The organism is Halorubrum orientale, from assembly GCF_059623105.1.
The window spans coordinates 112,742-223,547 of sequence record NZ_JBSPSR010000008.1; the positions used below are offsets into that span (position 1 = coordinate 112,742).

Genomic DNA, 110,806 nt, shown 5'->3' on the forward strand with positions numbered 1-110,806 from the left:
TCGACGGTCTGTTCAACCTGCTCGCCAACAGTCTCTTCGACGGTTTGTTCGACCTGCTCACCAACAGTCTCTTCGACAGTTTGGCCAACCGTCTGTTCTACCGTCTCGCCGACGGTTTCTTCGACAGTCTCTCCAACTGTCTTCTCTACAGTCTCTTCGACCTGCGCCTCGACAGTCTCACCGACGGTCTCCTCGACGGTTTCACCGACCGTCTTCTCTACTGTCTCGCCGACGCTCTCGTCGACGGCTTGGGTCACTTCGTCGGTGCGTGGCCGGCGGTCGACACGCTCGTTCACCGCTTCGACCTGTTCCATAACGCCTTCGACCTCAGTCCGGAGGGTCTCTTCGACGTTTTCGGTGACCGCCTGCGTCATCCAGTCAGGGTCAAATCGAGCCATCTTCCAGACCACGTGGATGACGTACGAGACGAACACCCCGAGACCAAAGGCCGTTCCCACCCGACCGCCGACGATGGCGAAGAGGACGATAGCGACGAGTATCAACAGCCCGTACGCGAGGTCGACGACGAAGTCCACCCGGTCGGGATTCACGGACATCCCTCACCGGTCAGCGTGGCGTTTCGAGTTATCATAGATACGTACGCTTTGCCGGCTGAACGGGTAACTTCGATGATCTCCCCTCGGTCGTGTCGTCGGCCGCACTGGCGATCGGTGTGTGAGCACGTTGACGGTCGCCCTCAGCAGATCACTCGGCACGGGTCGGGCGCGTGTCGTCTTGCTCGGCCGGCCGGTCAGCCACGATGGCGCGCTCGGTAGATTCGTCGACTTCGACGAGGTGACAGAGCGGGTTTCCCGGATAGACAACCGGGTTCTCGAGGACGCCGAGCAGTAGCCCAGTAAACGGCGCGGACACCGCCACCACGTCCTCTTTGAACGGATTGGTTATCGTCGCGATCCGGTCGCCGGCGTCGACTAGCGACCCACTCTCGTGGTGGACGTCGACGATGCCGCCGGAGTCGGCCCGGAGCCACGTCTTCTCTGCGCTGCCCGCAACGATCGTGCGCCAGTTCGGCCGACGGACGACGGATGAATCGAGCATGTCGTACTCTGCGAACACCGACGCTACACCCTCGAGTGCGTCGTCGATGAGTGACCGCTGGAACCGATGTGCCTCGCCCATCTCGACAGTGAGGGTCGCGATTCCAGCGTCTGTCGCCTCCCCACGGAGCGTCCCGCTCGGCCCCTCGCTGTCGATGATCACGTGTGATCCGAACGCTCGTGCGAGCCGAGTGACACCGTCGTCGGCGAGGTCACCACGGGCGTGGAGCATGTTCGTCCGGCCGCGCGTAGAGGTGTGAAAATCGATACCGAAATCGCACGGCTCGATGAAGTTCGTGTAGATTCGGTGTGCCATTCGCTTCGCGCTCGTCGACCCTGGACGGCCGGGAAACGACCGGTTGAGGTCACGGTCGTACACCGGGAGGTACCGCTGTTGTGCGAGGAATCCGGGAACGTTGAGCACGGGGAGACAGACGAGCGTGCCGGCCAGCTCGTAGAGATCCCACTCGTGGGCGACCTCCCGGACGACCTCGACGCCGTTGAGTTCGTCACCGTGGGAGGCCGCAGAAAGGAACGCAGTCGGCCCGTCGCGTGCGCCGTTGACGATCGTAACTGGAATCCGAACCGGGTCGCCGAGGTACGTTTCGCTGATGCTGTACCGTACGTTCTGCGTCTCGCCGGGCCCCACCGCGCCGCCATTGTAGGTAAACCCCCCATCGTCACTCATCGTTCCGCGAGACGTGGGGACAAGGGTAATACGTGACGACCGCAGTCAGGCCCTAACTGCGCGACCGGTGCGTTTTACAGGCGGCACGAAGAGGTGGATGTATATGTCTACGGACCCGGTGCGTGTTGGTGTCCTGTCGCTTCACAACAGCAAAGAGACGAAAGCTATCTGTAACGCCGTCGAGGCGCTCGGCCACGAGCCGGTGTGGCTTCGCGAAGAGAACGCCGCGATACGCGTCGATGGCGGCACCGTCGATATCGAGCCCGCCGTCGACGTCATCGCCAATCGGCTGCTTGTCTCGAACACCGACCAGCCCGCAGAGTTGCTCGGGCTCGCGACGACGTTCGAGCGAATCAGACCGATGCTCAACGACCCCGACGCGGTGTTGGCGTCGATCCACAAGTTCGCGAGCGCGGCGACGCTCGCCGACTGGAACGTGCGCGTCCCAGACGCCTTACTCGCACTCTCGAACGATCGGCTCAACGAGGACCGTGAACGGTTCGGAAACGTTGGCGTGTACAAGACCGCCATCGGCACCCACGGCGGCGGTACCTGGAAGGTCGACCTCACGGAGCGGGTCAACCCGAAGGTCGGCAACCGACAGGCGTTCCTCCAGCGACTGATCGACCGGGACGACGAACAACACCGGGATCTGCGGGTGTACGTCGTCGGCGACGAGATCGTCGGCTCGATGTACCGATACGCCCCGGAGGGTGACTGGCGGACCAACGTCGCTCTCGGTGGCGCTGTCGAGGACGCGACCGACGACATGCCGACCGAAGCGGCCGACACCGCCCTCTACGCTGCGGACGTGATGGGACTCGACTACGCGGGCGTCGACCTCGTCGAGGGGTACGACGGCTGGTACGTCCTCGAGGTCAATCCGACGGCTGGATTCAAAGGGCTGTTCGAAGCCACTGGCACGAGCCCGGCACCACACATCGCCAAGCTAGCCGTCGAAACGGTGGGTGGCACGGTCGACGACGAGGCGGTCGAACGGCTCGCTGGCACTCTCGACGATTCCCGTCCGTCGTGTGCGCCGCGACCGAAACCCACGCCGACGACCCAGCCGGTGATCGGGTACATCGAAGAAGTCGTCGTCACTGGCACCTCCGGGTCAACGCAGTCGTTCGCGAAATCCGACACGGGCGCGACACGCACCAGTATCGACACCTCTCTGGCTGCCGAGATCGGTGCGGGACCGATAAAGAGCATGACGCGGGTCAAATCAGGTAGCGTGAAGGGCGGGAAGGCGAGACCGGTCGTCGACCTCGTCATCGGCATCGGCGGCAACCAGCACACCGTGACCGCGAGTGTTGAGGACCGCGGCCACATGGAGTACCCGCTGCTTTTAGGGCGCGATATCCTCGAACACTACCGCGTCGACGTCCGCAAGCGGTCTGACGGCGATGAGCCCGAGCCGACGAGCGAAATTCTCGAGGAGTGACCGCGTTGGTGGTCACACGAACGCTGCGTCCGTGCCGCGATGAAAACGTTGAATCCGTCCCCTCGTGAGGGCCCACGTATGCAACTCGAAGACGTAACCCAGATAGCGGTCCTCGGCGCCGGAAACATGGGCCACGGTATCGCCGAGGTCGCTGCGCTCGCGGGATATACGGTGACGATGCGAGATGTCGAACGAGAGTACGTCGAGGCCGGCTACGAGTCGATCGAGTGGTCACTCGAGCGGCTCGAAGAGCGCGGTGACCTCGACGAGGATGCAGTCGAGAAAGCTCTCGACCGGATCGATCCGGTCGTCGACCTAGAAGCCGCCGTCGGCGACGCGGACGTGATCGTTGAGGCGGTCCCGGAACAACGCTCGATCAAAGCCGATGTGTACGCGTCCGCACTTGAACACGCCTCCGACGACACGATCCTCGTTTCGAACACGTCGAGCCTCTCGATCACCGACCTCGCGTCCGTCACCGACCGTCCTGACCGCTTCTGCGGTATGCACTTTTTTAACCCGCCGGTCAGGATGCCGCTCGTCGAGGTGATCGTCGGTGCCGACACTGCGCCGGAGACGCTTGATCTCATCGTGGCTCTCGCCGAAGACCTTGGCAAGGAGCCCGTTCGCGTCCGGAAGGACAGCCCCGGATTCATCGTCAACCGGATCCTCATTCCGTTCGTGAACGAGGCGGCGTGGCTGCTCGACTCGGCCGCCGCGTCCATCGAGACGGTCGACGCCACCGTTACGGCCGAGCTTGATCTGCCGATGGGGGCCTTCGAACTCGCCGACCAGATCGGTATCGACGTCGTCTTACACGTCCTCGAACACCTACATGAGACGCTCGGTGAGGCGTATCGACCGGCGCCCGCGCTCCTCGAGAAAGCCGACGCCGAGACGCTCGGTAAAAAGACCGGGACCGGCTTCTACGACTACGACGCCGACGGCGCGGCGTACGCGTCCGCGACGCGCGACGATGCGGTCCGGCAGCGCCTCCTCGCGGTCGCTGCCAACGAGACGGCCGGCCTGATCGGCGACGACGTCGCCGACGCCGCCGCGATAGACCGCGCGATGCGGCTCGGCGCAGGGTTCACCACTGGCCCGGCAGCCCTCGCGGACGCCGAAGGGATCGACACGCTCGTCGCCGTCCTTGACGCTCTCTCAGCCGAAACCGGCACAGCCCGGTACGAGGCGACTGACGCCCTCCGCGAGGCGGCCGCAGCCGGTGGGTTCACTACGGGCGGACCCACCGCGATGTCGCCGAGCAACGACGACGCAGCCACGGACGCATCAGACAGCGAGTCTGAGGGCGCTCTGACACCGCTCGACACCGACTACGACGCGCTCACTGTCGAGTTACACGATCACGTCGCACACATCGAGCTTGACCGCCCAGCACGGCTCAACACAATCTCGGTCACGCTACTTGAAGAGCTTGAAGCTGCTGTCGATGGACTCGATCGGATGGACGCGGTCCGGGCGATACTGCTCACCGGTGCGGGTGACCGGGCGTTCTCTGCGGGTGCGAACGTCACCGAGGCGTTCGCCGGCGCCTCGGCGGCTGAGGGTGTTGACCTCGCCCGGCACGGCCAGCGGGTGATGGAGACACTCGAACGCGCAGACGTCCCGGTAGTGGCCGGAATCGACGGGTACTGTCTCGGTGGTGGAATGGAACTCGCCGCGGCCGCGGACCTTCGGATCGCGTCTGCAGGGTCGACGTTCGGCCAACCGGAACACGACCTCGGGCTCCTCCCAGGGTGGGGTGGAACACAACGGCTCGCGCGCCTCGTCGGTGAGGGACGCGCAAAAGAGATCATCTTCACGACCGGCCGGTACGACGCCGAGACGATGGCCGAATACGGCTTCCTCACGGATGTCGTCCCCAACGATGGGCTGTTCGAGCGCGCGCTCGACCTCGCGTCCGACCTCGCGGACGGTCCGCCAATCGCACAGGCGTACACGAAACGCGCGATCCACGCCGGACGCGGCGACGGCGTGGCGGGGTTCGCGCTCGAAGCGCAGGCGTTCGGCGGGTTGTTCGGGACCGACGACTTCGAGCAGGGATTGACAGCGTTCAAAGAGGACCGAGAGCCAACGTTCGAGGGACGCTGAGAGGGTACGATAGCGAGGAGAACGAGAGGTGCGAGGAGGTCGCGAGGGCGACAGAAAGTAGTCGTTTGGCCGGGTGACTACTCAGACGTAGCCTGCATCGACGAGCAGCTCGCCGTTGAGGATTGAGGCGCCTGCAGCACCCCGGATCGTATTGTGTGCGAGACAGTTGTACTGGATGCCCTTCGTGGTGGCGTCTACCCCGCCGGCGACGATGCCCATACCGTCGGCGTACGTTCGATCGAGTCGCGGCTGTGGTCGGTTTGGCTCGTCGGGGCCGAACACCTTGATGAGTTGACTCGGTGAGCTCGGGAGGTCCGCCCCCTCGAACGCCCGCATCGCCTCGCGGACCTCGGGAACGTCAGGCGTCTCGGTCAACTCGACGAACACGTTCTCGAGGTGACCATCGAGTGTTGGGATCCGGTTACACGAGGCGGCGACGTCGGCGTTGTGGAGGGTGAGCTCCGCGCCGTCGAACGATCCGAGGAGCTTTCGCGACTCCGTCTCCATCTTATCTTCTTCCCCACCAATGTGCGGGATGGCGTTGTCGAGAATCTCCATCGACGTGACGCCGGAGTAGCCGGCACCGGAGACAGCCTGAAGCGTGGAGACGTGAACGGTCTCCAGACCGAACTCGTCGAGGGCGGCCAGCGTCGGGACCATCGTGATCGTCGAGCAGTTGGGGTTTTTCACCAGTGCGCCGTCCCACCCGCGCTCCTCGCGCTGGACCTCGATCAGCCCGAGGTGGTCCGGGTTGATCTCAGGGATGGTGAGCGGGACGTCCGGTGCCATGCGGTCGTTCGAGGAGTTCGACGAGACGACGTAACCGGCCTCGAGGAAGTCCGGCTCGACTTCGGCGGCCGCCCCGGAGGGCAGCGACGAGAAGAGCAGGTCGACGTCGGCGTCTTCGATCGCCGCCGGATCGGTCGCTTTGACCTCCATCTCGGCGACGTCTTGCGGGATGGGCGTGTCGACGCGCCACTTGGCCGCCTCGCGATACGTCTTGCCGGCGCTCGATTGGCTCGCCGTGACCGCTGCGAGTTCGAACGTCGGATGGTCGCCGAGCAGCTGGATGAATCGTTGGCCGACCGCACCGGTCGCACCGAGGATGCCGACTCGTACAGACATTGCCGATAGTGAGCGATTATCACATAAGTGCGTTCGGATACGCGCGCCGGGCGGCGTCGTCGGGTGTCTCGACGGGTGTTCGTCCGACCGTGGCTGTTAAGCCACCACAGCGACTCACTTCGGGTGCGTGCCCCAAGTCCCCGCCCGAGTACTCCCAACTGGGAGCGATGACCGCGCGGAGAACCCAGGCACGGTACATCCGGTCGCACGCTGCGACCCGCCCGCCACCGCGTCGGTGGCCGCCCGCCACGAGGGTTTCCCGGTCGACACGGCACGCCGCCAGGGATGAGACCGGTCGTTAGTGTCGCGGGCGACACACTATGAGCGAGCGGCTGTACTGACACTGTGTGTGACCCCTTTCATGCCGATTCGATGCGTGTGTCTCTGTGGCTGGGTGAACGACACTGCACAGTGACACCCGGGCACCTCTTTCAGCCACACCCTCCCCAATACGTGTCTGGTGGTGGTTGTGTGAGCAACAGGATTCTGGGACACCCGGACACCAATTACCGCCACACCCTCCCCAGCCGATTCTGTACGTGTGTGGCAGTAACTCTGTGACGAATACGACCGCGTGACACCCGGACACCTTTTTCAGCCACACCCTCCCCAGCCGATTCACTCGTCGCCCACGGGCGACTCGCTCATCCCTCGCACGCGCTCGCGAGCCCGCCTTCGGCGTGCTCGCAAGGCGCGCGCCAACAGCCCAATCACTGGGCCACTTGGGATCGGGGGGCGACCGGTGCTGAACTGCTGGTTCACTTGCCGACGCACAGGCCAGAACGCTCTGAGCGATATGCTTTGGTGAGCACCATGTTGTTTGGCCGCTCGCCCATTCGTGAGGGAGTGATACTGCGAGTCGTCTCGGTGTTCAAGCGGGCGTAGCGCCTCATCGCTCGTCGCTTCGAAGCCACTGCCGTAGTTCGGACTGTGCGTCGAGGTATACCTCGTCCGGGTGCGGCGCTGTATCCTGTCGAATGAACGCCCTGACACCTTCGAACACCTCCTCACAGATCGATGTTAACCGGGCCGAATCCTCGCGAGAGTCGTCGGTCATGGTCGGGAACTCGCTCCGCTCGGATGCGGCCAGCTCGTCGTAGAGCCGGCGAGCGAGCGACTCGTAGCGCGTCGCAACACGGGCCCAGTCGGTGTGGCCTTCGAGTGACTGCCGCCGGTAATCTGGGTCGCTGCAGACCTTCTCGGCGAAGTTCCACATGTACGGCTCGGCCTGCTCATCGAAGTAGAACCACCGGTTTATTACCCACTCTGCATCCGCGTTGACGGGAGTGACGATCATCAAATGGTCACTCCCGACCGGGCCACCAGTGTCGAACAGCAGTGTCGCGGTACATCCGTTCGAGGTTCGCTCCGCTATCACGTAGCGCACAGGCCTGTTCGCCGCGGCATCGCACAAGAATTGTCACACGCGGGGACACGGCTCGGAACGGGACACATAGACGACGACCGAACCATCGAATGAGAGACCGCGATAGGAGCCAGGGCCGCGATTTGAACGCGGGAAGTCTCGATTACAAGTCGAGTGCATGAACCGCCCATGCTCCCCTGGCACGGGAGACAGTTCTCGGTCCGAGTATGAGTGCGTGTCGCTTTCGGCGAGCCGGTTCGATCAGGAACCGCCGCGATTCTCTGTTGTCTCGCCGGGTGTCTCATTCGTGGTTTCCACCGACTTGCGCAGTTCGACGCGGTGGGGATCGTATCCATGGTCGGCGTAGAAGGCGCGAGCCTGGTCGTTGTTCGCGAGCGCCTCGAGCACCACCGCGTCTGCCCCCGCCGACGACAGCGCCTGCTCGGCCGCATGAAGCAGCGCCGATCCGATGCCCTCGCCGCGTCGCTCGGGGACGACGTAGAGGTTACTGACGACACCGCGGGAACAGTCCCGATCATAGCCCCCGTGCTCGAGTGTGAAGCCGACGAAGCCGAGAAGCGCCGCTGTGGCGTCGGTCTCGCCGCTATCTCGGGCCACAAACAGCTCACCAGTGACCGCTCGGCTGGCCGCCCACTCGCGGACGGCGTTGTGGTTCGCGGCCGCGAGCAACGTCGACCCGTGCCGGCGTTGATCGGCTGCAAGCGCGACCCACAGGTCTGCGACGGTATCGGCGTCGTCGGTCGTCGCCGGAGTGACCTGTACTCCCGGCGGTCCGGTCATGGACGGTTCATCGCTCACACGTTCTTGTTTGCAGCCGTCGGTGTTTGAGCCTGCCGGCCAGTCGTCGCGCTGTACCCGCTGGTGTCCAACCGCCACGACGAACCACGTGCGTTGAAGCCCCTCGGGCTCACAAGATCGGTATGACCATCCCCTCGTTCGTCATCGGCATCGCGGGCGGGACCGGCGCGGGGAAGACCACGGTGACCAGACAGGTCACGCAAAACCTCGACGATGATGTCACCCGTATGCCCCTAGACAACTACTACGAGGACCGAAGCGAGCTCTCTTTCGACGACCGCGCCGACCTCAACTACGACCACCCGTCGGCGTTTGAGTGGGACTTGCTCACAACACACCTCGAGTCGTTACTTGAGGGACAGCCGATCGCGATGCCACAGTACGACTTCGAGACACACACGCAACGAAACGAGCGGGTGACCGTCGAGCCGACCGACGTCGTCGTCGTCGAGGGGATCCTCGCGCTGCACGATCCAGATCTCACCGAGATGATGGACCTTCGGCTCTACGTCGAGACGGACGCAGACGTGCGCATCCTCCGGCGTATCCGGCGGGACGTACTGGAGCGCGGCCGAGATCTCGCGAGCGTCATCGACCAGTACCTCTCGACGGTGAAACCCATGCACGAGCGGTTCATCGAGCCAACGAAAGGCGACGCCGACCTGATCATTCCTGAGGGTGCAAACAACGTCGCCGTCGACCTCATCCAGGAGAAGCTTCGCGCCGAGATCGACGGGGACACCCCACGCACGTGGGAGCGGGGGACGCTAGAACAGGAGTTCGCAACCAAACGGTCGCCCGACATCGATCCGGAGGGGTGAGGTGGACGATACAAGACATCACTCGTGTGCATGAGAGCCTGACGTCTTTCATACAGCCACGCCGACTAGCCGAGTCGTTCGTCGAGGATGAGGCGTGTCTTCGTGGACTTCACTTCATCGAGCTCGCGCGCTTGAGAGATGAGATCGTTGACCGCAGTGGTGTCGACTGCGTCCACGACGAGGACGACGTCATCTTCGCCGGAGACCTGCCAGACGAAGTCGACCTCGTCCCACTCGACAAGCCGTTCGCTGACGCCCGCGGTGTTTACATTCATCTCGACGGAGATCTCGATCATCGCCTTCACGTTTCCTGTCCGGGTGGTCACCGTGAAGCGCTCGATGACACCGTCTTCGGTCAATCGGTCGACACGGTTCCGAACCGTCCCCTCGGAGGTGCCCACGCGCTCTGCGATCTCCGTGTACGGAGTTCGCGCGTCCCGACGAAGGATCGAGAGGATACGTCGATCGAGGTCGTCCATGCCTCGTCCACGGCGAGCGGCGACTTACGACTTGTGAATATCGTAGTCTCGCTTCGAACTCCACAATGATACGCCTTGTTGAGTTCGATCTTCGGAAGTATACGACGAGGACACGGGCACTCAGCCGGGATGCGTACCGTCACGTGCGCAGTTCCGGCACTGTTAACCGAACGAGACGGCACCGCGTCTGCCACATCTTCGATATTCGTAATTAGACTTCGAACGACGCATTTAATAGTGGACATCTATACGTTTCTCGTAATGTCGGATGCCTATCTCGCACTGGCCGACGGACGCGTGCTGGAGGCACGTGCCCGCGCACCGGGGACGACACGCGGGGAGCTCGTGTTCACCACCGCGTACACCGGCTACGAGGAGTCGCTGACCGACCCGTCGTACGCCGAGCAAGTGCTGACGTTCTCGTACCCGCTGATCGGGAACTACGGCGTCCGAGACGAGCGGTTCGAGTCGGGGACGATCCAGCCTCGTGCTGCTATCGCCCGTGAGATGACCGACGAGATTGCCGCCTGGCTCGAAAGCGAGGACGTACCCGCCATCGACCATCTTGATACCCGCGAGGTCGTCACGACGGTCCGCGAGGAGGGGGCGATGGCCTGTGGTATCGCGGCTGGAGACGACGTCACGCCTGAAGACGCGATTGCAGAGATGGAGGCGTGTGAGCCGATGAGCGCACACGTTGACATCGGTGCAGACGTCTCTGTCGCGACGCCGACGGTTCACGAGGGCGGCGGAGAGGTCACCGTTGCGCTGATCGACTGTGGTGCCAAAGGGTCGATCATCGACTCGCTCACCGCCCGCGGGGCAGACGTACACGTACTTCCGTACGACGCTACGGAAGCCGACGTCACGGCCGTTGACCCCGATGTACTCTTCGTCTCGAACGGTCCCGGCGACCCGGAGAACTACGTTGACGCCCAGACGGTCGTCGACGCTCTCGCCGGGGAGCTCCCCATGGCAGGGATCTGTCTCGGTCAGCAGATAATCGCGAGCGCGCTCGGTGGCTCCACGGAGAAGATGATGTTTGGCCACCGCGGCGTTAACCAACCGGTCAAGGATCTCCGTACGGGCAAAGTCGTGATGACCACCCAGAACCACGGCTACACAGTAGACGACACCGGGCCGCTTGAGGTCACGCAGGTGAACGTCAACGACGACACCGTGGAGGGGCTCGACAGTGAGTCACTCGACGTGATCACACGTCAGTACCACCCGGAGGCGAACCCCGGCCCACACGACTCGCTCGGTTTCTTCGACGAGGTCGTCGCGATGGCGACCAGCGAGAATCCTGTAACTGCGGACTGATCTGCACCGAGACGACGGCTGCCCACATCAACTTCCGGTCCCCACACCCGTTTCCCTGACCACCGGAGTACCAGCCCTCCCCGACGCTCGTTCACCTCGTACTCGCCGTCTCGGTCGGTCATCACCGACCGCCGGCCGGGTGCGTTTTTATCCCGGGACGCCCAACCGTAAGTCATGACACTCGAGGTCCTCCTCACCAACGACGACGGGATCGACGCGGTCGGGCTCCGAGCGCTCCACGAGGCGCTCTCACGCGAGCACGAGGTCACCGTCGTCGCACCGGCGACGAACCAGTCGGGCGTCGGAGGGAACCGCTCGTGGTGGGAGACGGCGGTCGAGTACAGCGATCGAGACCTCGGCTACGCGGTCAAGGGGACTCCGGCGGATTGCGTCGCCGTGGCGGCCGTCGCACTCAACGTCGAGCCGGACCTCGTCGTCTCCGGCTGCAATCACGGTCCGAACATCGGTGCCCACGTGCTCGGGCAGTCGGGGACGGTCGGGGCGGCGATGGAGGCCTCGTTCCTCGGGACGCCCGCTGTCGCACTGTCCATGTACGACCGGGGGAATCTGCCGATTCCGCCGACGGTGAGCCACGACGACTTCGCGCTCGCGGGGCGGGTCGCTCGGGCGTTCGCCGACCGGGTCGACGCGGACGGCCGGCTCCCATTCGGTGCCGACGTGCTGAACGTGAACGTGCCCGCTGCCGACGACGAGACGGCCGCAAACCCGACGTATCGGGTGACGGAACCCGCTCGTGGCTTCGACGTGATCGAGTTCCATCCGGGGACCGATGCGGCCGACGCGGAGACGGCTGGGATCGACGACGACGCCGGGTGGGGCGACGGATTCGGGACACGCCGCGGCGAGATGGGCATGGAGCTCCGAGATCGCTTCTGGCGGGAGTTTCTCCGAGGTGACGTCGCCGACGACCGTGGGTCAGACCGGCTCGCGACGGTCGAAGGAGAAGTAAGCGTGTCGCCGCTGTCGACCTCGCGCTCCGTCGCAGGAGATCGGGCGGGTGACGCGTTCGACGTCACCGGGGAGACAACCCAATCGGCTGAGGAGGGAGGTGACGAGGGAGCCCCCAGTCTTGGTGACGAGGCAGAGATCGTATCCGGTGTTGGGTCCACAACCGAAGAACCCTCGGCGCAGGGGCCCGACCGCTGAGTCAACGCGGCCGCCGCGACGAGTCGGTGAATTCGGCGGCGAGGGTGCCGAGATACCACACGAGCAGGAGCCCGAGAACGAATCCACCCGCACCGGCCGCTCCAAGCTGCAGGAGGGTTGGGTCACCTTGTAGCGTGATGAGCGGCGGCGAGACGGTGACGAGCAGCAGAAAGCCACCTTTCACCTTTCGATTACCAGCGTCGCGCTCTTCACGCGACATCGGCGCTACCATCGTCCGCCTCCATCTTGAGGCGCCGGCTCGCTCCGTGGTGTCGTCATACGCCGACCACGAGCCGGGGGGGTATCAACCTCGTGGACTCCGCCACGCAAATGAATGCTCCCCAGTGAAACGCAGATCTGTCGACAGGTGATCGGCTGTCGCCCACGACGGCCGTGAACGGTCTCGACAATTTATTACCGCCTAGCGCTGGGTCTCATGCGCCCCTACCCGCGTTGCCACCGCGTGTCGCGTTGTTTCGGCACTGGCCCCGTAGCGTCGTCGTGGTGTCTTCGGTGGACAGGCGCCGGTCCGTGGTCGCGGCGTGAGCCGGCCGTTCCGCGGCGTTTTTGACCGAACCCCCACAATCGACCCGTATGGACGATGAACTCCGCGATCGGGTGCGGACGGCCGGCGAACGAGCCGCCCTGTTCAACGCGCTCAAACACGGCAACGACCCCGACGTCGGGGCGATCATGGGCCCGTTGATGGGTGATAACCCGGATTTCCGTCCCCACGGTAACGAAATTCCGGGGATAATCGCGCCCGTCATCTCCAAGATCGCTGCGATGGACGAATCCGAACGGCGCGACCGACTCGCGGAGCTTGCCCCCGATATGCTCGTGGAGCTTGAGGCGGAAGACGCAGCAGACGAGCACGTGCTCCCGGAGTTGCCGAACGCAGAGTCGGGGTCGGTCGTGATGCGTGCCGCGCCCAATCCCAACGGTCCGTGGCACATCGGCCACGCCCGGATGCCGGCGGTGATCGGGACGTACAAACAGCGGTACGACGGGGAGTTCATCTGCCGGTTCGACGACACCGACCCCGAGACGAAACGACCCGACCTCGACGCGTATGACGACATCCTCGAAGACATCGCGTACCTCGGCTTCGAGCCGGACCGCGTGTTGAAAGCCTCTGATCGGCTCGAGACGTACTACGAGCACGCCCGCGAGCTCATCAAGCGGGGCGGTGCGTACACCTGCTCCTGTCCGGCGGAGACGTTCTCCGAGCTAAAAAACAACGGCAAGGCGTGTCCGCACCGCGACAAGGATGCAGCGACCGTTCGCGAGGAGTTCGAGGCGATGGTCGCCGGCGAGTACGCTGCCGGTGAGATGGTGCTCCGCGTGCGCACCGACATCACACACAAGAACCCCGCGATCCGCGACTGGGTTGCCTTCCGGTTGATCGACACGCCGCATCCCCGCGAGGAGGCGGCTGAATACCGCTGTTGGCCGATGCTCGACTTTCAGTCGGGCGTCGACGACCACCTCACGGGGGTCACACACATCATCCGTGGAATCGACCTCCAGGACTCCGCGAAGCGGCAGCAGTTCGTCTACGACGCGTTCGACTGGACGTATCCAGCGGTGCTCCACTGGGGCCACGTCCAGCTCGACGCGTACGACGTGACGCTCTCGACGTCGACAATCAAATCGCTCGTCGAGCGAGGTGAGCTGTCCGGGTGGGACGACCCGCGCGCGCCGACGATCCAGTCGGTGCGTCGGCGCGGTATTCGTGGCGAAGCGCTCGTCGAGTCGATGACGGAGCTGGGCATGTCGACCTCCGACGTCGACCTCGCGATGTCGTCGGTGTACGCCAACAACCGCGACCTCGTCGACGACGAGGCCGAGCGCCGGTTCCTCGTTCGCGACCGTGCGGACGAGCCGGCGGTCAAGTGTTCGATCGTCGACGGCGACGCGCCGGCGCCTGCAGCCGGTCAGCCTCCCGTCCACCCAGACCACCCGGACCGCGGCACTCGAACCGTTCCGGCCGGCCGGGTCTACCTCGAATCGAGTGACCTCCCACCGGTCGGAGGGCGGGTGTGGCTGAAGGGGTACGGCTGTGTCCGTCGGGACGAAGACGAGCTGGTCTTTGTCGACGCAGACATCGAGGTGGTCCGAGAGGGTGACGTGGACGTTGTTCACTGGGTCCCCGTCACAGAGTCACTTGAAACGTGCTTACGCACGCTTGAGGGCGACATCACCGGATACGCCGAGCCAGGTATTGCCGACACGCCAGTCGACACGATCGTGCAGTTCGAGCGAGTCGGGTTTGCCCGACTTGACGCGTTCGGTGGTGGTTCGACCGACGGGAGCGATACAACCGATGGGGCCGATTCGCCCAACGAGACAAACGGAGTGGCGGCCGACGCGGAGCTCGTTGCGTATTTCGCGCACCCTTGATATCCTCCCTGCGGTGACACGAGGCGGTCTCCTCGGTTTACCGTAAGCGGTTGCCCTGTGGTCGGCACGGCGATCTGAGTCGACGTCGAAGCGCCTGTGGTGCGGGCTCACGTGCTCGCTGCCGGCCGCATCTCGTCGGGGTGTTTAACTGCCAACGGACGGAAGCGTCCCTCAATGGGAATCGATCCGAACTTCGAACGGAATCTAGAGCGGACTGATGAGGAACACGGGGTCGACGTGTGGGGGCCCGTTGAGCAGCCCGACGAGCTCGGCATCCGCGGCACCCACGTCGCGGTCGACTTCGACATCTGTCTCGCAGACGGTGCGTGTCTAGAAGACTGTCCGGTCGACGTCTTCGAGTGGGCTGAGACACCCGGCCACCCCGAATCTGACCGGAAGGCCAATCCCGCGGACGAAGACCAGTGCATCGACTGTATGCTGTGTGTCGACGTCTGTCCGGTCGATGCGATAGACGTCGATCCGGGGCGCGAAAATCGCCTCTGAGCGCCGTCTGAGCCGGATACTCGGTCGCTCTCCTGTTTCCTCGGTGGGTTCTCTCCCCGCCGGTGCGTACAAGGGTCCCCGCCGGGACGTATCTGTATGTTCGGAACGAGCGGTATTCGCGGGCGAGTGGGTGAGACCGTCACCGCGGCGACCGCACTCGACGTCGGGCGCGCGGTTGGAACCGAGACGTCACGAGTCGTGGTCGGCCGCGACGCACGAACAACGGGTGAGACGCTTCGAGACGCCCTCATTGCGGGACTGCGTGAAACCGGTGCAGACGTCGTCGACGTGGGGCAAGTCGCAACACCGACCGTCGCCCGCGCGATTGCGGCGCGGTCCGCCGACGCCGGCGTCGTCGTGACGGCATCCCACAACCCGGCACCGGACAACGGCTTCAAACTCTGGACACCCTCCGGACAGGCCTACCCGCCCGCTCATCAGGAGGCGGTCGCCGATCGGATCCGCGATGAGCGCTACGACTTCGCCCCGTGGGATGGCCAGGGCAGCCTCGAACGGTGGTCGGGGGCGGCCGAGCACCACCGGAGCATGGTAGTAGACGCCGGGAAGCGGGCCGCGACGGACGATCTCTCCGAGTCAGATCCGCTTGACGCGTGCTCGATCGTCGTCGACGTTGGCAACGGCACCGGGGGCATCACCGTAGACGCGCTTCGGGATCTCGGCGCACACGTCGAGACGCTCGGCGCGCGGCCAGACGGTCGCTTTCCGGCCCGGCCGAGCGAACCGACCCCCGAGAACTGTGAGACGCTCGCGGCCACCGTCGAGGCGGTCGACGCCGACCTTGGCATCGCCCACGATGGTGACGCCGACCGGATGGTCGCTGTCACCGACGAGGGGGCGTTCGTCCCCGGCGATCAGCTGCTCGCGCTTTTCGGGCGGGCGGTTGCATCGGCGGGTGACCGCGTGGCCGCGCCGGTAAACACGAGTCTCGCCGTTGCTGACGCGCTTGAGACGCACGGTGTCGATCTCGTATACACGCCAGTTGGGGACGTCCACGTGGCCGACCGCACCACAGCGCCGGATGTCGCTGTCGGCGGCGAACCGTCGGGTGCGTGGATATTTCCGACGGAGACGCTGTGCCCGGACGGTCCGCTCGCAGCCGTCAGGCTCGCGCTGTTGGCGTCAACGACACCGCTTTCGGTACGGCTTGCTGATCTCGACCGGTACCCGATACGCCGGTCGACAGTCGAGACGAACCGAAAAGCCGAGACGATGGCCGCTGTTCGGTCACGTATCGCCGACGAGCGCGCTGATATTTCGACGCTTGATGGTGTCCGTGCTGAGACCGATGACGGGTGGTTCCTGCTGCGGGCGTCGGGAACACAGCCGCTGATCCGGATCACGGCTGAAGCACGAGACGAGACGGCAGCAGACCGCCTCCTCGAGCGGGCGGCCGGCCTCGTTGAGCAGGCGCTTTTGACGGCCGACGACGGCTGACTGTGTTTGTGTGATCGGTCCGGGCCCGCAATACCTTTCAACGCACCGAGAGTAATTCGCGCATGCAAACCGTCGTACTCGCGGCCGGTGAGGGGACACGGATGCGGCCGCTGACTGCACACACACCGAAGCCGATGCTCCCGGTAGCCGGGAGGCCCCTCGTCGTTCACTGTCTCGAGGACGCCATCGCCGCGGGCGCAAGCCGGGTGACAGTCGTCGTGGGATACGAAGCCGACACGGTCCGTACCGTGCTTGCAGACCGCGAGTGGCCGGTCCCGGTCGAGACGGTCACACAGCCCACCCAGCGCGGGACCGCCGATGCGGTTCGAGCGGCCCGAGACGTCCTGCGTGACGAGCCGTTCGCGGTGCTAAACGGCGACGTGCTCTACGATCGCGCGTCGCTGGCGTCGCTGTACGACGCCGGTCCTGCAGTAGGGTCGTTCCGGGTGGAGAACCCGTCGGCGTATGGCGTGTTACGCGTCGACGACGACCAGGTTCGCGGCGTTGTAGAAAAGCCGGCAGACCCGCCATCAGACCTGGTGAACGCCGGAGCGTACGTCTTTCCTGCGGAGGCGCGAGACTGGCTCAACGTCGACGAGAGCACTCGTGGAGAAGCCGAGTTGACTGATGTCCTGCAGCGAACATGTGAGACGACGGCGGTGTCTGCGGTGCCCTTCGAGCGCTGGCTCGACGTTGGTCGCCCATGGGAGTTGCTCGCGGCCACCGAGTGGAAGCTTGACTCGCTCGACCGGGAGGTCGCCGGCGACGTCGACGCCGACGCTACGCTCCGCGGTGACGTCCGTGTGGAAGCGGGTGCCGTTGTCGAACCCGGCGTTGTAGTGGAGGGGCCGGCACACATCGGTGCAGACTGCCACATCGGGCCGAATGCGTACATTAGAGGGGCAACATCGCTCGGGCCGGGCGTGCGGGTGGGCCACGGTGTCGAGGTGAAAAACAGCGTGGTGATGGCCGGATCGGCGATCCCGCATCTCACCTACCTCGGTGATAGCGTGCTCGGACGAAACGTTAATTTAGGCGCCGGTACGACCGTCGCGAATCTACGACACGACGGCGAGAGCGTGCAACTGACGGTAAAGGGAGAGTGCGTCGACACCGGCCGGCGGAAATTCGGCGTGGTGTGTGGAGACGATGTGAAAACAGGTGTCAACTGCAGCCTCAACCCCGGCGTGACGCTCGGGACTGGTGTAACTGTCGAACCCGGTGAGACGGTTTATCGGGACCGGTGAAGCGAGTCGCTCACGGCGGTATAAAACGTATGGCCGGGGTGGGCTCCGAACCCACGATCTCCGCATGTCCCAGGTCCGAGGCTCGGCGGAGCCACGGAAGGACGCGGACGCTTCCAAGGCAGCGTACCGCACCGAATCTCTGAACCCTATGAGTGCGGCGCTATGTCCAGCTAAGCCACCCGGCCTCACTTTTCTGTACCGTGATGATACTCTTTAACCTTCCCATCCGATAGGGGCGTGTCACTCAAGCACATGGAGACACGAGAGCGGACCAACGCGGTGCCGACCCGCGGATTTATACGCGGTGCCCGGAACTGTCTCGCATGAGCCTTCCCGACATGCTCTCGGGAGCCCTCGGCGACGAGCAGGTTGCTACGCGGGTCCCGCTCGGGGGAGACGACGTTCTCGTGGTCACTCCCACCCGGACGCTCGTGTATCGCGCTGAGGGGCTACTTTCGGGTGAAACCGTAGAAGAGTATCCTCACGACGCCGAACGGTTGGCGGTCTCGTCGGGCCGCCGCAAAGCGAAGATCACCCTCAGCTACGGGGTTGACGGCGACGAGACGCTTGCAGTTCCGTCAAATCAACTCGACGACGTTATTCACCCGGTGCTCCTCGGCGTGCTCTCGGCACGAGGCGTCACAGCACCCGACGAGTCGATCGTGCGGGCGTTTCGGTTCTCAGAGCTCACGCTGGTCGTCACCGACCAACGGCTGGTGAAACACGTCGGTGCTGCGGTGTGGGACGAGGAGTTCGAGGCGTTTCCGTACGCTGACCTGACTGATCTCTACTTCGAGGAGGGAACGGTCGCAACAACAGTGGTACTGCAACACTCGGGACGCTCCGAGCGGTTCAAGGCCCCGAACGAATCTGCACGATCGGTTCGGGAGACGCTTATCGAGGCTGTGTGCGCGTTCCACGACGTTGAGGGTCTTGAAGCGTTCCGCCGTACGGTTGCCGTCGACACGGAAGACGAAGACACGTCCTCCGACGATGAGACGAGTCCGACCGACTTCGGTGCCGGGCCGGACCCGCTCTCTGCGTCGCCATCAGCCGACGCGGCCGATGCGGCGGCCGCTTCGAAGATACCAGCAGCGGGCCACGATGACTCCTCCAATGACGAATCGGCGAGACAGGTCACGACAAACGACCGTGCGGGGGACGAGAGCGAGGGGAACGCGGCGAATCGATCGGATACCGACGGGTTCGAAGACACGTTTGAGCGCGCAGCCGTAGAGGGGGACTCACTCGCTGAAGCGGTAGCTGACCTCCGTCGGGCCGTCAAAGCGCAGAACGCGGCGATCGAGCGCCAGGCCGATCTGATAGAACAACTGATAGAGGAGCTGCGACAGGGACGGTAGTCGACCCCGATGGGGATCGAACTCAACGGGGGCCGACCGCAGGGGCCTGCACGGTCGAACCGCCGGGCCCAGCGCCGGTCCCGGCTACTCCGTTACGCGGCCGGTTACCTTTCGGACGCATGAGGAGCCGAACGGGCCCAGCTCCCCGCGGTCAAACCGCACGAAGTACCCGGTCGTGATTTCCGTCCCACAGCGCGCACAGGTGAACTTGCCGGTACGACTGCTCACCTGTGACTCGAAGTCAACGACGGTCTCACCACGGGTTACTCGGAGCTGGGCATCTTCGCGAACGATCACGCCGCGTTTTTCGGCTGTGTCGAGCACCTCGCGAACGACGGTCGGGCTCGTGGTCACCGTCTCGATTCGGTCAACCGCCGCCGCGAGCGACAGCTCTTCGACATCGAGATGTGCGAGCAGCTGGACCCCAAGTTCGACGCGCTCTGTTCGACTCGTTGGCCCGTTCACACGCGCCACGAGGACCGCAGTGAGTATAACTTGGCGGGACTGACCAAGGGCAAGACAGTTACGCGCCGGTCGGCTCCCCCACGTATGGACGTATTGGAGGTCGCCGCCCGCGCGACCGAGACGGGACCGGTGTGTGACGCCTGTCTCGGGCGACTTGTCGCCGACCGGAGCTTCGGGCTGTCAAACGCCGACCGTGGATCGGCACTCCGGGTTGGCCTCGCGCTGCGTGAGGATGTCGACTTCGAGCCGGTCGAGACGGCCGACTGCTGGGTGTGTGAGGGACAGTGTGCGGCACACGACGAGTGGGCGACGCGCGCCGCAGCCGCCGTCGACTTGGTTGAGTTCGCCACCTACAACGTCGGGACGCGAACGCCCCCGCTGATCGAAGAGAACGAGACGTTGCTCCGCGAGGAGGCCGGACTCGACGCAGCTGCGGGCGAGCCGTTCAAATCGGCGTTCAATCGAGAGGTCGGCAAGCGGGTCGGCACACACACCGATACGACGGTCTCGTTCGAGCGACCCGACGTTCAGTTCACGATCGATCTCGCAGCCGACGAGCTGGAGACGACGGTCAACTCAACGTTTATTTACGGTCGCTATCGGAAACTCGAGCGCGATATTCCACAGACCGAGTGGCCCTGCCGGGAGTGTGCTGGGTCGGGTCGGCAGGGAGCGGACCCGTGTGATCACTGCGGCGGGTCGGGATATCTCTACGACGACAGCGTCGAGGAGTACGTCGCGCCGATCGTTGAGGACGTCCTCGACGGGACGGCCGCGACCTTTCACGGTGCGGGTCGCGAAGACGTCGATGCGCTGATGCTCGGCACCGGTCGACCGTTCGTGGTCGAGGTGGATGAGCCACGGCGCCGTCGAACCGACCTCGATCGGCTTGAGAGCGATATCAACGCCTTCGTCGACGGCGCGGTCGAAGTTGAGGGACTCAGACACGCGACATACGAGATGGTCGAACGGGTGAAGTCGCTCGACGCAGCCAAGCGATACCGCGCTGCGGTCGACTTCGACGCCCCCGTCGACGAGGGCGATCTGGCGGTCGCCGCCGATCGACTCACGGGGGCGACCGTCGAACAGTACACCCCAAAGCGGGTCGATCACCGCCGAGCGAACCTGACCCGCGAACGCGAGGTGTACGCGGTTGAGACGACCCGTGAGTCTCCAACACAGGCGACTATCGAAGTCCACGGGGCTGGCGGGCTCTACATCAAGGAATTGATCTCCGGCGACGACGGGCGAACCGAGCCGAGTCTCGCGGGTCTCCTTGACGTCGCTGCCACCGTCACAGCGCTTGATGTGCTCGCGGTCGACGGCGAGGATGAGCCGTTCGAACGCGAGGCGTTCTTTCGCGACTGACGGGCCGACAGCGGCTCCAGAGCCGCAGTTGAGTTCGGCTCCACAACAGCTCAGTTGTCCCGACGCCTCGGTCGAACGCCTTATAATTGTGAGTCGTGTACAAGATTCGATGAGTGTGATCCGCTCGTGACGGCCGAGGCCACAGAGAGACACGACCGAGAGGGACCGCCGGTCGCGGCCGTCGTCACGGTAGCGTTCGCGACGATTGTGACGCTCACGCTGTCAGCGTATTTTCTGGCGGTGAATCTGATTGACTGGGCGACGGTGACACACCTGGCATATCCCGCAGACGAGGTTGCCCCGTTCGTGGTGATCACGGGTGCGATACTCACGATCCCGATCATGATTCCTACCGCGCTCGTCACGATGCGGTCGCTCCGCTGACGTCGCCGGCACCAAATATCGCGTTCCTGTCGGCCGTCGCCGACAAGGTTAAATCGGTGTACATACTTGTACATCACAACACGGACTCATACATTCGTATCTTCCATGGACACTCAACAGACCATCGAACGCGTGACAGACGGCGGCGACTTGACGCTCGAGGAGGCTCGCGAGGCGGCCGGGTTAGTCTTCGAGGAAATGACCGAGGCGCAAATCGGGGCGTTGTTGACCGCGCTGCGGGCGAAAGGCGAGACGGTGGCTGAGATAGCCGGCTTCGCCACCGGGATGCGCGATTCGGCACGGACGATCGACCCGGATCGGTCACCGCTCGTCGACACCTGCGGGACCGGCGGAGACGCCTACGATACGATCAACGTCTCGACGACCGCAGCCATCGTCGCTGCGGGGGCTGGCGTCCCGGTCGCTAAACACGGCAACTACTCGGTTTCGTCCTCCTCAGGCAGCGCTGACGTCCTCTCGGTCGCTGGCGTCGACGTCGAGGCCGAACCGGCAGCCGTCGAGTCGGCCATCGAGACTGACGGCATCGGATTCATGCTCGCGCCGGTGTTCCACCCGGCGATGAAGGCCGTCATCGGTCCACGCAAGGAACTCGGCATGCGGACGTTGTTCAACGTACTCGGCCCACTGACGAACCCCGCCGGTGCCGACGCACAGGTCCTTGGGGTGTACGACGCCTCCCTCGTCGCGCCCATCGCACGGGCCGTAGCTCGCATGCCCGTTGAGCACGCGTTGGTCGTCCACGGCGCCGGAATGGACGAGATTGCGATTCACGACGAGACGACGGTTGCCGAGGTCGACGGCGAGACGGTCACCGAGTTCACCCTGTCCCCGGCCGACCTCGGTGTCGACCAAGCGCCGATAGCGGCCGTCGCCGGCGGCACGCCCACGGAGAACGCCACAGACCTTCGTGGGATCGTCGACGGCTCCGTGACCGGCCCAAAACGCGATCTGATCCTCGCGAATGCGGGCGCTGCAATCTACGTCGCCGGGGGGGTAGACTCCCTGTCGGCCGGCGTCGACCGCGCTGCGTCGGCAATCGACGACGGGTCGGCCGCAGCGAAGCTCGAGGCGCTGTGTGCCGAGTCGGCCGAGACGCCGGCGTCGGCTGGGTCAGACGAGGAGGCCCGCTGATGGCTCGCGTGAAGATATGTGGGCTCACTGACGCCGCAGACCTCAGAGCTGCCGTCGAAGCCGGTGCCGACGCGGTTGGCGTGATAACTGAGGTCCCCGTCGATACCCCGCGAGCGGTGGACCCAGCGAAGGCAGCCGAGCTGCTCGCCGACGTGCCGCCGTTCGTCACGGCGACGCTGGTCACGATGCCAGAAACCGCTCCACGCGCGGTCGAACTCGCCCGCACGGTCGGACCAGATGCAGTACAGCTCCACGGCGAGTGGACGCCGGACGAGATCGGGTTCGTGCGCGCCGAGACCGAAGCAAAGGTGTTGCTGACCGTCGACGCCGACGAGCCGGCCCGCGCGGAGTCGTTTGACGGAGTCGCCGACGCCCTCGTCGTCGACTCGACGGACGAATCGGGAGCCGGCGGCACGGGCGAGACACACGACTGGACCGCCACGGGTACGCTGGCGACGAGGCTCACGACGCCGGTCGTACTCGCCGGTGGCCTCACCCCGGAGAACGTCGCGGAGGCAGTACAGACTGCTGAGCCGTTCGCGGTCGATGTCTCCTCAGGTGTCGAATTAACGCCGGGGCACAAAGATCACAACGCCGTTGCTCGCTTCGTCGCAAATGCGGGCCGGGAGGTCGCGATCGTATGACGACGCTCGACTGCTCGCGTGAGGCGTTCTGCACGCACGCCACCGACGCCGATGGCCCCGTGGTTGTTCGTGTTGCGGCCTCACTGGACGCCGATACGACGCCCATTGCGGCGTACGCGACACTCGTCGGAGAGAGCCCGTACGGCTTCCTCTTGGAGTCCGGCGAGAAGGTGGCGTCAAGCGACCCAGGCGGAGCGTTCACCGCGGGCGGAAGTGCCGACAAACACGCCCGGTACTCGTTCGTCGGATACGATCCGGACGCCGTTATCTCCGTCCACCCGACGACGACCCGCCTCACTCGCCTCGGTCCGGCGGCCGACTTTATCGGGAGAGGCGACGACGGCACCGTCGACGCGCTCGGTCCCGAAGCCGGTGACGTCGTCGACAGACTTCGTACCGCCTTTCCGGACGTCGCGCGACGGAACTTCCCCGACACCGACCGTCAGATCCTCTCCGGCGGATTCGTCGGATTCCTGGCGTACGAGGCCGTGTACGACCTCTGGCTCGACGAAGTCGGCATCGAGCGCCCGGAGACGATGTTTCCCGACGCGGAGTTTCTGTTGACGACGCGGACGGTCGTCTTCGACGAGGTAGACGGCACCGTCGAGCTCGTGTTCACTCCCATCGTCGACGACGATCCCGGATCGACCTACGACGCTCTCAAAGCAGAGGCCGACCGCGTCGCCGCCGCATTGGCCGGTGCTGACCCGCCGGACCCGGACGGGATCCGCGTTCGATCCGAGGAAGCGGGTTCGCCGTCGGCGTACGAAGACGCGGTACGAACCGCGAAACAACACGTCCTCGACGGCGACATCTACCAGGGTGTCGTCTCTCGAAGCCGTCGACTTCGGGGTGACGTCGACCCACTCGGACTGTACGCGGCCCTGCGAGACGTCAACCCGTCGCCGTACATGTATGTACTGAGACACGACGACCGGACCGTCGTCGGCGCGAGCCCGGAGACGCTCGTCTCGGTGAAAGACAACCGCGTGGTGTCGAACCCGATCGCGGGCACCTGCCCACGAGGGACGAGTCCGGTCGAGGACCGCCGGCTGGCGGGTGAGATGCTCGCCGACGGCAAGGAACGGGCCGAACACACGATGCTCGTCGACCTCGCGCGAAACGACGTCCGCCGGGTGTCGACGCCTGGGTCGGTACGCGTCGAGGAGTTCATGAACGTATTGAAGTACAGCCACGTCCAGCACATCGAGTCGACGGTGACTGGACGGCTCGCCGCCGAGGCCGACCCATTCGATGCGACCCGCGCCGCGTTCCCTGCTGGCACCCTCACTGGCGCGCCTAAGGTTCGCGCCATGGAGATCATCGACGCGTTAGAACCCACGCCGCGTGAGGCGTATGGCGGCGGCGTGGGATACTTTTCGTGGACCGGCGACGCCGACTTCGCGATCGTGATCCGTACCGCGACGCTGCGATCGGACGTCGGCGAGCGCGGTGAAGACGAGGTGACGATCCGCGCCGGTGCCGGCCTCGTCGCAGACTCTGACCCGACTGCCGAGTACGAGGAGACCGAAGACAAAATGGAGGGCGTGCTCGCGGCCGTCGACCGGATCCGTGAGGAAGCACCGACGGATGCGCCCGCACCGACCGAGGGGGTGGAGCGATGAACGTTGTCGTCGTCGATAACTTTGACTCGTTCACCTACAACCTCGTCGAGTACGTCTCCGAGCAGGCACTCAGTCGGCCGGCGGTTGCGGCCGAAGGCGAATTCACCGCCGAGACCGAACCAGTCGCTGGTGAGGGCGACGAGCCCGCCGCCGACATCACGGTATTCAAAAACACCGCGTCGCTAGCGGCGGTCAAGGACGCCGAGCCGGACGCCATCCTCATCAGTCCCGGACCGGGACACCCGAAGAACGAACGAGACGTCGGCGTCACCGGACCGGTTCTCCGAGATCTCTCGCCGTCAGTTCCGACCCTCGGAGTGTGTTTAGGCCTTGAGGCGGCAGTCCACGAGTATGGCGGCACGGTTGGCCACGCCCCCGAGCCGATCCACGGCAAAGCGTTCCCAGTCGAACACGACGGGGCTGGCGTCTTCGCCGGACTCGACCAGGGGTTCCGAGCGGGTCGGTACCACTCGCTTATCGCCACGGAGGTGCCTGACACGCTCTCCGTCACCGCGACGACGACCCACGGCGACGAGTCGCTCGTGATGGGCGTCCGCCACGAACGTCACCCAATCGAGGCCGTACAATTTCACCCCGAGAGCGTCCTCACAGCTGCGGGCCACGATATTATCGAGAACTTCCTCGCGTCGGTGCAGTCGACTCGTTCGGATTGAACCAGAGCCGTTCGTCGTGTCTCCGGACAGCCACCGCACTCACTCGTGACGGCTCGCCAGCCCGGTGAGGTGACCGATTGCCGGGAGAAGTACCGACTCGACGCCGAGCGTCACCGCACTTGTCGAGCCGGGCAGACAGCAGACGAGCGTGCCGTCGACGATTCCGGCTGTCGCGCGTGACCCCACTGTGCGAGCGTCCACCTCCTCGTAGGAGAGTCGCCTGAACAGCTCGCCGAAACCGGGGAGTCGCTTCTCGAAGCGCGGTTCGATCGCGTCTGGCGTGATGTCGTCCGGCGTGACCCCCGTGCCACCGGTCGTCACGACCGCGTCGACGGTCTCGTGCGCGACGAGTCGATCGACCGCCTCGCGTACCTGTTCGCGGTCGTCGTCGACGAGCTCGCGCGCCACCGTCTCGTGACCCGCCGCGTCGAACGCGTCGACGATCCGGTCGCCAGAGGGGTCGGCCTCGAGTGTGCGTGACGACGAAACGGTGAGCACCGCGACACCGACAGTGTCGTGATCGTGGTTGTGGTGGTCTGCGTGGTGGTCGCGATGGCCATGGTTGTTCTTGTCGTGATTGTGGTTGTCGCCATGCTCTTGCTCGCCGTGATTATGGTTATCGTCCATAGGCCGCGGTTCGACCCGGCGCGTCAAAACAGCATCCGTCCCGGCTCACCAACAGTCGGGTGTCAGGGCCAGTCGTCTCGCGTCTGGGCGTCGGCCGGCGTGGACTCCTCGGCGGACCCAACCGTCCATCCAGCCGCGGTAGCCGCGTCTTCGACATCGAGGAACTCCCAGCCGGTCGCGTCGGCGACTGCCTCGTCGTCTGCGTCGACGCCGACGAAGACGTGTCGGTCCGTGTCGAACTGGCTCTTGATGTTCTCGAGGCTTTCTTCGACGCCGCGGGGACCCGAAAAGAAGTCCTGGCGAACGCGGTGTTTCCGCGTGAAATTCGTCACGACGTACGTGGGCTTCTCGCTGACGACACCGACGTACTCGGTCCACTGCCGGGCGTTGTTGAAGACGGCGTTCGGGTCCGCAAGCGTCTTTAATGCCGACAGCTCGAACGCCAGCGTCATGTCGGTTGATCCGCCACTGTCCATACGTCCGCTATCGCGTCACGGGCGAAAACAACTTCGCTTCCGTGTCAGCCGCCTGTGTGCCCGCCAGCAGGCACGTGCTACTGCTCTGTCGGCGCCGCGAGGTCTTCGACAGCAAAGTCCGGTTCGAGGAGTCGCTCCGCCTGACCGGAGACATCCCGTCTCTCACGCATCAGCTGTTTGAACGCAGACTGCGGTGAGAGGTCGCCGATGAGGACACCGCCGACGACGCGGCCGTCTTTCAGCGCGACCCGCCGCCACTCGTTCTCGCCGGTCGTCGCCTCGACTGCGTCGTCACCGATTGTCGGGTGCCCGAACGAGAGGAATGGGAAGTCGAAGTGGGTGATCGAGTACGACGACACCCACTCGAAGGGCTCACTCTCGTACGCGAGCATGTTCTTTGCAGCGATCGTGCCCTGCTCTTTGGCCGACCCCCACGCGCCGTTTTGTGCCTGCTCGCCGAGGACGACGTCGTGAAACCGGGTGATATCGCCGGCCGCGAACACGTTGTCGACGGAGGTCTGCATGTACTCGTCGACGACGATGCCGTCGTCGACCTCGATGGGTGTGTCCTCGATGAGTTCGGTGTTGAGGTCGAGTCCAATTGCGACGCCCGCGAAGTCGCACGCGTATCGTTCGCCGTCTGGATCGACAGCGGCCTCGACGTGTCCATCGTCGTCAACCTCGAAGTGGTCGACCCCCGAGCCGAAGACGGGCTCGACACCCCGCTCGCGCATCGCTTCGTGCATGATTTCGGCGCCCTCATTCGAGAGCGCGTACCGCCACCAACAGTCGCCACGCATCAGGTACTTCGCCTCGATGTCTTGGGCACCACAGATGGCCGCGAAATCGATACCGAGTAGTCCGGCGCCGACGACGATGCCCTGCGCTGCGTCCTCCACGCTGGCTTTGATCTTGCGTGCGTCCTGGAACGTCCAGAAGTGGTGGATGCCGTCTGCGTCGGCGTTCTCAACGGGCAGCTGTTGTGGGGTGCCGCCGATCGCCAACAGGAGTTTGTCGTAGGTGAACGTCTCACCCTCGTGGGTGTGGACCGCATCGGCGTCGACGTCGATGTCGACAACAACCGTGTCGAGCCGGAGGTCGACGTCGTGGTCGTCGTACCACGACTCCTCGTGGATGGAGATGGGAGCTTCGGGGAGCTTGCCCTTCGCGTACTCCTTGATTAGGATCCGGTTGTAGAGGGACTCTCCCTCGTCGGTTATGACCGTGATGTCGGCGGCGGGCGCCTCCTCGCGAAGGGTTTCTGCGGCGGACGCGCCAGCGATCCCATCACCGACGATCACGTACGAATCGCTCATACACGAACGTTTGAATTCCGGGTTAATGTGGGTTGCCATCCGGGCGATTCAATCCGGATCGATCGTTCACAACCTTGCCGAAGCCGGCTGGACGCAGCCGCGATGGCGACCTGCTTGACGCCACAGATTGAATAGGGTTCACGCCCTACTGTAGATATGAAGATCCGCCAGAACATCCGTCACTGGGCCGCAAAGAAGGCGCTCACGACACCGGTCATCGGTGACGTCGCAAACGACAAGCTCGTCGATCTCCACACCAGCATCTTCCTCAACAAGGCCGATGAGGACCGCCGAGAGGAGCGTCGCGATCACCTCGACGACTTCTTCGATGCCACGATGGACACCTACGTCGCCGCACTGGAGGCGGGGTTCGCGGAGGCAGAGGCGCGTGAGATCACCCACGTTCAGGCCAACTTCGACTTCTTCACCTACGGTTGGACAGAGATGATGGAGATCCCAGCAGACGAGCTTGAAGCGCACTATCGCCGGTACGAGGCGTTCTTTACCGACCACGACATAACGATCGACGACCCGCTCGGGACGTTCCGCCCCGCAGCCGGCGTGACCGACGCGCCGGCAACACCAGAACGACTCAAGACGCCGGAGTACGAGAACGCTCTGGCCGGCTTCGCCGATGACGTGTACGTCGAGACCGAATCCGGCGAGACGGTCGTTGGCGGCACCGAAGAGCCCGCCGACGTCGACCCGACCGCGGCCCCGGGAATCGACGAGGACGAGGCGAGCGCCTGAGAGACGAGCACAGTCGCTCGGGACCTACGCTCCTTCCGCAGCCACACGGTGAAGCGCCGGCGGTGCCGCCGGGTCCGCATCGTCGAGCCGTGATCGGAGAAAGTCTCGCTCGGCGTCTAGTCGCTCGGTGTCGTCGTCGCGGAACCACCGGAGCCCTGACCGATAGCGGTCGGCGTCCGCGCGGGTCGCTGCCACTGTCAGCGCGGGGCGCGCCAGCTCAAGTTCGGCGAGCCCCGTCTGCTCACCAGTGTACGCGAACCCACACTTGTACAGCGCTTCGTACGCGAACGGATTGTTGACTGCGATCCGAATCTGATCGTATCCCGCGTCGGCCAGCCAGCGAACCGTCCTGCGGATCAGCGCCGGGCCGATTCCGTCCCCGCGGCGTGTGGTGTGGACGGTGACGTATCGGAGTCGACAACACGCTGGGTCGGTCCGGTCGGGCGAGAACGACACCGCGGCGATGACGGTCTCGTCGAAGTCCGCAGGATCGACGGTCTCCGGCACCGACCGGTCCGGTGTCCACTCCGGGGCCGCCGCCGAGCCGTCCCCAGTCTCGAGGACCGCCTTCCCGGTGTCGCCGGTGACGAACTTGCCGGCGTACGCAAACGCCCGGTAGTCGAGCCGACAGGACGCGCTCGTGCCCGCCGCACCGAGGACGGTAAACTCCATATGGTGTATCAATCACGCGCGGCCGAAAAGCCCACGCACCCGAACCCGGCGTCGCCGGCAACTGCTGGTGGCTCCCCAGTGCAGGCTGCCGACGATCGACCGATACAAGCCACTCGCGGCCCCGGAACCGGTATGTACGGGACCGGCGACGTCGGCTTCTTCGACCGGATCGCCCCGCTGTACGACCTCGCGATGCCACCCGCAAACGGGGACGCGCTGGCTGCTGGTTTCGACCGAGCGACCCGCCCGATCGACCGACTCCTCGACGTCGGCGGGGGATCGGGACGGGCGGCGGCCGCAGTGACGGGCCCAGACCGGCTAGTTGTCGACGTCTCACGCCCGATGCTCCGTCGAGCTCGCGCGGTCCGGGGATTGTCGGCTGTTGCCGGCGACGCTGGCCGGCTTCCAGTCGCCGACGACGCGGTCGACGCCGTGCTCGTCGTCGACGCCTTCCACCATCTCCCAGCACAGGCCGCCGCGATCGACGAGGCAACGCGCGTCCTCGCTCCTGGCGGCGTGTTCGTGATCCGTGAGTTCGACCCCACACACCCGCTCGGTCGCCTCCTTGTCGCGGCCGAGCACGCGATCGGGATGACCTCTCACTTCCGATCGCCGGACGAGCTCGCGGCTGCCCTCGACGCGAGCGGGTTCGATGCGGTCGTCATCGATCGAGGATTCGGCTACACGGTCGCCGGCGTTCGCGGTGAGGACGGTGACACTCTAGATTCGCCTGGAAACTAATTCCCGTTCGACGCGCGGACCAGATCAGGTATTCCGGCCGCCACCAACCGAGACAGTATGGAGGACGCTCACAGACACCTCGACCGACGGACGGTCGTCGGGACGCTCGGGACGACAGCCGCAGTCGCACTCGCTGGGTGCAGCGCCGTCGACGATACGAGCAACGGTGGGGCTGAAACCGGTCATGAATCGACCGCCCACCTCGAGCGTGCCGTGGCGGTTCCGGATGACGAGGGGTGTGCGGTGTGTAACATGGTCGCCGCCGAGCATCCGACGTGGAACGCACAGCTGGTCCACGAGAATGGCACGCGGTCGTTCTTTTGTTCCTCGGGTTGTTTCGCGGCGTACTACGTCGACCCAGCGCGCTTCGACGGTCCGGCGTCTCCCGTCGCGAACGGATGGGTGACCGGCTACGAAACCGGCGAGTTGTGTCCGGCAGAGACGGCGTATTTCGTCCGTGTAACCGAGACAGACCACGTCGACGACATCATGCGGATGAATCCGACGCCGTTTGCCGACCGCGCGGACGCCGAGGCGTTCATCGACTCATTCGGGGCGTACGACGACGAGGACATCATCCAGCTCGATGCCTTCGACCGGGATCTCGCAGTGTTGTACCGACCACAGTTCTTCGAATCTGCGTGACACTCACTGACCGGTCATCCGCGTGACACCGACTCCAACACACCACTTGCGGTGGCGCGCGCCTCGCAGGCCGCCGAAGGCGGACTCGCGAGCGCGTGCGAGGGATGAGCGAGTCGCCCAGGGCGACTCGCGAATCGGCTGGGGAGGGTGTGGTCAATTGGTGTCCGGCGGTCGTGCGGTCGTGTTGGGTGCACTACCACCGCCACATGCGTATTGGGGAATGTGTGGCCCAACTGGTGTCCGGGTGTCACGGAGCCATCCCGATCACAGCCTCACAAGCACCGTATACGTACGAAACAGACTTGGGAGAACGCGGCAAAAACTGAGACCTAGGCGTCACACAGCCGTACTGTTCACACAGATTCTGACGGACTCAATCCTGCGGGTGGCCGTGTGCCCGAGTATCCTCAGCAGACGTCTCATCACCGTGGTCATGAGCGTGATCGTGCTCGTGACCATCGCCGTGCTCGTGACCATCGCCGTGCTCGTGATCGTGGCCCGCTCCCTCTCCGAGCACTTCGGCTCCCTCGCCGTCGATCATATCCATATTTTTCAGGTTATCCCGCTCTTCGAAGTCCGCGACCGCCTCCATTACGTCCGTCTGGGTGATCGTCATCCGGTCTTCGGTAAGCGCTCCCAACACCGCCTCACGGAGCACCATCCGGAGGTCCGATCCGGTGAGCCCGGTCGTTCGGTCGGCGACTGCCTCGGGGTCGAAGTCGGCAATCTCCATCTCGCGGGTGACGACTCGGAGGATGTCGGCGCGCATATCACGGTCAGGCTTGGGGAAGTTGACGATCTCATCGAAGCGTCGCCAAGCGGCCGCATCGAGCTGGTCTGGGTGGTTCGTCGCCCCGATAAGCAACACTTCGTCGCGGATCAGCGACACCTCGTCGATCGATTTGAGGAGGGTGTTGACCGCCCGCTTGAGCGCGGCGTGCTCGTCGGAACGGCGCGTCTTCGCCACGGAGTCGAACTCGTCGATGAAGAGGATACACGGCGAGAGCCGCTTTGCAACCTCGAACGTCTTCTCGACGTTCTTTGCGGTCTCACCGAGATACTGACTCGTGATCATCGACAGCTTCACCTCGACGAGCGGGATGCCAAGCTGGTGTGCTAACGCCCGAGAAATTGTTGTCTTGCCGGTGCCCGGCGGCCCAACGAACAACAGCTTGCCGATCTCTCGAAGTCCGATGCTCGCGAGATACTCGCGGTGTTCGATCGCCTTTACGATCTTTTGGATCTCGTCTTCTTGATTGCCGGTCAACACGAGGTCTGTGATCGTCGTCTCGATCTCTTCGGGGGCGCGGACGTTGACGAGGTCCAACATCTCACCGTCCTCGTCCTCATCGAAGTACTCCGAGAGCAACGCGTCGATCCAGACTCGGTCGGCTTGGATCGGGCGAACGTCCTCGCGCGCCTCCGCGTGAGAGACAGGAGGCTCAACGCCGTCAGTCGTCTCGAGCGTTGCGACCATCGTTGGGTTCGACGCGATGCGGTCGTCGTCGGCCCGGTCGCGGTACCACTCCAGCGCCATCGACGGCTGGGTGAGCGATATCTCGCCCGCGAAGTCTGTGTGCTGGGTAAACAGCAGGTCAGAGACTGCGTCCCACGGCCGCTCGACTCCCGTTGCCGTGCGGGTCGTCGTATCCGTCGCGGAAAGCGGTCGCTCGACACCCCCCGGTGCGTCGTCGGCGGCGTCGTCGGACCAGAACACCTGCCGGAACCGAGGCGGAAGATCGTTCTCGTCGAGGTCGCGGTTCTCGGTGTAAAAATGCGTGGTTAAAACGAACTCGACAACGTCAAGCGCCGGGTCACTCATCCCCGCCACATAGCCGTGCGGGCCGTTTAAGCGCGTCGAAGCGACGACCGGAGCCGCGGGGACTCGTCACCGTCCGGTCGCGTGTATCGAACGCTTATTATCCTCGGTTGATGAGAGAGACAGTATGAGCTCAGAGGATGCCGAGCGCCCGGATCCGGCGGGCGGTCTCGGAGGGGAGGATCTCGACCACGAGAACGCCGCCCAGGACGTCGTCGCGGTCGACACAGACGACACCCCGAGTGGAACGGTCAACCGGCTCGAAGCGCACACCGGCGACGGAGTCCGCCACCGCGCGTTCACCTGTCTGGTGTTCGACACCGACGGTCGCATCCTGCTGGCCCAGCGCGCCCCGACGAAGCGGTTGTGGGACGGTCACTGGGACGGCACGGTCGCATCACATCCCGTTGAGGGGCAGTCACAGGAGGAGGCAACAGCGATCCGGCTCGAAGAGGAGCTCGGGATCACCCCCGCACAGTACGACGACCTTCGCGTTACTGACCGGTTCGAGTACAAACGGTACTACCCGAACGAGGGCGTCGAGTGGGAAGTGTGTGCGGTGCTCAAAGTGACACTCGAGGAGGCGGCACTCGACCCCGACCCCAATGAGATAGGTGGGCGGCTGTGGGTCGATTACGATCACCTCCACGACAACCCGGCGTTGTACCGCCAGCTCCGGCTCTGCCCGTGGTTCGAGATCGCGATGCGGCGCGACTTCGCGTGAGCCGACCACGGACGCGCCGAGTCGGCGGGTTGAAGACACCGACGCGACAGGATCTGCTATGACCGTCGTCGCTGTAATGGCCGATCCGCCACGCGAAGATCTCGTCGCGACCGACCTCGCGGACTCGACGCCGTTGTCGACCGCGGAGGCCGCAGAGCTGTACGAGGCCGCGTTCAGAGATGCCGTGCTCGCGGTCGATCGCTCAGGCGGTGAACTCCTCGTCAACTACCCGACGGCCGACCAGCTACCCGCGTCCCACCAGTCTGCGTCGTCGCCGGAGGCGACCCTTCGGGCGCTCGTCGCAGACACCCTCGGCGGAACCGAGAGCGCTCGATTCGAGCCGCAAGTCGGCTCTTCGTTCAGCGCTCGCGCCGGCAACACCGTCACGCACCTCCTCCGCGAAGAAGACGCCGATTCGGTCGCCGTCGTGACGCCGACCGCTCCGCTGCTCTCGCGGAGCATCGTCGACGCCGCGGCGATGAAGCTGCGAACCACGCAGGTGGTGCTCGGTCCGTCGACTCGCGGCCGCACGTACTACGCGGGGTTCACCGAGCCGATCAACTTCACGGGCGCGTTCGAGGGACCCGCACTCACCACGCTCGCCGCGCGCGGCGCTGACGCCGGCCTCGACGTCGACTTCCTCCAGTCGTTGCCCGCACTCGAGACCCGCGGTGACCTCCTCGATACGATCCCACAGCTCAGAGCTCGTTTCGCGGCCGAGCGAATCGTCCCCGACCACACCGCGGCATTCGTCCACGAGCACGGCCTCGACGTCGTCGACGACGAGAATGGTCGACGGATCGTCCGTGCGTAGCCGCGGCACGCCGCCACACACCTACCCGCGTCGGCTCGACGCCACCAGATCCTACCGACGCTCGTAGCCCGGGAGTGACGCGAGCGTCTCCGCGAACGGCTCCCCAGAGAGCGCCGCATCGACCGCCCGAACGGCTTTCCGGTCGGCGCGGTCCGGTGCCGCTCGGACGACGACCGACTGCTCGCCGAGCGGGACGAAGTCACAGCCGAGCCGCTCGGCCGTCTCTCGGAGCGCGAGGCCCACGTCCGCGCGCCCCTCACACACCGCGCGAACCGGACTCTCGAACCCGCGGCGGGTCATCGCGTAGCCGTCGACCGCGTCGGTGAGGTCGCGTCGGTCGACGCCCCGCCCGGCGGCGAGATCCGCCATCGCGTCGTCGAGCGCGCGTCTGAGCCCCGTCTCTGCCGGCCGGTTCACGAGTCGCTGGTCGTCGTCGACGACGTCGCCGAGGTCGGTGATACCGTCGGGGTTGCCGGCGGGAACGGCGAGTCCCCACGTACGCTGCCACCCGCCGAGGTCGACGCTCTCGACCTGCCGGTCGGTCGGGCCGGCGGTCACCGCGACGTCTGGGACGCCCGCCCTGAGTCGGCGGAGCCCCTCTCGGGAACCGACCGGGAGGTAGCGCGGCGCGGCGAGTTCGTCGAGCAGTCGGTTCAACGCGGGGTCGTCCTCACCGGCACCGAGGAGCGTCGGCGGCGCGACCCCCGGCGAGAAGAGCTGCACCGTGACGGTCTCGCCGGCGTCGAGGTACTCGGTGTCCGGATCGACGGCGACGACGCCATCGGCCTCGACCAGACTCGTGGTTGCTCCCGACCCCTTGTCGACCGGGTAGACGAGCGGCCGACCGCCCTCCGCACCCGCCGTCGACTCATTGTGGACGTCCAACACGCCGACCGGGAGGAGCCGCTTTCGCCCCTCCGCGTAGCGCTCGCGGACAGCCATCTCACCGACGACGGTCGCGGTCGCCGGCTCGGAGCGGCCGGCAGCCGCGCGAATCGCGGGTGCGACGAACGTTCGGAAGATCGTCAGCGCAGAGACGGGATATCCGGGCAATCCCACGTACGCCGACTCGCCGCCGTCGGCACGGTCGATTCGGCCGACGAGCATCGGCTTGCCGGGCTTGACCGCGACGCCGTGGAGCAACAGCTCGCCGCGCTCTTCTATCACGCGGTAGATCACGTCGACGGCGCTCGCAGAGGTCGAGCCGGACGAGAGCACCAAGTCACACTCGTCGGCCGCCGTTCTGAGCAGCCGTTCCATCTCGTCGTAGTCGTCACCAGCGTGTGGGTACAACACCGGCTCACCGCCCGCTGCTTCGACCCCGGTGGCGATCGTCGTCGAGTTGACGTCGTAGATCTCACCGCGGTCTGCGTCGAGCTCGTCGCCCGGGCGCACCAGCTCGTCTCCCGTCGAGACGATACCGACGGTCGGGCGACCGCGAACCGGGACCTCGTCGACGCCGAGCGCGGAGAGGAGCCCGATTTCGCGCGGGGTGAGGCGGGTACCAGGTCCGAGCGCTCGGGCACCCGCGGCGATGTCGGCGCCGGCGGCCATGACGCGGTCGCCGGGTGCGACCGCCGTCCTGACGGTTACCTCGGTCGGTTCGCCGTCCTCGTCGAGGTGCTCTGTCGTTCGCTCGACCATCACAACGGCGTCGGCGCCGGGAGGCAACACGGCCCCGGTCGACACCTCGACGCACGTGCCGGTCTCGACGGATACCTCGGGAGCGGCACCAGCGTGAACCGCACCGACGAGGGACAACTCGACCGGGTCGGCCTCGTCGGCACCGAAGGTGTCGGCAGCGCGAACCGCGTACCCGTCCACCGACGCGCGGTCGAACCCCGGAACGTCGATACCGGCGTCGATACGCTCGGCGAGGACCCGACCGCGAGCCGCTGTCAGTGGAACCAACTCGGGCGCTGGCGTGAGCTCCAACGAGTCGATCGCGTCGTGTGCTGCTGCGGGCGTCGCGAGGTCGCGAAACTCCTTTCGGTCGGTCATTCGGTCACCTCCCATCGCTCGACGTCGACGACCGCGTCGGCATCGAATCCCTCCTGTGACTCCGGGACGACGACCCAGCCGTCCGCGAGCGCGACGCTCGAGAGGATGCCGGAGCCGCTCGCACGCGTCGGCGTCGCGACGTGGGCGGGGTCGTCGGGGTCGACTGCGTCTTCGGACGCCGTCTCGCGTGACAGTGTCACCCGGGCGAACGTCCGTGTGCCCGGCTCACTCGCGATCTTCCGCGCCAGTCGGGCACGAGTAGTCGGGATCGGTCCGCCGTCCGTGCCGCCGACCCGCTTTTGCACTGGCCGGAGGAACTGCACCGCGTTGACGATGCAGGCGACCGGGTACCCCGGCAGCGACACCACCGGCGTGTCGTCTACGCGACCGAGACACACGGGGTGACCCGGTTTGAGCGCGACGCCGTGGACGAGCACGGACCCGAGGTCGTCGACGACCTCGGGGAGAAGGTCGCGTTCGCCAACGGAGGAGCCGCCGGTGGTTACGATCACGTCGGCGTCGAGGTCGGTCTCGATGGCGGCCGCAAGCGCCGTTTCGTCGTCGGTCACAATGTCTCTGTAGCGGGCATCACCGCCCCACCGCGTCACCAGCCGCGAGACGGTGAGTCCGTTCGTCTCGATCACCTCACCAGCGCCGGGATTTGACTCGACCAGCTCCTCGCCTGTCGGAATCACCGCGACCGTCGGCGGCTCGTACACGGTGACAGTGCTCAACCCGACCGATCGACAGAGTCCCAGATCCGACGGTCGGAGCGTCTCGCCGACGTCGTAGAGCCGCTGTCCCTCAGCCACGTCTTCGCCTACCGGGCCGACGTTCTCGCCGCGCGCCACCGCGTCGAACGTCTCGACATCGTCGCCGACGGTCTCCACCTGCTCGATCATGACGACCGCGTCTGCGCCGTCTGGAAGCGCGCTCCCGGTATGGACCCGTGCCGCCTCGTCGGGACCGACCGACCCGTCTTCGAGGGGGACCTCGCGCAGCACGGTCGGCGCTCGATCGGACGCACCGAAGGTGTCGGCCGCGCGAACCGCGTAGCCGTCCATGGCAGCCCGGTCGTACCCTGGCACCGGCGCGGGGGCGTCGATGGGCTCTGCAAGCACCCGTCCGTCGGCGGCCGAAAGCGGGACGGTCTCAGTCCGTCCGTGGGCCTCGGCGGCCGCGAGGAGCGTCGACCGCGCTTCCTCGACTCGGGTTCGACGCTTGAACCCAGCCTCCCGTCTGTCGTGGCTCATGCCCGCTCGTTTCGCCCCCGGAGTCAAAAACCCCGCCGCCCGCGACGGCGTCCGTCACAGACCAGATACACACGAGCGCCCGTCGCTCACCGAAACCATGAGAACGCACGGCGTGTCCGATGAAGGCCCTGTGCGAACCCCACTCGCCCGAGCGTTGCAGCCGCTCTCGTTCCTGCCACGGTTGCCGTCACGCCGCGTACAGCCCCGCGTACGGCGTAGTACCGCGACTTTTGTTCGGCCGCGGTCAGATAGTGCCGCGCAGCCATCCTGACAGGTGCGCGGCGGCCGTCGACCCGAGTCGTTCCGCTTTGAATCGCCGTGATCACGTCTTCGGTCGTCACGCGATCGACGCTCGCTCGGCCGTCGATGCGGACCTCGGTGAACGCGCGGCCGACGTACTGGAGGTGATGGGCGTCGCTCGCGGCGACGCCGGGGAAGCCGTAGCTCGTCGCGAAACGGCGCGCGCGACGATTACGGTAGCCGGTGAAAAGCCACGCGTTGAACACCTCGATGGCATCGGGCATTGGACCACCCCGGTCGCTCTCATCGCTGGGAGGGCTCCTCACGTCGTCGGCGAGCGGGACGTCGCGACGGCGGACGCCGTGTCGGGAGCGCTGGAACGGGTGGGGTACGATGGCCACGCCACCATGGTCGTGGATCCACTGGATGGTATCGGCGTAGGCTGCGCGGCGCGGCGGCATCCGGTCGACACCGAGCGCGAGCAGATGCCCGTGTGCCGTCGACACCTCGACGCCCGGTATCCCGATCAGTCCGTACTCCCCAGCGATGGCTGCGGCACGCCGGGAGGCCCCCATTGTGTCGTGGTCGGTGATCACGACGGCGTCCAACCCAATTTCTGCGGCATGTTCGAGTATCAGCTCGACGGGTTCGTGTCCATCGTAGCTGGCCACAGAGTGAACGTGGGGGTCGATACTGACGGTAACGCTGGACACGAGTGAGAGTAGTCACCCAATCGTACAAAAGGGCCGGGACCGAATCCGTGGGCGACGGGTCCTAGGGCTACAGGTCGCCGTAGTACGGAGGCGACCGCGAGCCGGCCGAGAGCCGGTGGCGCGATCGAGCGGTCGGTCGCTCAGTCGAACAGTCCGCGGAGCCGGTCAACGACGGAGTCGTCTTCGGCCTCAGCAACGTCTTCTGCGCGCTGTTGTTCGCGGAGGGCGCGGAGCGCGTCCGCCTGATCATCGGTACTCTCGCCGCTCGCGGTGTTTTGTGTTCCACCCTGTAATCCAGCAAGTTGTGAGACGGCGTCATTGACCGTGCCTGAGGTGGTCCGCGTTTCGGTTGCTGAGCCCGAGAGCGTGCCCGGGTCGATGTCTGCGTCGTCGACGGCAGACGTGTCGAGTTGGAGTTGTCGCCCCTTCGAACGCTCGACGCCGCCCCAGGTGAGCTCCGTCTTGTCGAGTTCCCGCTCGATATCCGCCCGAACCGCCTCATCGGTCACTGTCTCGGTGCTGTCGTCGTCCGACCCGGATGAGTGATCCATGGCGGCTGAATCTGGGTCGACTGTGACACTGTCGGTCGCCTGCTCCACCCGGTGGGCGACGAGCGCGGCGCCGGTTGCGGCGATCACAGCGACGAGACCGGCACTATACAGCGCGACGACCTGGGCGCTGTAGTCTGGGGGCTCCGGCACGTTCCAGTCGTATGGGTACACCGTGACGAACCACCCGATGGCGACCACAGTGACTGCCGACCCGGCACCGCCGAGATAGAGCATTCGACGGTCGACCGGGAGAAGCACGACCACGCCGAGGAGGAGTCCAGGGAGGCCGAGTGCGGCCGCCACCGCGGCTACCTCACGGACCGAATACATCGGAATGGTGTTCGGTGGAAGCGTCGCACTGTACAGGAAGACGGCGACGCCCACGACCCCCAGTCCAAGCCCTACGAAGAAGAGCCCGAATCCGGCGTACACGTCGACGGTTCGATCGGGGTCGCCGATGTACCGTCGGTAGTACCCTAGAAGTGGGTTCGTTTCTTCACTCGAGTCGCTCATACGTCGACGTCTGTGCGGAGTCTAATGACTGTTGCCCCGGCGATCGCCGCCGATCGACCCCGGTGTTTTTCACCACCGGCGTCGTGTCCTCGCCCGAGAACGCGTGTCGAGAGAGTGTCCGCGATGTGGATCGAGGCTGACGACGCTCAGCCTCGGCGGCGCCGAGGCGGTCTCGTGTGAGGAGTGTGGCTACGTCGGCGTTGAGGCCGACCACTCCGGTGAGCCGCGCGCCGTCGAGACGTGGGCGGAGGCGCTCGAACGGTTCGCAAGGAGAGAGTGAGATGCCAACACTGGAACTAACCGCCGAACAGAACGATCGGATCGAGCGGCTGCGCGCCGCGCTGACTGATGACCATGCAGGACCGTACGCGACGGTCGGCACAGGTGAGACGATCACGTACCTGCTTGATCTCGCCGACGCCGTCGACGACCCTGGTCACCGCGCCGACCCCGACGAACTGGCCGTTCAGAACACATCCGAGCCACCGTTCGACCGCGATGCGGCGCGCGATGCGCTCGAGAACCGGAACCTCCGCCACGGTGACCCCGAGTCGGCCGACCAGCTCGACCTCCACGGGATCGCAGCCACCTTCGACATCACCGGTCGCAGCGACATGCAAAAAGACGAGCTCGTCGAGGCAATCCTCAACCGAGCGACCACGCTCTCTGCGACTCCCTTCGCGTTGGTCGACCTCGAACTCCCCGGCCAGACAGCGACCGAGACAACGCCCGAGCCAGAATCGTCTACCAACTCGTCGGCTAGTGCCGACGAGACCGCTGACGACGACCACGCGAACGATGGGGGTGCTGGACAGCTGAACGCGATGATGCGGCTCCTCGACACCCACGCCGACAAGTGGGACGAGTCTGCCGGAGACGCCCGCTATGAGGTCGAACTCCCTGACGGCCGCGTCGAGGCCGCACGGACCAAAGACGACGTCCGCGCCTTGTTGTTCAAACACTACTGATCAACGGTACGATACCACACAATTGATATCCATTCTTGAGTCGATCCGTGACGCACTCGCCTCAGTACTCGGTGGCGCCGACCCTACCGAGGAGACACCATCCGACGACGCGGCCTCATCCGACGCCACCGACCCGCCGGCAACGAGTAGCCCGACCCAACTCGACCCCGATGCCGTGACCAAGACCAGAACGGACGCGACGGACGACGCGGTCGACGCACTGCGATCGCTTCGGCAGCCGCCGGCCGATACGCCTGACCACGAGACGGGGACGAACACAGATGAGAGCGGAGAGGCATCCGAGGGGACGGACGCATCCGATGACCAGAACGCGACCGGCCAAGACGGGACGAGACGAGACCCAGCAGATTCCGGCGCAGACGACCGCGACGCGAACCATTAGGTCGTTCCGCTCGAAGCGGAGTCGTGACCCGAGACGAGCACATTGAACGTACGATCGAAGTAGCAGCCGAAGCGGTGGACGCCGGAAACACGCCATTTGGCGCCCTGTTGACCGTCGACGGCGAGGTGGTGCGCGAGTCACAGAACACGACCCGGACAGCCGAGGACGTCACCGCACACCCCGAACTCAAGCTTGCGCGCTGGGCGGGGCGCGAGCTCGACGCCGACGAGCTGGCGAACTGCACGATGTACGCCAGCACCGAGCCCTGTCCAATGTGCGCCACTGCTATCCACTACGCCGGGATCGATCGGGTCGTCTTCGGTGTCAGTGGTGAGACCCTTGACGAACTCACCGGCGACGTAGTCACGATTCCGGCTACAGAGGTGATCAGGCGTGCCGACGGTGAGGCGAGCGTCGAGGGCCCGGTCGCGACCGACGCTGCGATGCGACTCCACGAGTCGGTCTTCGGAGGCGACAACGGTGGGGCGTAAGCGGCGAGACGAGTCGGCCCCCACTCCGCGGGTCACCGCCGTCGGCGCGGCTGCCGTCGACGAGGTGTACGCAGTGTCGAACATCCCAGAGCCGGACGGCGGCGCGTTCGCACACGATGTGACCGCTGTACCCGGCGGGGTCGGCGCCAACGTCGCCGTGGCTCTCGACCGACTCGGCTGCGACGTCGGTCTCGTGAGTCGCGTTGGAGACGACGAGTACGGCCGCCAAGCAACCACGTGGCTCGCTGACACAGGCGTCAATACAGACCGTGTCGTCGTCGGCGACGAACCCACAACCAGGTCACTCGTCCTCCGCGACCCCACTGGAGAACGAGCGATCGTCACCACCGGTGAGAGCTTTCGGTCACTCCAGCTTGACGACGCGACGCTGGAGCGGATACTCGAAAGCGAGGTCATCTTCGTCACCGCGTACACGCCGGATCGCGTCGCGCGTCGACTCCTCGATGCCGTCGTCTCGCGACCTGCCGCTGACCGTCCGGCGGTCGTCTTTGATCTCTCCGGGCCGGTCACCGAACTCGTCGGGCGTGGAACAGCAGCCGAGACGATTCATGCGTATGTCCACCATGCCGACCTGTTCGTCGCCGGCGGCGTCGCCGCACCGGCGTACTTTGGCTCAGACGCGGCGGCGGTCAAGCGGCTCAAGCAGGTCCGGACTGCCGAAGTGGGACCGGCAGTGCTCACCCACGGTGCCGATGGGATGACCGCGATCATGGACGGAGGGGTTCGACGATACGACGCGTTCGACGTGGATGTCGTCGACACCACGGGCGCTGGTGACGCGTTTATCGCCGGCCTGACCGATCGGTGGCTGCTGGCGGGGGGTCGTCGGACACATCTGATTCGATCGACGATGCGGTCCAGTTCGCGGCCGCGGTGGCCGCGATCAACTGCACCGAGCGGTCCACACAGGCTGGCCTGCCGACGCGCGAGGCAGTTCAGCGGTTCCTCGCGGAGCGTGGATGCGGCGTGGACGAGTGACGCAAGTCTGGGCCCGGGTCACCGACATTCATCTGCGCGCGAGACAAGCGCCGCCACACGGGCTTCGTCGACCGGCGCGGTCGTTTCACCCCCCTCTTTCAGTGCGGTGCCAACGATCACGCCGTCGGCGAGATTAAGCAGGTCGGCGATCGTCTCCGGATGGACACCGCTCCCGACGAAAACAGGAGTCTCAAGGCCGTGTCGTTCCCGCTCGTCGACCACGGCCTCCAGCGCCGCACGGTCTATCGCCGCACCGGTTCCGGACCCCGAAGCGATGACCGCGTCGGCGAGCCCTCGTTCCGCCGTGTCGGCGAACGACTCGGCCGAGTACGTCTCCGGGGTGAGTGGAGCAGAGTGTTTCACGTCAGTATCGGCGAAGATGCTGACGTCCACGCCGAGGCGCTCGCGTAGTCGGATCGTCTCATGGGCCCGCCCCTCGACGATGCCTTGGTCAGTGACGCGTGCGCCGGTGTGGACGTTCACGCGGACGAACGCGGCGTCGACTGCGGCAGCGACAGAAATGGCCGCCTCGGCGTCGTTCCGGAGCACGTTGATACCGATCGGGAGGGTCGTCGCGTCCGCGACAGTCGCCGCCGCACGGGTCGTCGCCGCGACCGTGTGTTTTGGCACGTCGTCGGGGTAAAACGGGGCGTCACCAAAGTTCTCTATCATCACGCCGTCGACGCCTCCCCGCTCAAGGGCACGCACGTCCTCGACTGCCCGGTCGAGGACGGACCGCATCGCCGCTGCACCGTCAGCAGAGGCCTTCGGTGCACCTGGTAGTGGGCCGAGGTGGACCATGCCGATCACCGGATTCGCCGTCCCGAACGTCGTTTCAATATCCATGTCTCCTCGTGTGTCGACTGAATTATAATCTTATACAACTCTCCCGCTCCCCGCGGCGACCGCAAGCCATCCCTTCCTCCCGCACCTCGCCGCCGACGTACCGAAGCTACAAACCAGTCGACACCAAATGGTCATGTATGTCTACGTCGCTCGCAGACGAGCCGGTCGAACCGTCATCCGATGACGATGACCCACTCACACCAGCTGCGTACGAGCCACTGCTTGCGTCACTCGACGACGTCTGGGAGGTCGTCGACGAGCACCACCTCGAAGCAACGTACTCGTTCGACGACTTCGCGGAGGCATTGGCGTTCACGAACGAGGTTGGTGAACTCGCCGAGGCGGAGTGGCACCATCCAGACATCCACCTCTCGTGGGGCGCAGTTGGCATCGAGCTCTGGAGTCACGACATCGACGGCCTCCACCGGTCGGACTTCGTGATGGCGGCGCGGATGGACCGCCTGTACGCCGAGGCGTGACCGGCTCGACAACGAATGCTTTTAAATCCCACCCTCGAAGTTCTGATCGAATGAGCGAGAACGTGTTCCTGGTTCCGATCGAGCCGGAGAACTTCGACCGAACGGTCCGGTCCCCCGTCGATCTCACCACGTACGCCGACCGACCGGACGCAATTGCTGACGCCGAGGAGGCGCGCCTGTGGGCGATCGGTGACGACACCGGGAGTGGCTCGACGTTCGAGCAGATGGAGCCGGACGACCTGCTGTTGTTTTACGACGACGGCGAGTACGTCGCAACGGGCCGCGTCGGCCAGACGTTCCTCGATGAGGATCGCTGGGCCAGCAGCACGCTGTGGACCGCCTTCCCGGCCACGCAGGTGTACACCGTCGAGTCGTTCACTCCGATTACCGTCTCGAAACGCGCCGTCAATCGCATCTTCGACTACTCCCCGGCGTACACACCCGGACTGATGCGAGTCGCCGACAGTCGCGTCACCGAGTCGCTCTCGACGATCGAGACGGCACTTGACGCGTACACCAAACGCCAAGAGGCGTAGTCCGACGACTCCGACGACTCGGACGTCCTGAGTCGCTCAGGAGTTATCAGTGATTCTCATCGTTGAGCGCGTGCTCGGCGAGCCCATAGTACCCCGGTCCGTTCTCGGTGAGCGGCTCGGCGACGACGAGGTCGTCGGCGTTGACAAGCACCCACGGGACCGCCCAGTCGACCAAGACTGCCTCCGTCTCTGGGTCCACCTCGGCGTCCGGCTCAAGTCCCTGAAGTAGTCGCCCGATCTCCGGGATCGTGTACAACAGCTCCGGCTCGAAGAGGTCACTCGGCTCGTAGAAGTCACACGGAAACGTCGTCTCGAAGGCGTCTCTCGGCTCCGGCATACTGCCTGCATGACGGGTCTGCCGGATAAATACTGAGGATATCACCTGTCTCCCGACACACGACGGTCCGTTCACATCGGGAACACCTCGGTCGACGCTGTCGCTGGTTTCGATCGAAAAACACAGGATTCGACGCGCGTACCGCGCGTCTGGCTGGCGTTACTCGAACAGCTCGACGGCCTGCTCGTAGCGGGCTGCCGGCTCCTCCCAGTCGACGACCTCGAAGAAATTCTCGACGAAGTCGCCGCGGGCCGGGCCGTAGTCGTAGTAGTAGGAGTGCTCCCACACGTCCAGCGCGAGGATCGGGTGACCGCCCCAAACCGCGCCCTCGTCGTGGTTGTCCACCACGACGTTGCGAAGCTGATTCGAGAACGTGTCGTAGACGAGCAGCGCCCAGCCGCTTGCGTCGCCGGCGGCCGCTTCGAACTCGCCTTTCCACGCCTCATACGAGCCGAAGTCGGCCTCGATTCGGTCAGCAAGCGACCCCTCAGGCTCGTTACCACCCTCTGGCGACATGTTCTGCCAGAACAGGTCGTGGAGGATGTGGCCCGACGAGTTGTGGGTTACGCTGCGGATCGCACCAGCAGACGAGGAGAACTCGCCCTCTTCGCGGTTCCCCTCAAGCGTCTCCTCGGCGGCGTTCCAGCCGTTGACGTATCCCTGGTGGTGGGTATCGTGGTGCCACTCGAGCACCTGCTCGGAGATGTGGGGTTCGAGCGCGTCGTACTCGTACGGAAGCGGGTCAAGTTCGTAGCTCATACTCGTATCACCTGTATTCACGATGGAAGCGATTCGTGTTAAAGATAATGCGGCACGTGATACCACACGTCAGCAGGCGGCGAACATCCCAATTTCGCCCGACTTGAGCGACCTCGTGTCGATTCACCGTGTGTGCGTTCTCGCGGAGTCTGCGCTAGGAATGTCCAGAAAGCAAACGGAACGTAATGTAAATTGGTTACATTCGTACGCCTCGGACCGCGCGCGAGATGAGTTGGTGGCCGCCTCCGACGGTGGGACTGGGATTCGAACCCAGGAAGCCGTGAGGCTACCGGTTTTCAAGACCGGCGCAATGGGCCGCTCTGCCATCCCACCACGACTCCCGCAAGGACGTCCGCCGACTAAGGGATGTCGGTGTCGACCGGCGCGGCTTAGGTGTCCGCTGCGTACAGCGACTCCTTATATACTATCGCGCACCAGCCACCCCGTGCGCTGACGCATCGACCGCGACGTCCGAGGACCAGTCCGGTGGGCCGTCGTGACTCCTCCACACCGGCTGTTCGCCATCACGCGTGCTCCCGCATCGTCTTCGCTCTCCCCGATGCGCGTGAGTGGCTACGCCCGGTGGTCGCGTCCGAGCCGAATTGGATTCGTGCTCAGCTCAGTCTCGACAGTCACGTGGTCGCCGACAGCGAGGCCGTGGTCTGGACAGACGACCTTCACGCCGAGGTCGTCGATCTCCGCGAAGAGTGAGAGGCCGACGGCGCGCGTTCCGTCGGCTACCACGTCGACTGGGTCCCATTTGACTCCCTGCTCGGTTCGCACCCCGATCCGCGTCCCCCACAGTGACACCTCGGCCGGGGTGGACTCCTCACGAAACGTCCCGCCTCCGACGTAGTGACACAGGCCGCCGTCGAGCGGGACACCCTCGTCGCTTGCGAGCGCCGCAAACCGACCACCCGGCTCGGGGTGATTTGGACCGTCGAGGACGACGTGTGTCGGTCCGGTCTCGATGACGGTTCCGGTGCCGTCCCACGCGACACCAACTACGTCGACGTCGACGTCGACGGTTAGCGACCCGCTCGCGCGCAAGGCGTTCGCCTCGGGTGGCCGAAACCCGAGGTGGAGGTGGTTCGCGACCCACCGACCGAAGAAGCCGGACCGCGTCAGCCGTCCCAACGGGTCGCCGACGGCGAGCCGATCTCCTGTGTTCACCGCGGGATTGACGTGGAGGACCCGCGCAACGGTACCGGCCGCGACACCGGCCGTCGCACACCACTCGTCGGCGAGGTCGACGACTATCAGGTGGTCGACAGACGCAGCGTAGGCTCGACTCGGACACCCCACAGTGTGTGTCTCACGAACCACACCAGCTACCGGTGAGACGGCCACCTCACCGGCCGGGTACAGATCGACCGCACAGCCGGCGTCGTGTGCAGGATACGGCGAGTTGTACCGCGAGAACCGCTCGTACTGACCGACGACAGACGACGGCAGGCGAACGTGCATACAGACCTGTCGCGTTGTGGCATCAAATCCCCGTCGCATGCCGGTCGAAACGGGTTTTTTCCACGGGGACGAACACCCATCGTGCATCTCTTTCGCGGCCGGGCAACCGATCCTGTCCAGGACCGTGAGCTGACGGCACAGCTGCTCGAAAACGCCGAGAGTGGAGTACCAGGCGTGCGCGTTTGGGCACCACCCAGGCAAGTCGCGTTCGGTCGGCGAGACAGTAGGAACTCAGGATACGAACACGCTCGCCGCGCCGCCGAGCGAGCCGGTTTCGTCCCGGTTGAGCGCTCTGTCGGCGGTCGTGCGGTCGCGTACTCTGGGGAGACGCTTGCGTTCGCGGTTGCCATGCCACGTGATGAACACAGGGGTTCGATCGACGACCGCTACACGACGGTTGGCCGGGTCGTTCGGCGAGCGCTCCGGGACCTTGGTGCGGCCGTGGACTCCGGCGAGCCCCCGGAGTCGTTCTGTCCTGGGGATCACTCCGTTCGCGTCAACGAGGGCGGAAAGCTGATCGGACTCGCACAGCGCGTCCGTGCCGACGCGGCACTCGTCGCGGGCTGTCTGGTACCGACGGTTGCGGATTCGACGGCCCTCAGCCGGGTGCTCACGCCTACCTACGATGCGCTCGCGGTCGATTTCGACCCCGCATCGGTCGGAAGCGTGGAGGCAGCTGGTGGACCGGCAGATACCACCCATATCAGGCGGGCAGTCGAGTTCGCCCTGTGTTCCTTGCTGTGCGAGAACAACGGGCATACCGAGGGTAACTCCAGTCACACAACAACCGACGATAGCCAGGTCGGACCCTGCGTTGAGGCCGACGTAGGCGCCGACACCACGGTTCGAGAGCGGTTCCCCGAGATCGCTGTCACCCGTGTCGGTGACGAGATGCCGACCGGGAGTGACCAGCCGTGAGCGTGTGGACCCTTTCGACGTGCTTTTTATTCGCGGGCGTCTCAATTGGCGCATGGTCGAATTCAACGTCGTCGTCGCCGACCCCGACTCCGGCGAAACGGTCCAGCGAACGATAGACGGACAGGATGCGAACCGGTTCCTTGGTCGAAGCATCGGAGAAGAGGTCGATGGCGGCGCTGTGGGGCTCTCTGAGTACACCGTCGAGATCACCGGCGGCTCCGACGAGACCGGTCGCCCGATGCGTGCTGACGTCTCCGGCACCCGCCTGAAGGAGCTTCTCTTGGAGGGCGGCGTCGGGTTCAAACCCTCCCGTGAAGGCGAGCGAAAGCGAATCACGGTTCGCGGCGGTGAGATCGCTGACGACGTGGCGCAGATCAACGTTGCGGTCATCGACGGCGACGGGGACGTTGCTGCCGCGTTTGCAGACGACGAATAATCCACATCGATGCCGCGTGTTGCCTCCGACGACGAGAGCGTTGCCGCCGTCCGCGTGTCGCTCGCCCGGAGCGGTGGCACACGACATCTCTGTGTGCGTCTGCCGGCGGACACAGCCCTCGAAGGTCGGGTCGAGTCCGGCTCGTGTGACACGCTCTCACTCACCGACAGCGACCTGATCCGACTCGATATCGACCGGTCGACGTACCACGCACGGGTGGACGCCGACACGGAGGGGCGACTGCTTCGCGGGGCATTCGACGACCGCCGGCGCGCGCGGACGCCCGGCGAGGGACAGAATCGATTGACCGAGTGGCTCGGCGCGAGCGACCGCGAACCGGGAGACAGCGTGGTGCTCGACGTCGTCATTCCGGGCGAGCAGTACGGACTTCGGCTCCCGGGGGAGCGAACCGTGTACGACGTCGTGCGTGGACCACGATCCTCGCTCACAGACATCGCCGAACGTCTCGACGAGTGACCGTCGTCGACGTCCGTGCGTCGACCACCGTCGGTGCCAACCGGCCATGGGTCGGATCGCTTATTCTCCCGCGCCTCTGAACGATGCATATGAGAGAGGTCGACGCGGATCTGTCGGCGCTCGACCGAGCGATCATCAACGCCTTCCAGGGCGGGTTTCCGGTGACTCGGCAACCGTTCGAACCCGCCGCAGCCGCACTCGGAGACCACGGCGTCGAGGTGACGGGCAGCGAGCTCTGTGAGCGTGTCTGTGAGTTGGACGATACGGGCGTGCTCTCGCGGTTCGGTGCACTGGTCAACGCAGAAGCGATCGGGGGTGCCGCATCGCTCGTCGCCATGCACGCGCCAGCCGAGCGGTTCGACGAGGTCGTCGAGACGGTGAACGACTTCACCGAGGTCGCACACAACTACGAGCGGGAACATCCACACCTCAACGTGTGGTTCGTGGTGAGCGTCGCCGACCACCCAGACCCGGACAAAGACGGCGACGATCGAGTCGAAGAGGTGCTCGCGGAGATCGAAGCGGCGACCGGCCAGGAGACGTACAACCTCCCGAAGCTCCAGGAGTTCCACGTCGGTGCGAAGTTCCTCGTCGACGGACCGGTTCCCGACGGCGACGTCGACCTGTCCGGACTGGCGCCTGCGGTCGATCCGTCGGATCGGTCGACGCTAACGCCAGACGAGCGCGACCTCGTCGTCGAGATTCAGGGCGGACTACCCATCACCGAGACCCCATATGCGGACGTCGCTGCGGCGATAGACGCGGACGTCGAGTGGGTTATCGAGACGATAGAACGATTCCGCCGCGAGGGGAAGGTTCGTCGGGTTGGTGTGATCCCGAACCACTACGCGCTCGGGTACACCGAGAACGGCATGACCGTCTGGGACGTGCCCGAAGACGTCCTCGACGAGGTCGGCCCGGTCGTCGCCGACCTCGAGTTCGTCACCCACTGCTACGAGCGCCCGCGCCACGCCGGAGTGTGGGAGTACAACTTCTTTGCGATGACACACGGCCGGACGGAAGCCGAAAGCGAGCGCCGAGTCGCACAGGTTCGTGAGACGATGGCCGACTACTGGGACGTCGGCTCGGACGACTGGGACACGCTGTTTTCGACGCGGATTCTAAAGAAGACAGGTATCCGGATCGCCGAGCGCGCCGAGAGCAACACGGCGTGACTTACCGACACGAAAGGCGGGCGCCGGCAGCACCGACGTCACGCAGTCACCTGAACCGATGATACCGCTCTATCACGACTTCACGAACGCCATCGTACTCGTCGTCGGTGGCGGCACCGTCGGGGCTCGCAAAGCGATGCGATTCTGCTCGGAAGCCCACGTCGTCGTCCTCAGTCCCGACTTCGACGAGCGGCTGCTGGAGGCGGCGAGGAGATCGGCCGAGGAGGCATCTTCGCGGTCCGTAGAGCTCGTCAGGGCGGCACCGTCGCCATCGACGGTTAGTGGATGGATCGAGCGACTCTCACCGGCACTCGTCGTTGCGGCAACCGACGACGAGGCAGTAAACGAGGCAGCAGAGACGGCAGCAACCGAGGCGGGGGCACTCGTCAATCGGACAGACGTCTCTGGCGCGCGCGACCCGGGAAGCGTCGTTGTCCCAGCGACGGTGGATGACGATCCGGTGCGCGTGGCGATCTCGACAGGGGGACAAAGTCCGGCGCTCGCGAAAGCGCTCCGCCAGCGAATCGAGTCGGCGATCGATGGCGCAGGGGAGATGGCAGTCCTCTCAGGAGAGCTCAGAACGGCCCTTGCAGACGCCGGCGTCGACCCAGCCGAGCGGCGAGCCGCTATCCGTCGAGTCGTGCGATCTCCGGCGGTTTGGAAGGGTTTACAAAAGGGGAGATCCTACGCTCGTGACGAGGCGTACAACGTGATCGAAGAGGTCGTCGACCGATGAACGAGCCGGGTGCCATCACGGGCGTGAGCGTCGCACACGACGCGGCAACTGTCGACGAGATCGACGCGGCTGGTGGAGATAGCGTCCGAGCGACCGTCTCCGATCTGCTCGCACGAGAAGGAGTCGAAGAGGCGTTCGCCCTCCAGACGTGTAACCGCTCGGAGGCGTTCGTCGTCACCGATCACACCGGTGACGGTCACGCGGCGCTCGACTCGTTCGCCCCCACCGTCCGTGGCGGTGCAGTACAGCGGTTCGACCACGAAGGAAGTCTGCGACATCTCATGTGCGTCGCCGCCGGGCTCGAGTCGCTCGTGCTCGGCGAAGACCAGATAATCGGCCAGGTTCGCGACGCGTACGAGGAAGCCCGTGCCGCCGGTGGCATCGGACCAGTATTGGAGGATGCGGTCACGAAAGCGATCCACGTCGGTGAACGTGCGCGAACGGAGACGTCGATCAACGAGGGCGTCGTCTCGCTTGGTTCAGCAGCAGTCAGACTCGCTGCCAGCGAGGTCGATCTCACTAACGCCACGGCGGTGGTCGTCGGTGCCGGCGAAATGGGGACGCTCGCAGCCCGTAGCCTCGACGATACACCTGTCTCGAAGATCGTCGTTGCGAACCGGACGATACCGCATGCGGCGTTTGTTTCCGAGGCAGTCGAAACGGCGTCCTCAGTCGCGCACCTGCATGATCTTCCGGACGTCGTCGCCGCGGCGGACCTCGTGATCACGGCGACGGGGAGTTCCGATCCGATCCTCGAATCGGCCGACTTCGCGGACGCGACGGACGTAGTGTGTATCGACATCGCACAGCCACGGGACGTCGACCCTGCGGCGGCGAACCACTCGGGGGTTTCCCTCTTCGACATCGACGCGCTCGAAGACATCACGCACCGAACTCGGGAGCGACGTGAGGCGGCCGCACGAGAGGTCGAGTCGATAGTCGACGAGGAGCTCGATCGTATCCTCCGGTCGTACAAGCGCAAACGTGCCGATGACGCCATCTCGATGATGTACGCGAGTGCGGACCGGGTCAAGGCTCGTGAGGTCGATCGGGCGATCACAAAACTCGAGGCGCAGGGTGGCCTCACCGACGCCCAGCGCGAGACGGTGCAGTCGCTCGCGGACGCGCTCGTCGGACAGCTCCTCGCCGCGCCGACCCACTCGCTGCGGGACGCCGCCGGCGAGGACGACTGGGAGACGATTCGAACGGCCCTCGAGTTGTTCGATCCCGAGTTCGACGCTCCACCGGAAACGCCGGGTGAACGGGGCGAGGGAGGGCCGCCCGCCGGCGTCCCGTTCGCTGGTGCCGGTGATCCACCGTTCGACGAGCTGGACGACTAAACCACGGGCACGCCGTGGCAACACGACGGGAACCCTTTTGATTCGGCCCTCGTACCCTCCGATATGCAGACTCAGACGCTTGTCGACCGACTCGACGACCGACTCGAGACCGGTTCGTACAGCGAGGTGGACGCCAGCGCAAACGGCCTCCAAGTCGGGCCAGCCACGGAGACCGTCGGGCACGCCGCGTTCGCGGTCGATGCAGCCACAGCGACGATAGACGAGGCGGCTGCGGCCGGCGCAGACGTGCTCGTCACCCACCACGGGCTCTCGTGGGGTGGAATCGAGTACGTGACCGGTCGAACGTACGACCGGATCGCCGCCCTCGTCGACGCGGACCTCTCGCTGTATGTCTCACACCTCCCACTCGATGGACATCAGACGCTCGGCAACGCGGCGGGGGTTGCCGACGCGCTTGGCCTCTCTGAACGCGAACCGTTCGGCGCGCTCGGACCAGCAACTATCGGGACGATCGGCGAGACGAGAGAACCGCTCTCGACGGAGACGATTTGTGGCCGACTCGACGCATTTGAGGGGCAGACAGACGAGACTCGCGCACTCGCATTCGGGCCAGATACGATAGAACGCGTCGCGGTCGTCACCGGGTCGGGAACCGACTGGCTTGAGGAGGCCGACGCCGCCGGGGCCGACGCGCTGATCACGGGCGAGGGAAAACAACAGGCGTACCACACGGCTCGTGAGGCGGGCCTCACGGTGTTTCTTGCAGGCCACTACGCCACAGAGACGTTTGGTGTCCGCTCACTACAGACACTCGTCGAAGAGTGGGGACTCGAGACCACCTTCGTCTCGCACCCAACCGGACTATGACATCCTCCTCGCCGTGAACGGCGAGACTCTCTCCTTGTGTCAGGTAGTCACACCCGATAGGCCCGATGTCGAGGCTATCGGCGCGAGAGAACACCCACCAGGTTATTTTCGTAGGCGACGTACAGGCGAGATGATGCGAACGCAACGACATAGTCTTGCAGCTGTCGCCCTCGCGGCGTGCATACTCTTAGCAGGGTGTGCAGGCGGGGCGACCACGGGCGGTACTGCGGCCGGACCCGACCGCTCCATCGAGGTGACCGCGGACGGCGAGGCATCCGGTGCGCCAGACCGCGCGACGCTGCTCGTGGCCGTCGAGTCCACCGGCCCCGACGCACAAGCCGTGAGAGACGACCTCGCGGCCTCTGACGACGCGCTCCGAGCCGCTCTCTTCGACTGGGGACTGACCGAAGACGACGTTCGGACCGAGCGATACGATGTCCGGCAGCGGCGAGAACCGCAGCCGACGACAGAGCGTGACGACCCGCAGTACGTGGGAACCCACGTGTACGCGCTAGAACTCGATGCGGTCGATGCAGTCGGTGACGTCATCGACGTCGCGATCGGTGCCGGAGCCGACCGCGTCGAGCGCGTGCAGTTTGGTCTCACCGCAGAACGCGAAGCGGCCGTCCGCGAGCAAGCGCTCACCGACGCGATGAGTGGCGCGCGCGGGCAAGCCGACGTGCTCGCTTCGAACGCGAATCTCACGATCACCGGCGTTCACACCGTGTCGACGACGAACGTCCGGACGACTCCGTATCGGAGCACGGGGCTCGAAGCCGAGGCGGCAGGCGGGTCGGGCGGGCCGACGACCGGGGTCGAGCCAGGCGACGTCGACGTCTCGGTGACGGTACGAGTCGTCTTCGCGGTCGAGCCGACCTGACCGGTCTCCGCGGCCGTCACGGCGACGGACGGGCACGATCCCCCAGAGCCGGATCCGGTAGAACGCAACGCTTACCGTCCGCCTCGTCGCACTCGAGGTATGCGCGATCACTTCGAGGTGCGGAACCACGACGCCGCCGGACGGATTGGCCGGCTCACGGTTCCGCGTGCGGGGGTCACCATCGAGACGCCCGCGCTCTTACCGGTCGTCAACCCGAACGTGCTCACGATCGAGCCCGCTCGACTTCGAGCGGAGTTCGGCGCGGAGATGCTCATCACGAACGCGTACATCATCTCTCAGACCGACCGGATCCGCGAGCAGGTGCTCGAGGAAGGACTGCACACGTATCTCGGGTTCGACGGGGCGATCATGACCGACTCCGGCTCGTTCCAGCTCGCTGAGTACGGCGATATCGACGTCACCACCGACGAAATCCTCGAATTTCAGCGCCGGATCGGCAGCGACGTCGCCACGCCAGTCGATGTACCGACGCCACCCGACGTCGACCGTGACCGAGCCGAATCGGAACTCGAGACTACCATGCGCGCGCTCGAAGACGCCGAATCCGCAGCCACCGGAGAAATGCTGGTTAACGCCCCCGTACAGGGCTCGACACACGCCGACATTCGTGCGTCAGCCGGGAGACATGCGGCCGCGACTGACCTCGATGTGTTTCCTGTCGGCGCCATGGTTCCGTTGTTGAACGCTTACCGCTACGCCGACGTCGTCGACGCCGTGGCGGCCGCAAAGCGCGGGCTCGATCCCGACTGTCCCGTCCACCTCTTCGGTGCCGGCCATCCGATGATGCTGGCGCTCGCGGTTGCGGTCGGCTGCGACTTATTCGACTCGGCCGCCTACGCACTGATGGCGCGCGACGGCCGATACTTGACTGTTTCCGGAACCGAACACCTTGCGGAGATGTCGGCATTTCCGTGCTCATGTCCGGTGTGTCTCGCGCACACGCCGGCCGACCTGCGCGACCGTGACGACGACAAGTGCGAGCGGCTCCTCGCCGAGCACAATCTCCACGTGACCTTCGAAGAGATCCGGCGGATCAAAGCCGCGATTCGCAACGGGACGCTCCTCGAGTTGGTCGATCGCCGAGCACGGGGGCATCCAGCCATGCTCGATGGGTACCGAGCGTTACTCGACCACGCCGACCAGCTCGAAGCGACCGACCCCGCCTCGAAAGACGCCTTTTTTTACACATCACACGAGGCGGCTCGCCGGCCAGAGGTCCGCCGACACCACGACCGGCTTGACCGGCTCGATGTGCCGGCACGGCTGCTTCTCACGGAGTCGAAGTCGCCGTCGACACACTCGTACGACGCGGTGTGGCGGGTGGTCCCACCGTTTGGCCCGTTCCCCCGCGCGCTCTCCGAAAGCTATCCGTTCACCGCAGAGGTCCCAGAGCGCGTCGATGTCGCCGCACAGGCCGCGGCTGCTGAAGGCATCAGGCGGCTCGCGGTTGCAAACCCTGAGACCGACATTACCCTCGGACACGACGACTGGGACCCGACCGCACTCGACCGGCTCCCTGCTCGCATCGAGACGGAGCGACTCGCAGACCTCGGGCGTTGAGTCGGGCCTACTCACCCTCTGCGATATCGGTGGCGCCGTCCGTCGGCCCGCCAGACATCCGTCCCGAGAAGTCCCATGTGTGGAGTCGATCGGGCTCGATCCCAATGTGGACTTCCTCGCGCTCTGGGCGCAACAGCATGTCGGCAAGGTCGTTATCGGTCCCGCCGAGATAGCGCTCGAAGAGCGTCCGTAACAACTGCTTGTCGGTGTCTGGCTCAACCGTCGCCGTCCCACGTCCACGAACGCCCGCGTACGGCGGATCGTTTGTCGACACCTCGAAGGAGACGTAGTCGTCAGCCGCGAGGAACGACACCAAGTCGGCGTCAGCACTGGTTGCACAGTGGACGGCACCGTCCCACCGGAACCACAGCGAGACGATCCACGGGTCGTCGGCCGGTGTGTGACAGCCCAGTCGCACCGGGATCTGTGCCGTCGCGAGGAACTCATCGACCTGCTCGCGGTCCCACGGCCCGGTGAGTCTCATGCGTTCACTGCGCGTGGGCGGCGCCTAAATCCACCGGCAGTGACCCGCGCTGGTGGAGAACACATCCTCGCGGATTTGCGTCGGTGGTCGCGACACGGTCGTCGTCTGCTCGACGCCCTCATGGATCGATACGGGTGAGCCACGCCCCGGGGTCGTCGATTTCACGGTCGGTTGGGAGAGTCTCAGGGCGGTCCCACACCACCGTTGCGGCGTCCAGTCCTCGTTCGTCGACGATCCGGTTGAAGAAGGCGGCGCCGCGCTCGTACTGTTGGCGCTTGAGGCCGAGTCCGAGGAGTCGTCGAGCGAGCTGCGAGAACGGGTCGCCACCCCCGCGGCGGGCGTCGAGTTTCCGACGGAGGTCGGCGTACTCGTCGTCGAACGCCCGGTCCATCAACACCTCCGCGTACCCCTCGACGGCGGTCATCGCCGCCTGGAGCTCGGCGAGGGCCTCCCGGTCGACAGCACCGCTCGTCAGTTCGCTCACCCCCCGTTCGATCCGCGACTCGAGGTACCCAGTGAGCCATGGCGCCGCCCCGAACTCGGCGGCGTGTGTCACCTCGTGGAACGCGATCCATCGGCGAAATCGGGGGTACGGCACGTCGAGCTCGGTAGCGACGGCGACGACGTTCGGGTGCACGAAGTAGAGCCCGTGGTCGGCGTCGGGCTCTTCGGTGAGCAACAGTGGGTCGTACTGCCCCACGACGTTTCGGGCGAGAAATCCGAGTGCAAACGCTATAGAGCCGGTGTTGACGATTCGAGTGGTGTCGCCTGCTGTCTTGGCCGCCACTGCTTCGGCCGGGGCGACCACGCGCCGAAACGTCGCGCGGTTCGCGTCGATCCAGTGGTGGCGGTTCTGGAGTTCGACCGTCTCAGGCAGGTCGAACGCGACACCGGTGACCTCTCGCAGCCGATCCCTCGCGTCGCGGACGTCGGTGGCGTACCCCGCTCGGTCCGTCTCGCTTGCTGCAAGCGACCCTGGGTCGGTGCCGGCTTTTGCCGCCACGCCGGCCTGCTCCCAGTCAACGACGCCGACCCCGGATGCCTCCGAGACCGCACGGAGGCTTCGAAGAAGATGCATATCATTTTGAGGTCGGCGACGCCTAAGTCGGTTGTGCCGGTCTGTGACTGCGATGATCGTCCGGCCGACCACCTGCTGTTCCCGAGTGTACTCCCATCGTCGTGTAGCGTTGACCGGGGTCACCGGCCTCACCCTGTGGGTCGTCAGCCGCGTCAAACCGAGTCACGGCGGGGCCGAAGCGGAACTGTTTTACTCTACAGCGGTTTATCCGTTGATGCGCCACGACACAGATGCGTGCTCCGGTGGTGTAGTCCGGCCAATCATATTGCCCTCTCACGGCAATGACCTGGGTTCGAATCCCAGCCGGAGCATCAGTTTCTCTTACAGACGTACCCTGACAGCGTGAGTGGCTCAACCCGAGTGGAAACTGTCCGTTGCTATGCTGATGAGCGGCCACGTGACATCGACTCACGACTGAAGCCGTGGAAGCAGGTCACCTGAACGTCACTGCCGCTCCATGACGATGCTTACTTTAGCCGTATCGGCGTACAACAGGATAATGATTGAAACGCTGCTAGCCGTCGGCATCGTGGCCTCTTTGTTCGTCGGCTTCAACATCGGGGGCTCTTCGACCGGGATCGCGTGGGGCCCGCCGGTCGGCGCAGGGACCATCGGGAAGACCTCGGCGGCAGCACTGATGACGTTTTTCGTCTTCTTGGGCGGGTGGACCGTTGGCCGGAACGTGATGGACACGTTGAGTGAGGGAATCGTCACGACCGATCTGTCCTTGAGCGGGGGCGTCGCAGTGCTCTTTTTTATTGGATTTGGGATCCTCATCGCGAACCTCTTTGGCGTTCCCGTGCCCACCTCAATGACAACTGTCGGCGCAATCGCGGGCTTCGGACTCGCAACGGGCACGCTCAACTACGAGACCGTCACCCAGATCATCACGTGGTGGATCGTCACCCCGATTATCGGCTTCTGGGTCGGCGGCGTCATCGGTCGATACGTGTACCCTGCGGTGAACCAGCGGGTCGAGATCGAGGCATCTGAGGGGCCGTTATTGACATTCGACCGTACGGGTACCCTCCCGCAACCGACTCTCGGCCCGAACACGACCACCTCGGAGCTGTGGAGTACAGCGGTAGTGCTCGTTATCGGGTGTTACATGTCGTTCAGCGCCGGCGCAAGCAACGTCCCGAACGCCGCCGCGCCATTGGTTGGTGGTGCCGCAGGGCTCCCCGAGAACCTGGCGATCGTCATCGCGACGATCGCCATCGGCGTCGGCGGGTTCACCATCGCCCGGCGAACGATGGAGTCGGTCGGCGGCGAGCTGAGCGACATTCCGCTTCTCGCTGCGCTGTTCGTCATGGCGACTGCCTCGACCATCACGACAGCGCTCTCGGCGATCGGGATTCCGATCAGCTTGGTGATGGCAACGGTGATGACGATCGTTGGAATCGGATGGGGACGAGCGACCCGGCCAATCACCTTTCGGGAGGCGGTCAGCCGTGACACAAAAGACAAAGAGATCGCCGCGGGAGCGATCACCGCCGAGGGGATGGCTGGCGAGCCTGCCGAGCCGATCGGTACCGCAGAGCCCGAACCCGTGCTCAACGCGGGCGATCTGTTCAACCCTCGCGCGATCATTAAGTACGTCTCCATGTGGATCATCGGGCCGTCGGTGTCGACGATCCTAGCGTACAGCTTCTTTGTGCTCGTCCCAGGAATCGCGTGAGCAGCTCTGAGACCACCTTCTGCCCCATCTCGTCCGAGGTCTCACGTCTCGTTCGTCGTCCCGATCACGACCGCCGACCGGATCTCGAGGGCCGTCTCGAGCTCGTCGCGTCGGCCGGCCCGCGTGCCGTCGTAGACGACTGCTGTCTCGTGGGCACGCTGTGCCGCGTCGCGCTCGCGGTCGGCAAGCTGCAACTCGTCTCCGAGTGACTCCCAGTGATCCGATTCGACGAGAAACGACTCACGGTCGGCGCCACACTCGACGCGCTCGTATCGACGCCGGTACGTCTCGAGTTGTGGTTCGAGGCTCCGCTGCACCTGTGCGAGAAGCGGTGAAAGCCGGTCTGCAGGGACGCTCGCTAGCGCGGCTGTTTTCACGAGTGGTGTGCCACCGATTGGGTGGTCACCGGCGTCGGGGTCGGCGTCGTCCATCAGCCCCCTGCACGCATCGCCTTCCGTTCGAACCGGGGTAATAGCCCCTCGAGCACCGACTCGTCGCCTGCGAACGACACACGAACCTCGGTGAGCGTGATCGACCCCGCGGCCCGCACCTCGACTGCCTCGAGCGACGCCCGCCACCCATCGCCGTCGATCCGGGTTGCCGCGTCCGGCGTCTCCGCGTCGACGAACTGGCCACCGAGATTCGCGAGGTAATGTGCGGCGAGCCGGCGAGATATCCCACGGTATGCAACCGATCGGCGGACCCAGCCCGCCTCAGCGGGCACCCGTTCGTCGGCATCGACCAGCTCGTCGGTGGGGTCGGCGTCGCGTTCGGCGTTTGCTGTGTGGTTGCGCTTGCCATCCTCGCTGTCGTCGCGCTCGGCGTCGACTGCTCCACCAGCCACCGGTGGGAACACAGAGAGTCGGTCCCCGTCTTCGAGCGGGGTCGAGAGTCCCTCGAGGTGGAGCACCTCTCGGCCGTTCTTCAACACGTTGATCTGCGGGGCGAGGTCACCGTCGACGATCAGTCGTCCGGCCATCCCGTCATACTCGGCCTCCAGCGCGCGGAGCACGTCCCCGACATCCGTGGCGGCCTCGAACTCGCGAACGACCGTCTTCCCGCCGGCCGCCTCGCGGAAGGTCGCGAAAAAGCGGAGCTCCAGTTCCATGGTCGGCCCAACGGGACGCGTCGGTATAAAAACGGCCGTCGCCAATCCCGTTTGCACGCGCCCGTGAGGTGTCTCGCCCGTTGTCGCTGCAGAGGCGAGACGCTCGATCCGCGTGGCCGTCGCTCTCGTCGCAGAGACGGTGGCTCGGTGGAAACCCATCGTCACACGGGGCTCAGAGGGGGTAACTGGTCGTCATCGCCACCATGCCTACGATCGGGGGCACGTCCTCTTAAGCGACTCGTGACCGAGACCGAAGCGGGTTCGGCGTGACCGCCCGCGCGAGATTTATCCCCAGTGCGGGCGATCGATCGGCCGATCACTCGTGACCACGACCGATCGTTCCGACGCCGCCCCTGCTGAGGGCGCTGAGTTGACCCTGCTCTTTAGTCTCGGTGCCGCCCGGTCACTCGCAGACCCAGAAGCAGCGTTCGCCGACGCCAGGTGTTGGAGCGCCCACGTCGGTGTCATCGCGAACGACACACGCGCCGTGGAGGCGTTCGTTGACCGACACGGCGTCGAGAACGACTACACGATCCGGCGGTGGGACAAGTGGGGGACGATGGAGGCGATCCGCGAGGCGACCGACACGCCTCGGCACGTCTTCGTCGGCACCGGACGGACCGACCGACAGATCGCTGACGCCACCGACTGGGAGTACCGGCCGGTTCGTGAGGCGGCCGAGTTGGCGGGATGGGATCGCCGTGCCCCGGCCAACCGGACGTCTCGAGGCAGCCGGCTCTCGCGTCTCCGCGGCCTCGTTTACGACCGGTCGTGGTGGCCGTTCTGACCGCGCACCCAGCGCAGGATGCCTTCCACGCGCGAAATTGAAACCGGCTACGTGACTGTCGAGCGTGCGGGGACCCGATTACTGCCAACGTTCAAGCAGGGCCGACGCGACGGCCAGCATATGGGCGGATTCGTCGCCTCAGCCACCGACGGTCGGGTCGCGTTCGACCGGGGTGAGTTCACCGGAGCGATAGGTGATTCAGTACGGTCATCCAGCTCGTGGTCGCGGTCGGCGGGCTCGGTGTCTTCACGAACCTCGGGCTGGCGTTTCTGCTCGGCGTATTCACACACCTCGTGTGGACGCAGTACGCCCACCGCCGGACGGACGAACCGGCGTGATCGGGGCTCGGACGCGTCCGGGCGGTGGCCGTGGACTCACGACTCCGCAATGCGGGTAGCGACACGGTCACGGTCGCGTCGAAGCCGGTCGGCGACCGCTGCAATCGCCGCCAACACGGGGTGATCGGGGCCCGTACTCGGCTCGTATAGATACTCGGTGAACGCGACGTCGACGGACGGCGACGGCCCGGAATCGCGTATCTGCCGCGGTGGCTCTGACAGTTGCGTCTGGCGGTCGCCAGCAACCGCATCACACTCGGCTTCAAGAGCGTCGAGCCGCTCCCAGACGTCGATCGATGCGTCGAGTGCGGTCTCGCCGGTGAGTCCCGTAAGGTGGTCGACGAGGCGTTCGCGGCGCCGGTCGATACCGGCCACTCGGTCGCCCGCTTGCTCAAGGCGGTCGACCTCGATGTCGATGGCGGCCGCGAGCGACCCCCGCGCCGCCGCGGCGCGCCGGCTTCGGTCGACGAGTGCAGATTGGAACTCCGGCGAGAGCGTCTTGTTCGATGCCAGCGAGACGGCTGCGTCCTCACCGAGCTCGGCAGCAAGGCTCTCGCCGACCGTCTCGTCGTACTCCGCCCGGTAATGTGGTAACGAGAAGACGGTATCCCGGTAGGCGGCCAGCACCCGACCGCGGTCGCCGTTCGCGGTTGGCAGGGCGGCGGTGAGACCGGGGGCCGTGAGGGTCGCGGGCCCTGCAGACCCCTCTCGGGTCGTGGTAGGGGACAGTGCCGCGACGCGGTCGCCGAACTCCTCAAACGCGTCGCGCTCGTCGACGACCCGTCGGCGCTCCTGGCGACACGTCGCTTTCGCATCGCGAATATACGCCACGGCGACCGTGAGAAACAGGCCGGCACAGACGAGTGCGGCCACGACTGCGGGGTCACTCACGACTGCGAGCGGGTCACACCCCGATCCCACACAGCCGGATTCGAGCGTCTCTCGGGCCGGAATCCGGAACCTGATCTCGCCGCCGCGATGCACGCTCATACACCACGTCAACGCAGCACACACCAAAACCGTTGTGGCGCCCCCGATCCTGGCCGCGATCGCCGGCGTGCCGCGGTCGATCACTCGCGTACGCCCTCATCTGTGATCACGGTATCGAGCATGTCGATGGGGGTCGCATCGTAGCTCGGATTCTCGATCGTCACGCCCTCAACGGGCTCGCGCATCACTTCGACGTCGTCGCGAAACTCGTTTTCGAACCGGAACTCAGCGATCGTCTTCGCGCCCGACCCAACTGCGGTTACGGGAACACCGAGCTCGCGCGCGGTGACGACTACGGGGAACGTCCCGATTCGGTTGTAGTACGTCCCGCCAGTTATACACGTGATTCCGAGTAAGACGCGGTCGCAGTCGCGGAGGGCATACCCCATCGCCGCGTCGACGACGAGGTGCGTGTCGACTCGGTCCATGCCCGCGAGTACGCGCGCGGTCTTGCGGCCCATCGTCCGTGGGCGGGCTTCCGTCACGTACACCGTTAGGTGGGCGCCGTTGCGGGCTGCGGTCTCGATCGATTCGAGCACCGTACTCGAGTAGTCGTGGACCAGTATCGTCTCACCGTCGGCTATCTGGGCGGCAGCGTTGGCCGCTGCGGCCGCTTTTGCCGTTTCGATATCCTCGACGACGCGGTCGATCACCGATTCGAGCCGTTGTTTTGCGCCCTCCACGGTGGTCGGCTCACCGATCACCGCCCGCTCAACCTCTCGCATCGCGTTGTGGAGCGCGGCGTGTGACGGATTCGACCGTCGTAACACGCCGGCGTTGTGCTCAAGATCCCGTTCGAACTCGTCGACGGCCGTGTACTCACGCTCGAGCAGCTCTGCGAGCGACTGCGTCGCTTTCACCGCCACCGTCGAGGTGCTGTGCGTTCGCATCGCTCGTATCTCGGTGACCGTCTCGTCGATCATGGACACAGAGTCGACGCCCCCGCCCAAAGCGATTGCGGGCCCGCCGGACACGAGCCGAGGAGCCGGCGTTCCACGAGCACCCACCAAGGAGACCGAGTCGGCGTCGTTGCCGACGGATGTTTGTTGGGTCCGCTCTAAATACCCGCATGAGCTACCCCGTCACCTATCACTGCCCTCACTGTGAAACCATCGTCGCTCTCGAACGAGACGGCTACCTCGCCGACAAGGCGGTGACGCCGTATCCGTTCGAGGGGTGGGAGTACGTCGAGCCGACGGCCCCATTCGAGGACGGCGCGGCCGACGGCGTTCGGTTCGTCTGCGGCGAGAGCGAGGGCGTCACCTGGGATCCATCTGGCGAGAGCGAGGGCGACCCAGGCTGTGGCGAGCCGTTTTACCTCTCGTTCGTCCGGTACGAACACGGTACGGAGATCGACCCACGCCCCGAGGGTGAGCGGGTTCGGATCGACCCTGACCCGCGACCGTCGGGCCCACGCGGGCCTGGCGGCCCAAGCGGCTCGGGAGGATTCTGGTAGCCCCGCTACTGGTCCCACCAATGTGGCTCAACCGCGACCGGCAAACCCCTTAGTGTGGGGGTCGAATGCCGGGTATGGAGAGCATCAATCGGACCGCAATCGAGCTCGTCGACGAGGCGCTCGACTTCGCGGGCGAACTCGACGTAGCGGGGTACGAACTCGATAACGGCGCGACGGTGATCGACTTTGGGGTGGACGCTACCGGCGGAGTGGAGGCCGGACTGCTTTTGACAGAGATTCAGACGGCTGGACTCGCGAGCGTAAACACGCGACTCGGCGAGCTCGCCGGGGCCCCAAGAGAGTACGTCGAGCTCTCGACGGACCATCCAGCAGTCGCACTGTTATGTGCACAGAAGGCCGGCTGGGAGCTGACGTTCGAAGACGGCTTCGACGGCCTCGGCTCCGGGCCGGCACGGGCGCTCGTGGGCCAGGAGACGGAGTTCGAGCGGGTCGGCTACTACGACTCCGCCGAGTTCGCGACGCTCGCCGTCGAGTCCGCAACACTTCCAGACGAGACGGTCGCCGAGCACGTCGCCGACCTCGCGGAGGTCGACCCGGAGGGCGTCTTCTTGCCAACCTACGCCACCGGCTCGATGGCGGGGTCGGTCGCGACCGCGGCACGCGCCGCAGAACTCGCGGTGTTTCGCCTCCTTGAAGTCGGGTACGAACCGACCGACGTGCTTCACGCGGCCGGCAGCGCACCGGTCGCGCCGGCAACCCACGACGAGGCGTTGGCGATGGGCCGAACGAACGACGCCCTAGCATACGGCGGGCGGGTGCATCTCCAAGTGGCCCGTGACGACGACCGGTTTGACCAGATCGTCTCAACCGTCCGTGAAGACTACGGCACCCCCTTCGTTGAGGTGTTCGACGACGCCGAATGGGACTTCTATGCGGTGCCTGAAAGCGTGTTTGCGCCCGCACAGGTCACTGTCGACGTCGTCGATGGACCCGTCTACACGGTCGGCGAGACCGATGAGGCGCTGCTCGCCGACTCCTTTGGCTACCGCTGATGCGGCTCAAGCGCGTTCCAGAACCCCCAGTCGATCTCGACGCGCTCGGAGCACACCAGCGAGCGGTCCCGCTCGTGCCTGGCGATACCGACGACTGTTGTGCCCGACTCCGTGACCGCTGTGGGCTTGCGAACCGACAGGTCGCGAACGACTGGCTCGGGTTCCTCCGCACGCTCGGTCTCGTCCGCGAGACGCCGCACGGATTCGTCCGAGCCGACGTCGACCCGACGGCCGAGGCGATCCGACGAGGCCTCCGTGACGGAGTGTTACACGTCCCTGCCGCAGTTGATCGCCTCCGCGAGGCAACACCCGTGACACCGGTCACACCGGAATCGCTCTTCGCGGCGACACGTGAGGACGTTCCGCGACACGACCGCGCGCGGGACCCCTCATGGGAGCAGACGTGGGTCGATCGCGCGGGCCGGCTGTTGGGGTGGCTCACACTCGTCGATCTGGCGACGCCAATCGACGGTAGGGTGACCGAGTCGCCCGCGTACGTCGCCGGCGACGCGCTCGAATCCGACGGCTCACCGCCGTGACAAGCCTTTTTGCCGGAGCCAGTGACCACGATCACATGCCCGGATTCGACGAACGAGGGCCAGCCGAGACGGTGTCGTACGAGCCCACGAGCGTGAAGGAGTTGCTCGTGGAGATGAAAGACACCGCAGAGCTCCTCATCGACCTCTCGTACTCCGCGGTGCTTCACGGCAGCCCGTCGGTCGCACACGAGGTGGTCGAGCTCGAACACCGGATGGACGTCCTCCAGCTTCGAGCCCGGATGAGCCTCATGCTCGCGGCGCGAAGCCCGAGTGAGGCCGAGACACTGGCCCCCGTGCTCGGCGTCGTTGCCGCCGCCGACAAGATCTCTGACGCCGCCGGCGACATCGCAAAGATCGTGAGCGACGAGATCGGCCTTCCGGACGCGATGCGCGGCGCACTCACCGAAGGCGTCGAGACCCTCGTGCGCGGCACCGTCGTAGCCGACTCGCCGTACGCCGGCCGAACGCTTGGCGACGTCGACTTGGAGTCGGTAACGGGTGTGCGAGTTATCGCCGTGAGACGCGACGACGACTGGATACTCAACCCCGGGCCGGCGACGCGACTTAATCCGGGCGACGTGACACTGCTTCGCGGTCCTGAAGCGGGCGTCACCGAGGCGTACCCGGCGCTTTCTGGCGAACCGTTTGAGCCTGACCCCCCCGCAGAGCCCGCCATCGACGATCTTGAGCGGGCCGTCGATTCTATCGTGTTGATGAAGAACCTCTCCGAACTCGCCGTCGACTTAGCGTACGGCGCCGTACTCTTCGATACCGAGGCCCTCGCGACGGAGGTATCTAACCTCGAGGTGGAAGTCGACGCCTTGCAGTCGCGGTTCGAAGCGTGGACGCTGCGGGCGGCAAAGGCAGCAGCGGATCCGGTTTCGCTCCGGGGGCTCATCCACCTCGGCGTCGCGACCGAAGAGGTCTCCGACGCCGCCGTTGAGATCGCTGAGGGAGTCTTACGCGACCTAAGCGTGCACCCGGTCGTCGAGATGGCCGTCCGCGAATCAGACGAGATCATCACGCGAACGCCTGTTGGGGCTGGAAGCGACCTGGCAGGTACGCGTGTCGAAGACGGTGTGCCGGCCACGGACGTCTCGACGAGTGTGCTCGCGATTCGGCGCCCGAAGGAGGGATGGCTCGTCGGCCCCGACCTCGACACCACCATCCGCGTCGGCGACGTCATCATATCGAAAGGCACCCGCACGTCAGCAAGCGAGTTCGCCAGCCTCGCCGATGTGTGAGCCGACACCCGCAGCGCTTGCGCGGTCGTACTACGAGACGATAGATACCGACCGATACGAGGCGCTCGCCGACCGGCTTGACCCGGCGTTCGTCCACGCGCGTCCGGACCAGACGCTCCGGGGCCGCGATCGGTTCGTTACGTTCATGCGCGAGGAACGGCCGATGACCGACACCGAACACGTCGTCGACGCGGTGTACACGACCGACCCAGGCGGCGGCACGTCGAGCGGTGACTCGAGCAGCGAGGAGACCGGCATCGCCGTTCGCGGTCGGCTCCTCGACGCCGCTGGCGATGAGCTGTTCACGTTTCTCGACGTGTTTACCGTCGCCGACGGGCAGCTCACCCGGCTCGAGACGTACGTCCCCGTCGAGTGATCGACCACCTCACGTTTCCTCAACGTGGCGGACCGTCGCGGCGACGCCGCGAGTCGACTCCGCCATCTCTGTGCCGGCCATCTCAGCGCGGCCGACCGCGAATGCCTTCGGTCCCTCGATGACCACCTCGTCGCCGACACGGATCGCGTCGGTCGCGTCGACGACACCCGGCGCGAGCACCGATCCGTGTGGAACAAAGCCGTCGATCTCGACGCGACGTGTCGGCGCATCGCTTTCGACCCACCGGCGAGCCCCCGCGAGCGTGAACGAGAGCGTGCCGTACTGTGGCACCATCGTTGCGAGCTGCTCGCGGTCGTCACCCTCGTTCGTCCACGCTTGGAGCTTGGGATAGCGGCCCGTCGTCGAAAGATCGGTGAACAGCGCGTCTCCTGCGCCGTCACCGATCAGGTAGTCGGCGAGTGCCCGAACCGTATTGTGTTCGCGTTCGCGCTTGCTGTAGGCCGGCTCGCCGGCGAGTGCGGCATCAAGCGCCGCAAGCGACGCGTCGGTCGTTGGGTGGTCCTCACAGGTGTACTCGAACGGAATATCGACGGCCGGGTCGGCCTCGACGCGCTCACATATCTCGCGGTACCCGTCAGTCGGCACGTGTGCGATAACTCGGTCGTAGTCGGTACGAGCCAGGTACCGCCGGAGCACCTCGGCGACGAAGCCGATCTCGTCTTCGGCCCAATCGCCCGTGACGACCGAGTCGTAGTGTTGGGCGGGATACGTCGTCTCGAGTTCTTGTGGCACGACCCCGATGGGCGAGGTCATCGAGACGGTGTGTCCGCGCCACTGGATCGCGTCGTGAAACTGCCGGTGGCTCTGGGAGTCGCTGTACGGCTTCGTCGCCGAGCAGGGAACGAGCACCAGCGGTTGGTCCGTGAACCGGTTCCGATATCGAGTCGTCACACGGTCAGCGAACCGTTTGATCGCCACTCTGTCGAGCGTCTCGGCCGACGCGGCGGTGAGCTCGGCGTTTCGAAACACCGGGGCCCGTGTTTCGAGATACGTCCACTGGTCGTCGAACTCCCGGAGCGTTGCCGTGAGCCACGCCTCGTGGCGCGCTTGCCCCTCAAGATAGTCGCGCAATCGTCCGGCTCGAATCAACTCACGAACCCGGCGCAGCGCGGCTGTAAGCGCGTTCACGTTGTGCTCAGCACAGTCGGTACGGGTGAACGAGTCGCGAGGCGTCGCACACGCCGGACAGGCACACGGCAGCTCGGTAAGGTCCTCAAGGAAGTGGTCACCCGACTCGGTGAGGTACTTTCCTTGGGTCCCCTTCGTTTGTGCCAGCGTCGCGTCGACGAGGTCAACGCCCGCAGCGACAAGCGTCGCAACGTTCGCAGGTGTCGCTACGCCGGCGAGATACAGCGCGGTGTCTGCGGGCAGTGCCGCCTTCGCCGCACAGATCGCGTCACGAAACGCCTCGCCGTGGCCAATGAACCCGGCGGTATCCGCTAAGAGGTACGCGTCCGCGCCGACCGGTTCCGGTGATGCGCTGTCGACGACGGCCGCGGTCGGCGCGTCGATGTCGGGGTGATCAACCTGAAACGCCTCGCGAACCGCTGTACGCGTCCCTGCTGGGAACGATCGGTGTGGAAGCAACGTAAGCGCCGCGGGATCACCGGTTGGCTCCTCGCGATCAGCAGCCCAGAGACTGCCGGCATCGACGAGGAACGGGTCGGCGAGCGCGGGCGTGGTCACCGGATCGGTGAGTCGCACCTCACCGATCCTCGCCGCGCCGTCACGCTCGTGAACCTCAAAGTACTCGGTCATGGTCGTCTTCACGCGGGCGTCACTAACCGTCTTGCGTTTCCCGCGGGATCAGTACCCGCGGGTGATGAGGTAGTCCGCGAGGTCCTCGAGAAGACGGCGCGCGTCGCTCTCCGGGAGCACCGAAAGGTGTTCTTTTGAGCGCTCGGTGAGCTCCGCTGCCGTGTCTCTGGCGTACGCGATGGACCCGGCTGTCTCGAGAGTCTCGACTGCCTCGTCGACGGCCGCCTCGGTGACAGCCGCCGGCGTCTCTGCGTCGACGAGTCCGTCGACGTCGACGCCAGCCCGACGGGCGTGGAGGGTGATGAGCGTCTCTTTTCCCTCGACGAGGTCCGAGCCGCGCTGTTTGCCGAGCTCGTCGGACGCGACGGTGAGGTCGAGCACGTCGTCTTGGATCTGGAACGCGCGACCGGAGTCGATGCCGTACTGATAGAGCGCGTCGACGACCTCGTCGTCGGCGCCAAGCAACACGCCCGCCATCGAGGCTGCCGCACCGTACAACACGGCGGTTTTTAATTCGACCATCTCGAGGTACTCGTCGGGGTCGATGTCGTCGCGTGACTCGAAGGCGACGTCGAGCGACTGTCCCTCACAGATCTCCGTACACGTCGAGGCGAGCAGTCGCATCGCTGCCTGCCCACACGCCGGGTCGGCGCCGGTCTCGGACAGTATCTCGAACGCCTTCGAATAGAGGGTGTCGCCGGCGAGGATCGCCGTTGAGGTGTCGTACTGCTCGTGGACCGCTGGGACACCCCGGCGCAGCGCGTCGTCGTCCATGATGTCGTCGTGAATAAGCGTGAACGATTGGATAACCTCGATCGAGACGGCCGCACGCATGATGTCGACGACGCTCCCGTCGGGGGCGGTAAACGACCGAAAGTCGGCGCTCATCGGCTCGACGCCGGCCACTGCCTCCGCTGCAAGTGTCGTCACCGCGGGGCGAAGTCGCTTGCCACCCGCCTCGAGGATGTACCGCGACGCCTCGTAGAGCCGCTCCGGCGGCTGTACGGGAAGCTCCTCGTCGATAGCGGCGTTGACTAGCTCGCGCCGCTCGCGGATGGCCTCGAGCACCCGCGCCTCCGTCGTCTCGGTCGTCATTCGACGAGTTGGATCGTGTTTCCGTTCTGCGTGACGTGGAGGTCACGACCGAGCTTGTACCCCTGTGAGTTCGCAAGGTCGACGTACGGCGACCGGCCCTTCATGTTCTGGTGGGCCGGCAGAAGGTGTTGCGGCTGGAGCGCATCGAGCATCTCGTAGTGGCCCTCCTCACGCAGGTGCCCGGAGACGTGGATGTCGTCGAAGATTCGCGCTCCCTGCATCCGGAGCAGCTGTTCGGACTGGTACCGCTGTCCCTCGTTTGTCGGCTCGGGGATGATGCCAGCGCTGAAGACGACTTTATCACCATTTTCGAGCTCGTACGGCGTCTCACCGCGTCCCATTCGGGTCAACATCGCGCGCGGCTCACCTTGGTGGCCCGTCACGATGGGGAGGAAATTGCCCTTCCCTTCTTTCATGATCCGCTTGAACGCGCGGTCGACCGACTTACGGTGGCCGTACATCCCGACGTCACCCTGGAAGTCGACGAAGTCGAGCCGCTCTGCGGTGCCGGAGTACTTCTCCATCGAGCGGCCGAGCAGGACCGGCTGTCTGCCGATCTCACGGGCAAACTCGACGAGCGACTTCACCCGTGCGATGTGTGAGGAAAACGTCGTAGCCACGATTCCACCTGAGTAGTCTTCGACCGATTTGAGCGTGTCGTGCAGGTGTTTCCGGGCCACCGACTCCGACGGTGTACGGCCCTTCTTGCCGGCGTTGGTGCAGTCTTCGATGTAACAGAGCACTCCCTCGTCCTGGCGACCAATCTCGCGGAATCGCGTCATGTCTATCGGGTCGCCGATGACTGGTGTGTGGTCCATGCGCTTGTCGAGGCCGTAGACGATGGCGCCCTCGGGCGTGTGTAACACCGGGTTGATCGCGTCGATGATCGAGTGGGTGACGTTGACGAACTCCAACTCCACCTGTTCGGAGTCACCGATCGCCATCGTGGCGCCGGCTTTCATCTTCACGAGGTCGTTGTCGACGCTGAACTTGCCCTCGTCGGCAACCTGCTGTTTCACCAGTTCGATGGTGTACGGCGACCCGACCACGGGCGCGTTGTATCGGTGGGCGAGTTTAGGGATCGCGGCGATGTGGTCGAGGTGGCCGTGCGTCGGGACGATGGCCTGGACGTCACCCTCGAGATCGCTCATGATCCGGTCGTCGGGAATCGCGCCCATATCGATCAGATCGAGACTATGCATCTTCTCGGTCTCCACGTTGTCGTGGATGAGGACCTTACTCAGGTTCAGGCCCATATCGAAGATGACGATATCCTCGCCCGCACGGACTGCCGTCATCTGTCTGCCGACCTCTTCGTAGCCGCCGATTGTCGCAATTTCGATTTCCATGGTAGTGTGGGTTCAATCGCCGCCGTTCGGCGGTCTCTCACTGGTACCCCGCACAGGAGCCGTCAGCCCCGGCGTCTAACCGCGTGTCGGTGAAGGCCCCGCTACGGCCGAGCCGACGTCGGCTCACCGTGTCCCGCGGGAGTGTGGTACCAAACGGTAAACCGCGAGATGATAAAAACACCGGGGATCGTCGCCGCGGCGACCGTCTCGGCATCGTCGGCGCGTGAACGACGGTATGTCACGCCCCCTATGACGCCCCGGCCGTCACACCGTCCTCACCGTCTTCACCGTCCTCACCGTCCTCACCGCCTTCACCGTCCTCACCGCCCCGATCGTCGCGCCGTTCTGCTCACCGCGACGTCACCCCCGTCTCGATCGGCACACCAACGAGGTTCCCCCACTCGGTCCAGGACCCATCGTAGTTAGCCACGCGATCGAAACCCAACAGCTCCGATAAGGCGAACCAAGTGATAGACGACCGCTCACCGATCCGACAGTAGGCGATCACGGTCTCGTCGACCGTGATCCAGTGGTCCGCATACAGCGCTCGAAGTGCTGCCGGAGGTTTGAACCGACGGTCCGGCCGAAGATTCTCGGCCCACAGCACGTTGATCGCGCCCGGCACGTGTCCCCCGCGAACCGCCGATTCGACCGTGCCGGGCAGGGCGGTCCGCTCGCCGCGGAACTCGGTGTCGAGTCTGACGTCAACGAGGACAGTCTCATCATCGATCGCGGCCGAAGACAAAGACGCCGAGGAACGTGGCCTCGAGCATGAACGCCATCATCCCCTCGACTGCGAGTGGCCCGCCCAACAGCTCGCCCGCGGCCGTCGAGAACGCTGCGAAGTTCGTCCCGAACTCGAACTCCAAGACGATCCCCGTTACCGTCCCGACGACGAACGAGATGGCGAACATCTTGGTCCAGAACCGACGTAACTGCTCGTAGATCGGTGCCCCTGTCCGAATATCCTTCCACGTGAAGTAAATGAGAAACGGCGCCAACCCCATGCTCATCACCGGGAAGATGATGTGGACGATGGTCGTAATGGCGAACTGTAGCCGACTGGCGAGAACTGGGTCTATCATGCCGGGCACACCCGCGTTTTACACGCGTACGAGTTACACTCATACATCGACTAGATTAACGGGCGGCTTGTCGTGTGACAACCTGGTCGTTTATACAGCGTACACGTGACCGAATCGTATGGAGACTCGAGACGTCGCACTCGCGCTGGTCGGGCTCGTCACGGCCGTGGTGACCGTCCGAGCGGTCGTCGCACTCAACGCGGGTGACGTCGGGACGGTCGGCCGGCAGATCGGCGTGGGCGGTGTGATCCTCGCCTTCGGAATCGGTCTCTATCGGCGATGGAACGAGGAACTCGGGTGAGGGGTCAAAGCGTTTCGTCTCGGTCGAACGCACCAATCCGTCCGTCTCCCGGTATTTTTAATAGTTTCACGGGCACCGGTGAAGGTAATGAGTGGACGACCCCTCGACGTGCTCGAAGCGTCGCTCGAGGAGCCGGTGACGGTACACCTCAAAGACGGGACGACGTACTACGGTGTCCTCGGCGGCTACGACCAGCACATGAACATCGTGATCGAACCGGAGCCGGCCGTTGACGACCGCGTCGACGGCGATCTCGACGGTGAGTTCGCCGTCGCAATCGAAGACACAACGATTATACGCGGCGATAACGTCGTCACAATCAAAGCATGACCGGCTCCGGCACGCCCTCTCAAGGGAAAAAGAACAAGACGGTGCACGTAAAGTGCCGCCGCTGCGGCGAGAAGTCGTACCACCTCACGAAAGAACGGTGCGCCTCCTGTGGCTTCGGCGACTCCGCGAAGCGACGCGACTACGCCTGGCAGTCGAAAACCGGCGATCACTAACTGATAACCCGCGTTTCACTGCTGCCTGTCTGCTCTCTTCTTGAGTGACTCGTATATCTGTGGGCTCATCCGTCTGACGGCGGATGCACAAAGAGCCCATCAGCCACGAGCAGACAACAGAGCAGGGCCGCACCACAGACGGCGACGACCCAGGCGTCGAACGCGAGGGTCCCGACGCCGGACGTCCCGAAAAACACCACTGGCATACCGCCGAGGATCACATCCGCGCGGTCGAGATCTGTGGAGAGGGTCGAGCCCGACATCGACTCACTCCATGTAGCCCAACTCGCGGAGTTTCGCGGCAATCTGTTTCGCTTCGGCCGCTGAGATCGGCTCGTCGGTCTCCATCTCTCGAACCACGACGTGTTTCACGAACTCTTTCACCGAGCCGAACGGCTCGTCTTCGATGTACGCTTCTACGTCCGCGACGAACTCCTTGCGCAGCGAAATGGTGGTGTACTCGCTCATCACACGGATGGTGTGACCCCTCGACAAAAAAGCTAATTATATCTAATTGGCGCCTTCGATTCGCTCACGGGCGGCCGCGACGAGAAGCGGGAGTGTCACCGTCGCGTCCCCGTACACCGAGGCGTTTCGGGCGTCCGGCTCCAGTTTGCCCCACGAGCGCGCCTCCTCGAGCGTGGCCCCCGAGAGTCCGCCCGTCGCCTCGGGGTCCATGGTGAGCTGGACAGCGTAGTTGTACGCACGCGGGGTCACGAGCATCGTCTGGAGCGTGAAGTTCTTCGGGACGCCACCACCGACGAGCAGACAGCCCGCGTCGTCGGCCGCAAACGCGAGGTCGGTGAGCGCCGTCATGTCGGCGAGTGCGTCCAGCGTGAAGTCAGCGGTCTGTGCGTACATCCACGCCTGTAAGCCCAACACAGAGTCTTGGACCGCCGGACAGTATATCGGTACGTCTGTATCAACCGCGGCGGCGGCTATGCCCGGATCCTCAGCGACATCATCGCGCTCGTTCACTCGGGCGTTCGCCTCGCCGAGCGCCGCACACAGCTCCGCGATGGAGACGGGTCCGGACCCCTCGAGTGCCGGAAACACCGCCTCACAGAGGTGGTGTTCGAACGCGGTGAAGTGCTCTTGCGGTAAGTAAACGTTGTATATCCGGTCGACCCCCTCCTCACGCAGCGTCTCGTCGTGCTCGCGGAGGCTGCGTTCCGGGTCGTGGGTGCGGCCGTGGTGGTGTTTTCCGCCGATCGCTTCGATCGCGTCGTGTGTCAGGTTCGCGCCAGTGGTGACGAGTGCGTCGATATATCCGTCACGGATAAGATCGGAGACGACCCGGCGCATCCCCGCAGGGACCATCGCGCCGGCAAGCGAGCAGAACACGGTGCAGTCGTCGTTCGCGAGCATCTCAGTGAGGACATCGCCGGCTTCGTGGAGGGCAGTCGCACCGATCCCGGCCTCACCGTAGGCGTCTAGCAGCTCGCCGGTAGTCATCCCTGCCTCAACCCGCGCGTGTCCGACGGGATCGTGGCTGAACTCTTCTCGGTCGCTCTCCTCGTCGGTGTGCGTTTCGCTCTCCTCGTCGGTGTCGTCGGTCATGCCCACCAGTGTGGTGTGCCCAGGTTTGAACCGACCGATCGGCACGCACGTGAGTGACTCATCCGCCACTCACCGGCGGAAACAGCGCCAGCTCGTCGCCTGCGTCCAGTGTCGTCTCCAGTCCGTCCTCGTGGTGGACGTTTCGGCCGTTGTGCAGGACGTTGATGTGGTCTGCAACGTCGTCGTCTTCGAGGACGCGGTCACGAAGCGCCGGATGCGTCGCGAGCAACTCGTCGAGGGCATCCCCGACGGTGTCTCCGGCGGACACGTCGACGTCAACAACGCGGTCACCGGCGATCTCCGCGATATCCGCGAACAGCTTCCACTCCATACACCTCCATCGCGCGCGGACGAGTGATGAGCGTTGCGTCCTCGGTGGATTTAGGACGGTCCCCGGAGACGGGCGGGCATGGAGCTGAGCCGTGAGTGGGTCTCGGTCCGGGCGTCGGTACTCCTGACGTTTGCCGTCGCCGTGTGTTCGGTCGTCGTCGGCCTGTTACACATCGGTGGGGTCGGCGTCGGTGGCCCGCTCGCGTCGTACGTTCCGTCATCGATCCAGCAGGCGGTCGGGTTCACCGGGACAGTGACCGGTGTTGCGATGCTCGCAAGCGGATTCGCGCTGCTCCGGGGCTACCGTATCGGGTGGTACTCGACGGCGGTGTTGCTCCCGCTTGCGGCCGCACAGGGACTGCTCCAGACGTCCGCCGTCTCGCTGTTGCTTGTGGCGTTCTCACTCGCCTCCGTCGTGCCGCTTGCGGTCAATCGGGGGCGCTTCGACCGACGATTCGTCCCGTCACCGACACAGCTCGCCGCCGGGACTGCGCTCGGTGCTGCGGTCGCGTACGGCACCGTCGGATCGTACGCGCTGCGCGAGGAGTTCGCTGGCGTCGACACGCTCGTCGACGCGTTCTACTTCACTATCGTTACCGCCTCGACGGTCGGGTACGGCGACGTGACGCCCGCCACCGGAATCACAAAGCTGTTCGTGCTCTCCTCGCTCGTGTTGAACGTCGCGGCCTTCGCGGTCGCACTCGGTGTCCTCCTCACCCCTGCCATCGAGGCACAGCTCTCGAAGGCGCTTGGAACCATGACAAACAGACAGTTCGAACTCCTTGACGATCACGTCCTCGTGTTGGGGTACGGCGACCTCACGGAGCCCATCCTCGACGGACTCGACGAACAGGGACACGCACACGCCGTCGTGACGACCGACGAGACGGCCGCCCGTCGGCTGACAGAGCGGTCGGTGCCGGTGCTCACTGCCGACCCGAGCGACGTCGACCCGCTTCGCCGCGTCCGCATCGAGGATGCTCGGGCCGTCGTCGTCGCGGCTGCCGACGACGCACGCGATGCACTCGCCATCCTCACAGCCAGACAGCTCAACCCGGACGTCAGAATCGTTGCGGCCGCGACCCAGCGAGAAAATATCGACAAACTCCGCCGTGCCGGGGCCGACCGTGTGATTTCGCCTTCGGTGCTCGGCGGGCAGATGCTCGTCGACTCGGCGTTCGGCACCGACGACGCCGACGCCCTGACGCGGGCGGCCGACGATGCAGTCGACTCCGGAGATGCGGTGACGGCGGGGTCAAAAGCGTCGACGAACGGAATGAACGGGACGAACGGATCGGCGAACGGAGCGAACGAGTCGGCGGAACGGGCGAGTCGGCGGAACGGCTGAGCGATGGGTTGCCTGTGCGCAGCAGGCGTCGGTCGGCGCACGACGAAACTGACACGCTACTACGTGGGAACTAGTGTCTGTCACACCCTCTCCAACACGCATGCGACGGTACCCACGTGAGCGAGACGACCCCGTGATACACGGACACAACTTTCAGCCACACCCTCCCCAGCCGATTCACTCGTCGCCCACGGGCGACTCGTTCATCCCTCGCACGCGCTCGCGAGCACGCCGCTGGCGGCTCACGAGGCGCGCGCCACCGCAGCGTGTCGTATGAGCGGTTACACGAGGCAAATGCTCGGCGTTGTAACGGTGGTGCATCGAACGAGAATGGGTTGGGGCAGATTTGAACTGCCGGCCTCCTCCATGTCAAGGAGGTGTCATAACCGGACTAGACTACCAACCCGCAGGGGCTTGCTGACGCATTGGAAAGTATCTGTGGGATACAATTGAACCTTTCGGATCGGGTTCCAGTCCCGTGATCACACTGGGGCGGGCTCACTGCGGCGACACGACATCACGGAGACCGCCGAGGGGGGAAGTTTCATTAAACCACCGCCCGACTACGCGTACATGCCATCGAACCAGCACGGCGGGCCTCGACGGGCGCTCGAGGCCGCGGCGGCCGACCGGGGCATCGCCGACCCCGTCTCGGGCACCGGTCCGCGGACCGCAACGGTCCCGGCGTCGCACGATCACGACACCTTCGAGGTGAGTGGACTGGAGACAACCCGAGACGAAGCGTTGCTCCAAGCAGTGCTTGCTGACCACAACGGGATCAGCAGCGCCTCCGCGACACACCGCACCGATACCGTCGGGATTCACCACGACGACGCGCTCTCGCGGGACGGCCTCCGAGATATCCTCACCGAGTATGGCCTCGTCGTCGCTCCCGGAGACGACGCGTTCACCAACCGGCGCGCCGCACAGTTCGCCTCCGCTCGCGTCGCCGTGGCCGTCCTCTTCGGGCTTATGGTCGCGACCCCGTACGTCGGCGTGTTGTACCCAACGCGGGTCGAGTGGCTGTTTTACGACCCTGTAACCGTCGCGTACCTCCAGTCGATTCTCGACTCACACGTGGCGACGCACTTCTTCGTGAATCTCGCCGCACTCTCCGGGGTTGCGTTCCTCGTGGCGTGCGGGCCAACCATCCGACGCGCAGTTTCCGGACTCAAAAGCGGTCGAGTCACGCGTGAGGCCGCGTTCGTCGGTGGCGTCTGTGCCGTCTTCGGCTACAGCACCCTCGCCGCGTTCACCGGCTTCGACGGCGCGGTCCACTACGACCTCGTTGCCTACGCGGTCGCTGGGATCACCGTGTGGCGACACCACACCGACGAGCCGGCATCGATAGAACAGCGGGCGACGGCTCCGACCACCGCGGCCGACGCGTCACCGACACGGGACGACGACCGTGTCGCCTTGACCGACGGCGGCCAATAGGCGGATACCGACACAGACGGCTTTCTTGCGGTCCACATACGCGTCTTTCCAGCACACAGCGATGCTACTCGAGGTACACGTTCCCAACGGCAGCGACGACGAGTGCGGCGACGACTATCCACGCGAAGGGCTCGCGGACGAGTAGCGTGAAGGGCCGGAGCGCAGACGCCTCCAGTCCAAACACCACCGCGGCAACGACGACCACGGCGAGCACGGTCGCCCCGATGACGCCCGCGATTGCCAGTACCACCGAGTCGGTCCGGTTCATAGAATATATCCCACGGTATCACACATAAAAGGGGCTCTCTGCGGTGCTCTCGAGCCGTCTACTGCTCGTTGTCTCCCCCGTCGGCGCGAACGCGCTCGGGCCCGGGCACGGCAGGAGCCGATGGGCCGTCCGTACCGACGGCGTCGTCGCTGAGGTCGAATGTCGCGACCTGGTCGTGGAGGTCGGATGCGAGCGACGAGAGGGTCTGGACGCTCTCCCCGACGTTCGCGAGCGAGGCGGTCTGTTCTTCGGTCACCGCCGAGACCGTACTTGCTTCCGCTGCGGTCTGCTGGCTCACGCTCGCCACCTCGTCGACCATCGCAACGACCTCTTCGGAGGATGCGGCCTGGTCGTCGGTCGCCCGACTGATCTCTTCGATGCCGGTCTCCGCCTCGCTCACCGCGCCCGCGATGGCGTCGAACGTCTCGATCGCCTCGCCGATTGTCTCGGCACCGTGTGTAACTCGCTCGCTCATCGACTCCATTCCGTCGACGGTCTCCGTCGTCGTCGACTGGAGCGCGTCGATCCGCGCTTCGACGTCTGCGGTCGCCGCAGAGACGTCCTCGGCGAGGCTCTTGATCTCACCGGCAACGACAGCGAACCCTTCACCCGCCTCCCCGGCGCGGGCCGCTTCGATCGAGGCGTTCAACGCGAGGAGATTGGTCTGTTCTGCGATCGTCGTGATGAGCTCGACGACCTCGCTTATCTCGGTCATCTCGTCGTCGAGTTGTTCGACGTGTGCCGTAGCTTCGTCAGCACGCGCTTCGATGGCCGCAAGCTCCTCGGTCGCCTCTGCTGCGTGTCGTTGGCCGAGCTCGGAGCGCTCGACGGCCGTGGTCGCGGTCGCGGTGACTTCTTCAGCCGACGCCGCGATCTCCTCGACGGTCGCCGACAGCTCGTTCATCTCCGAGGCGACCTCCTGTAGGTGGTCACTCTGTCGTTCGGCACCATGTGAAATTTCTTCGACCGACCCGGCTGCTTCCTGGCTACCGGCTTCGATCTCTGCGGTGTCGTGTGCAACCGACTCACTGGAGGAGGCTACCGCGTCGGCGACGTGACGAACGGTCCCGAGACTCTCGTCGAGACGGTCGATTCCGCCGTCTAGTGCGTCGAGTACGGCCCCGTAGGCGCCAGGCCGGTCGGTGTCGATCGATTGCTCGAGATCGCCGTCGCGAAGGCCGTGGCTCGCGCGACGAATCTGTGCGAAGCTCGACTCGAGTCGGTCTGTTCCGTCTTCGAGTCCTCCGAGCGTCTCACCGTACTGGCCGGGTTGATCGACGTCGATCTGTCGGTCGAGGTCGCCAGTCCGGAGCCCGTCGCTAGCGCGCTGTATCTCGTCGAATGAGGCGGTGAGTGCGTTGCCGCCGGCGGCCATACTGTCGAGAACCGCACCGTACGCGCCCGGGTAGTCGGTGTCGATCGAGCGGTCGAGATCACCGCGTTCGAGCCCCGAGGCGACGGTCTCGAGCTCGTCGAAGGCGGCTCGAAGATTTGACTGCATCTGCTGGAATCCCTCGACCATCCTGCCGATCTCGTCGGTTTCGACGTGGTCGTCGACGGGCGCCGTGAGGTCGCCCTCACTCGCGGCGACGGCCGCGGCCGAGAGCTGTCGAATTGGTGGGCTGATCCGGCGGGTGACGAACGTCCCGATCCCGATCGCCGCGAGAAACGCGAGGACGGTGAGCGCGAGAAGTTCGGTCTGTGCAGTTCCCGTCGTATCGTCTGCGGCGGCTACCTGTGCTTCCATGTCGGCTTCCGTGGAGGCGGCGAGCGCCTCGACGTCGGTCTCGACTTGGGCGACGAGCGACTCGAGTTCGGTCGCTCGGCGGGCGGCGACCGCGTCGTTGCCCGCGGCGCGCGCCTCGAAGTACGCCGTCGCAACCGAGGCGTACTCCTCGTGTGTCGCCTGAAGCGTCTCGTACTGAGCGGTCTGTTCGTCGGTTAACCCGAGAGACGCCAGTTCACGCTCGAGCTCAGCGTATCGGGCCTGCTGGGTCTGAAACGATTCTCGTGCCCCTGGCTCACCGAGCCGAGCCTGGAGCACGGCCTGTTGTTGTTTTTCCGTGACGATTACCATCTCCGAGGCGGTGTCCATCGCGCGCCCGTCGTCGGCTATCTGGTGGGCCTGCCCGTCGACGGTTCCGACCGCCGTGTAGCCAACCGCACCGGTCACCGCGACGAGCGTGGCGACCAGTACGAACGCGAGCACGAGCTTTGGACCGAGTCCGAGTCGATTCAGTCGAAGTGCGTCCAACATAGATCGTTCGACCAATTCTGAGACCCGTATAAAAACCACGGGAGCCGATTACTACGCTCGATAATTTGCGGACGAACACGTGACGGCACGTCGACCCCCAGGTGTGTGCCCCCCGTCAGTCGAGCGGTCGAACGCCTGCCAGCGAGGATCGCAGCTCACCGCTCGGTGAGGAGCTCGACTCGCGTAAGCGAGACGGCAACGAGCACCAACGTCACCGCGACGACGAGAAACACCACGCTGATCACGTTGACCTCCGGCGTCACGTTGTACCGGATTTGATTCCAGATGTACACCGGCAGCGTCGGGTCACCAGATCCCTTTACGAAGTACGTGTACACGAACTCGTTGAACGAAAGCGTGAACGCGAGCAACCCGCCAGCGACGACGCCCGGGAAGACGTTCGGAAGCGTCACCTGTCTGAACGTGGCGAGTTCGTCCGCGCCCAAGTCCTTCGAGGCCTCCTCGAGCCTGCGGTCGAAGCGCACGAACGTCGGGAGGATCACTAACGTTGCGAACGGGATCGTTCGGATCACGTGTGCGAGAACCACGGAGAGGTAATCGGGGAGCCCGAGCGTCCCGTCTACAAAGAGCACCAACGCGACACCGGTCACCACGAGCGGAACGACGATCGGCAGCGTCGACAGCAGCTGAAGGATCCCACGGCCGCGGAAGCCGTACCGGTCGACCGCGTACGCGGTCATCGTCGCGAGCGTGACCGTGAGGATCGTTGACGGTACCGAGATGGTGAGCGTCGTGACGATCGCACCGCGAGCCGCCTCGTTCTCGAGGAACACTCTGTACCACCGAAGCGTGAGCTGATCGGGGGGAAACGAGAGTACTCCGCCGTCCGCAAACGACATAAACACGAGCACGCCGATCGGCAACCAAAGAAACGCGAGCACGGCGATCGTCACGACACCCGCCAGCCGAGCGGCGTGTGCGTGAACGAACCGCTCGATGGCCCCGGCGATGGTACGACGGCCGTTCACGACGGCTCACCCCCGCCACCGAGGAGGTCTCCGCCGAATCGCGTCGCGAGCACGAGCAGTACGACGACGACCGCGGTGATCACCATCCCGATCGCCGCACCGAACGGCCAGTTGAACGCGCTTTTGAACTGGTTTTCTATCACCATGCCGATCATGATGTTGTTCGTTCCGCCGAGCAGCCGTGGGGTGATGAACGAGCCGAACGTCGGGATGAACACGAGCACGAGTCCAGTTATCACGCCGGTCGCCGTGAGTGGAAGCGTCACGGAGACGAACGTCCGTATCGGGCCCGCACCGAGGTCTTTCGACGCCTCGATCAGGTCCGGATCGAGGCTGCTCAACGACGCGTAAAACGGTAACACCGCGAGTGGGAGCCAGACGTAGGTGAATCCAATACGTACGGCGGTCCCGGTGTACAGGAGCCCGACCGCAGGCAGGCCGACGAGCCCGAGGATCGAGTCGAGCACGCCACCGCTCTGAAGAATGTTGATCCACGCGTACATGCGGATGATGTAGCTCGTCCAGAACGGGAGGATGACGAGCAACAACAACAGCGTCGTGCGGCGGGAGAATCGAACGATGCTGTACGCCAGCGCGTACCCGATTGCCGCGACGATCGCGGTTACCTGCGCGCTGAGCAACAGCGTCCGCCACACGACGGTGAGATACGTCTCCGAACCGATGAACCCCAGATAGTTCTCGAGGGTCCACGCTCCACCGATCTGTCCTGTCTGAAACGAGACGACCAACATCGCGACGAGCGGCAGTGCGAAGAAGACGACGAGTATCGCCGACGGCGGGCCGGCGATCGCGAGCGTCCGAAGTCGGGGACGCTCACGGAAGAACGCCGAAACCGTACCGAGGCGATCACGATCCGTCATCAGGCGTCGTCACCTCTGCTGCCGGTGTGATCGTCGGCTGACCGGGCGAAGACGTGGACGTCGGATGCATCCCACGCCACGGCCACGCGCTCACCGGGTTCGTAGGCGTTCGAGCGGACCTCGGCGGTGAGTCGTCCCCACTCGTCGGTCGCAATCTCGTACAGCGAGTCGCTGCCCTGATAGCTTCGACTTTGAACCGTGCCCGTCGTCGCGAACCGCTCACCGATTCCGGTATCGGTCGCCCGGTCACGGTCCCCACCGTCCGCGGTGGGTTCGTCCGTCTCCGACTGCTCAGCCCCAGTGTCATCCACCGGACCGACGCGAATTCGAAACGGTCGCACGCATACGTCGACTGACGCATCGATCGTGACGTCGTCGGCGACCGAGCGCGGTATCGAGACACGGTCGGACCCGACGTCGACGATCACTGTATCGTCGGTCGCGTCTGTGATGCGAGCGGGAATCGAATTGACGTCACCGATGAAGTCGGCGACGAACCGGCTCTGCGGGTCCTCGTACAGTGCTTCGACCGTTCCGATCTGCTGGATCGCCCCGTCGTCGAGTACGACGAGTCGGTCGGAAACAGCGAGCGCGACCTCCTGATCGTGCGTGACGTACAAGAACGTCGTCTCCGTCTCCGCTTGGAGCCGCTGGAGCTCGCTTTGCATGTGCTGACGGAGCTTACGGTCGAGCGAGGAGAGCGGCTCATCGAAGAGCACGAGCGCGGGCTCGTTGACGAGCGCTCGTGCGAGCGCGACCCGCTGTTGTTCGCCGCCCGAGAGCTCGTCTGGCATCCGGTCGTCGTATCCGTCGAGCCGAACCATCTCCAGCATTCGCTCGGCGCGGTCGCGTCGCTCGTCGGCGGGTACCCCCGCCTGTTTCAGGCCGTACCCGATGTTTTCGGCGACCGTCAGATGCGGAAACAACGCGAGATCCTGAAACACCATGTTCACGTCGCGCTCGAACGGCGGCGTGCCGACCACGGGCTCGCCGTTCAAGCCGATCTCACCGTCGGTCGGCGTCTCGAAGCCCGCGACCATCCGGAGCACCGTCGACTTGCCCGATCCGCTCGGACCGAGGATCGAGACAAACTCGCCGTCAGCGACGTCGAAGTCGACGTCGTTGACCGCGAGGAGGTCGCCGAACCGCTTGGTCAGCCTGCGGACGCGCAACAACGACATACTAGGCGGCTTTCACGGCGGTCCAGATCTCGTCGTAGCGGGAGCGAACCGAATCGGAGAGGGTCTCCGAAAAGACCAGGTTCCAGTCGTCTGGCCAGTTCGTGAACTCGGCGTCCTCCTCGGAGAGCTCCGCGGAGATGTCGACGGCGGGCTGGTACCCCATAGTCTCGAAGAGCTGTGCCGCGTTCTCCGTCTCAGAGGCCCAGTTGGTGAACTGGAGGCTCGCGATCGGGTTCGGCGCGCCCTTCGGGATCACGAAGAGGTCGCTCGTGTACATCGCGCCCTCCTGTGGGGCGGTGTAGTGGACCGGTGCGCCCTCACCAAACCGCGCGGTGTACGTTCGGCCCATGGTGAGCGGCCCAGCTACGACGTCCTCGTTGACGAAGAGGCTCATTCCCTGCTGATAGTCGCCCCAGTACGTCTGTAACAACGGCTTCTGTTGGATCAGCGACTCCTCGATGTCGTCGTAGTCGTCCGGCTCGATCGGATCCTGTCCGGTGTATAGTGCCGCAATCTGACAGGAGACAGTGGCGTTGTCCCACATACAGAGGTTGCCCTCGTGTTCGTCGTCCCAGAGGACACCCCAGGAGTCCGGCGCCGAGTCGAAGTACTCGTCGTTGTACGTGAGCGGGTACAGAACGAGCGACTCCGGGACCGCGTACGTCGCCCCGTCCTGCTGGTAGGAGCTCGCTGCTTTAATCCGGTCGGTGATATTTTCCCACGCGGGCATCACGTCGACCGGCAGTTCGTGTAAGAAGTCGTTCTTGATCGACCGCTCGACCCAGTTCGTCTGTGCGGCGATGTTGTCGATCTCGTCGTTACCGGCCTGGAGCTGCGAGTACCACTGGTTCGGCGCCGAGTACCCCGAGGTACTCACCTCCACGTCGTAGGCGTCCCCGAACGTCCCAGCGGCCCAGGAGGCCCAGTCGTCGTACCAGTTCCACACGTTGAGACTCGAACTGAACTCCTCCGGAGGCCACTCGGTGACGTCCATCGGAACGCGATCGTCGCTCCCATCACTGCTGCCGCCCGTACAGCCGGCGACGCCAGCAACACCCGCGGCCGCAGCCCCGGCGAGAAGTCGGCGTCGGCTCACGCTCGTGGAGTCGCTCGTCAGCTTACGCATGCGTTCCTCTCGGGTGCCGGTCCGTCGTCGAATCGTGTGATTCGGTGTGCATCACGGTGCATAAAGATAGATACAAATAAATAAGCGTACCGGGGTCGGTCGATCGGTCGCCGCACGGGGATTTGACTGGACGTAGCGGCAGTCGTGGTGGCAGTCGGTCGCTAGGTTTTTCTCCGCGACTGGTCACCGTTGTGCATGACCGACCACGCGTTTCTCGAGGCGACGCTCTCACCCGACCAGGTGTCGCGAACCGCCACGGACCGCACGGCTCACGGTGCCGATTGGGGGACCGCCCCCGATGAAACCGCCCCACCGGACGTCGTCGTCTGGCCAGAGTCGACCGCGGAGGTCGCAGCCGTTCTCGCGGCCGCAACAGAGCGCGGTGTCCCCGTCACACCGTTCGCCGCCGGCTCGGGGATCGCAGGCAACGCGGTCCCGACGCACGGCGGGATCAGCCTCGATCTGACGCGCATGAACGATATCATGGACGTGCGTCCAGCTGACCGGCAGATAGACGTCGAGGCCGGCGTCGTTGGCGACGTGATCAACGATGCGGTCGCCGACCACGGGCTCTTTTTTCCGGCGTTACCGACCTCCGGCGACCTTGCGACGGTAGGAGGAATGCTCGCCACAAATGCCAGCGGGAAGCGGACGGTGAAGTACGGGAAGGTCGGCGACTGGGTTCGCGAGATCGAGGTCGTGCTGGCAGACGGCTCTGTACTCACCGCGGGAACGCGCGCTGAAAAGACTTCTTCGGGGTACGATCTGCGTGACCTGATCGTCGGCAGTGAGGGAACGCTCGGCGTGGTGACGCGCGCAACCCTGTCGCTCACCGGCCGACCGGCTGAAAGCCGGGTCGGGCGGGCGACGTTCACACAGCTCGCAGATGCGACCGGTGCGGCCGCGGCACTAGTCGCTGCGGGTGTCGACGTCAGCGCGCTCGAGCTCGTCGACGGGTTGAGTGCGCGGATGGTAAACGACTACGTCGGGTCGTCACTTGAGGAAGGGCCGACCTTGTTCGTCGAACTGCAGGCCGACTACGGGCTCGACGCGGCAGTCGAAGCGTGTCGCGATACGCTTGCATCGCACGATCCGACGACGCTGGTACTCGAAGCGGGGACCGACGAGTCGGCCATCTGGAAGCCGCGGCGCGAGTTGGCGGACGCAGTTCGGGAGTACTATCCCGACCGTCGGTCGCTCCACGCCGGTGACGTCGCAGTCCCACTCGGGGCGCTATCGGCGATCGTCGAACACATCCACGAGCTCTCAACGGCTCACGACGTTCCGATCCCGACGTTCGGCCACGCAGGCGACGGGAACGTCCACTTCGATGTGCTCGTCGACCCCACGGACGAGGCGGCCGTCGCCGAGGCACACACGATCTACGAGTCGATAGTGACTCGCGGGATCGAACTCGGCGGCACCGCCACGGGCGAACACGGAATTGGTCGTGCCAAGCGCGAGTTCCTCCCGGTCGAACACGGTGAGACCGGCGTTGCGACGATGCAGGCGGTAAAAGACGCGCTCGATCCGGCTGGAACGCTCAATCCAGGGAAGGTGTTTCCGGCGTCGGCCGAGTGAGCGGGCGACGAAACCGTTTCCCCGCTCACGGCCGTATCAACTGCTGGACGCGTCTATGACACGGAATCGCGACGAATTCGGGACGGCTACCGAGACACCGCGTCGACCGCCGAGGCGACGCACCAATCTGTGTGTCACACGGGTAGTCATAGCGCTCGTGATCGGGTCGATTCTCGTCGCCTCGACTGCAGCTGTGGTGAGTGGCGCACCTGCAATCTCACCGACTGCGTCGGGTTCGGCGCAGGCCTCAGGGCAGATACAGTATGCACCCGCGAGCGTCTCGATCACGGCCGTCGGTCCGGCCGACAACGACACCGACGTCGAGCGCCCGACGATCGGCGCGACGATACGACCGAACGAGACGACGGTCGTTCGCGGGGAGACGAACCTGCGCCCCGACGACAACGCCGTCCTCGTCGAACTGCGGACAGAGAACGGCACGGTGCTCGCCGCCAACGCGACCGACCAGTGGGGAACCGACGGGGCGTGGTCGACGACCCTGAACACGAGCGGGCTGGCGCCGGACACGTACGTCCTCGAGGTGGAAGCGGCCGACAGCACCGATCGCGTCGACGTCGAGGTGACTACCGCAGGAGACCAGCCAACTACGACCACCGGGAATCAATCGACCGCGACGGCCACCGAGAACCAGTCGACAACGACCCAGGCTGAGACGAACGCGACGACAACTGACAGTGGGACAACAGACTCAGCAGGCGAAAACGAGACCGCCAGCACTGATGCCGATGCTGTGACCGACGGAACCACCGCTTCAGGGGAGAGCGGCGCGTCAGCGCCTGGGTTCGGGTCTCTCATCGCGGTCGTAGCGATCCTCGTGCTTGGAGCGGTAGCGTCAATGCGGCGGGAGTGAGAGACGACTGGCCGTCGACTTATGTCCGTGGCTACAGTTTTGCCGTCTTGTCAGTGCCACTCGCTGAGCCCGCGGCCGCGGCAGACTCCTCGTCTCGAAGCTGGCGGTATGCCGCCGCTAACGTGCCGTACACGACGATGAAAAAGCCACTGTTGACGACGGTCACCGCGACGTCAGAGAGGCTCCCGAGTCCGGCAACGTCGAGAATCGTTCCGACGGTGCCGACGAGCCCACCCACGACGCCGACGGCGACGACAAGCAGTGAGAGCTTGAGTCGATTCCCCCGGGCGAGCCCCCAGCTTCGCCGGAGGCTCCCGAGCGCGCCGCGGTCTTCGACGCCAGCTGCGAAGATGAACAAGAGAAACGATGCAGCGAGGAATATCCCGGGAAGCACCAACAGCACGAACCCAATGCTCACCGCTATCGAGACCACGAGGCCGCCGAGGAAGGTCGCGAGCGTCGCCCGGACGATTCGTCGGGAGTAGAGGGTCGATGGGAGCGTCGAGAGCTCACTCCGGGGACGCGAGAGGGCCCGGGCGAGGACGACGAAGTAGACGGTGCTCACGACGATACCGACGAGTGTGAGTGCGACACCGACTTCGGGTGGGAGAGGCAGTGAGAGCCCGGTTGACCCGGTCGCCGCCGCCGGTGCGGCCTCCGGCGGAAGGAACCCGACAATTGCGGTGTTGATACCGACCTGCGTCACGAGTTGTATCGCGAGGAGTCCCGCAAAGAGAGCCGCGCCGGTCGTCGAGAGTACGCGTCCGAGGCCGTCGCTGATCGCCCGGCCGAGTTGGAGGGCCATGTCAGTGTGCCTGCGTCGGTGGGGTAGTAAAACATTCGGAGTCGACCGATGCGATGGGATCACTCGCTCGCCGCGGCCGACACGCCGGTCACCCGCGGTCGCTCACGAGCCGGCCGATCGCCTCGCGAACCGACAGCCCCTCTGCAACCACGTCGCGTCGGTAGTGAACGTACACCGCCCCGAGCGGGGGCTGGATCACGTACGCCAACGCGATCGGGAGCACGGCTGCATCGGGAACCGCGTCGGCGGCGACGACGATCGCCAGTGCGATAGAGAGGTTCCGCATACTCGTTGCGTACACCAGGGCGATGGCCCGCTCGGTGTCTAAAAGCAGGCGACCCAGGCCGCTCCCGACGAGCAGGATCACGACGTAGAAGGCGACGAGCGGAGCGATCGTTGTCGCGGATGCGATCGGATCGGCGAGAATCTGCGTCGACCGGAGCGTCATCGCGACGAAGACGATGAGCATGACGCCGAGCGAAGAGAGCCCGCCGAACGTCGGCTTGAGTCGCTTGAACCCCTCTGGCCCGTATCGGCGGAGGAGCCCGCGCCGAGTGAGGTTTCCGGCGACCATCGGCACGACGACGACCTGCGCGAGCTGCCGGTACAACGCGGTGGGGTCGAAGCCCACGCTCGCGGGAACCAACACGGAGAGGTACGCGGGCAGGATGGCGACGGCCGCGAGGAGGTTGACCGCCATCGCGACCAGTGCGGCCTCTAAGTCACCGCCGGCTAACCCGGTCCACGCCGCCGTCATTCCCGAGGTGGGGATCAACGCGATGAAGTAGAGCCCGATCGCGTACTCGACGCTCCCGCCGAAAAAGAGCCGTGCGAGTCCGACCGCGACGAGGGGTGCGACTCCAAAGTTGACGAGCAGACTGAGGCCGACGGCCGCCGCGTGTTTTCTGACGTTGATGACCTCCTGCAGATCGATGTTGATCATCATCGGGTAGATCATCAAAAACAGGATGGGGACGACGGCCGCCCGGAGCAGCCCCTTCGTTCCGGTTCCTGCGACTTGTCCGAACGCCAACCCGGCGACAAGCGAGCCGATGACCACGTACAGGAGGTTGGACTTGAGCCCACGCAGTCCCTGACGTATCACGCGACGACACCTCCGTCCGTCTCACGCCAACAGAGTATTGTGCGTATTGTAGCTTCCATACAATTCCACATGACAGGTCGACACAAGAGTCTTTGGGACGGACGCGGTGTGCCACTAGTCGGTCGTGCGGTCGCGCTCGGCCGCAGCCGGGCGGTCGGCCTCCAGCTGTCGGTAGAGCCGGAGCAGTTCCTCGAGCAGAATCGCGTCTCTATCGCCTGGCACGTACTGGTGGTCGATGAAGTCCTCGGCGTCGCTGAACCGCCCCCGGAGCGCGAGCTTACGAACGAACGAGACGGACTCGAAGAACGGCGGGCCGTCTGCTGCCGCGTCGCTGCCGAGTGCGTGTTCGGCCTCCGGTAAGACGTCGGCGCGGATCTGCTCGTAGTCGATGGTCTCCGGCTCGTACGCGTCGACGAGCTGGGTCAACACGTAATCGGTCGAGAACCGGTAGAACTCGGACTTGCTCTCGAACTGCCCCGCGTCGACGAGCGCCTCGATCTCGTCGACGACCGACTCGGGGAATCGAACGGTACTCTTCACCATGAGGTCATATATCAGCGCGAACGATTTATACGTTCGTCAGACGGGTGCCGATAGCGCGTGGAGTTATCGTTCGCTTGGCGGGTCGCTCGTACGGTGGGAATCCTCGCGCTTCAGCGCGGGGAGGATGTCAACCAGCGACCAGCGCCCACGCGAGCGCGACGGCGACCCCACCACCGATGGCGCTGCCGGCGGCGTGCACCCGCAGTCGGTCTCGTGCGCGGTGCTCGTCGCTCCCCAATGCTGCGTCAACGGGACAGGTGTCGCTGCCGGCAGAACACTCCGGGAGGAGGTCGACAGCGACGTGCAAGAAGACGCCGGCGGCAACACCGAAGAGCAGGCCACGTACCACAGGCGACGGCGCCATCCCAACGATCCCGACCGGGAGTGCAACGAGACCCACCGCCGCAGCCGGGAGAAGGAGGGTCACGACAGCGCGGTCGTCGTCGGCTAACCGGCGGGCCGCGGCGTACCCGGCAGGGGCTTTGTGTGAGACGAGTGCGACGCCGAGAATCGACGTCAACGAGGGCATAGCCGAATAGATCGTGCCGATGATCGCGCCAGCGGCGAGCGCGTGTGCCGTCAGCTCTGCGGCGGTGCGATCGATCGGCAGGTCGTGGTGCGTGAGTCGGTGGCCGACCGCGTGTCCCGCGTAGCCGGCGAGGAACCCGGCGGCGATGCCGAGGCTCCCGAACCGGCCGTGTTGACCGAGCGCCTGCGGGATCAAGAACAGCGCCGTACTCGTCACCATCGCCCCGCTTGCGAGGCCGTACCCCCAGACGGTCTCGATAGGGCTTGCTGTCCGGGCGGCGCGTGCGCCGAGTGGCGCACCGATTGCCATCGCCGCGAAGGCGACCCACGAGATCGCGACCAGTTTTGGGGTCACCGCCGTCGCGAGCGCGATCGCCGAAAGGACAGCCAGCGCGACGACGCCCCCTCCCCCGAGGGCACGCTCAGAGACGTCGCCGACACCCCACCCAGACCGTGATCCGGTGACGTGTGGTCGATTCATTTGTGTACAATAGTAACTATACTACACAGATTAATAAATTGTGCGGGCGTCGTCGCCGACCCCACCTCACCCGCGGAGCGCCTCGACCGGTGGGTCGTTCGCGGCCTTCCACGCGGGGTAGAGGCCACTGAGCACGCTCGCACCGACCGCGAAGCCGAAGCCCCCCACCACGTATCGGGCGCTCGGCCACCCGAAGACCAACAACCGGTCGCCGGCGAGCACGTCGAAGACGACCAAGCCGACGCCGATCGAGAGTACGCCGCCGACGATGCCGCCGAGGACGCCCAAGAATGCCGCCTCCGCGAGGATCATCCGGAGGACCTCACCGCGGCGAATACCGACGGCCCGGAGCACGCCGATCTCGCCGCGGCGCTCGACCGTACTCATCAACATCACGTTGAGGATCGCCACGCTAGCAACGACGAGTGAGATCGAGCCAATCCCGAGCAACGCGAGGTTCAGCGTGTTCAGAAAACTATCGACGTCTTCTTGTGCGCTCGCGAAGCTCGAGACACTGAGCTCCTCGTCGTCTTCGTCGTTGAACTCGGCTTCGAGTGTGTCCGCGATCGCGGTCGCCGATGCGCCGTCCGCAGTGAGGATCGTGACGCTGTCGTACTCGGCGTCACCCTCGGCGACCGCGTCGATGGGGAGCACCAGCTCACTGCCGCCAGGGCCAAAGCCGCTGTCCGACTCGATGAGCCCGACGATCCGGTAGAGGCGGTCGTCGTACTCGACGGGATCGCCAATCTCGAGGCCAAGGTCGCTGGCGGTGTCGTCTGTCAACAGCGCCCCCGTGCGGAGGCGTTCTGGAGCCTGACCGGCCGACGTCTCGTATAGGGCGGCTGCGTCTGTCACTCCAGTCACCGTGACCCGTTGTGAGTCGCCGCTCCGCGTGGAGAGTGTCGTCGCATCGGAGCGCTGTGGGACGACCGTCCCGTCGACGACGACGCTCTCGATGTCGTCGAGCTGTGCCGCGGTCACACCATCGACGTCGCTGTCTGCACCCCCGCTCACGGAGACCTCGTTCGTGAGCGACCCGAGGTTCGTGTCCGCCTGCTGTTGGAGCGCGGCACCCGTCATGCCGAGCGAGGCGATGGCGATCACGCCGATGACGACGCCGAGCGTCGCGAGCGCGGTTCGGATGCGGTTCCGGCCGAGGTTCCGCCACGCCATCTTGGCGCTCGGGAACCGCCAGAGGAAGTCGGTCCCGCTCACGAAGACACCTTTCCGTCGACGAGCTCAACGACGCGGTCGGTGTACGATACCAACTGCTCGTCGTGGGTGACGGCCACGATGGCGACGTCTTCGTTCGTCTTCAGCGCAGTGAGCTCATCAAGGATCGTTTCGCCGGTGTCCCTGTCGAGATTCCCGGTGGGCTCGTCCGCGAGAACGATGTCTGGCTCATTGATCAGTGCTCGAGCGATGGCCACCCGCTGTCGCTGCCCGCCCGAGAGCTCGTCCGGCGTGTGCTCGAGCCGGTCGCCGAGCCCGACCCGCTGGAGCAGGTCGACTGCCCGGTCCCGTCGATCGACGTCGGTGTCCCACATCGACGGTAGCTCGACGTTCTCTGTCGCAGTCAACATCGGAAGGAGGTGAAAGTCTTGAAAGACGAACCCGATCACGGAGCGACGCTCTTCGGTGAGTTCGTCTTCGGTGAACTCCGTCACGTCGGTCCCTTTGAGTTGGACAGTGCCCTCGGTCGGCGTATCGAGGAGTCCGATCACGTTGAGCATCGTGCTCTTTCCCGACCCCGAAGGACCGATCACCGTGACCATCTCGCCGCGGTCAGCGTGGAAGTCGACGTCCGAGAGCGCCTCTATGGTCCCCTCACCGCTTTGGTAGCGTTTCGTCACGTTCGTGAGCTGGACGACAGTCACCCCCGGCGCCATCGGACCACCCCGAGTGCGGCGACGAGCACCGCGATCACGACCCCGATTATCACCGCCGGAACGCCGCCGCCGGAGTCGTCGGTTGTCGCTGCCGCGCTGTCGGTCGCCTGCGCTCCGGACGCACCAGCAGCTCCCGTCGTTGAAGAGTCGAGGTCGACCAGCTGCGTGTGGGTTCGGCGTTCGTTCTCGGCGATGTAGGTGATCTCGACCGGGATGCGCGAGACGTTCCCCGCCGTCTCGGCTGTGAGCTCGAACGTCGCGAACTCGCTCGCCTCGATGCTCCCGACGAAGTAGTCGGCCGCCGGCGATGTTGGCGTCACCGTGCTCGTGTTCGGTATCCGGACAAGCACCGAAGAGACGTCCGTGCCGCCGACGTTCGCGGCGTCGCCTTCGATCCGGATGCCGGTCGTCGTTGAGGTGCGCTCAACACTCGTGAGTCGGACCGCACCGAGCACGGTCTCGCGCTCGCCGAGGTCGATCACGTCGGTGACCGTGTGTGTCGCATCGTTTGCGGTGTAGGTGAGCGTGACCGTCACCGGTGTGCCCGCGACGGCGCGGGTGTCGAGCGCAACTGTCCGGTTCGTCGCTCGTGTAACGCCGTCGAGAAGCACCCGATCGATGACTGTTTGATTTGCCGACGCGGTGAGCGTCACGTCGGTCCAGTTGGTGTTACCGACGTTTTGGACAGCGACGTCGGTGACGCCGTACTGGTTCCCGGGAACCGTCGCGTCGAGTTGTGCGCGAACCGTCGGCGCGTCGACGTCGACGTAGACCGGTCGTTCGTACTTTGCGACTCCCGTCCCGTCGCTGTCTTCGACGTAGACGACGACAGAGAGCAACCGTTCACCGGGCTCTTCGAACCTGGTGGGGACCGACACAGTTAGCGAGCCGCCGGGGTCAACGCTGCTCACGTCGTCGACGCGGCTCAGAATATCGAGGGTGTCAGCGTCGCGGACCCGAATCGAGTCGACATCAACGCTGTCAGTACTGCTCTCGAGGTTCGAGACCGTGGCTTCGATGACCGTCGTCTCGTCTGCGACCGGGTCAGAGCCGCCTACGACCGTCGCGTCGATCTGGACGTTCTGCGTCGATTCTTGTGCCACGGCCGGGCCGACGCTGCCGGCGAGCATTCCTCCGAGGAGGGCGAACACGAGCAGGCCGGCGACGGCAGACGACCGAACGGTGCTCACGCAGTGGCCCTCCGTATCGCTCGCTGTCGGCGATGGGTGCACGCGTCGGGGTGAGTACCAGACAGTCGTCGCGGGAGAGTATTGCGGGGACGTACCACGATTGGGATTCGATGCGTTCCGTGAAATGGTTTGTGTTGTGCGTGAGGCGAGCGCTTGACAGCCGCTAGATGCTCGCCGCCCCGCTGGTGAAAAAGTAGAGGTACGCCCACCAAGCGTATCCGGCAGCGAGCACGAGCGCCGTGAGCACCTCGAGCACCGTCACGTACGTGTCACTGTGCGTCTCGCGGAACTCCTGGATCAGCTCGATCCGTCGCCACAACGGCATGAGTGGCTCTGGGATCAGCTCGTCGAGTCCGCCGACCTGGGCTGTCTCGACGCCATCTTCTGGAGCGTCGCCGCTCATTGTTCTACCCCCTGCGCGAACGGCAGCTGCAGTCCCCGGGCCATCACCTTCTCGGCGACGAAGACCGTGATGAAGACCGCGACACCGCCGAGCTTGACGGCCATCATCGGGTGCGTCATCACGAACACACCGAGTACTGTCAGCGCGGCGCGCACGAGCAGCAGCCGGCCCACAGAGAGTCTGAACGGGTAGTTCAGTCCGTAGATGATGGCGATCGCACCGAGCATGACGAGCCCACCGAGCAGCAGCGTGGCGCCGCCCGGTGTCATCGTGATCAATCCGGGGTTGTAGACGAACGCGACCGGGAGCACGAACAACGGGGCGGCAATCTTCATCGCCGCGCCACACGTTCGCCAGAAGTTCGCCTCGGCGATCCCCGCGGCCACCACCGCGGCCGTCGCCACCGGTGGTGTGATCCCGGCGAGGATAGCGGCGTAAAACATCGTATAGTGTGCCGTGATCTCGGCGACCCCGAAGTCGGAGACGAACGTCGGCACGATCAGGATCGCAACGATGACGTACGCGGCGACGGTCGGCATCCCGATCCCCATCACGATGGCGACTGCCATCCCGAGCAGCACGGCGAACAACAGCACCCCGCCGGAGAGGTTGATCATCAACAACGCGATCTTCGCTGGAACACCGGTAGTCGAAAAGAGGTTCACGGCACCGCTCACCACGACCAAGATGATGGCGATGGGCGCGAGGATGATCGCACCGCGGCGGAAGCCACGGATCGTGTTTTCGACCTGCGTCCGGAGCTCACCGACCGCGGATGTCCCCGAACCGTCGACGAGCCGCTGTAGCGGCGGCATCGCCACGCCGGTCGCGATCATCGCGAGGACCGTGTACAGCGCGGAGGTCATCACGGTGTACTGTGCGATCCCGAGGAAATAGATCAGGACGCCGAACGGCACCCCGAAGCGGATCGCCTCGAACACCTTCTGGTTGGACGTCATCGGGTCGTCGAAGAACTCGGAGAACTCCATGTCTTGGCTGCTCGAGTCGCTTATCGCCGTGTAGTGGACCGCGATGGCGATCGACGCCACGAGGATTGCCGCCGGCATCAGTCCGGCGACGACGATGTTGAGGTACGCCACGCCGAGGTACGACGCCATCACGAACGCGGACGCACCCATGACCGGCGGGAGCACCTGTCCGGCGGTGGAAGCGACGGCCTCAATACCCGCCGCGCGGTGGCCTGCCATCCCGCTCTCTTTCATTGTCGGGATCGTGAACGAGCCCGTCATCGCCGCGTTCGCGGTGTACGAGCCGTTTATCGACCCAATGACCGCAGACGAGAGCACGGCCGTCTGTGCCACGCCCGACCGGATGCGTCCGGCCGCGACGATCGCGAGCCGGAGGATCAGGTCGAACGCGCCGTATGCGAACAACAATCCGGCGTACAAGAGGAACGGCGCGATCCATGACGCAGTGAGCTGCGTCAACGAGCCGTAGAAGCCGTACAGGTCAGTGACCGTCGCCTGCAACAGTGTTATTTCGGTCATCCCCGCGTGCCCGAGCACGCCTGGGACAGCGTCGCCGTAGATGGCGTACGCCATCACGCCGATCACGAGTCCCAAAAAGAGGTTTCCGAACTCACGCCAGGTGAGGTACAGAAGCGAGACGATGATCAGCCGCGCGAGCATGTACTCATGTGGCGTCGCGAATCCCTGTCGGAGCAGGTACACCGTCTCGAAGTTCGTGAAGAAGTACGCCGAGGCGGTAATGAGCACTCCCGCAGCGGGGAGTAGTACTAGTGCATCGACCCAGCTACCTTCTTCGAGCGATTCTCGTGTCTCGTTGATCGCGTACACCGTGAGTACCCCGCCGACGAACAGCGTTCCGTACTTGACTGTCGAGAACGACTGCGTGTACGTCCACCAAAGTGCGACGAGCCAAAACAGCACGGCAGCGAGTGTGACGGTGACGTCAAGGCCGCGAAGCCAGCGTGCGGGGCCGTTGGGTTGTTCCGCGTGTGTGTCCATTGTTGAGTGAGCTAAATTGTACGGTAAGGTTAGTATGAATGCTCCGACTCTCGTGCCGCCACTGAGCCGCCCCGACGTAGGGCGTTACTCGCCGACTTGGAGGCTGTCGTCCCAGACACCCTCGTCTTCGTAGTACTGGACTGCACCGGGGTGCACGGGGGTGCTTTCTTGTGCGTACCCAAGCATGTCACCGGCGCCCTCGAAGTCGTTGAACTGTTCTTCACCCTCGTTCACGATGTCGTTGGCCTCGTTCACGACGCGACACAGTTCGTAGACGGCGTCGGCGTTGGCCTCGGGGTTGAACGTGTACAGCACCTCAAGGTCCCAGGTGAACACTTCGTCTGTGCCGATGTCCTGGGGCATCTCCCACTCGCTGTACGGCGTCGTCGTCGTCCCGGCGCCCGAGAACGACTCTGCGGACTCGATGAGCGCGTCCGTTGGCTCGACGTAGTGGATGTCGACGCGGGAGGCGATCTCCTGGACGAAACCGGTGTACCGAACGCCGGGCGTCCCGTAGGCGATGCTGGCGTCGATGCTTCCTTCCTCCATCGCGCCCGGCGCGTCGCCGACCGCCATGTTCTGGATGTTCATTTGCTCGTAGATGTCCGCGGTGGGCTCCTGTGACCAGACGTCGAGGGTGGTCCCACGCGTCGAGTAGCCCGGCTCCGCAGGGTAGACGTTCTTCCCGGCGAGGTCGTCGAACGTTTCGATGTCCGTGCCGTCACGGGCGATGATGTAGATGCTGTACGGGAACGCGCTGAACCCGTAGTACGGGAGCCGAGATACCGACTGCTCGGCGAACTGCCCCTCGTCGTTTTGCGCCTTGTTCAGCGAGTTGTTGTCGGTGATCCCGGCGTTGAACTGGTTCTGTGCCATCCGATAGATGGTGCCGATGTACCCCGGGCTCTCGATGGTCGAGTAGTTCAGGGTGTCGCTCTCCTGGCTTACCGCGCGCTCAACGGCCAGTCCGACGTCACGGGTTCCGCCGGCCGAGGTCCCGACGCGGAGCTCAAGGCTCGCGCTCTCCTCACTGCTGCTCTCGTCGCTCCCCGAGTCGCTTTCGGCGTCGCTGCCGCCGCTCTCACCGCCGGAGTCACCGCTTTCTTCTGTCTCTCCGCCCGAGCCGCCACCACCGCTACAGCCGGCGAGGCCGGTTACGCCAGCGACTGCGGTGCCGTACAGGAACTTTCGTCGGTCCACGGGTGTATCTGCCATGTACGACTGTGACGTTCACCCGGATACATAATAATGTATCTCTTTTGTTCAGGCAGAATAGATGATCCGGCGGCGATGGGTCGTGCCGCGTTCCAGATCGCTCGGTCAACTGTCAGTAGTCCATACATACGGCCCTGAAAAGCGGTGAGAAGCCCCTCTGTGTGAATGTTCGCTGCTGGTCACTCGGTGAGCGACACCGTCACTGGACACGATGCAGAAAGCATCACGGACTGTGTCGTGCTACCGAACAGCACTTTTCCCGTGGGGCTGCGCTTTCGGCCGCCCATGATGATGACGTCCGCGTCGTACTCGGCTGCGACCGCAAGGATCTCTTCGGTGACGTCGCCGTGTTCGCGCCGCGTCGATACCGAGACGCCGACGTCGGAGAGCGCGTCAACGACTGCCTCGACGCTCTCCGGGTAGTTCGACTCGTCCCAGACGTCTTCGGACCGTACCCGGCCGGCTTCCCCGGCTACATCGAACTCCTCGAACACGTTCAACACGAGTGCGTCTATCGACTCGGCCGCACTCGGCAGCGCGGTGACCGCCTCGGCGGCTGCCAGCGCGCGATCTGCGTCTTCTCCGACGGGAACGAGTACTCGGTACATCATACGCACCCTCAATATCGTCCCTGATAAACCTTCCTTCCGGGGCGTGGATCTCGGTGACGAGAGGGGTGGCATAACCGAGGCCGCACACCAGCGAGGGGCCAGTTTCAGTCACACCCTCTCTCATACGTGTGTAGCGGTGGTAGTGGAACTGGCACGACCGCCGGACACCAATTGGCCACACCCTCCCTCACACGTGTGTGTCTCTGGTAGTGCACCCAACATGACCGCACGACCGCCGGACACCAATTGGCCACACCCTCCCCAGCCGATTCGCGAGTCGCCCTTGGCGACTCGCTCATCCCTCGCACGCGCTCGCGGGCACGCCTTCGGCGGCTCGCGAGGCGCGCGCCACCGCAGTGGGTGAGTCTAGCCTATCGTGTCACTGGCGCCTCAACCGACCCGACCGACTCGACGAACGCACGAACGTGGTCTCCGGGCTCGATGGGTGCTGCACCGGGTGTGCCCGTGCTAAACAGGTCACCCGGCTCAAGCGTCATCACCCGGGAGTGGAACGCTACAATCTCCGCAGGCGGAAAGAGCATGTTGTCAACAACGTTTTCGGCTTTCACGACGCCGTCAATTTCCGTTCGGACCGAGAGTTTCGAGAGGTCCATCGGTGCTTCAGGCACCGCGATGACCGGTCCTGGAATGATGAACGTGTCGTAGCTCTTCGCGCGGGTGAGAAACCGCGGATTGCGCTGTAACACGTCTTCGGCAGTCATATCTATCACCGGCAGGTACCCGGCGACCACGTCGTCGACCGCATCGCGTTCGACGTTTCGACACGTACGACCCATCACCACGGCGAGTTCCGCCTCGGCCGTCACCCGCTCCGACTGTGTGGTGGACGGGAGTCGGATCGGACCACCAGGGCCGGCAAGCGCCGTCGACGGCTTCAGAAAACTCGCCGGTTCCTCAGGGCGATCCTCATCGAGGTCACCCGCGTGTTCCTCGTAGTTCAGTCCGATTCCCCAGAGCTTCCCGAAACGGTCAAGCGGCGGCCCGAAGGTGAGGTCCTCGCGGGGGACGCGTGCGGTCGGTGCTGTATCGAGGTCACCGAGAGTGCCGGCGGCGGCGCGGGGCAGCGCGGCGCGAACGCTGTCAAGCTCCGGCTCGACCGCCGCGAGCGGCACGAATCCATCCTCGTCGCCGAGGAGTGGCCGGCCCGTCGAAGTGCGTGCGAGGTACTTCATTCCTCGCGGTCCGTCCAGAAGTCGAACGAGCGACCCGGCGCGAAGACGTCGAGACCGACCGCCAACTCCTCACCGGTGTTCTCGACGCGGTGTGGCTCATCAGACTCCAGTAACACCGAGTCGTTCGGTGCGAGCGTGACCGAGTCGTCTGGGGTCACCACGGTGAGTTCGCCCTCCAGACAGAGACACACCTGCTCGTTCGCGTGGTCGTGCATCGGCGAGGTGTGTCCCGGCGGCTTCTCGAACCACTCGAAAGAGAACTGGTCGCTGCCGGCCATCGACACCCGACGCCACCCTTCGTCCGGCTCATAGGTCTCAGCCTCGTCGAACGGGACTGGCTTCATCGCCACCACTCCGCACGTCCCGACGTCTCGCCGGAAGTCTCGTGACTCATGCTGCGGACCATCACGGAGATCCCTGATAATCTTTCGGTCACGGGCGATTCACTCCGGGACGAACGACGCGGTTCCGTCGGTGAACCCGACCGAGACGTCGGGGTCAACGACTGTTGCCGCCGACGGGAGGTCCGCGACGACCGCCTCGGAGACATGGAGCTCACCGAGATCCTCGGTGTTTCGGATCCAGACGATGCGGGCAGTCTCTGGGTCGTACCCCCCCAGCGCGGCACAGGCGGTGCGGAGCGCGAACTCGTCATCTGGGGCGACGACCGGCAGCTTCGATTTCGCGAGTGAACCACTCGTGAGCGCGTTCGCGTACGCCTTCTGTACGTCGAGCGCGTCGACCGCAGACCGCCGGGTGAGGTCGGCGAGGCCGAGCCCGTTGCCGTTCCCTTTCGTCGCCTCAGTCAGTCCACGGACGTAGATCAAGTCGATGGCCGGCGTCTCGGGATCGGGCGCGTTGAGCACGCGGTATCGGCCGATGACGTTGGTGTCCATCCCAGCGCCAGATATCTCCTTGCCAATCTCGTCGACGACGAGTAGGTCGACGTCTTCGACCGGCAGCGTCGCCATCTCGTCGTACGCGCGCCGCAACAGTGCCGGCTCTCGGTCGAGAAACGACCCGGCCGGGACGGCCTCGACGTGCGTGAGCTCTTCGTCGAAGTTCTCTATCAGTGCGAGCCCGCCAAGCAACGGGATCGTCGACTCGATGGCCTCGAGTGCGGCCGAGAGCGTCTCGACGTATCCCTCGGCGATGGCGGCGGAGTGAAACGACTTCGCACCGCGCTGCTTGCCGAGTCCGACGACCGTCATCTTCGCCAGCCCGCTCTCGATCGGGCCGGTAAAATTGGTGTGGGCTTTTATCCGATTCACGACGACCACGCCGTCGGCCTCGCGTGCGGCCGCCGCGACGTATACCGGAACCTCGGTGTCGCCCACCGACACGGTCGCAATCTGCTCGGCGTCCATCCGGGCGTCGATCGGAGCGCCGAGCCGTTCCTCGTCCATGCCCAGCGAGGCGAGCACCTCTCGTTGGCCCGCCGCGGTCGCCCCCCCGTGACTCCCCATCGCCGGCACCACGATTGGCTCGAACCCACGGTCGGTCGCCCACATGACGGCCGCGGCTGCGACGTCATCGATCTGATGGATGCCGCGGCTCCCGACGCCGATGGCGACAGTCGCCCCCGGCTCAAGCCCCGAGACGTCGAGCTCGTCGAGCTCCTCGCGGGCGACCGCGACAGGTGCATCGAGGGTCTCACTCGGTGGTTCGTACCGCACGCGGGCGAACGACGGGAGCGGCTGCGGGTCGATCAAGTGGTCGACATCGCCGCGGGTGGGAAACTCCATAGGTGCGGCGTCGGCCGGGAGCCACAAATAGTGATCGCGTGCCGGTCCCGTGCGGCGGTTGCCCGTATACAGAATTATTTATCAGTAGGGATATCGGCTCAGGCATGGAGATAACAGCAGTCGAGTCATTTCCGATCAAGCTCCCGTTGGAGTCGCCCGTTTCCTTCTCCAACCGGACGCTCACCTTTCGGGATCACGCCATAACGTACGTCAGAACCGACGAGGGCCACGAGGGAGTTGGTTACTCGCTCGGGTACGAAGGGGCCCCACTCATCGCCGAGGCCGTTGAGTCGTTGTTGCGACCGATGCTGCTCGGTGAAGACCCACGCGACACCGAACGGCTCTGGCACGAGATGTACAACGGCACCGTCCAGATCGGTCGGACCGGGCTGTTGTTGCGCGCCATCTCGACGGTCGACATTGCGCTCTGGGACGTGAAAGGCAAGGCCGCCGGCGAGCCGCTCCACAGGCTGCTCGGCGGCCACTCGACGTCGGTACCTTCGTACGCCAGCGGCGGCTACTACCGCGACGAGAAGGGCCACGAGGCGCTTCGTGGAGAGATGCGGCGGTACCTCAATGAGGGTCACGACGTGGTGAAGATGAAAGTTGGACGGCTCTCGGCCGCCGAAGAGGCTGAGCGTGTTGCCGCCGTCCGTGACGAGATCGGCGACGACCGTACCCTGCTTCTCGACGCCAACGGCGTCTGGAAGTCGAGCACAGAGGCGCTCCGAAACTGTCGGGCGTTCGCCCCGTACGACCCCTACTTCATCGAGGAGCCGGTCATGATCGACCGCGTCGAGACGATGGCGACGGTCAACGACGCGATCGACTACCCCGTTGCCACCGGTGAGTTAGAGGGAACTCGGCACAACTTCGCGCGGCTGGTCGACTCGGGCGCAGCCACGATCCTCCAGCCGGACGTCACTGTCTGTGGCGGGATCACGGAGTGGCTCAAGATCGCCAACTACGCTGCGGCATACGACGTACAGATAGCACCCCACTACAACTGGAACATCCATGCGTCACTGCTCGGGGCGATCGAGAACGGCCTCTGGGTCGAGTACTTCTACCGTGACATGGACGTGAAAGCGTTCGACGACGTGGTGTCGGATCCGGTCCGGCCCGGCGACGACGGCGTCATCGAACTCCCGGACCGACCCGGCCACGGCGTGCCGCTAGATACTGATGCGCTCGAGACCTACACCTGGACATGAGAGACTACTCCTCACACATCGAACGGCGGGACCCAGCACGCGACGTCTCGATCACGAGCCTCGACGCCTGCGTCGTCGAGGGGAACTTCGAGTGGAACCTGATCAAAGTCGAGACGGACGCGGGTGTGACCGGTATCGGCGAGGCGTATCGCGGCGGTGGCGTTCCGGAGCTCGTCGAGTACACGAACCGCTTCCTCGTCGGCGAGAACCCGCTGGACGTCGAGCGACTCGTCCGATACATCTTCCAAGAGATGTCTGGTCACGGCGGAACCACCGGCAAGGTCGTAACGGCCGCCTCCGGGATCGAGATCGCGCTGTTGGACGCGGCCGGGAAGATCCTCGACCTCCCCGTCTACCAGCTGCTCGGCTCGAAGTACCGCGACGAGGTGCGGCTCTACTGTGACTGTCACGCCGGCGAGGCGTACGCCGTCGAAGACGGCGCCACCGCCTACGCCGAGGCCGAGGCGTACTCACCGGAGGCGTACGCCGCCGAGGCAGCCCGCGTGACTGACATGGGCTTTGACGCGCTCAAGTTCGACCTCGACCTCCCCGCGGACAACGACCCGGACCCGTACAACGGCCGACTGACGAACGCCGCGATCGCTGAGAAGCGCAAAATCGTCGCCGCTGTCCGTGAGGAAATTGGCAACGAGATCGACCTTGCGTTCGACTGTCACTGGGATTACTCCGTTGAGAGTGCAAAACGGCTCGCCTACGAGTTAGAGCCGTTCGACCTGATGTGGCTCGAAGACCTCGTGCCACCGGAGAATATGGCGGCCCAGACGGAGGTCACGAAAGCGACGCGCACACCCGTTGCCACCGGCGAGAACCGCTTCCGCGTCTTCGAGCTCACAGACCTGATCTACGACCACGGCATCGATGTCGTCACACCCGACCCGGCCACGGTCGGCGGGCTCAACGAGACGATGCGAATCGCCGACCGCGCCGAAGAAAACTACATACCAATGTCGCCACACAACGTGTGCAGCCCGGTCGGGACGATGGCGTGTGTCCACCTCGGCGCTGCGGTGCCGAACTTCGACCTCCTCGAGTTCCACGCGCTCGAGGTGCCGTGGTGGGACGACCTCCTCATCCGCGAGGAGCCCCTCATCGACGACGGCGTCATCCAAGTCCCGGAGGCGCCCGGATTAGGAATCGAACTCGACGAGTCGGTCGTCGACGAGCACCTACTCGACGGGACCACTGGCTGGTGAGCACGACAGGGCACCGTGTGTGACCGGTCGGATCCGTGCGTGTCGTACACGCGGTGCCGGCCACACGCAGCTCACGCGATCTGATTCTGTAGGGTGTCGTACGTCCCCGTCTCGGCGACTCGATCGAGGTTCTCGACGAGTATCTCCGCTCGTCGCTCGAAGTACTTCGGGGTGTGACCGGCGGTATGGGGGGTGATGAAGACGTTCTTGAACCCCCACAGTGGGTGGGACTCCGGAAGCGGCTCCGGGTCGGTCACGTCGAGTGCCACCCCGTGGATCGTATTCGATCGGATGGCGTCGACCAGCGCATCGGTGTCGACGACCCCACCGCGCGCGACGTTGACGACGATCGCGTCGGTTGGGAGCGCCTCGAGTGCAGCCGCGTCGATCAGATTGCGCGTGGTCTCGGTAAGCGGACACGAGAGCACGAGGATGTCAGTCTCGGCGAGCGCCGGGAGCAACGCATCGTAGCCGACGACTTCGTCTGTCGGCCCGCCCGCGGATGGGCTGTGGCGCACGCCTATTGTCTCGACATCGAACCCGGCGAGTCGCGAGACGATCGTCTCACCAATCGCACCCAGCCCCACGACCGTGACGGTGCTGCCGGCCAGCTCGGTGAACGACTGGAACCGCCGCCACTCGCGGCGTCGCTGTCGCCGTTGGCCCTCGTCGAGTCGGCGGACGAACGTCAGTATCCACCCGAGTACGTGCTCGGCGATGTTGGGACCATGAACACCGGAGGCGTTCGTGACGGCGACCCCCCGAGATTCGAGCTCCTCGAGCGGGAGGTGGTCGACCCCGGCGGAGTTACACGCAAAGAGTCGGAGCGCCGTGGCGGTCGTGAGGTCCGACTCAGACAGTCGCTTGCCCGCGACGACCGGTGTGCTTGCCAAGAGTCGACGCCGGTCGGCAGCGGTCCGAGCGAGCGCGACGGTGTGGTCCGGGAGCCGTCGGTCGAGGATGTCGGCGTACTCGGCGGCCGGGATGCCGTGTGCGTCGTGGTCGAGCACCGCGACGTCGACGACGGACGGATCGGAAACGGACGACTCGGTGGGCATGATGTGTGGCTCGCCGCCAACCCACAAAGTACCGCGGGTGGCGGCGAGTCGGACCTGAACAGCGGGAAACGCGCGGACATGGGGTGGAAGCAAGCGGACGCGGAGGTGAGGAACACGGCTGCCGGGCACTCACGATGCGGATTCCCACTCCGCCATGCGGATCGGCGGAGCGCGACTCATCGCGAGTAGACAGCCGATGCCGACGACGGCCCCGATGATGCCGGTTGCCAAGCCGACAAGTCTCACGGCCGGGACAAACGCCATCTGCGCGCTTGCGACGGCGATCGCGGCGCCCATGGCTATCGGCGTCAGCGTCGCGGCCGCGCGGCCGCTCCCTTCGCTCAGGCTCACGAGCCCACCGCGTAGTCCGGCCGGTGCCAGCGTCGTCACGACGCTCCGATACATCGAGAGCACGAGGCCGAACCCGGCACCCATGAGGACGACGCCGACCGCGGCGATCGGCAGGCTCGTGGCCAGAAACACCGCTCCGAGGCCGACACCCATCGACGCGTTTGCCGCGACGAGCGGGTACAGTCGTGACTCGAACCGAGCCGTGATTCGGCCAGTCTGTGTCGCCGCGAGCGCGTAGGTGAGACTCGCCAGGGCCGCGAGCAGCCCGGCCTGTGCGGGCGTCCCGCCGAGGACGTCGACGACAACGATCGAGTTGTACGTCAGAAAGCCAAACCACGCGAGGTTCGCGGTGCCGCGGGCGACGACGATCGTCCACGCGCGCCGGTGTGCGAGCAGCCGTCTGAGCCCCGCGAGCTGGTCGCCGAGGTCGGCGCCTGACCCCGCTGTCGAGTCCGGGTCCATCGGTTCTTCGAGATTCCTGTAGACGATCACCGCGATGGGGAACGCGACCGCATAGAGGAGAAATGGGTACCGCCAGCTGACCCCGACGAGAACGCCGGCAACAAGCGGGAACGCGGTCTGTGAGAGCCCCGAGCCGGTGAATCGGAGCCCCTGTGCGGTCGCCTCTTTGGTCCCCGTGTAGAGGTCACCGAGGCTGGTGATGATGATCGGTGTGAGTGCGGCGAACCCGATCCCCTGGAGCAGCCGTAAAGCGATTGCGGCGCGGAAAGTGTCGACGAAGGCGATGGCCGTCCCCGTCAGCCCGAACCAGACGAGTCCGAACACCAGCACCGGGCGACGGCCGTACCGGTCGGATATCACCCCGGCGATCGGGATGACGACCACGGCCGGCCCGGTGAACGCCGACATGAGGAGTCCCACGTTGGCCGCGGTCGCACCGAGCGGCTCGACGAGCGACCCGAGCACTGGAGAGAGGAGGGCCGTGCCAAGCGGCGGAAGCACGTTCACGAGAAGCAAGAGCTGGAACGACCGCTCACGGACGATTCCCGACTCGGTACCGGCGATCGACGGCGTCGAAACCACGGTGTGCTGGTGGAGGCAACTCCGCTACATGTGGCTACGTTTTCCGGCAGAGACCGGGGGTTCGGCCGGGGGAGTGACGACGCTGGCGACAGGCCGACCCCGGCGAGGTGTCCTATCGACGGGCAGTGATCCGCGCGGCCGCGACGCCGAGGACGAGAAGCAACACGCCGATGAGTGCGTTGACGGCGATACCAGCGATCGACCCGTCGGTCGCGTTGACGGCCGCGACGCCGAAGAAGATGGCCGCACCGAGGAGGTGCACCGCGACGACGGCGGTCGGGACGTTCGCGCCGACCTCGAACCCGAGTTCCATACTCTCGGTACTGACCCGGGCAGCAAAAACACGGTGGTGTGTGCCGGCGACCACTGGCTTCGGGTCGGCGTTGCCCGCGTCTCTTCGCCTCCCGACTCGGCGCGCTACTCCTCTGGAACGAGCCCGGCTGCACGGAGGTCGTCCGTGAGCCGACCGTCACCGTGTTTCGCGTACGCGTCGGGCGTGTACGTCTTGATCTCGAGTGCGTGTACCGATCGCGTCATGTGGTCGCCGACGGCGTCGTAGACGCGCTGGTGTTGGTCGACGAGTGACTCGCCCGCGAAGGCCGGAGAGACGACGATGACCCCGAAATGGGCGTCTTCTTCCTCGTGGTTGTGGGCCCGAGGCATGCTGACGTGCGCGACCGCGTCGGGAATCGTGGTCTCGATCAGGTCTGTGATCGTCTCGGTGTCGATGGTCATATCCACCGTCTGACCCGAACGAGCAAAAACCGACCGGACGTCCCGGATGGTGGACACCGTCGGTGACGACAGCCACGGGTGACGAACGATCCGCCTAAATCCCTTGCCGAACGACGCAGTGACATGTCCCCCGACGACGCCGGCGGAGTCGTGACGCCCGGAGACGCCACGACGAGGAGGCCGACGTGAGCGGTGACGAGGAGCTCGCGAAGGACCTCAGTCTCCTCGCGGCGCTCACGATCGGCATCGGTACCATGATTGGAGCCGGTATCTTCGTGCTGCCCGGTACCGCCGTGGCCCGCACGGGACCGCTCGCTGCCGGGACGTTCGTGCTCGGTGGGGTGATCGCGTTGTTCACCGCACTTTCGGCGTCCGAACTCGGTACGGCGATGCCGAAGGCCGGCGGCGCGTACTACTACGTCAACCACGCGCTCGGCCCGATGTTCGGCTCCGTGGCGGGGTGGGCGAACTGGCTCGGCTTAGCGTTCGCCTCGGCGTTTTACATGTATGGCTTCGGTGAGTACATCAACGCCCTCGTCGGGCTCTCTGCGGTCGGCGTCGGGCCGATAACCCTCGAGGCGGCACAGATCATCGGGCTGATCGGCGCGCTGGTGTTCATCGGCGTGAACTACGCGGGCGCAAAAGAGACCGGCGGGCTCCAGATCGTTATCGTGTTGCTGTTACTCGCCATCCTCGCGCTGTTCACCGTCGTCGGGCTAGCGAACGCCGAGCTCTCGTCGCTTCGCCCGATTGCTCCGCCCGGAACCCCGGGTGCGGTGTTACCGGTGACGGCAGTCGTCTTCGTCTCGTATCTCGGGTTCGTCCAGATCACCTCGGTCGCAGAGGAGATCAAAAACCCCGGGCGGAACCTCCCGCTCGCGGTCGTTGGCTCGGTGCTCATCGTGACTGTCGTGTACGCGCTGTTCCTCGTCGTGTTGCTTGCGGCAGTGCCGACCGAGCTGGTCGCCGACAACGACACCGCCGTCGTCGACGCGGCGCGGCTGCTGTTCGGGGGCTACGAGGTGTTCGGCTACTCACTCGGCGCGGTTGGGGCGGGGCTGTTGTTGTTCGGCGGGCTGCTCGCGACGGCCTCCTCAGCGAACGCCTCGATCCTCTCGTCGTCACGAATCAACTTCGCGATGGGTCGCGAACGGATCGTGACGCCCCGGCTCAACGCGATCCACGACCGGTTCGGCACGCCGTACCGATCGATCGCATTGACCGGCGGACTCATCGTTGCGTTTCTGTTCGTCGGCGGCATCGAGCCGCTCGCTACCGCCGGCTCGGTGTTACACCTCATCGTCTACGGCCTGCTCAACCTTGCGCTGATCGTGATGCGCGAGTCGGGCGCGGAGGCGTACGACCCCGACTTCGAGGTGCCGTTGTACCCCATCGTTCCGGTCATCGGTGCCGTGTCGTCGTTCGCGTTGATCGCGTACATCAGCCCGCAGATCGTTCTCCTCTCGATCGGACTGGTCGCGTTCGCGCTGGCGTGGTACTTTGTGTACGCCCGCCGCGAGGTCGAAGGCGCAGGCGTCCTCAGTGATTGGATACTCGACCGAGCGGGAGACCTCCCGGACGGAGCCGTCTCGGCCGCGACAACCGTCCAACCCGAACAAAGCGACTACCGGGTGTTGGTGCCGCTCGCGAACCCACACACCGAAGAACACCTGATCACCTTGGCGTCGGCGATCGCGAAGCGACACGACGGCACCGTTGTGGCGGTCAACATCGCGAATGTGCCGGATCAAACCCCCCTAGAGGCAGCCAGAGAGCGGGGTGCATATGAGGCCGCCCACGACCTGCTCGACCGTGCGGAAGCCGACGCCGAGACGTTCGGCGTCGACGTCGAGACCCACGTCGTCCTCTCACACCGGGTCTTCGAGGAGGTGTTCGACGCGGCGCGGACGTACGGCGCAGACCTCACCGTGATGGGCTGGGGTGAGAACGCTCACGGCTCGCCCGGGCGGGCCGAGTCGGCGATCGACGAGTTGGCACAGTCGCTGCCGTGTGACTTTCTCGTGTTCAGAGACCGCGGCTTCGACACCGAGCGCGTGCTCGTACCCACCGCGGGTGGGCCCGACTCGGCGCTTTCTGCAGCCGTCGCTCGCACGCTCCGCGCGGAGTTCGGCGCGACGGTGACGTTACTCCACGTCGCCGACGACCACGAACGTGGCCGCGCGTTCCTCGAGGCGTGGGCCGAGGAGAACGGACTCGAGGACGCCCGCCTTGTGGTCGAATCCGGCGACGTCGAGTCGCGCATCGCCGAGGCGGCCCGCGAGGCGACGCTGCTCGTCATCGGCGCGACAGAGAAGGGACTGCTCTCGCGGCTCGTGCGCGGGTCGCTGGTGCTCGAGGTGTTGTACGACGTCGACTGTTCGGTGCTGCTCGCCGAGAAGCGACACGACCGCGGGCTCATCGACCGACTCTTTGGTGGTGGTTCACGGGCCCGTGACCCGTCGTACGCCGACATTGGTGTCGAAACCGAGGCACGAACGCCCTCGGTCGAAGCGTCGATCGAGACGGAGGAATCGGACGACGACGCCGGTACCGATGTAGAAGACAAGAACGACGGGACCGCCTCGACTGACGCCGCCGACTGACGCCAGCAGTCACGCCAAGAGGCCAGTCCGTCGGAGCTCTGTGCGGATCGCGGTGCGCTTCACGATCGCGAAGCCACCACAGACGAGGACGAACCCGGCCACCGTATTCGATTCGAGTCCCTCTCCCAAAACCAACCACCCCGAGAGCGCCGCAAATACGGGGGCAACGTAGGAGACGAGGTTGATCTCGATCGGGCCGAGCTGATCTAATAGTCGGAAATACAGCAGGTAGCCCGCACTGCTTGCGACCACCGCGAGGTAGCCAAGCGCAAGCACGGCTTCCGTCGTCCATACGATCACAGCGGGCGACTCGCCGATGGCGGCCGCAGCGAGGTGCATGACCCCCGCCCCCAGGAGCATCGCCCACGCCTCCATCGTCTCGATCTCCAGATCGGTGTCGAGCGCGCGAGTGATCACCGACCCGAGTGCGAAGGCGGCAGCAGCGAGGAAGACGAGGAACTTCGCGACGGTCCCGCCGGCCGTCAGGTTGGCTGGGTCCGGCGCGGCCAACACGACAGCACCGACGAGACCGACGAAGAGGCCGATGACGCCGAGCGGTGTGAGTCGTTCTGCGGGAAGGAGCACCCGCGCGAATACCGTCGTCAACACCGGTGAAAGACCGACGATGACGGACGCGACCGCGCTCGTCACGGCAGGGTCGCTTTCACCGACGAACAGGAGGGCGTGGTACGCCGCGATGATCAGCGTCGCGCCGGCGATGACGACGGTCCACTCATCGCGCCCGCGAGGCAGGGGGTCGTCGGCGACGAGCCACGCGTAGCCGAGCATGGTGACTCCAGCGACGTCATACCGGATCGCAGCGAATAACACTGGCGGAAAGTACACTAACCCGGCGTTAATCGCCATGAACGCCGATCCCCACACGGCGGCGAGCACAAAGAACAAAGCGAGGGTTCGGTACTGAGACACGCTGCGTCTGGGTGCGGGGTAGCTCAAACCCTTCCGAAAGCGGCGGGGTTGGCCGAGGACGGGTGACAGCGCCGCCGGCTCACCGGATGTGGAAGCGGTTATCCTCGCGTGCGACGACGCCGACGTCGGCGAGCCGGCCGAGCGCGTCGCGGACCGCCCGCGCCGGGGCACCAACCTCGTCTACGACGGCCTCAAGCGTTCCGTCGGTCTCGACGAGCGCCGTCAGGACGGCTGCATAGAACCGACTATCTGCGGTGGTACCGAGCCGGTCGTCGATCTCTGCGAGCGCCTGCTCGACGCGTCCGTGGATCCATCGCTTTGCCACCGACAGCTCTCGGTCTAACTCGCGGAGCCGACCGTACTCGGCGGCGAGGTCGGCGATGTCGTCTGCTCGACTGCCGTCGCCCGGGTCGTCGATCGAGAGGTGCGGACAGCGGCCAGACATATCCAGGCTGCTGCTTGCGGGATACGCGCTTTTGGCGCCGAAGCCGTACGGTGAGACGCTCACCTCGAGTCGGAGGCTCCGAGTGATACGGAAGTACTTTCGGCGCTGGTCGTCGGTCGTCGACTCGATCAGGCCGGCCTCCTCGAGCTTCCGAAGGTGGTCGATGACGGCTTTCGGACTCACCCCGAGGTACTCAGAAATCTCCGTGACGTAACAGGGTTTCTGCGAGAGGAGCCGGAGGATCCGACGCCGATTCTCGTTGCCGAGGAGATCGAGCAGTACCGCGGAGTCCATTAACATCTCGTTAGTCTTCTGTACGTAAATCGTTGACTCATACGGCCGCGGTCACAGTGGGAAGCGTCATTACGCCGCGTCCAGGACGATGAGCCATGCGCGCAGCACTCGTCATCCTCGACGGCTGGGGCCTCGGTCCTAACTCTGAGCACCGAACCGAACACGAGCCGCCGGAGCCGCAAGCGGCGGGCGACCCGGGTCGCGACGCGGTCCTAACCGCGGAGACGCCAACGTTTGACGCCATCGCTCGCGACGACGCGTACGGATCGCTCATCGTACACGGCCGGCACGTCGGGCTCCCGGAGGGCCAGATGGGGAACTCGGAGGTCGGTCATCTGAATATCGGCGCCGGGCGGGTCGTCGAGCAGGCGTACACACGGATCACAGACGCCCTCGAATCGGGCTCGTTCCGGGACAACGACGCGATTACCGGTGCGTTCGAGCACGTCGCGTCGACCGGTGGGCGCGTCCACCTCATGGGACTCGTGAGCGACGGTGGTGTCCACTCACACGTCTCACACCTCACCGCGCTCATCGAGGCAGCCGCAACCGTAGGTGTCACAGCGACGACCCACGCGTTCACCGACGGCCGCGACACCGCGCCGGCGATCGCAGACGAGTTCCTCGAGACCGTCGCCGACACGGCCGCCGAGTGTGGAACCGGGGCCGTCGCGACGGTCACCGGTCGGTACTATGCGATGGATCGCGACGAGAACTGGGATCGAACCCGTCGCGCGTACGACGCCATCGTCCGGCGTGAGGCCGATCACGTGGCCGATTCGGGGGTTGAAGCCGTCGAAGCCGCACACGCCCGCGGCGAGACGGACGAGTTTATCGAGCCGACGGTCGTCGCGGACGAACCGGCGCTCGCGGACGGTGACGCGGTCGTCTTCTGGAACTTCCGCGCGGATCGCGCCCGCCAGCTCGTGCGGCTGCTGACCGAGACGGAGCCAACGTGGGAGGTCGACCTGGACCAGCCCGACGTTGAG

115 protein-coding genes, 5 tRNA genes and 3 pseudogenes (2 of these 123 cut by a window edge) are annotated in these 110,806 nt (G+C 65.1%); 56 read left to right on the top strand and 67 right to left on the bottom strand.

The genetic code is table 11. The annotated features are described in order from the left end of the window. Positions 1-551, bottom strand: the 5' portion of a protein-coding gene (locus tag ACWUI7_RS10460) for a hypothetical protein (RefSeq protein ID WP_496642167.1). 235 nt of this gene lie to the left of the window's left edge; only the first 551 of its 786 coding nucleotides appear in the window; its start codon is at positions 549-551; the stop codon falls past the left edge of the window. Positions 552-705: 154 nt separating this feature from the next. After that, a complete protein-coding gene (locus ACWUI7_RS10465) occupies positions 706-1,746 on the bottom strand; it encodes a succinylglutamate desuccinylase/aspartoacylase family protein (protein ID WP_496642168.1) in 1,041 nt (346 codons plus the stop codon). A gap of 97 nt (positions 1,747-1,843) precedes the next feature. On the opposite strand from ACWUI7_RS10465, the gene ACWUI7_RS10470 reads away from it, so the two are divergent. Together ACWUI7_RS10470 and ACWUI7_RS10475 are read left to right on the top strand one after the other, a co-directional pair. Beyond that, on the top strand, positions 1,844-3,193 hold the full coding sequence (locus tag ACWUI7_RS10470) for a putative ATP-dependent zinc protease (protein ID WP_496642169.1): 1,350 nt from the start codon (positions 1,844-1,846) through the stop codon (positions 3,191-3,193). A 78-nt stretch (positions 3,194-3,271) separates the two neighbouring features. Further along, positions 3,272-5,305, top strand: coding sequence for a 3-hydroxyacyl-CoA dehydrogenase/enoyl-CoA hydratase family protein (locus tag ACWUI7_RS10475; RefSeq protein ID WP_496642170.1), 2,034 nt, complete (start codon positions 3,272-3,274; stop codon positions 5,303-5,305). Positions 5,306-5,386: 81 nt separating this feature from the next. Here the strand turns inward: ACWUI7_RS10475 and asd are convergent, their stop codons facing one another. The 4 genes from asd to ACWUI7_RS10495 all read right to left on the bottom strand — a co-directional run bounded on the left by asd (position 5,387) and on the right by ACWUI7_RS10495 (position 8,597). Then, positions 5,387-6,430, bottom strand: a complete 1,044-nt coding sequence (gene asd / locus ACWUI7_RS10480) for an aspartate-semialdehyde dehydrogenase (RefSeq protein WP_496642171.1) — start codon at positions 6,428-6,430, stop codon at positions 5,387-5,389. Positions 6,431-7,319: 889 nt separating this feature from the next. Then, on the bottom strand, positions 7,320-7,817 hold the full coding sequence (locus ACWUI7_RS10485; protein ID WP_496642172.1) for a hypothetical protein: 498 nt from the start codon (positions 7,815-7,817) through the stop codon (positions 7,320-7,322). Between the two features lie 107 nt (positions 7,818-7,924). Continuing rightward, positions 7,925-7,998: transfer RNA gene (locus tag ACWUI7_RS10490), tRNA-Thr, on the bottom strand. Between the two features lie 59 nt (positions 7,999-8,057). Next, positions 8,058-8,597 carry a GNAT family N-acetyltransferase gene (locus ACWUI7_RS10495; RefSeq protein ID WP_496642327.1) on the bottom strand — a complete coding sequence of 180 codons (540 nt, stop codon included), beginning with the start codon at positions 8,595-8,597 and terminating at the stop codon, positions 8,058-8,060. 140 nt (positions 8,598-8,737) lie between these two features. On the opposite strand from ACWUI7_RS10495, the gene udk reads away from it, so the two are divergent. Next, positions 8,738-9,436 (top strand): uridine kinase, encoded by a 699-nt coding sequence (gene udk, locus ACWUI7_RS10500; RefSeq protein WP_496642173.1) that lies wholly within the window; start codon positions 8,738-8,740, stop codon positions 9,434-9,436. A 65-nt stretch (positions 9,437-9,501) separates the two neighbouring features. Here udk and ACWUI7_RS10505 read toward each other — a convergent pair whose 3' ends face one another. Continuing rightward, entirely contained in the window at positions 9,502-9,915 is a 414-nt protein-coding gene (locus ACWUI7_RS10505; RefSeq protein WP_496642174.1) for an Lrp/AsnC family transcriptional regulator, read from the bottom strand. A 261-nt stretch (positions 9,916-10,176) separates the two neighbouring features. Here ACWUI7_RS10505 and carA point away from each other — a divergent pair, with 261 nt between their 5' ends. Together carA and surE are read left to right on the top strand one after the other, a co-directional pair. Beyond that, positions 10,177-11,238, top strand: coding sequence for a glutamine-hydrolyzing carbamoyl-phosphate synthase small subunit (carA, locus tag ACWUI7_RS10510; protein WP_496642175.1), 1,062 nt, complete (start codon positions 10,177-10,179; stop codon positions 11,236-11,238). Between the two features lie 174 nt (positions 11,239-11,412). Continuing rightward, complete coding sequence (gene surE, locus ACWUI7_RS10515) at positions 11,413-12,405, top strand: 5'/3'-nucleotidase SurE (protein WP_496642176.1); 993 nt, start codon at positions 11,413-11,415, stop codon at positions 12,403-12,405. 1 nt (position 12,406) lies between these two features. On the opposite strand, the gene ACWUI7_RS10520 is transcribed toward surE, so the two are convergent. Continuing rightward, positions 12,407-12,637, bottom strand: coding sequence for a DUF8527 family protein (locus ACWUI7_RS10520; protein ID WP_496642177.1), 231 nt, complete (start codon positions 12,635-12,637; stop codon positions 12,407-12,409). Positions 12,638-12,999: 362 nt separating this feature from the next. Between ACWUI7_RS10520 and ACWUI7_RS10525 the strand changes: the two genes are divergently transcribed. The 4 genes from ACWUI7_RS10525 to glmU all read left to right on the top strand — a co-directional run bounded on the left by ACWUI7_RS10525 (position 13,000) and on the right by glmU (position 18,014). Next, a complete protein-coding gene (locus tag ACWUI7_RS10525; protein WP_496642178.1) occupies positions 13,000-14,808 on the top strand; it encodes a glutamate--tRNA ligase in 1,809 nt (602 codons plus the stop codon). A gap of 174 nt (positions 14,809-14,982) precedes the next feature. Beyond that, positions 14,983-15,312, top strand: a complete 330-nt coding sequence (locus tag ACWUI7_RS10530) for a 4Fe-4S dicluster domain-containing protein (protein WP_496642179.1) — start codon at positions 14,983-14,985, stop codon at positions 15,310-15,312. A gap of 96 nt (positions 15,313-15,408) precedes the next feature. Continuing rightward, complete coding sequence (gene glmM, locus ACWUI7_RS10535) at positions 15,409-16,767, top strand: phosphoglucosamine mutase (protein ID WP_496642180.1); 1,359 nt, start codon at positions 15,409-15,411, stop codon at positions 16,765-16,767. A gap of 62 nt (positions 16,768-16,829) precedes the next feature. Beyond that, positions 16,830-18,014: a bifunctional sugar-1-phosphate nucleotidylyltransferase/acetyltransferase gene (glmU, locus tag ACWUI7_RS10540; protein WP_496642181.1), complete on the top strand. Its 1,185-nt coding sequence runs from the start codon at positions 16,830-16,832 to the stop codon at positions 18,012-18,014. Between the two features lie 30 nt (positions 18,015-18,044). Here glmU and ACWUI7_RS10545 read toward each other — a convergent pair. Next, positions 18,045-18,199: transfer RNA gene (locus tag ACWUI7_RS10545), tRNA-Met, on the bottom strand. A gap of 138 nt (positions 18,200-18,337) precedes the next feature. On the opposite strand from ACWUI7_RS10545, the gene ACWUI7_RS10550 reads away from it, so the two are divergent. Further along, positions 18,338-19,375: a DUF7115 domain-containing protein gene (locus ACWUI7_RS10550; protein ID WP_496642182.1), complete on the top strand. Its 1,038-nt coding sequence runs from the start codon at positions 18,338-18,340 to the stop codon at positions 19,373-19,375. Between the two features lie 84 nt (positions 19,376-19,459). On the opposite strand, the gene ACWUI7_RS10555 is transcribed toward ACWUI7_RS10550, so the two are convergent. After that, complete coding sequence (locus tag ACWUI7_RS10555) at positions 19,460-19,840, bottom strand: DUF5830 family protein (RefSeq protein WP_496642183.1); 381 nt, start codon at positions 19,838-19,840, stop codon at positions 19,460-19,462. Positions 19,841-19,924: 84 nt separating this feature from the next. Between ACWUI7_RS10555 and ACWUI7_RS10560 the strand changes: the two genes are divergently transcribed. The 6 genes from ACWUI7_RS10560 to trpG all read left to right on the top strand — a co-directional run bounded on the left by ACWUI7_RS10560 (position 19,925) and on the right by trpG (position 25,687). After that, the gene (locus ACWUI7_RS10560; RefSeq protein ID WP_496642184.1) at positions 19,925-21,208 is read left to right on the top strand and encodes a tRNA pseudouridine(54/55) synthase Pus10; all 1,284 of its coding nucleotides are present in this window, start codon (positions 19,925-19,927) and stop codon (positions 21,206-21,208) included. Between the two features lie 126 nt (positions 21,209-21,334). Next, positions 21,335-21,592 (top strand): hypothetical protein, encoded by a 258-nt coding sequence (locus ACWUI7_RS10565; RefSeq protein WP_496642185.1) that lies wholly within the window; start codon positions 21,335-21,337, stop codon positions 21,590-21,592. A 105-nt stretch (positions 21,593-21,697) separates the two neighbouring features. Then, complete coding sequence (gene trpD, locus ACWUI7_RS10570) at positions 21,698-22,744, top strand: anthranilate phosphoribosyltransferase (RefSeq protein WP_496642186.1); 1,047 nt, start codon at positions 21,698-21,700, stop codon at positions 22,742-22,744. After that, complete coding sequence (locus tag ACWUI7_RS10575) at positions 22,744-23,388, top strand: phosphoribosylanthranilate isomerase (RefSeq protein WP_496642187.1); 645 nt, start codon at positions 22,744-22,746, stop codon at positions 23,386-23,388. Before trpD ends, ACWUI7_RS10575 begins: the two co-directional genes overlap by 1 nt. Then, positions 23,385-25,013 carry an anthranilate synthase component I gene (gene trpE / locus ACWUI7_RS10580; protein ID WP_496642188.1) on the top strand — a complete coding sequence of 543 codons (1,629 nt, stop codon included), beginning with the start codon at positions 23,385-23,387 and terminating at the stop codon, positions 25,011-25,013. The genes ACWUI7_RS10575 and trpE overlap by 4 nt, the downstream gene beginning before the upstream one ends. Beyond that, a complete protein-coding gene (gene trpG / locus ACWUI7_RS10585) occupies positions 25,010-25,687 on the top strand; it encodes an anthranilate synthase component II (protein WP_496642189.1) in 678 nt (225 codons plus the stop codon). The genes trpE and trpG overlap by 4 nt, the downstream gene beginning before the upstream one ends. A gap of 39 nt (positions 25,688-25,726) precedes the next feature. On the opposite strand, the gene ACWUI7_RS10590 is transcribed toward trpG, so the two are convergent. The 3 genes from ACWUI7_RS10590 to ACWUI7_RS10600 all read right to left on the bottom strand — a co-directional run bounded on the left by ACWUI7_RS10590 (position 25,727) and on the right by ACWUI7_RS10600 (position 28,106). After that, on the bottom strand, positions 25,727-26,314 hold the full coding sequence (locus ACWUI7_RS10590; RefSeq protein ID WP_496642190.1) for a MogA/MoaB family molybdenum cofactor biosynthesis protein: 588 nt from the start codon (positions 26,312-26,314) through the stop codon (positions 25,727-25,729). A gap of 62 nt (positions 26,315-26,376) precedes the next feature. After that, the gene (locus tag ACWUI7_RS10595; RefSeq protein ID WP_496642191.1) at positions 26,377-26,790 is read right to left on the bottom strand and encodes a DUF7124 domain-containing protein; all 414 of its coding nucleotides are present in this window, start codon (positions 26,788-26,790) and stop codon (positions 26,377-26,379) included. A 77-nt stretch (positions 26,791-26,867) separates the two neighbouring features. Next, positions 26,868-28,106, bottom strand: a complete 1,239-nt coding sequence (locus ACWUI7_RS10600; RefSeq protein WP_496642192.1) for an NAD(P)/FAD-dependent oxidoreductase — start codon at positions 28,104-28,106, stop codon at positions 26,868-26,870. 156 nt (positions 28,107-28,262) lie between these two features. On the opposite strand from ACWUI7_RS10600, the gene ACWUI7_RS10605 reads away from it, so the two are divergent. Then, positions 28,263-28,856 (top strand): DUF6149 family protein, encoded by a 594-nt coding sequence (locus ACWUI7_RS10605; RefSeq protein WP_496642193.1) that lies wholly within the window; start codon positions 28,263-28,265, stop codon positions 28,854-28,856. Positions 28,857-28,880: 24 nt separating this feature from the next. On the opposite strand, the gene ACWUI7_RS10610 is transcribed toward ACWUI7_RS10605, so the two are convergent. After that, positions 28,881-29,528, bottom strand: coding sequence for a GNAT family N-acetyltransferase (locus ACWUI7_RS10610; protein WP_496642194.1), 648 nt, complete (start codon positions 29,526-29,528; stop codon positions 28,881-28,883). Positions 29,529-29,660: 132 nt separating this feature from the next. On the opposite strand from ACWUI7_RS10610, the gene ACWUI7_RS10615 reads away from it, so the two are divergent. Next, positions 29,661-30,269, top strand: a complete 609-nt coding sequence (locus ACWUI7_RS10615; protein ID WP_496642328.1) for a class I SAM-dependent methyltransferase — start codon at positions 29,661-29,663, stop codon at positions 30,267-30,269. Between the two features lie 57 nt (positions 30,270-30,326). After that, a complete protein-coding gene (locus ACWUI7_RS10620) occupies positions 30,327-30,914 on the top strand; it encodes a nitrous oxide reductase accessory protein NosL (RefSeq protein ID WP_496642195.1) in 588 nt (195 codons plus the stop codon). Between the two features lie 373 nt (positions 30,915-31,287). Here the strand turns inward: ACWUI7_RS10620 and ACWUI7_RS10625 are convergent, their stop codons facing one another. Then, positions 31,288-32,736: an ATP-binding protein gene (locus tag ACWUI7_RS10625; RefSeq protein WP_496642196.1), complete on the bottom strand. Its 1,449-nt coding sequence runs from the start codon at positions 32,734-32,736 to the stop codon at positions 31,288-31,290. Between the two features lie 124 nt (positions 32,737-32,860). Here ACWUI7_RS10625 and idi point away from each other — a divergent pair, with 124 nt between their 5' ends. Continuing rightward, a complete protein-coding gene (gene idi, locus ACWUI7_RS10630; RefSeq protein ID WP_496642197.1) occupies positions 32,861-33,457 on the top strand; it encodes an isopentenyl-diphosphate Delta-isomerase in 597 nt (198 codons plus the stop codon). Positions 33,458-33,515: 58 nt separating this feature from the next. Beyond that, positions 33,516-34,271 (top strand): hypothetical protein, encoded by a 756-nt coding sequence (locus tag ACWUI7_RS10635; protein ID WP_496642198.1) that lies wholly within the window; start codon positions 33,516-33,518, stop codon positions 34,269-34,271. Positions 34,272-34,322: 51 nt separating this feature from the next. Here the strand turns inward: ACWUI7_RS10635 and ACWUI7_RS10640 are convergent, their stop codons facing one another. The 4 genes from ACWUI7_RS10640 to ACWUI7_RS10655 form a co-directional block, all read right to left on the bottom strand. Beyond that, on the bottom strand, positions 34,323-36,272 hold the full coding sequence (locus ACWUI7_RS10640; RefSeq protein ID WP_496642199.1) for a molybdopterin biosynthesis protein: 1,950 nt from the start codon (positions 36,270-36,272) through the stop codon (positions 34,323-34,325). Next, positions 36,269-37,525 carry a molybdopterin molybdotransferase MoeA gene (locus ACWUI7_RS10645; RefSeq protein WP_496642200.1) on the bottom strand — a complete coding sequence of 419 codons (1,257 nt, stop codon included), beginning with the start codon at positions 37,523-37,525 and terminating at the stop codon, positions 36,269-36,271. The genes ACWUI7_RS10640 and ACWUI7_RS10645 overlap by 4 nt, the downstream gene beginning before the upstream one ends. An 86-nt stretch (positions 37,526-37,611) precedes the next feature. Then, positions 37,612-38,478, bottom strand: a complete 867-nt coding sequence (locus tag ACWUI7_RS10650) for a CehA/McbA family metallohydrolase (RefSeq protein WP_496642201.1) — start codon at positions 38,476-38,478, stop codon at positions 37,612-37,614. Between the two features lie 140 nt (positions 38,479-38,618). Further along, positions 38,619-39,542 (bottom strand): cell division protein CdpA domain-containing protein, encoded by a 924-nt coding sequence (locus tag ACWUI7_RS10655; protein ID WP_496642202.1) that lies wholly within the window; start codon positions 39,540-39,542, stop codon positions 38,619-38,621. Between the two features lie 103 nt (positions 39,543-39,645). Between ACWUI7_RS10655 and ACWUI7_RS10660 the strand changes: the two genes are divergently transcribed. From ACWUI7_RS10660 to ACWUI7_RS10680, 5 genes and pseudogenes are all read left to right on the top strand, one after another. Beyond that, entirely contained in the window at positions 39,646-39,822 is a 177-nt protein-coding gene (locus ACWUI7_RS10660) for a hypothetical protein (RefSeq protein WP_496642203.1), read from the top strand. Between the two features lies 1 nt (position 39,823). Next, complete coding sequence (locus tag ACWUI7_RS10665) at positions 39,824-40,510, top strand: hypothetical protein (RefSeq protein WP_496642204.1); 687 nt, start codon at positions 39,824-39,826, stop codon at positions 40,508-40,510. A gap of 22 nt (positions 40,511-40,532) precedes the next feature. Beyond that, the gene (locus ACWUI7_RS10670) at positions 40,533-40,913 is read left to right on the top strand and encodes a hypothetical protein (protein WP_496642205.1); all 381 of its coding nucleotides are present in this window, start codon (positions 40,533-40,535) and stop codon (positions 40,911-40,913) included. Positions 40,914-40,936: 23 nt separating this feature from the next. Continuing rightward, complete coding sequence (locus ACWUI7_RS10675; protein WP_496642206.1) at positions 40,937-41,404, top strand: nucleoside deaminase; 468 nt, start codon at positions 40,937-40,939, stop codon at positions 41,402-41,404. After that, positions 41,394-42,403, top strand: a pseudogene (locus ACWUI7_RS10680) (carbohydrate kinase family protein). Before ACWUI7_RS10675 ends, ACWUI7_RS10680 begins: the two are co-directional and overlap by 11 nt. An 18-nt stretch (positions 42,404-42,421) precedes the next feature. On the opposite strand, the gene ACWUI7_RS10685 reads toward ACWUI7_RS10680, so the two are convergent. Then, complete coding sequence (locus ACWUI7_RS10685; RefSeq protein WP_496642207.1) at positions 42,422-43,249, bottom strand: BtpA/SgcQ family protein; 828 nt, start codon at positions 43,247-43,249, stop codon at positions 42,422-42,424. A 137-nt stretch (positions 43,250-43,386) separates the two neighbouring features. On the opposite strand from ACWUI7_RS10685, the gene ACWUI7_RS10690 reads away from it, so the two are divergent. Beyond that, positions 43,387-43,728, top strand: a complete 342-nt coding sequence (locus ACWUI7_RS10690) for a 4a-hydroxytetrahydrobiopterin dehydratase (RefSeq protein ID WP_496642208.1) — start codon at positions 43,387-43,389, stop codon at positions 43,726-43,728. 50 nt (positions 43,729-43,778) lie between these two features. Continuing rightward, on the top strand, positions 43,779-44,264 hold the full coding sequence (locus ACWUI7_RS10695; protein WP_496642209.1) for a hypothetical protein: 486 nt from the start codon (positions 43,779-43,781) through the stop codon (positions 44,262-44,264). 46 nt (positions 44,265-44,310) lie between these two features. Here ACWUI7_RS10695 and ACWUI7_RS10700 read toward each other — a convergent pair whose 3' ends face one another. From ACWUI7_RS10700 to ACWUI7_RS10715, 4 genes are all read right to left on the bottom strand, one after another. Beyond that, positions 44,311-44,601, bottom strand: coding sequence for a DUF5827 family protein (locus tag ACWUI7_RS10700; RefSeq protein WP_496642210.1), 291 nt, complete (start codon positions 44,599-44,601; stop codon positions 44,311-44,313). A gap of 159 nt (positions 44,602-44,760) precedes the next feature. Next, positions 44,761-45,360: a superoxide dismutase [Mn] gene (gene sod / locus ACWUI7_RS10705; protein WP_496642211.1), complete on the bottom strand. Its 600-nt coding sequence runs from the start codon at positions 45,358-45,360 to the stop codon at positions 44,761-44,763. Between the two features lie 249 nt (positions 45,361-45,609). Next, positions 45,610-45,693: transfer RNA gene (locus tag ACWUI7_RS10710), tRNA-Ser, on the bottom strand. Between the two features lie 240 nt (positions 45,694-45,933). Further along, the gene (locus ACWUI7_RS10715; protein WP_496642212.1) at positions 45,934-46,827 is read right to left on the bottom strand and encodes a DUF8155 domain-containing protein; all 894 of its coding nucleotides are present in this window, start codon (positions 46,825-46,827) and stop codon (positions 45,934-45,936) included. 81 nt (positions 46,828-46,908) lie between these two features. On the opposite strand from ACWUI7_RS10715, the gene ACWUI7_RS10720 reads away from it, so the two are divergent. From ACWUI7_RS10720 to tgtA, 9 genes are all read left to right on the top strand, one after another. Then, entirely contained in the window at positions 46,909-47,745 is an 837-nt protein-coding gene (locus ACWUI7_RS10720) for a lipoate--protein ligase family protein (RefSeq protein ID WP_496642213.1), read from the top strand. A 52-nt stretch (positions 47,746-47,797) separates the two neighbouring features. Further along, complete coding sequence (locus ACWUI7_RS10725) at positions 47,798-48,181, top strand: 30S ribosomal protein S6e (protein ID WP_496642214.1); 384 nt, start codon at positions 47,798-47,800, stop codon at positions 48,179-48,181. Between the two features lie 9 nt (positions 48,182-48,190). After that, complete coding sequence (locus ACWUI7_RS10730; protein ID WP_496642215.1) at positions 48,191-48,658, top strand: DUF7112 family protein; 468 nt, start codon at positions 48,191-48,193, stop codon at positions 48,656-48,658. A gap of 89 nt (positions 48,659-48,747) precedes the next feature. Continuing rightward, positions 48,748-49,833 carry a siroheme decarboxylase subunit beta gene (gene ahbB, locus ACWUI7_RS10735; RefSeq protein ID WP_496642216.1) on the top strand — a complete coding sequence of 362 codons (1,086 nt, stop codon included), beginning with the start codon at positions 48,748-48,750 and terminating at the stop codon, positions 49,831-49,833. Positions 49,834-49,891: 58 nt separating this feature from the next. Next, positions 49,892-50,569 carry a precorrin-2 dehydrogenase/sirohydrochlorin ferrochelatase family protein gene (locus ACWUI7_RS10740; RefSeq protein ID WP_496642217.1) on the top strand — a complete coding sequence of 226 codons (678 nt, stop codon included), beginning with the start codon at positions 49,892-49,894 and terminating at the stop codon, positions 50,567-50,569. After that, positions 50,566-51,909, top strand: coding sequence for a glutamyl-tRNA reductase (hemA, locus tag ACWUI7_RS10745; RefSeq protein WP_496642218.1), 1,344 nt, complete (start codon positions 50,566-50,568; stop codon positions 51,907-51,909). Before ACWUI7_RS10740 ends, hemA begins: the two co-directional genes overlap by 4 nt. Positions 51,910-51,972: 63 nt before the next feature. After that, positions 51,973-52,737 carry a Nif3-like dinuclear metal center hexameric protein gene (locus ACWUI7_RS10750; protein WP_496642219.1) on the top strand — a complete coding sequence of 255 codons (765 nt, stop codon included), beginning with the start codon at positions 51,973-51,975 and terminating at the stop codon, positions 52,735-52,737. 133 nt (positions 52,738-52,870) lie between these two features. After that, positions 52,871-53,617, top strand: a complete 747-nt coding sequence (locus ACWUI7_RS10755) for an SIMPL domain-containing protein (protein ID WP_496642220.1) — start codon at positions 52,871-52,873, stop codon at positions 53,615-53,617. A gap of 99 nt (positions 53,618-53,716) precedes the next feature. Further along, positions 53,717-55,198, top strand: coding sequence for a tRNA guanosine(15) transglycosylase TgtA (tgtA, locus tag ACWUI7_RS10760; protein ID WP_496642221.1), 1,482 nt, complete (start codon positions 53,717-53,719; stop codon positions 55,196-55,198). A 7-nt stretch (positions 55,199-55,205) separates the two neighbouring features. Here the strand turns inward: tgtA and ACWUI7_RS10765 are convergent, their stop codons facing one another. Together ACWUI7_RS10765 and ACWUI7_RS10770 are read right to left on the bottom strand one after the other, a co-directional pair. Then, positions 55,206-55,682 (bottom strand): pyridoxamine 5'-phosphate oxidase family protein, encoded by a 477-nt coding sequence (locus tag ACWUI7_RS10765; RefSeq protein WP_496642222.1) that lies wholly within the window; start codon positions 55,680-55,682, stop codon positions 55,206-55,208. Positions 55,683-55,800: 118 nt separating this feature from the next. Beyond that, positions 55,801-56,760 (bottom strand): zinc-dependent metalloprotease, encoded by a 960-nt coding sequence (locus ACWUI7_RS10770; RefSeq protein ID WP_496642223.1) that lies wholly within the window; start codon positions 56,758-56,760, stop codon positions 55,801-55,803. Between the two features lie 236 nt (positions 56,761-56,996). Here ACWUI7_RS10770 and ACWUI7_RS10775 point away from each other — a divergent pair. Continuing rightward, positions 56,997-57,071, top strand: a tRNA-Glu gene (locus ACWUI7_RS10775). 188 nt (positions 57,072-57,259) lie between these two features. Beyond that, entirely contained in the window at positions 57,260-58,438 is a 1,179-nt protein-coding gene (locus ACWUI7_RS10780) for an inorganic phosphate transporter (RefSeq protein WP_496642224.1), read from the top strand. 41 nt (positions 58,439-58,479) lie between these two features. Here ACWUI7_RS10780 and ACWUI7_RS10785 read toward each other — a convergent pair whose 3' ends face one another. The 3 genes and pseudogenes from ACWUI7_RS10785 to ACWUI7_RS10795 form a co-directional block, all read right to left on the bottom strand. Then, positions 58,480-58,869 (bottom strand): DUF8048 family protein, encoded by a 390-nt coding sequence (locus ACWUI7_RS10785; protein WP_496642225.1) that lies wholly within the window; start codon positions 58,867-58,869, stop codon positions 58,480-58,482. Then, positions 58,869-59,183 (bottom strand): MoaD-like domain-containing protein, encoded by a 315-nt coding sequence (locus tag ACWUI7_RS10790; protein ID WP_496642329.1) that lies wholly within the window; start codon positions 59,181-59,183, stop codon positions 58,869-58,871. The genes ACWUI7_RS10785 and ACWUI7_RS10790 overlap by 1 nt, the downstream gene beginning before the upstream one ends. Before the next feature lie 84 nt (positions 59,184-59,267). Next, a pseudogene (locus ACWUI7_RS10795) lies at positions 59,268-59,546 on the bottom strand (ubiquitin-like small modifier protein 1); the annotation flags it as partial. 322 nt (positions 59,547-59,868) lie between these two features. Between ACWUI7_RS10795 and ACWUI7_RS10800 the strand changes: the two are divergent. Continuing rightward, positions 59,869-60,333 (top strand): DUF7124 domain-containing protein, encoded by a 465-nt coding sequence (locus ACWUI7_RS10800; RefSeq protein WP_496642226.1) that lies wholly within the window; start codon positions 59,869-59,871, stop codon positions 60,331-60,333. A gap of 374 nt (positions 60,334-60,707) precedes the next feature. On the opposite strand, the gene ACWUI7_RS10805 is transcribed toward ACWUI7_RS10800, so the two are convergent. Both ACWUI7_RS10805 and ACWUI7_RS10810 read right to left on the bottom strand, forming a co-directional pair. Beyond that, positions 60,708-61,661, bottom strand: coding sequence for a DUF7260 family protein (locus ACWUI7_RS10805; protein ID WP_496642227.1), 954 nt, complete (start codon positions 61,659-61,661; stop codon positions 60,708-60,710). An 80-nt stretch (positions 61,662-61,741) separates the two neighbouring features. Further along, the gene (locus ACWUI7_RS10810; protein ID WP_496642228.1) at positions 61,742-62,584 is read right to left on the bottom strand and encodes an eIF2B alpha/beta/delta subunit family protein; all 843 of its coding nucleotides are present in this window, start codon (positions 62,582-62,584) and stop codon (positions 61,742-61,744) included. Between the two features lie 146 nt (positions 62,585-62,730). Between ACWUI7_RS10810 and ACWUI7_RS10815 the strand changes: the two genes are divergently transcribed. The 5 genes from ACWUI7_RS10815 (at position 62,731) to ACWUI7_RS10835 (ending at position 66,289) form a co-directional block, all read left to right on the top strand. Further along, on the top strand, positions 62,731-63,117 hold the full coding sequence (locus ACWUI7_RS10815) for a DUF7969 family protein (RefSeq protein WP_496642229.1): 387 nt from the start codon (positions 62,731-62,733) through the stop codon (positions 63,115-63,117). A gap of 74 nt (positions 63,118-63,191) precedes the next feature. Next, positions 63,192-64,130, top strand: coding sequence for a methenyltetrahydromethanopterin cyclohydrolase (gene mch / locus ACWUI7_RS10820; protein WP_496642230.1), 939 nt, complete (start codon positions 63,192-63,194; stop codon positions 64,128-64,130). Further along, positions 64,130-64,669: a double winged helix-containing putative transcriptional regulator gene (locus ACWUI7_RS10825; RefSeq protein WP_496642231.1), complete on the top strand. Its 540-nt coding sequence runs from the start codon at positions 64,130-64,132 to the stop codon at positions 64,667-64,669. Before mch ends, ACWUI7_RS10825 begins: the two co-directional genes overlap by 1 nt. 35 nt (positions 64,670-64,704) lie before the next feature. Then, entirely contained in the window at positions 64,705-65,913 is a 1,209-nt protein-coding gene (locus ACWUI7_RS10830; protein WP_496642232.1) for a potassium channel family protein, read from the top strand. Beyond that, positions 65,906-66,289, top strand: coding sequence for a nuclear transport factor 2 family protein (locus ACWUI7_RS10835; RefSeq protein ID WP_496642233.1), 384 nt, complete (start codon positions 65,906-65,908; stop codon positions 66,287-66,289). The genes ACWUI7_RS10830 and ACWUI7_RS10835 overlap by 8 nt, the downstream gene beginning before the upstream one ends. 9 nt (positions 66,290-66,298) lie before the next feature. On the opposite strand, the gene arcS is transcribed toward ACWUI7_RS10835, so the two are convergent. The 5 genes and pseudogenes from arcS to ACWUI7_RS10860 form a co-directional block, all read right to left on the bottom strand. Beyond that, positions 66,299-68,068 (bottom strand): archaeosine synthase subunit alpha, encoded by a 1,770-nt coding sequence (gene arcS, locus ACWUI7_RS10840; RefSeq protein WP_496642234.1) that lies wholly within the window; start codon positions 68,066-68,068, stop codon positions 66,299-66,301. Between the two features lie 48 nt (positions 68,069-68,116). Then, the gene (locus ACWUI7_RS10845) at positions 68,117-69,163 is read right to left on the bottom strand and encodes a polyprenyl synthetase family protein (protein WP_496642235.1); all 1,047 of its coding nucleotides are present in this window, start codon (positions 69,161-69,163) and stop codon (positions 68,117-68,119) included. Then, complete coding sequence (locus ACWUI7_RS10850) at positions 69,160-70,512, bottom strand: RNase J family beta-CASP ribonuclease (protein WP_496642236.1); 1,353 nt, start codon at positions 70,510-70,512, stop codon at positions 69,160-69,162. The genes ACWUI7_RS10845 and ACWUI7_RS10850 overlap by 4 nt, the downstream gene beginning before the upstream one ends. 349 nt (positions 70,513-70,861) lie before the next feature. Then, complete coding sequence (locus ACWUI7_RS10855) at positions 70,862-71,257, bottom strand: sulfurtransferase (RefSeq protein ID WP_496642237.1); 396 nt, start codon at positions 71,255-71,257, stop codon at positions 70,862-70,864. Next, positions 71,238-71,597: pseudogene (locus ACWUI7_RS10860) on the bottom strand (cytochrome ubiquinol oxidase subunit I); the annotation flags it as partial. The gene ACWUI7_RS10855 and the pseudogene ACWUI7_RS10860, both read right to left, overlap by 20 nt. 118 nt (positions 71,598-71,715) lie before the next feature. On the opposite strand from ACWUI7_RS10860, the gene ACWUI7_RS10865 reads away from it, so the two are divergent. The 3 genes from ACWUI7_RS10865 (at position 71,716) to ACWUI7_RS10875 (ending at position 72,401) form a co-directional block, all read left to right on the top strand. After that, positions 71,716-71,898, top strand: a complete 183-nt coding sequence (locus ACWUI7_RS10865) for a DUF8073 family membrane protein (RefSeq protein ID WP_496642238.1) — start codon at positions 71,716-71,718, stop codon at positions 71,896-71,898. 87 nt (positions 71,899-71,985) lie between these two features. After that, complete coding sequence (locus tag ACWUI7_RS10870; protein WP_496642239.1) at positions 71,986-72,228, top strand: LSM domain-containing protein; 243 nt, start codon at positions 71,986-71,988, stop codon at positions 72,226-72,228. Next, complete coding sequence (locus tag ACWUI7_RS10875) at positions 72,225-72,401, top strand: 50S ribosomal protein L37e (protein ID WP_496642240.1); 177 nt, start codon at positions 72,225-72,227, stop codon at positions 72,399-72,401. Before ACWUI7_RS10870 ends, ACWUI7_RS10875 begins: the two co-directional genes overlap by 4 nt. Before the next feature lie 65 nt (positions 72,402-72,466). On the opposite strand, the gene ACWUI7_RS10880 is transcribed toward ACWUI7_RS10875, so the two are convergent. Genes ACWUI7_RS10880 through ACWUI7_RS10895 form a run of 4 tightly spaced genes read right to left on the bottom strand, consistent with a single transcriptional unit; the run spans position 72,467 to position 74,292 of the window. After that, on the bottom strand, positions 72,467-72,664 hold the full coding sequence (locus ACWUI7_RS10880) for a DUF8015 family protein (RefSeq protein WP_496642241.1): 198 nt from the start codon (positions 72,662-72,664) through the stop codon (positions 72,467-72,469). A gap of 4 nt (positions 72,665-72,668) precedes the next feature. Continuing rightward, positions 72,669-72,869, bottom strand: coding sequence for a hypothetical protein (locus tag ACWUI7_RS10885; protein ID WP_435160690.1), 201 nt, complete (start codon positions 72,867-72,869; stop codon positions 72,669-72,671). 42 nt (positions 72,870-72,911) lie between these two features. Then, positions 72,912-73,961, bottom strand: a complete 1,050-nt coding sequence (locus tag ACWUI7_RS10890; RefSeq protein ID WP_496642242.1) for a deoxyhypusine synthase — start codon at positions 73,959-73,961, stop codon at positions 72,912-72,914. Positions 73,962-74,019: 58 nt separating this feature from the next. Further along, positions 74,020-74,292, bottom strand: coding sequence for a ubiquitin-like small modifier protein 1 (locus ACWUI7_RS10895; RefSeq protein ID WP_496642243.1), 273 nt, complete (start codon positions 74,290-74,292; stop codon positions 74,020-74,022). Between the two features lie 78 nt (positions 74,293-74,370). On the opposite strand from ACWUI7_RS10895, the gene ACWUI7_RS10900 reads away from it, so the two are divergent. After that, positions 74,371-75,639, top strand: a complete 1,269-nt coding sequence (locus tag ACWUI7_RS10900; RefSeq protein ID WP_496642244.1) for an NAD-binding protein — start codon at positions 74,371-74,373, stop codon at positions 75,637-75,639. A 331-nt stretch (positions 75,640-75,970) separates the two neighbouring features. Here ACWUI7_RS10900 and ACWUI7_RS10905 read toward each other — a convergent pair. After that, positions 75,971-76,045, bottom strand: a tRNA-Val gene (locus ACWUI7_RS10905). Positions 76,046-76,212: 167 nt separating this feature from the next. On the opposite strand from ACWUI7_RS10905, the gene ACWUI7_RS10910 reads away from it, so the two are divergent. Next, positions 76,213-77,079, top strand: coding sequence for a hypothetical protein (locus ACWUI7_RS10910; RefSeq protein WP_496642245.1), 867 nt, complete (start codon positions 76,213-76,215; stop codon positions 77,077-77,079). 64 nt (positions 77,080-77,143) lie between these two features. Here the strand turns inward: ACWUI7_RS10910 and ACWUI7_RS10915 are convergent, their stop codons facing one another. The 6 genes from ACWUI7_RS10915 to ACWUI7_RS10940 all read right to left on the bottom strand — a co-directional run bounded on the left by ACWUI7_RS10915 (position 77,144) and on the right by ACWUI7_RS10940 (position 83,781). Next, positions 77,144-77,347 (bottom strand): hypothetical protein, encoded by a 204-nt coding sequence (locus tag ACWUI7_RS10915; protein WP_496642246.1) that lies wholly within the window; start codon positions 77,345-77,347, stop codon positions 77,144-77,146. A 58-nt stretch (positions 77,348-77,405) separates the two neighbouring features. Continuing rightward, positions 77,406-79,604, bottom strand: coding sequence for a HAMP domain-containing methyl-accepting chemotaxis protein (locus tag ACWUI7_RS10920; RefSeq protein WP_496642247.1), 2,199 nt, complete (start codon positions 79,602-79,604; stop codon positions 77,406-77,408). Positions 79,605-79,759: 155 nt separating this feature from the next. Next, complete coding sequence (locus ACWUI7_RS10925; RefSeq protein ID WP_496642248.1) at positions 79,760-80,593, bottom strand: ABC transporter permease; 834 nt, start codon at positions 80,591-80,593, stop codon at positions 79,760-79,762. After that, positions 80,590-81,474, bottom strand: a complete 885-nt coding sequence (locus ACWUI7_RS10930; RefSeq protein WP_496642249.1) for an ABC transporter permease — start codon at positions 81,472-81,474, stop codon at positions 80,590-80,592. The genes ACWUI7_RS10925 and ACWUI7_RS10930 overlap by 4 nt, the downstream gene beginning before the upstream one ends. Then, on the bottom strand, positions 81,474-82,655 hold the full coding sequence (locus ACWUI7_RS10935) for an ABC transporter ATP-binding protein (RefSeq protein ID WP_496642250.1): 1,182 nt from the start codon (positions 82,653-82,655) through the stop codon (positions 81,474-81,476). The genes ACWUI7_RS10930 and ACWUI7_RS10935 overlap by 1 nt, the downstream gene beginning before the upstream one ends. Position 82,656: 1 nt before the next feature. After that, positions 82,657-83,781 carry an ABC transporter substrate-binding protein gene (locus ACWUI7_RS10940; protein ID WP_496642251.1) on the bottom strand — a complete coding sequence of 375 codons (1,125 nt, stop codon included), beginning with the start codon at positions 83,779-83,781 and terminating at the stop codon, positions 82,657-82,659. Positions 83,782-83,976: 195 nt separating this feature from the next. Here ACWUI7_RS10940 and ACWUI7_RS10945 point away from each other — a divergent pair, with 195 nt between their 5' ends. Then, positions 83,977-85,362: an FAD-binding oxidoreductase gene (locus ACWUI7_RS10945; protein ID WP_496642252.1), complete on the top strand. Its 1,386-nt coding sequence runs from the start codon at positions 83,977-83,979 to the stop codon at positions 85,360-85,362. A 157-nt stretch (positions 85,363-85,519) separates the two neighbouring features. Beyond that, on the top strand, positions 85,520-86,233 hold the full coding sequence (locus ACWUI7_RS10950) for a Gmad2 immunoglobulin-like domain-containing protein (protein ID WP_496642253.1): 714 nt from the start codon (positions 85,520-85,522) through the stop codon (positions 86,231-86,233). Positions 86,234-86,264: 31 nt separating this feature from the next. On the opposite strand, the gene ACWUI7_RS10955 is transcribed toward ACWUI7_RS10950, so the two are convergent. From ACWUI7_RS10955 to ACWUI7_RS11020, 14 genes are all read right to left on the bottom strand, one after another. Beyond that, positions 86,265-87,038, bottom strand: a complete 774-nt coding sequence (locus ACWUI7_RS10955; protein ID WP_496642254.1) for a DUF7847 domain-containing protein — start codon at positions 87,036-87,038, stop codon at positions 86,265-86,267. A gap of 88 nt (positions 87,039-87,126) precedes the next feature. Then, complete coding sequence (locus ACWUI7_RS10960; RefSeq protein WP_496642255.1) at positions 87,127-88,143, bottom strand: arsenic resistance protein; 1,017 nt, start codon at positions 88,141-88,143, stop codon at positions 87,127-87,129. A 114-nt stretch (positions 88,144-88,257) separates the two neighbouring features. Then, positions 88,258-88,686, bottom strand: a complete 429-nt coding sequence (locus ACWUI7_RS10965; RefSeq protein ID WP_496642256.1) for a ribbon-helix-helix domain-containing protein — start codon at positions 88,684-88,686, stop codon at positions 88,258-88,260. Positions 88,687-88,813: 127 nt separating this feature from the next. Next, positions 88,814-89,587 carry a ZIP family metal transporter gene (locus ACWUI7_RS10970; protein WP_496642330.1) on the bottom strand — a complete coding sequence of 258 codons (774 nt, stop codon included), beginning with the start codon at positions 89,585-89,587 and terminating at the stop codon, positions 88,814-88,816. 174 nt (positions 89,588-89,761) lie between these two features. Beyond that, complete coding sequence (locus ACWUI7_RS10975; protein WP_496642257.1) at positions 89,762-90,910, bottom strand: ABC transporter permease; 1,149 nt, start codon at positions 90,908-90,910, stop codon at positions 89,762-89,764. Then, positions 90,907-91,572 (bottom strand): ABC transporter ATP-binding protein, encoded by a 666-nt coding sequence (locus ACWUI7_RS10980; RefSeq protein ID WP_496642331.1) that lies wholly within the window; start codon positions 91,570-91,572, stop codon positions 90,907-90,909. The genes ACWUI7_RS10975 and ACWUI7_RS10980 overlap by 4 nt, the downstream gene beginning before the upstream one ends. Continuing rightward, complete coding sequence (locus tag ACWUI7_RS10985; protein WP_496642258.1) at positions 91,569-92,774, bottom strand: COG1361 family protein; 1,206 nt, start codon at positions 92,772-92,774, stop codon at positions 91,569-91,571. Before ACWUI7_RS10985 ends, ACWUI7_RS10980 begins: the two co-directional genes overlap by 4 nt. A gap of 163 nt (positions 92,775-92,937) precedes the next feature. Next, a complete protein-coding gene (locus ACWUI7_RS10990) occupies positions 92,938-93,177 on the bottom strand; it encodes a hypothetical protein (RefSeq protein ID WP_496642259.1) in 240 nt (79 codons plus the stop codon). Beyond that, positions 93,174-95,165, bottom strand: a complete 1,992-nt coding sequence (locus tag ACWUI7_RS10995; RefSeq protein ID WP_496642260.1) for a TRAP transporter permease — start codon at positions 95,163-95,165, stop codon at positions 93,174-93,176. Before ACWUI7_RS10995 ends, ACWUI7_RS10990 begins: the two co-directional genes overlap by 4 nt. 84 nt (positions 95,166-95,249) lie before the next feature. After that, positions 95,250-96,380 carry a TAXI family TRAP transporter solute-binding subunit gene (locus tag ACWUI7_RS11000; RefSeq protein WP_496642261.1) on the bottom strand — a complete coding sequence of 377 codons (1,131 nt, stop codon included), beginning with the start codon at positions 96,378-96,380 and terminating at the stop codon, positions 95,250-95,252. Between the two features lie 179 nt (positions 96,381-96,559). Beyond that, on the bottom strand, positions 96,560-96,991 hold the full coding sequence (locus tag ACWUI7_RS11005; RefSeq protein WP_496642262.1) for a universal stress protein: 432 nt from the start codon (positions 96,989-96,991) through the stop codon (positions 96,560-96,562). 371 nt (positions 96,992-97,362) lie between these two features. After that, positions 97,363-98,184 carry a fumarylacetoacetate hydrolase family protein gene (locus ACWUI7_RS11010; RefSeq protein WP_496642263.1) on the bottom strand — a complete coding sequence of 274 codons (822 nt, stop codon included), beginning with the start codon at positions 98,182-98,184 and terminating at the stop codon, positions 97,363-97,365. Next, on the bottom strand, positions 98,181-98,528 hold the full coding sequence (locus ACWUI7_RS11015) for a cupin domain-containing protein (RefSeq protein WP_496642264.1): 348 nt from the start codon (positions 98,526-98,528) through the stop codon (positions 98,181-98,183). Before ACWUI7_RS11015 ends, ACWUI7_RS11010 begins: the two co-directional genes overlap by 4 nt. Before the next feature lie 99 nt (positions 98,529-98,627). Next, positions 98,628-99,929, bottom strand: a complete 1,302-nt coding sequence (locus ACWUI7_RS11020; RefSeq protein ID WP_496642265.1) for a nickel pincer cofactor-dependent isomerase, group 22 — start codon at positions 99,927-99,929, stop codon at positions 98,628-98,630. 104 nt (positions 99,930-100,033) lie between these two features. Here ACWUI7_RS11020 and ACWUI7_RS11025 point away from each other — a divergent pair, with 104 nt between their 5' ends. Further along, complete coding sequence (locus tag ACWUI7_RS11025) at positions 100,034-101,143, top strand: mandelate racemase/muconate lactonizing enzyme family protein (protein ID WP_496642266.1); 1,110 nt, start codon at positions 100,034-100,036, stop codon at positions 101,141-101,143. After that, positions 101,140-102,357, top strand: a complete 1,218-nt coding sequence (locus ACWUI7_RS11030; protein WP_496642267.1) for a mandelate racemase/muconate lactonizing enzyme family protein — start codon at positions 101,140-101,142, stop codon at positions 102,355-102,357. The genes ACWUI7_RS11025 and ACWUI7_RS11030 overlap by 4 nt, the downstream gene beginning before the upstream one ends. A gap of 71 nt (positions 102,358-102,428) precedes the next feature. Here ACWUI7_RS11030 and ACWUI7_RS11035 read toward each other — a convergent pair whose 3' ends face one another. From ACWUI7_RS11035 to ACWUI7_RS11050, 4 genes are all read right to left on the bottom strand, one after another. Beyond that, positions 102,429-103,415 carry a D-2-hydroxyacid dehydrogenase gene (locus ACWUI7_RS11035; protein ID WP_496642268.1) on the bottom strand — a complete coding sequence of 329 codons (987 nt, stop codon included), beginning with the start codon at positions 103,413-103,415 and terminating at the stop codon, positions 102,429-102,431. 129 nt (positions 103,416-103,544) lie between these two features. Then, positions 103,545-104,810, bottom strand: a complete 1,266-nt coding sequence (locus tag ACWUI7_RS11040; protein WP_496642269.1) for an MFS transporter — start codon at positions 104,808-104,810, stop codon at positions 103,545-103,547. Between the two features lie 112 nt (positions 104,811-104,922). Continuing rightward, complete coding sequence (locus ACWUI7_RS11045; RefSeq protein WP_496642270.1) at positions 104,923-105,123, bottom strand: hypothetical protein; 201 nt, start codon at positions 105,121-105,123, stop codon at positions 104,923-104,925. Between the two features lie 104 nt (positions 105,124-105,227). After that, complete coding sequence (locus ACWUI7_RS11050) at positions 105,228-105,545, bottom strand: BolA family protein (protein WP_496642271.1); 318 nt, start codon at positions 105,543-105,545, stop codon at positions 105,228-105,230. 185 nt (positions 105,546-105,730) lie between these two features. On the opposite strand from ACWUI7_RS11050, the gene ACWUI7_RS11055 reads away from it, so the two are divergent. Next, complete coding sequence (locus ACWUI7_RS11055; protein ID WP_496642272.1) at positions 105,731-108,148, top strand: amino acid permease; 2,418 nt, start codon at positions 105,731-105,733, stop codon at positions 108,146-108,148. Between the two features lie 9 nt (positions 108,149-108,157). Here the strand turns inward: ACWUI7_RS11055 and ACWUI7_RS11060 are convergent, their stop codons facing one another. Beyond that, positions 108,158-109,078: a DMT family transporter gene (locus ACWUI7_RS11060; protein ID WP_496642273.1), complete on the bottom strand. Its 921-nt coding sequence runs from the start codon at positions 109,076-109,078 to the stop codon at positions 108,158-108,160. 79 nt (positions 109,079-109,157) lie between these two features. Further along, on the bottom strand, positions 109,158-109,817 hold the full coding sequence (locus tag ACWUI7_RS11065; protein WP_496642274.1) for an ArsR/SmtB family transcription factor: 660 nt from the start codon (positions 109,815-109,817) through the stop codon (positions 109,158-109,160). A 95-nt stretch (positions 109,818-109,912) separates the two neighbouring features. Here ACWUI7_RS11065 and gpmI point away from each other — a divergent pair, with 95 nt between their 5' ends. Further along, positions 109,913-110,806: the 5' portion of a 2,3-bisphosphoglycerate-independent phosphoglycerate mutase gene (gpmI, locus tag ACWUI7_RS11070; protein WP_496642275.1), read on the top strand. Its footprint extends 672 nt past the window's final position; only the first 894 of its 1,566 coding nucleotides appear in the window; it begins with the start codon at positions 109,913-109,915; its stop codon lies off the right edge, out of view.

Coding starts and splice junctions, on each gene's coding strand:
- sod (WP_496642211.1), bottom strand. CDS start 45,360: ATGAGCTACGAACTTGACCCGCTTCCGTACGAGTACGACGCGCTCGAA.
- ACWUI7_RS10875 (WP_496642240.1), top strand. CDS start 72,225: ATGACCGGCTCCGGCACGCCCTCTCAAGGGAAAAAGAACAAGACGGTG.
- ACWUI7_RS11010 (WP_496642263.1), bottom strand. CDS start 98,184: ATGAAGTACCTCGCACGCACTTCGACGGGCCGGCCACTCCTCGGCGAC.
- ACWUI7_RS10530 (WP_496642179.1), top strand. CDS start 14,983: ATGGGAATCGATCCGAACTTCGAACGGAATCTAGAGCGGACTGATGAG.
- ACWUI7_RS10920 (WP_496642247.1), bottom strand. CDS start 79,604: ATGTTGGACGCACTTCGACTGAATCGACTCGGACTCGGTCCAAAGCTC.
- trpE (WP_496642188.1), top strand. CDS start 23,385: ATGACGACGCTCGACTGCTCGCGTGAGGCGTTCTGCACGCACGCCACC.
- ACWUI7_RS10645 (WP_496642200.1), bottom strand. CDS start 37,525: ATGAGCCACGACAGACGGGAGGCTGGGTTCAAGCGTCGAACCCGAGTC.
- ACWUI7_RS10610 (WP_496642194.1), bottom strand. CDS start 29,528: ATGGAGTTTACCGTCCTCGGTGCGGCGGGCACGAGCGCGTCCTGTCGG.
- ACWUI7_RS10715 (WP_496642212.1), bottom strand. CDS start 46,827: ATGCACGTTCGCCTGCCGTCGTCTGTCGTCGGTCAGTACGAGCGGTTC.
- ACWUI7_RS10770 (WP_496642223.1), bottom strand. CDS start 56,760: ATGCATCTTCTTCGAAGCCTCCGTGCGGTCTCGGAGGCATCCGGGGTC.
- ACWUI7_RS11065 (WP_496642274.1), bottom strand. CDS start 109,817: ATGGACTCCGCGGTACTGCTCGATCTCCTCGGCAACGAGAATCGGCGT.
- ACWUI7_RS10865 (WP_496642238.1), top strand. CDS start 71,716: ATGGAGACTCGAGACGTCGCACTCGCGCTGGTCGGGCTCGTCACGGCC.
- ACWUI7_RS11030 (WP_496642267.1), top strand. CDS start 101,140: ATGAGAGACTACTCCTCACACATCGAACGGCGGGACCCAGCACGCGAC.
- ACWUI7_RS10600 (WP_496642192.1), bottom strand. CDS start 28,106: ATGAGCGATTCGTACGTGATCGTCGGTGATGGGATCGCTGGCGCGTCC.
- ACWUI7_RS10890 (WP_496642242.1), bottom strand. CDS start 73,961: ATGACCGACGACACCGACGAGGAGAGCGAAACGCACACCGACGAGGAG.
- ACWUI7_RS10640 (WP_496642199.1), bottom strand. CDS start 36,272: ATGACCGACCGAAAGGAGTTTCGCGACCTCGCGACGCCCGCAGCAGCA.
- hemA (WP_496642218.1), top strand. CDS start 50,566: ATGAACGAGCCGGGTGCCATCACGGGCGTGAGCGTCGCACACGACGCG.
- ACWUI7_RS10880 (WP_496642241.1), bottom strand. CDS start 72,664: ATGTCGGGCTCGACCCTCTCCACAGATCTCGACCGCGCGGATGTGATC.
- glmM (WP_496642180.1), top strand. CDS start 15,409: ATGTTCGGAACGAGCGGTATTCGCGGGCGAGTGGGTGAGACCGTCACC.
- ACWUI7_RS11025 (WP_496642266.1), top strand. CDS start 100,034: ATGGAGATAACAGCAGTCGAGTCATTTCCGATCAAGCTCCCGTTGGAG.
- ACWUI7_RS10900 (WP_496642244.1), top strand. CDS start 74,371: ATGGAGCTGAGCCGTGAGTGGGTCTCGGTCCGGGCGTCGGTACTCCTG.
- carA (WP_496642175.1), top strand. CDS start 10,177: ATGTCGGATGCCTATCTCGCACTGGCCGACGGACGCGTGCTGGAGGCA.
- ACWUI7_RS10930 (WP_496642249.1), bottom strand. CDS start 81,474: ATGACGGATCGTGATCGCCTCGGTACGGTTTCGGCGTTCTTCCGTGAG.
- idi (WP_496642197.1), top strand. CDS start 32,861: ATGAGCTCAGAGGATGCCGAGCGCCCGGATCCGGCGGGCGGTCTCGGA.
- ACWUI7_RS10870 (WP_496642239.1), top strand. CDS start 71,986: ATGAGTGGACGACCCCTCGACGTGCTCGAAGCGTCGCTCGAGGAGCCG.
- mch (WP_496642230.1), top strand. CDS start 63,192: ATGGAGAGCATCAATCGGACCGCAATCGAGCTCGTCGACGAGGCGCTC.
- ACWUI7_RS10615 (WP_496642328.1), top strand. CDS start 29,661: ATGTACGGGACCGGCGACGTCGGCTTCTTCGACCGGATCGCCCCGCTG.
- ACWUI7_RS10550 (WP_496642182.1), top strand. CDS start 18,338: ATGAGCCTTCCCGACATGCTCTCGGGAGCCCTCGGCGACGAGCAGGTT.
- ACWUI7_RS10810 (WP_496642228.1), bottom strand. CDS start 62,584: ATGATCGACGAGACGGTCACCGAGATACGAGCGATGCGAACGCACAGC.
- ACWUI7_RS10825 (WP_496642231.1), top strand. CDS start 64,130: ATGCGGCTCAAGCGCGTTCCAGAACCCCCAGTCGATCTCGACGCGCTC.
- ACWUI7_RS10850 (WP_496642236.1), bottom strand. CDS start 70,512: ATGGAAATCGAAATTGCGACAATCGGCGGCTACGAAGAGGTCGGCAGA.
- ACWUI7_RS10475 (WP_496642170.1), top strand. CDS start 3,272: ATGCAACTCGAAGACGTAACCCAGATAGCGGTCCTCGGCGCCGGAAAC.
- ACWUI7_RS10940 (WP_496642251.1), bottom strand. CDS start 83,781: ATGCGTAAGCTGACGAGCGACTCCACGAGCGTGAGCCGACGCCGACTT.
- ACWUI7_RS10465 (WP_496642168.1), bottom strand. CDS start 1,746: ATGAGTGACGATGGGGGGTTTACCTACAATGGCGGCGCGGTGGGGCCC.
- ACWUI7_RS10755 (WP_496642220.1), top strand. CDS start 52,871: ATGCGAACGCAACGACATAGTCTTGCAGCTGTCGCCCTCGCGGCGTGC.
- ACWUI7_RS11020 (WP_496642265.1), bottom strand. CDS start 99,929: ATGGAGTTTCCCACCCGCGGCGATGTCGACCACTTGATCGACCCGCAG.
- surE (WP_496642176.1), top strand. CDS start 11,413: ATGACACTCGAGGTCCTCCTCACCAACGACGACGGGATCGACGCGGTC.
- ACWUI7_RS10740 (WP_496642217.1), top strand. CDS start 49,892: ATGATACCGCTCTATCACGACTTCACGAACGCCATCGTACTCGTCGTC.
- ACWUI7_RS10990 (WP_496642259.1), bottom strand. CDS start 93,177: ATGAGCGGCGACGCTCCAGAAGATGGCGTCGAGACAGCCCAGGTCGGC.
- ACWUI7_RS10935 (WP_496642250.1), bottom strand. CDS start 82,655: ATGTCGTTGTTGCGCGTCCGCAGGCTGACCAAGCGGTTCGGCGACCTC.
- ACWUI7_RS10885 (WP_435160690.1), bottom strand. CDS start 72,869: ATGAGCGAGTACACCACCATTTCGCTGCGCAAGGAGTTCGTCGCGGAC.
- ACWUI7_RS10915 (WP_496642246.1), bottom strand. CDS start 77,347: ATGAACCGGACCGACTCGGTGGTACTGGCAATCGCGGGCGTCATCGGG.
- ACWUI7_RS10635 (WP_496642198.1), top strand. CDS start 33,516: ATGACCGTCGTCGCTGTAATGGCCGATCCGCCACGCGAAGATCTCGTC.
- ACWUI7_RS11045 (WP_496642270.1), bottom strand. CDS start 105,123: ATGGAACTCGGGTTCGAGGTCGGCGCGAACGTCCCGACCGCCGTCGTC.
- ACWUI7_RS10655 (WP_496642202.1), bottom strand. CDS start 39,542: ATGAGCGACTCGAGTGAAGAAACGAACCCACTTCTAGGGTACTACCGA.
- ACWUI7_RS10495 (WP_496642327.1), bottom strand. CDS start 8,597: ATGACCGGACCGCCGGGAGTACAGGTCACTCCGGCGACGACCGACGAC.
- ACWUI7_RS10945 (WP_496642252.1), top strand. CDS start 83,977: ATGACCGACCACGCGTTTCTCGAGGCGACGCTCTCACCCGACCAGGTG.
- ahbB (WP_496642216.1), top strand. CDS start 48,748: ATGAGAGAGGTCGACGCGGATCTGTCGGCGCTCGACCGAGCGATCATC.
- ACWUI7_RS10520 (WP_496642177.1), bottom strand. CDS start 12,637: ATGGTAGCGCCGATGTCGCGTGAAGAGCGCGACGCTGGTAATCGAAAG.
- ACWUI7_RS10620 (WP_496642195.1), top strand. CDS start 30,327: ATGGAGGACGCTCACAGACACCTCGACCGACGGACGGTCGTCGGGACG.
- ACWUI7_RS10695 (WP_496642209.1), top strand. CDS start 43,779: ATGAGCGAGAACGTGTTCCTGGTTCCGATCGAGCCGGAGAACTTCGAC.
- ACWUI7_RS10730 (WP_496642215.1), top strand. CDS start 48,191: ATGCCGCGTGTTGCCTCCGACGACGAGAGCGTTGCCGCCGTCCGCGTG.
- asd (WP_496642171.1), bottom strand. CDS start 6,430: ATGTCTGTACGAGTCGGCATCCTCGGTGCGACCGGTGCGGTCGGCCAA.
- ACWUI7_RS11035 (WP_496642268.1), bottom strand. CDS start 103,415: ATGCCCACCGAGTCGTCCGTTTCCGATCCGTCCGTCGTCGACGTCGCG.
- udk (WP_496642173.1), top strand. CDS start 8,738: ATGACCATCCCCTCGTTCGTCATCGGCATCGCGGGCGGGACCGGCGCG.
- ACWUI7_RS10525 (WP_496642178.1), top strand. CDS start 13,000: ATGGACGATGAACTCCGCGATCGGGTGCGGACGGCCGGCGAACGAGCC.
- ACWUI7_RS10700 (WP_496642210.1), bottom strand. CDS start 44,601: ATGCCGGAGCCGAGAGACGCCTTCGAGACGACGTTTCCGTGTGACTTC.
- ACWUI7_RS10805 (WP_496642227.1), bottom strand. CDS start 61,661: ATGAGCGTGCATCGCGGCGGCGAGATCAGGTTCCGGATTCCGGCCCGA.
- ACWUI7_RS10785 (WP_496642225.1), bottom strand. CDS start 58,869: ATGGACGACGCCGACCCCGACGCCGGTGACCACCCAATCGGTGGCACA.
- tgtA (WP_496642221.1), top strand. CDS start 53,717: ATGCGCGATCACTTCGAGGTGCGGAACCACGACGCCGCCGGACGGATT.
- ACWUI7_RS10725 (WP_496642214.1), top strand. CDS start 47,798: ATGGTCGAATTCAACGTCGTCGTCGCCGACCCCGACTCCGGCGAAACG.
- ACWUI7_RS10575 (WP_496642187.1), top strand. CDS start 22,744: ATGGCTCGCGTGAAGATATGTGGGCTCACTGACGCCGCAGACCTCAGA.
- ACWUI7_RS10835 (WP_496642233.1), top strand. CDS start 65,906: ATGTGTGAGCCGACACCCGCAGCGCTTGCGCGGTCGTACTACGAGACG.
- ACWUI7_RS10685 (WP_496642207.1), bottom strand. CDS start 43,249: ATGGATATTGAAACGACGTTCGGGACGGCGAATCCGGTGATCGGCATG.
- arcS (WP_496642234.1), bottom strand. CDS start 68,068: ATGACCGAGTACTTTGAGGTTCACGAGCGTGACGGCGCGGCGAGGATC.
- ACWUI7_RS10625 (WP_496642196.1), bottom strand. CDS start 32,736: ATGAGTGACCCGGCGCTTGACGTTGTCGAGTTCGTTTTAACCACGCAT.
- ACWUI7_RS10845 (WP_496642235.1), bottom strand. CDS start 69,163: ATGACGACCGAGACGACGGAGGCGCGGGTGCTCGAGGCCATCCGCGAG.
- ACWUI7_RS11005 (WP_496642262.1), bottom strand. CDS start 96,991: ATGATGTACCGAGTACTCGTTCCCGTCGGAGAAGACGCAGATCGCGCG.
- ACWUI7_RS10995 (WP_496642260.1), bottom strand. CDS start 95,165: ATGGACACACACGCGGAACAACCCAACGGCCCCGCACGCTGGCTTCGC.
- ACWUI7_RS10765 (WP_496642222.1), bottom strand. CDS start 55,682: ATGAGACTCACCGGGCCGTGGGACCGCGAGCAGGTCGATGAGTTCCTC.
- ACWUI7_RS10750 (WP_496642219.1), top strand. CDS start 51,973: ATGCAGACTCAGACGCTTGTCGACCGACTCGACGACCGACTCGAGACC.
- glmU (WP_496642181.1), top strand. CDS start 16,830: ATGCAAACCGTCGTACTCGCGGCCGGTGAGGGGACACGGATGCGGCCG.
- ACWUI7_RS10665 (WP_496642204.1), top strand. CDS start 39,824: ATGCCAACACTGGAACTAACCGCCGAACAGAACGATCGGATCGAGCGG.
- ACWUI7_RS10910 (WP_496642245.1), top strand. CDS start 76,213: ATGCCATCGAACCAGCACGGCGGGCCTCGACGGGCGCTCGAGGCCGCG.
- ACWUI7_RS10830 (WP_496642232.1), top strand. CDS start 64,705: ATGCCCGGATTCGACGAACGAGGGCCAGCCGAGACGGTGTCGTACGAG.
- ACWUI7_RS10965 (WP_496642256.1), bottom strand. CDS start 88,686: ATGGTGAAGAGTACCGTTCGATTCCCCGAGTCGGTCGTCGACGAGATC.
- ACWUI7_RS10690 (WP_496642208.1), top strand. CDS start 43,387: ATGTCTACGTCGCTCGCAGACGAGCCGGTCGAACCGTCATCCGATGAC.
- ACWUI7_RS10590 (WP_496642190.1), bottom strand. CDS start 26,314: ATGGACGATAACCATAATCACGGCGAGCAAGAGCATGGCGACAACCAC.
- ACWUI7_RS10470 (WP_496642169.1), top strand. CDS start 1,844: ATGTATATGTCTACGGACCCGGTGCGTGTTGGTGTCCTGTCGCTTCAC.
- ACWUI7_RS11050 (WP_496642271.1), bottom strand. CDS start 105,545: ATGACCATCGACACCGAGACGATCACAGACCTGATCGAGACCACGATT.
- ACWUI7_RS10560 (WP_496642184.1), top strand. CDS start 19,925: ATGGACGTATTGGAGGTCGCCGCCCGCGCGACCGAGACGGGACCGGTG.
- ACWUI7_RS10505 (WP_496642174.1), bottom strand. CDS start 9,915: ATGGACGACCTCGATCGACGTATCCTCTCGATCCTTCGTCGGGACGCG.
- ACWUI7_RS11015 (WP_496642264.1), bottom strand. CDS start 98,528: ATGAAGCCAGTCCCGTTCGACGAGGCTGAGACCTATGAGCCGGACGAA.
- ACWUI7_RS10780 (WP_496642224.1), top strand. CDS start 57,260: ATGATTGAAACGCTGCTAGCCGTCGGCATCGTGGCCTCTTTGTTCGTC.
- ACWUI7_RS10955 (WP_496642254.1), bottom strand. CDS start 87,038: ATGGCCCTCCAACTCGGCCGGGCGATCAGCGACGGCCTCGGACGCGTA.
- ACWUI7_RS10895 (WP_496642243.1), bottom strand. CDS start 74,292: ATGGAGTGGAAGCTGTTCGCGGATATCGCGGAGATCGCCGGTGACCGC.
- trpG (WP_496642189.1), top strand. CDS start 25,010: ATGAACGTTGTCGTCGTCGATAACTTTGACTCGTTCACCTACAACCTC.
- ACWUI7_RS11000 (WP_496642261.1), bottom strand. CDS start 96,380: ATGGCAGATACACCCGTGGACCGACGAAAGTTCCTGTACGGCACCGCA.
- ACWUI7_RS10815 (WP_496642229.1), top strand. CDS start 62,731: ATGAGCTACCCCGTCACCTATCACTGCCCTCACTGTGAAACCATCGTC.
- ACWUI7_RS10595 (WP_496642191.1), bottom strand. CDS start 26,790: ATGGACAGTGGCGGATCAACCGACATGACGCTGGCGTTCGAGCTGTCG.
- ACWUI7_RS10605 (WP_496642193.1), top strand. CDS start 28,263: ATGAAGATCCGCCAGAACATCCGTCACTGGGCCGCAAAGAAGGCGCTC.
- trpD (WP_496642186.1), top strand. CDS start 21,698: ATGGACACTCAACAGACCATCGAACGCGTGACAGACGGCGGCGACTTG.